This window comes from Actinoallomurus sp. NPDC050550, assembly GCF_040655075.1.
Taxonomy (GTDB): domain Bacteria; phylum Actinomycetota; class Actinomycetes; order Streptosporangiales; family Streptosporangiaceae; genus Actinoallomurus.
Genome location: NZ_JBFAJC010000003.1, coordinates 113069 through 226521, shown reverse-complemented (window position 1 = coordinate 226521; position 113453 = coordinate 113069). Strand labels below are relative to the sequence as shown.

The 113453-nt window shown below is 70.9% G+C and carries 114 protein-coding genes and 1 tRNA gene (2 of these 115 running past the window's edge); 45 read left to right on the top strand and 70 right to left on the bottom strand.

Translation table 11 applies throughout. The features are described from left to right. The 4 genes from prcA to AB0I04_RS05525 all read right to left on the bottom strand — a co-directional run. Nucleotides 1–719, bottom strand: the 5' portion of a protein-coding gene (gene prcA, locus AB0I04_RS05540) for a proteasome subunit alpha (RefSeq protein ID WP_360879992.1). The gene continues 22 nt to the left of window position 1, outside the view; only the first 719 of its 741 coding nucleotides appear in the window; it begins with the start codon at nt 717–719; its stop codon lies off the left edge, out of view. A gap of 49 nt (nt 720–768) precedes the next feature. Further along, a complete protein-coding gene (gene prcB, locus AB0I04_RS05535) occupies nt 769–1572 on the bottom strand; it encodes a proteasome subunit beta (RefSeq protein ID WP_360879989.1) in 804 nt (267 codons plus the stop codon). 168 nt (nt 1573–1740) lie between these two features. Next, entirely contained in the window at nt 1741–1878 is a 138-nt protein-coding gene (locus AB0I04_RS05530; protein WP_360880019.1) for a hypothetical protein, read from the bottom strand. Then, nucleotides 1824–2243 (bottom strand): endonuclease VII domain-containing protein, encoded by a 420-nt coding sequence (locus tag AB0I04_RS05525; protein WP_360879986.1) that lies wholly within the window; start codon nt 2241–2243, stop codon nt 1824–1826. The genes AB0I04_RS05530 and AB0I04_RS05525 overlap by 55 nt, the downstream gene beginning before the upstream one ends. On the opposite strand from AB0I04_RS05525, the gene AB0I04_RS05520 reads away from it, so the two are divergent. Further along, on the top strand, nt 2163–2414 hold the full coding sequence (locus tag AB0I04_RS05520; RefSeq protein ID WP_360880016.1) for a hypothetical protein: 252 nt from the start codon (nt 2163–2165) through the stop codon (nt 2412–2414). The genes AB0I04_RS05525 and AB0I04_RS05520 overlap by 81 nt on opposite strands. Before the next feature lie 147 nt (nt 2415–2561). Here AB0I04_RS05520 and AB0I04_RS05515 read toward each other — a convergent pair whose 3' ends face one another. From AB0I04_RS05515 to AB0I04_RS05495, 5 genes are all read right to left on the bottom strand, one after another. Beyond that, a complete protein-coding gene (locus AB0I04_RS05515; protein ID WP_360879454.1) occupies nt 2562–2771 on the bottom strand; it encodes a ubiquitin-like protein Pup in 210 nt (69 codons plus the stop codon). A 234-nt stretch (nt 2772–3005) separates the two neighbouring features. Further along, the gene (dop, locus tag AB0I04_RS05510; protein WP_360879451.1) at nt 3006–4520 is read right to left on the bottom strand and encodes a depupylase/deamidase Dop; all 1515 of its coding nucleotides are present in this window, start codon (nt 4518–4520) and stop codon (nt 3006–3008) included. Nucleotides 4521–4965: 445 nt separating this feature from the next. Continuing rightward, nucleotides 4966–6738 carry a proteasome ATPase gene (gene arc, locus AB0I04_RS05505; RefSeq protein ID WP_360879448.1) on the bottom strand — a complete coding sequence of 591 codons (1773 nt, stop codon included), beginning with the start codon at nt 6736–6738 and terminating at the stop codon, nt 4966–4968. A 238-nt stretch (nt 6739–6976) separates the two neighbouring features. After that, complete coding sequence (locus tag AB0I04_RS05500; RefSeq protein ID WP_360879444.1) at nt 6977–7948, bottom strand: tRNA (adenine-N1)-methyltransferase; 972 nt, start codon at nt 7946–7948, stop codon at nt 6977–6979. Nucleotides 7949–7957: 9 nt separating this feature from the next. Further along, complete coding sequence (locus tag AB0I04_RS05495) at nt 7958–9088, bottom strand: site-2 protease family protein (RefSeq protein WP_360879441.1); 1131 nt, start codon at nt 9086–9088, stop codon at nt 7958–7960. Nucleotides 9089–9241: 153 nt separating this feature from the next. Here AB0I04_RS05495 and AB0I04_RS05490 point away from each other — a divergent pair, with 153 nt between their 5' ends. From AB0I04_RS05490 to AB0I04_RS05465, 6 genes are all read left to right on the top strand, one after another. Then, nucleotides 9242–10162, top strand: a complete 921-nt coding sequence (locus tag AB0I04_RS05490; RefSeq protein WP_360879438.1) for a PD-(D/E)XK nuclease family protein — start codon at nt 9242–9244, stop codon at nt 10160–10162. A gap of 59 nt (nt 10163–10221) precedes the next feature. Then, entirely contained in the window at nt 10222–10851 is a 630-nt protein-coding gene (locus AB0I04_RS05485) for an exonuclease (RefSeq protein ID WP_360879435.1), read from the top strand. Nucleotides 10852–10926: 75 nt separating this feature from the next. Next, nucleotides 10927–12114 (top strand): sensor histidine kinase, encoded by a 1188-nt coding sequence (locus tag AB0I04_RS05480; RefSeq protein ID WP_360879432.1) that lies wholly within the window; start codon nt 10927–10929, stop codon nt 12112–12114. Further along, on the top strand, nt 12115–12792 hold the full coding sequence (locus AB0I04_RS05475) for a response regulator transcription factor (protein WP_360879429.1): 678 nt from the start codon (nt 12115–12117) through the stop codon (nt 12790–12792). A gap of 218 nt (nt 12793–13010) precedes the next feature. Further along, nucleotides 13011–13784, top strand: a complete 774-nt coding sequence (locus tag AB0I04_RS05470) for an ABC transporter ATP-binding protein (RefSeq protein ID WP_360879983.1) — start codon at nt 13011–13013, stop codon at nt 13782–13784. After that, entirely contained in the window at nt 13781–16294 is a 2514-nt protein-coding gene (locus tag AB0I04_RS05465) for an FtsX-like permease family protein (RefSeq protein WP_360879426.1), read from the top strand. The genes AB0I04_RS05470 and AB0I04_RS05465 overlap by 4 nt, the downstream gene beginning before the upstream one ends. A 32-nt stretch (nt 16295–16326) precedes the next feature. Here AB0I04_RS05465 and AB0I04_RS05460 read toward each other — a convergent pair whose 3' ends face one another. From AB0I04_RS05460 to metH, 9 genes are all read right to left on the bottom strand, one after another. Further along, nucleotides 16327–18042, bottom strand: a complete 1716-nt coding sequence (locus AB0I04_RS05460) for an ABC transporter substrate-binding protein (RefSeq protein WP_360879423.1) — start codon at nt 18040–18042, stop codon at nt 16327–16329. 230 nt (nt 18043–18272) lie between these two features. After that, a complete protein-coding gene (locus AB0I04_RS05455) occupies nt 18273–19361 on the bottom strand; it encodes a dipeptide ABC transporter ATP-binding protein (RefSeq protein ID WP_360879420.1) in 1089 nt (362 codons plus the stop codon). Between the two features lie 76 nt (nt 19362–19437). Next, nucleotides 19438–20490, bottom strand: coding sequence for an ABC transporter ATP-binding protein (locus AB0I04_RS05450; protein ID WP_360879417.1), 1053 nt, complete (start codon nt 20488–20490; stop codon nt 19438–19440). Next, the gene (locus AB0I04_RS05445) at nt 20487–21500 is read right to left on the bottom strand and encodes an ABC transporter permease (protein WP_360879413.1); all 1014 of its coding nucleotides are present in this window, start codon (nt 21498–21500) and stop codon (nt 20487–20489) included. The genes AB0I04_RS05450 and AB0I04_RS05445 overlap by 4 nt, the downstream gene beginning before the upstream one ends. A gap of 47 nt (nt 21501–21547) precedes the next feature. Further along, nucleotides 21548–23299, bottom strand: coding sequence for an ABC transporter substrate-binding protein (locus tag AB0I04_RS05440; protein WP_360879410.1), 1752 nt, complete (start codon nt 23297–23299; stop codon nt 21548–21550). Nucleotides 23300–23346: 47 nt separating this feature from the next. Further along, nucleotides 23347–24345 carry an ABC transporter permease gene (locus tag AB0I04_RS05435; RefSeq protein WP_360879407.1) on the bottom strand — a complete coding sequence of 333 codons (999 nt, stop codon included), beginning with the start codon at nt 24343–24345 and terminating at the stop codon, nt 23347–23349. 255 nt (nt 24346–24600) lie between these two features. Beyond that, nucleotides 24601–25056, bottom strand: a complete 456-nt coding sequence (locus tag AB0I04_RS05430) for a hypothetical protein (protein WP_360879404.1) — start codon at nt 25054–25056, stop codon at nt 24601–24603. Between the two features lie 189 nt (nt 25057–25245). After that, nucleotides 25246–25896: an HAD family phosphatase gene (locus AB0I04_RS05425; protein ID WP_360879401.1), complete on the bottom strand. Its 651-nt coding sequence runs from the start codon at nt 25894–25896 to the stop codon at nt 25246–25248. 88 nt (nt 25897–25984) lie between these two features. After that, nucleotides 25985–29458 (bottom strand): methionine synthase, encoded by a 3474-nt coding sequence (gene metH / locus AB0I04_RS05420; protein ID WP_360879398.1) that lies wholly within the window; start codon nt 29456–29458, stop codon nt 25985–25987. 154 nt (nt 29459–29612) lie between these two features. Here metH and AB0I04_RS05415 point away from each other — a divergent pair, with 154 nt between their 5' ends. Together AB0I04_RS05415 and AB0I04_RS05410 are read left to right on the top strand one after the other, a co-directional pair. Continuing rightward, complete coding sequence (locus AB0I04_RS05415; protein ID WP_360879395.1) at nt 29613–30071, top strand: universal stress protein; 459 nt, start codon at nt 29613–29615, stop codon at nt 30069–30071. 101 nt (nt 30072–30172) lie between these two features. Next, nucleotides 30173–31021, top strand: a complete 849-nt coding sequence (locus tag AB0I04_RS05410; protein WP_360879393.1) for a PAC2 family protein — start codon at nt 30173–30175, stop codon at nt 31019–31021. Between the two features lie 61 nt (nt 31022–31082). Here the strand turns inward: AB0I04_RS05410 and mshC are convergent, their stop codons facing one another. After that, nucleotides 31083–32345: a cysteine--1-D-myo-inosityl 2-amino-2-deoxy-alpha-D-glucopyranoside ligase gene (gene mshC / locus AB0I04_RS05405; protein ID WP_360879980.1), complete on the bottom strand. Its 1263-nt coding sequence runs from the start codon at nt 32343–32345 to the stop codon at nt 31083–31085. A 233-nt stretch (nt 32346–32578) separates the two neighbouring features. On the opposite strand from mshC, the gene AB0I04_RS05400 reads away from it, so the two are divergent. Continuing rightward, entirely contained in the window at nt 32579–33511 is a 933-nt protein-coding gene (locus AB0I04_RS05400; protein ID WP_360879390.1) for an alpha/beta fold hydrolase, read from the top strand. A gap of 28 nt (nt 33512–33539) precedes the next feature. On the opposite strand, the gene AB0I04_RS05395 is transcribed toward AB0I04_RS05400, so the two are convergent. From AB0I04_RS05395 to AB0I04_RS05385, 3 genes are read right to left on the bottom strand one after another with little or no spacing between them, the layout of a single operon-like run. Then, on the bottom strand, nt 33540–34304 hold the full coding sequence (locus AB0I04_RS05395; RefSeq protein ID WP_360879387.1) for an SCO1664 family protein: 765 nt from the start codon (nt 34302–34304) through the stop codon (nt 33540–33542). A gap of 27 nt (nt 34305–34331) precedes the next feature. Beyond that, nucleotides 34332–34883: a DUF3090 domain-containing protein gene (locus tag AB0I04_RS05390; protein ID WP_360879384.1), complete on the bottom strand. Its 552-nt coding sequence runs from the start codon at nt 34881–34883 to the stop codon at nt 34332–34334. A 10-nt stretch (nt 34884–34893) separates the two neighbouring features. Continuing rightward, on the bottom strand, nt 34894–35556 hold the full coding sequence (locus tag AB0I04_RS05385) for a histidine phosphatase family protein (RefSeq protein ID WP_360879381.1): 663 nt from the start codon (nt 35554–35556) through the stop codon (nt 34894–34896). 103 nt (nt 35557–35659) lie between these two features. On the opposite strand from AB0I04_RS05385, the gene corA reads away from it, so the two are divergent. After that, a complete protein-coding gene (gene corA, locus AB0I04_RS05380; RefSeq protein WP_360879378.1) occupies nt 35660–36631 on the top strand; it encodes a magnesium/cobalt transporter CorA in 972 nt (323 codons plus the stop codon). 6 nt (nt 36632–36637) lie between these two features. Here the strand turns inward: corA and AB0I04_RS05375 are convergent, their stop codons facing one another. Continuing rightward, a complete protein-coding gene (locus AB0I04_RS05375; protein ID WP_360879375.1) occupies nt 36638–37456 on the bottom strand; it encodes an undecaprenyl-diphosphate phosphatase in 819 nt (272 codons plus the stop codon). A gap of 151 nt (nt 37457–37607) precedes the next feature. Here AB0I04_RS05375 and AB0I04_RS05370 point away from each other — a divergent pair, with 151 nt between their 5' ends. The 4 genes from AB0I04_RS05370 (at nt 37608) to AB0I04_RS05355 (ending at nt 42371) form a co-directional block, all read left to right on the top strand. After that, the gene (locus AB0I04_RS05370; protein ID WP_360879373.1) at nt 37608–38546 is read left to right on the top strand and encodes an aldo/keto reductase; all 939 of its coding nucleotides are present in this window, start codon (nt 37608–37610) and stop codon (nt 38544–38546) included. A gap of 193 nt (nt 38547–38739) precedes the next feature. Next, nucleotides 38740–40344, top strand: coding sequence for an ATP-dependent RecD-like DNA helicase (locus tag AB0I04_RS05365; protein WP_360879370.1), 1605 nt, complete (start codon nt 38740–38742; stop codon nt 40342–40344). Nucleotides 40345–40431: 87 nt separating this feature from the next. Beyond that, entirely contained in the window at nt 40432–41106 is a 675-nt protein-coding gene (locus tag AB0I04_RS05360) for a hypothetical protein (RefSeq protein WP_360879367.1), read from the top strand. 173 nt (nt 41107–41279) lie between these two features. Beyond that, nucleotides 41280–42371, top strand: coding sequence for a serine hydrolase domain-containing protein (locus AB0I04_RS05355; protein WP_360879364.1), 1092 nt, complete (start codon nt 41280–41282; stop codon nt 42369–42371). 83 nt (nt 42372–42454) lie between these two features. Here the strand turns inward: AB0I04_RS05355 and fabI are convergent, their stop codons facing one another. Then, complete coding sequence (fabI, locus tag AB0I04_RS05350; RefSeq protein ID WP_360879361.1) at nt 42455–43222, bottom strand: enoyl-ACP reductase FabI; 768 nt, start codon at nt 43220–43222, stop codon at nt 42455–42457. 198 nt (nt 43223–43420) lie between these two features. Beyond that, on the bottom strand, nt 43421–44125 hold the full coding sequence (locus tag AB0I04_RS05345) for a beta-ketoacyl-ACP reductase (RefSeq protein WP_360879358.1): 705 nt from the start codon (nt 44123–44125) through the stop codon (nt 43421–43423). A 116-nt stretch (nt 44126–44241) separates the two neighbouring features. Between AB0I04_RS05345 and AB0I04_RS05340 the strand changes: the two genes are divergently transcribed. Further along, nucleotides 44242–45741 carry a TldD/PmbA family protein gene (locus AB0I04_RS05340; RefSeq protein ID WP_360879355.1) on the top strand — a complete coding sequence of 500 codons (1500 nt, stop codon included), beginning with the start codon at nt 44242–44244 and terminating at the stop codon, nt 45739–45741. After that, a complete protein-coding gene (locus AB0I04_RS05335; RefSeq protein WP_360879352.1) occupies nt 45738–47129 on the top strand; it encodes a metallopeptidase TldD-related protein in 1392 nt (463 codons plus the stop codon). Before AB0I04_RS05340 ends, AB0I04_RS05335 begins: the two co-directional genes overlap by 4 nt. A gap of 87 nt (nt 47130–47216) precedes the next feature. Here the strand turns inward: AB0I04_RS05335 and AB0I04_RS05330 are convergent, their stop codons facing one another. After that, nucleotides 47217–47429, bottom strand: a complete 213-nt coding sequence (locus AB0I04_RS05330; protein ID WP_360879349.1) for a dodecin — start codon at nt 47427–47429, stop codon at nt 47217–47219. 92 nt (nt 47430–47521) lie between these two features. Between AB0I04_RS05330 and AB0I04_RS05325 the strand changes: the two genes are divergently transcribed. The 4 genes from AB0I04_RS05325 (at nt 47522) to AB0I04_RS05310 (ending at nt 49711) form a co-directional block, all read left to right on the top strand. Further along, the gene (locus AB0I04_RS05325) at nt 47522–48577 is read left to right on the top strand and encodes an alpha-hydroxy acid oxidase (protein WP_360879346.1); all 1056 of its coding nucleotides are present in this window, start codon (nt 47522–47524) and stop codon (nt 48575–48577) included. Continuing rightward, on the top strand, nt 48574–48927 hold the full coding sequence (locus tag AB0I04_RS05320; protein ID WP_360879343.1) for a DUF3099 domain-containing protein: 354 nt from the start codon (nt 48574–48576) through the stop codon (nt 48925–48927). The genes AB0I04_RS05325 and AB0I04_RS05320 overlap by 4 nt, the downstream gene beginning before the upstream one ends. 299 nt (nt 48928–49226) lie before the next feature. Then, complete coding sequence (locus tag AB0I04_RS05315) at nt 49227–49565, top strand: cation transporter (protein WP_360879340.1); 339 nt, start codon at nt 49227–49229, stop codon at nt 49563–49565. An 11-nt stretch (nt 49566–49576) separates the two neighbouring features. Further along, a complete protein-coding gene (locus AB0I04_RS05310) occupies nt 49577–49711 on the top strand; it encodes a hypothetical protein (RefSeq protein ID WP_360879337.1) in 135 nt (44 codons plus the stop codon). Here the strand turns inward: AB0I04_RS05310 and AB0I04_RS05305 are convergent. Next, a complete protein-coding gene (locus tag AB0I04_RS05305; RefSeq protein ID WP_360879333.1) occupies nt 49701–50351 on the bottom strand; it encodes a hemerythrin domain-containing protein in 651 nt (216 codons plus the stop codon). The two genes, AB0I04_RS05310 and AB0I04_RS05305, sit on opposite strands and share 11 nt — an antisense overlap. A 231-nt stretch (nt 50352–50582) precedes the next feature. Between AB0I04_RS05305 and AB0I04_RS05300 the strand changes: the two genes are divergently transcribed. After that, nucleotides 50583–50789 carry a hypothetical protein gene (locus AB0I04_RS05300; RefSeq protein ID WP_360879330.1) on the top strand — a complete coding sequence of 69 codons (207 nt, stop codon included), beginning with the start codon at nt 50583–50585 and terminating at the stop codon, nt 50787–50789. Nucleotides 50790–51170: 381 nt separating this feature from the next. Beyond that, nucleotides 51171–51824, top strand: a complete 654-nt coding sequence (locus tag AB0I04_RS05295; protein WP_360879327.1) for a YoaK family protein — start codon at nt 51171–51173, stop codon at nt 51822–51824. Between the two features lie 170 nt (nt 51825–51994). Here AB0I04_RS05295 and AB0I04_RS05290 read toward each other — a convergent pair whose 3' ends face one another. The 4 genes from AB0I04_RS05290 to moaA are packed head-to-tail and all read right to left on the bottom strand — an operon-like array spanning nt 51995 to nt 54100. Then, nucleotides 51995–52225, bottom strand: coding sequence for a DUF6457 domain-containing protein (locus AB0I04_RS05290; RefSeq protein ID WP_360879325.1), 231 nt, complete (start codon nt 52223–52225; stop codon nt 51995–51997). Further along, on the bottom strand, nt 52218–52802 hold the full coding sequence (locus tag AB0I04_RS05285; RefSeq protein WP_360879322.1) for an NTP transferase domain-containing protein: 585 nt from the start codon (nt 52800–52802) through the stop codon (nt 52218–52220). The genes AB0I04_RS05290 and AB0I04_RS05285 overlap by 8 nt, the downstream gene beginning before the upstream one ends. Then, nucleotides 52789–53100, bottom strand: a complete 312-nt coding sequence (locus tag AB0I04_RS05280; RefSeq protein ID WP_360879319.1) for a DUF3467 domain-containing protein — start codon at nt 53098–53100, stop codon at nt 52789–52791. Before AB0I04_RS05280 ends, AB0I04_RS05285 begins: the two co-directional genes overlap by 14 nt. 10 nt (nt 53101–53110) lie before the next feature. After that, the gene (gene moaA, locus AB0I04_RS05275) at nt 53111–54100 is read right to left on the bottom strand and encodes a GTP 3',8-cyclase MoaA (protein WP_360879316.1); all 990 of its coding nucleotides are present in this window, start codon (nt 54098–54100) and stop codon (nt 53111–53113) included. 391 nt (nt 54101–54491) lie between these two features. Between moaA and AB0I04_RS05270 the strand changes: the two genes are divergently transcribed. Then, nucleotides 54492–54980 carry a hypothetical protein gene (locus AB0I04_RS05270; RefSeq protein ID WP_360879313.1) on the top strand — a complete coding sequence of 163 codons (489 nt, stop codon included), beginning with the start codon at nt 54492–54494 and terminating at the stop codon, nt 54978–54980. Between the two features lie 223 nt (nt 54981–55203). Here AB0I04_RS05270 and AB0I04_RS05265 read toward each other — a convergent pair whose 3' ends face one another. From AB0I04_RS05265 to AB0I04_RS05235, 7 genes are all read right to left on the bottom strand, one after another. Then, a complete protein-coding gene (locus AB0I04_RS05265) occupies nt 55204–56394 on the bottom strand; it encodes an RtcB family protein (RefSeq protein ID WP_360879310.1) in 1191 nt (396 codons plus the stop codon). Nucleotides 56395–56709: 315 nt separating this feature from the next. Then, the gene (selB, locus tag AB0I04_RS05260; RefSeq protein WP_360879307.1) at nt 56710–58443 is read right to left on the bottom strand and encodes a selenocysteine-specific translation elongation factor; all 1734 of its coding nucleotides are present in this window, start codon (nt 58441–58443) and stop codon (nt 56710–56712) included. Beyond that, complete coding sequence (gene selA, locus AB0I04_RS05255) at nt 58434–59738, bottom strand: L-seryl-tRNA(Sec) selenium transferase (protein WP_360879304.1); 1305 nt, start codon at nt 59736–59738, stop codon at nt 58434–58436. The genes selB and selA overlap by 10 nt, the downstream gene beginning before the upstream one ends. Nucleotides 59739–59999: 261 nt before the next feature. Further along, nucleotides 60000–60146 (bottom strand): DUF397 domain-containing protein, encoded by a 147-nt coding sequence (locus AB0I04_RS05250; protein ID WP_360879301.1) that lies wholly within the window; start codon nt 60144–60146, stop codon nt 60000–60002. Nucleotides 60147–60165: 19 nt separating this feature from the next. Further along, nucleotides 60166–61038, bottom strand: coding sequence for a helix-turn-helix transcriptional regulator (locus AB0I04_RS05245; protein ID WP_360879298.1), 873 nt, complete (start codon nt 61036–61038; stop codon nt 60166–60168). 344 nt (nt 61039–61382) lie between these two features. Continuing rightward, nucleotides 61383–61982: a DJ-1/PfpI family protein gene (locus AB0I04_RS05240; protein WP_360879295.1), complete on the bottom strand. Its 600-nt coding sequence runs from the start codon at nt 61980–61982 to the stop codon at nt 61383–61385. Continuing rightward, nucleotides 61979–62935, bottom strand: coding sequence for a DJ-1/PfpI family protein (locus tag AB0I04_RS05235; protein WP_360879292.1), 957 nt, complete (start codon nt 62933–62935; stop codon nt 61979–61981). The genes AB0I04_RS05240 and AB0I04_RS05235 overlap by 4 nt, the downstream gene beginning before the upstream one ends. A gap of 155 nt (nt 62936–63090) precedes the next feature. Between AB0I04_RS05235 and AB0I04_RS05230 the strand changes: the two genes are divergently transcribed. Next, nucleotides 63091–63615: a DinB family protein gene (locus AB0I04_RS05230; RefSeq protein ID WP_360879289.1), complete on the top strand. Its 525-nt coding sequence runs from the start codon at nt 63091–63093 to the stop codon at nt 63613–63615. A 113-nt stretch (nt 63616–63728) separates the two neighbouring features. On the opposite strand, the gene AB0I04_RS05225 is transcribed toward AB0I04_RS05230, so the two are convergent. Then, a complete protein-coding gene (locus AB0I04_RS05225; RefSeq protein ID WP_360879286.1) occupies nt 63729–64652 on the bottom strand; it encodes a hypothetical protein in 924 nt (307 codons plus the stop codon). A gap of 79 nt (nt 64653–64731) precedes the next feature. Beyond that, a complete protein-coding gene (locus AB0I04_RS05220; protein ID WP_360879283.1) occupies nt 64732–65127 on the bottom strand; it encodes a MarR family transcriptional regulator in 396 nt (131 codons plus the stop codon). Between the two features lie 85 nt (nt 65128–65212). On the opposite strand from AB0I04_RS05220, the gene AB0I04_RS05215 reads away from it, so the two are divergent. After that, complete coding sequence (locus AB0I04_RS05215) at nt 65213–66691, top strand: MFS transporter (protein ID WP_360879280.1); 1479 nt, start codon at nt 65213–65215, stop codon at nt 66689–66691. A gap of 42 nt (nt 66692–66733) precedes the next feature. On the opposite strand, the gene AB0I04_RS05210 is transcribed toward AB0I04_RS05215, so the two are convergent. The 3 genes from AB0I04_RS05210 to AB0I04_RS05200 all read right to left on the bottom strand — a co-directional run bounded on the left by AB0I04_RS05210 (nt 66734) and on the right by AB0I04_RS05200 (nt 69054). Next, complete coding sequence (locus AB0I04_RS05210) at nt 66734–67549, bottom strand: protein phosphatase 2C domain-containing protein (RefSeq protein ID WP_360879277.1); 816 nt, start codon at nt 67547–67549, stop codon at nt 66734–66736. Nucleotides 67550–67748: 199 nt separating this feature from the next. After that, nucleotides 67749–68432 carry an organomercurial lyase gene (gene merB / locus AB0I04_RS05205; RefSeq protein ID WP_360879274.1) on the bottom strand — a complete coding sequence of 228 codons (684 nt, stop codon included), beginning with the start codon at nt 68430–68432 and terminating at the stop codon, nt 67749–67751. Between the two features lie 49 nt (nt 68433–68481). Continuing rightward, nucleotides 68482–69054 (bottom strand): helix-turn-helix domain-containing protein, encoded by a 573-nt coding sequence (locus AB0I04_RS05200; protein ID WP_360879271.1) that lies wholly within the window; start codon nt 69052–69054, stop codon nt 68482–68484. A 290-nt stretch (nt 69055–69344) separates the two neighbouring features. Here AB0I04_RS05200 and AB0I04_RS05195 point away from each other — a divergent pair, with 290 nt between their 5' ends. Continuing rightward, complete coding sequence (locus tag AB0I04_RS05195; protein ID WP_360879268.1) at nt 69345–71378, top strand: zinc ribbon domain-containing protein; 2034 nt, start codon at nt 69345–69347, stop codon at nt 71376–71378. A 384-nt stretch (nt 71379–71762) separates the two neighbouring features. Beyond that, nucleotides 71763–72407, top strand: coding sequence for an HAD-IB family phosphatase (locus AB0I04_RS05190; protein WP_360879265.1), 645 nt, complete (start codon nt 71763–71765; stop codon nt 72405–72407). A gap of 75 nt (nt 72408–72482) precedes the next feature. Here the strand turns inward: AB0I04_RS05190 and AB0I04_RS05185 are convergent, their stop codons facing one another. From AB0I04_RS05185 to AB0I04_RS05175, 3 genes are all read right to left on the bottom strand, one after another. Further along, nucleotides 72483–73334, bottom strand: coding sequence for an alkaline phosphatase family protein (locus tag AB0I04_RS05185; RefSeq protein ID WP_360879262.1), 852 nt, complete (start codon nt 73332–73334; stop codon nt 72483–72485). Nucleotides 73335–73711: 377 nt separating this feature from the next. Further along, the gene (locus AB0I04_RS05180) at nt 73712–73834 is read right to left on the bottom strand and encodes a hypothetical protein (protein WP_360879259.1); all 123 of its coding nucleotides are present in this window, start codon (nt 73832–73834) and stop codon (nt 73712–73714) included. A gap of 10 nt (nt 73835–73844) precedes the next feature. After that, nucleotides 73845–74270 carry a VOC family protein gene (locus AB0I04_RS05175; RefSeq protein WP_360879256.1) on the bottom strand — a complete coding sequence of 142 codons (426 nt, stop codon included), beginning with the start codon at nt 74268–74270 and terminating at the stop codon, nt 73845–73847. A 283-nt stretch (nt 74271–74553) separates the two neighbouring features. Here AB0I04_RS05175 and AB0I04_RS05170 point away from each other — a divergent pair, with 283 nt between their 5' ends. Continuing rightward, entirely contained in the window at nt 74554–75117 is a 564-nt protein-coding gene (locus AB0I04_RS05170; protein ID WP_360879253.1) for a hypothetical protein, read from the top strand. A 220-nt stretch (nt 75118–75337) separates the two neighbouring features. On the opposite strand, the gene AB0I04_RS05165 is transcribed toward AB0I04_RS05170, so the two are convergent. Next, nucleotides 75338–77623 carry an AAA family ATPase gene (locus tag AB0I04_RS05165; RefSeq protein ID WP_360879250.1) on the bottom strand — a complete coding sequence of 762 codons (2286 nt, stop codon included), beginning with the start codon at nt 77621–77623 and terminating at the stop codon, nt 75338–75340. A 456-nt stretch (nt 77624–78079) separates the two neighbouring features. Next, nucleotides 78080–79303 (bottom strand): MobF family relaxase, encoded by a 1224-nt coding sequence (mobF, locus tag AB0I04_RS05160; protein WP_360879247.1) that lies wholly within the window; start codon nt 79301–79303, stop codon nt 78080–78082. Nucleotides 79304–79774: 471 nt separating this feature from the next. Here mobF and AB0I04_RS05155 point away from each other — a divergent pair, with 471 nt between their 5' ends. Beyond that, on the top strand, nt 79775–79903 hold the full coding sequence (locus AB0I04_RS05155; protein WP_360879244.1) for a hypothetical protein: 129 nt from the start codon (nt 79775–79777) through the stop codon (nt 79901–79903). A gap of 118 nt (nt 79904–80021) precedes the next feature. Here the strand turns inward: AB0I04_RS05155 and AB0I04_RS05150 are convergent, their stop codons facing one another. Beyond that, on the bottom strand, nt 80022–80228 hold the full coding sequence (locus tag AB0I04_RS05150) for a hypothetical protein (RefSeq protein ID WP_360879242.1): 207 nt from the start codon (nt 80226–80228) through the stop codon (nt 80022–80024). A 52-nt stretch (nt 80229–80280) separates the two neighbouring features. Then, nucleotides 80281–81114 (bottom strand): transposase family protein, encoded by an 834-nt coding sequence (locus AB0I04_RS05145; RefSeq protein WP_360879239.1) that lies wholly within the window; start codon nt 81112–81114, stop codon nt 80281–80283. Nucleotides 81115–81412: 298 nt separating this feature from the next. Between AB0I04_RS05145 and AB0I04_RS05140 the strand changes: the two genes are divergently transcribed. Continuing rightward, nucleotides 81413–81748, top strand: a complete 336-nt coding sequence (locus AB0I04_RS05140; protein WP_360879236.1) for a helix-turn-helix domain-containing protein — start codon at nt 81413–81415, stop codon at nt 81746–81748. Nucleotides 81749–81962: 214 nt separating this feature from the next. Here AB0I04_RS05140 and AB0I04_RS05135 read toward each other — a convergent pair whose 3' ends face one another. The 5 genes from AB0I04_RS05135 to AB0I04_RS05115 form a co-directional block, all read right to left on the bottom strand. Further along, a complete protein-coding gene (locus AB0I04_RS05135; RefSeq protein ID WP_360879233.1) occupies nt 81963–83123 on the bottom strand; it encodes a hypothetical protein in 1161 nt (386 codons plus the stop codon). Then, nucleotides 83120–83449: a PadR family transcriptional regulator gene (locus AB0I04_RS05130; protein ID WP_360879230.1), complete on the bottom strand. Its 330-nt coding sequence runs from the start codon at nt 83447–83449 to the stop codon at nt 83120–83122. Before AB0I04_RS05130 ends, AB0I04_RS05135 begins: the two co-directional genes overlap by 4 nt. A 436-nt stretch (nt 83450–83885) precedes the next feature. After that, nucleotides 83886–84023, bottom strand: coding sequence for a hypothetical protein (locus tag AB0I04_RS05125; protein WP_360879227.1), 138 nt, complete (start codon nt 84021–84023; stop codon nt 83886–83888). Nucleotides 84024–84577: 554 nt separating this feature from the next. Then, entirely contained in the window at nt 84578–84934 is a 357-nt protein-coding gene (locus AB0I04_RS05120; RefSeq protein ID WP_360879224.1) for a hypothetical protein, read from the bottom strand. A 164-nt stretch (nt 84935–85098) separates the two neighbouring features. Beyond that, nucleotides 85099–85563, bottom strand: a complete 465-nt coding sequence (locus tag AB0I04_RS05115) for a hypothetical protein (protein WP_360879221.1) — start codon at nt 85561–85563, stop codon at nt 85099–85101. A gap of 251 nt (nt 85564–85814) precedes the next feature. Between AB0I04_RS05115 and AB0I04_RS05110 the strand changes: the two genes are divergently transcribed. The 3 genes from AB0I04_RS05110 (at nt 85815) to AB0I04_RS05100 (ending at nt 88358) form a co-directional block, all read left to right on the top strand. Further along, the gene (locus tag AB0I04_RS05110) at nt 85815–86717 is read left to right on the top strand and encodes a peptidase inhibitor family I36 protein (protein WP_360879218.1); all 903 of its coding nucleotides are present in this window, start codon (nt 85815–85817) and stop codon (nt 86715–86717) included. Between the two features lie 77 nt (nt 86718–86794). Further along, a complete protein-coding gene (locus AB0I04_RS05105; RefSeq protein ID WP_360879214.1) occupies nt 86795–87859 on the top strand; it encodes a tyrosine-type recombinase/integrase in 1065 nt (354 codons plus the stop codon). A 13-nt stretch (nt 87860–87872) separates the two neighbouring features. Further along, nucleotides 87873–88358 (top strand): hypothetical protein, encoded by a 486-nt coding sequence (locus tag AB0I04_RS05100; protein WP_360879211.1) that lies wholly within the window; start codon nt 87873–87875, stop codon nt 88356–88358. Between the two features lie 218 nt (nt 88359–88576). On the opposite strand, the gene AB0I04_RS05095 is transcribed toward AB0I04_RS05100, so the two are convergent. From AB0I04_RS05095 to AB0I04_RS05080, 4 genes are all read right to left on the bottom strand, one after another. After that, nucleotides 88577–90097 (bottom strand): hypothetical protein, encoded by a 1521-nt coding sequence (locus AB0I04_RS05095; protein WP_360879208.1) that lies wholly within the window; start codon nt 90095–90097, stop codon nt 88577–88579. A gap of 169 nt (nt 90098–90266) precedes the next feature. Then, a tRNA-Sec gene (locus tag AB0I04_RS05090) sits at nt 90267–90362 on the bottom strand. Nucleotides 90363–90376: 14 nt separating this feature from the next. Then, nucleotides 90377–91081 carry a membrane protein insertase YidC gene (gene yidC, locus AB0I04_RS05085; protein WP_360879205.1) on the bottom strand — a complete coding sequence of 235 codons (705 nt, stop codon included), beginning with the start codon at nt 91079–91081 and terminating at the stop codon, nt 90377–90379. Nucleotides 91082–91203: 122 nt separating this feature from the next. After that, nucleotides 91204–91530 (bottom strand): DUF6412 domain-containing protein, encoded by a 327-nt coding sequence (locus AB0I04_RS05080; protein ID WP_360879202.1) that lies wholly within the window; start codon nt 91528–91530, stop codon nt 91204–91206. Between the two features lie 199 nt (nt 91531–91729). On the opposite strand from AB0I04_RS05080, the gene selD reads away from it, so the two are divergent. The 3 genes from selD (at nt 91730) to AB0I04_RS05065 (ending at nt 94442) form a co-directional block, all read left to right on the top strand. Beyond that, the gene (gene selD / locus AB0I04_RS05075) at nt 91730–92737 is read left to right on the top strand and encodes a selenide, water dikinase SelD (protein ID WP_360879199.1); all 1008 of its coding nucleotides are present in this window, start codon (nt 91730–91732) and stop codon (nt 92735–92737) included. A gap of 151 nt (nt 92738–92888) precedes the next feature. Beyond that, nucleotides 92889–93530, top strand: a complete 642-nt coding sequence (locus tag AB0I04_RS05070; protein WP_360879196.1) for a trimeric intracellular cation channel family protein — start codon at nt 92889–92891, stop codon at nt 93528–93530. A gap of 150 nt (nt 93531–93680) precedes the next feature. Beyond that, a complete protein-coding gene (locus AB0I04_RS05065) occupies nt 93681–94442 on the top strand; it encodes a hypothetical protein (RefSeq protein ID WP_360879194.1) in 762 nt (253 codons plus the stop codon). Between the two features lie 21 nt (nt 94443–94463). Here AB0I04_RS05065 and nrfD read toward each other — a convergent pair whose 3' ends face one another. From nrfD to AB0I04_RS05045, 4 genes are all read right to left on the bottom strand, one after another. Beyond that, nucleotides 94464–95396, bottom strand: coding sequence for an NrfD/PsrC family molybdoenzyme membrane anchor subunit (nrfD, locus tag AB0I04_RS05060; RefSeq protein ID WP_360879191.1), 933 nt, complete (start codon nt 95394–95396; stop codon nt 94464–94466). Further along, on the bottom strand, nt 95396–96232 hold the full coding sequence (locus AB0I04_RS05055; RefSeq protein WP_360879188.1) for a 4Fe-4S dicluster domain-containing protein: 837 nt from the start codon (nt 96230–96232) through the stop codon (nt 95396–95398). Before AB0I04_RS05055 ends, nrfD begins: the two co-directional genes overlap by 1 nt. 2 nt (nt 96233–96234) lie before the next feature. Beyond that, nucleotides 96235–99450, bottom strand: coding sequence for a formate dehydrogenase (fdh, locus tag AB0I04_RS05050; protein WP_360879185.1), 3216 nt, complete (start codon nt 99448–99450; stop codon nt 96235–96237). A 145-nt stretch (nt 99451–99595) separates the two neighbouring features. Further along, on the bottom strand, nt 99596–100222 hold the full coding sequence (locus AB0I04_RS05045) for an NAD(P)H-dependent oxidoreductase (RefSeq protein ID WP_360879183.1): 627 nt from the start codon (nt 100220–100222) through the stop codon (nt 99596–99598). A gap of 95 nt (nt 100223–100317) precedes the next feature. Between AB0I04_RS05045 and fdhD the strand changes: the two genes are divergently transcribed. After that, entirely contained in the window at nt 100318–101127 is an 810-nt protein-coding gene (gene fdhD / locus AB0I04_RS05040) for a formate dehydrogenase accessory sulfurtransferase FdhD (protein ID WP_360879180.1), read from the top strand. A 171-nt stretch (nt 101128–101298) separates the two neighbouring features. Further along, entirely contained in the window at nt 101299–102264 is a 966-nt protein-coding gene (locus tag AB0I04_RS05035) for an alpha/beta fold hydrolase (RefSeq protein WP_360879177.1), read from the top strand. 120 nt (nt 102265–102384) lie between these two features. Here AB0I04_RS05035 and AB0I04_RS05030 read toward each other — a convergent pair whose 3' ends face one another. Next, nucleotides 102385–103803, bottom strand: a complete 1419-nt coding sequence (locus tag AB0I04_RS05030; protein ID WP_360879174.1) for a PLP-dependent aminotransferase family protein — start codon at nt 103801–103803, stop codon at nt 102385–102387. 128 nt (nt 103804–103931) lie between these two features. Between AB0I04_RS05030 and AB0I04_RS05025 the strand changes: the two genes are divergently transcribed. The 3 genes from AB0I04_RS05025 to AB0I04_RS05015 all read left to right on the top strand — a co-directional run bounded on the left by AB0I04_RS05025 (nt 103932) and on the right by AB0I04_RS05015 (nt 107185). Next, a complete protein-coding gene (locus AB0I04_RS05025; RefSeq protein ID WP_360879171.1) occupies nt 103932–104576 on the top strand; it encodes a hypothetical protein in 645 nt (214 codons plus the stop codon). A gap of 246 nt (nt 104577–104822) precedes the next feature. After that, nucleotides 104823–106622, top strand: coding sequence for a glycoside hydrolase family 15 protein (locus AB0I04_RS05020; protein WP_360879168.1), 1800 nt, complete (start codon nt 104823–104825; stop codon nt 106620–106622). 20 nt (nt 106623–106642) lie between these two features. Continuing rightward, nucleotides 106643–107185: a flavoprotein gene (locus AB0I04_RS05015; RefSeq protein WP_360879165.1), complete on the top strand. Its 543-nt coding sequence runs from the start codon at nt 106643–106645 to the stop codon at nt 107183–107185. 47 nt (nt 107186–107232) lie between these two features. On the opposite strand, the gene AB0I04_RS05010 is transcribed toward AB0I04_RS05015, so the two are convergent. From AB0I04_RS05010 to AB0I04_RS04985, 6 genes are all read right to left on the bottom strand, one after another. After that, a complete protein-coding gene (locus tag AB0I04_RS05010; protein ID WP_360879162.1) occupies nt 107233–107436 on the bottom strand; it encodes a hypothetical protein in 204 nt (67 codons plus the stop codon). After that, nucleotides 107405–107665 carry a family 20 glycosylhydrolase gene (locus AB0I04_RS05005; protein ID WP_360879977.1) on the bottom strand — a complete coding sequence of 87 codons (261 nt, stop codon included), beginning with the start codon at nt 107663–107665 and terminating at the stop codon, nt 107405–107407. The genes AB0I04_RS05010 and AB0I04_RS05005 overlap by 32 nt, the downstream gene beginning before the upstream one ends. A gap of 213 nt (nt 107666–107878) precedes the next feature. Next, nucleotides 107879–109156 (bottom strand): transposase, encoded by a 1278-nt coding sequence (locus tag AB0I04_RS05000; RefSeq protein WP_360879159.1) that lies wholly within the window; start codon nt 109154–109156, stop codon nt 107879–107881. A 173-nt stretch (nt 109157–109329) separates the two neighbouring features. Beyond that, nucleotides 109330–110193: a hypothetical protein gene (locus AB0I04_RS04995; RefSeq protein ID WP_360879157.1), complete on the bottom strand. Its 864-nt coding sequence runs from the start codon at nt 110191–110193 to the stop codon at nt 109330–109332. Continuing rightward, entirely contained in the window at nt 110190–111149 is a 960-nt protein-coding gene (locus AB0I04_RS04990) for an LD-carboxypeptidase (protein ID WP_360879155.1), read from the bottom strand. Before AB0I04_RS04990 ends, AB0I04_RS04995 begins: the two co-directional genes overlap by 4 nt. Nucleotides 111150–111370: 221 nt before the next feature. Next, nucleotides 111371–111925 (bottom strand): MarR family transcriptional regulator, encoded by a 555-nt coding sequence (locus AB0I04_RS04985; protein WP_360879152.1) that lies wholly within the window; start codon nt 111923–111925, stop codon nt 111371–111373. A 66-nt stretch (nt 111926–111991) separates the two neighbouring features. Here AB0I04_RS04985 and AB0I04_RS04980 point away from each other — a divergent pair, with 66 nt between their 5' ends. The 3 genes from AB0I04_RS04980 to AB0I04_RS04970 all read left to right on the top strand — a co-directional run. Further along, nucleotides 111992–112156, top strand: coding sequence for an SDR family oxidoreductase (locus AB0I04_RS04980; RefSeq protein WP_360879974.1), 165 nt, complete (start codon nt 111992–111994; stop codon nt 112154–112156). 36 nt (nt 112157–112192) lie between these two features. Continuing rightward, nucleotides 112193–112948: a glucose 1-dehydrogenase gene (locus AB0I04_RS04975; protein WP_360879149.1), complete on the top strand. Its 756-nt coding sequence runs from the start codon at nt 112193–112195 to the stop codon at nt 112946–112948. A 183-nt stretch (nt 112949–113131) separates the two neighbouring features. After that, nucleotides 113132–113453 carry the start of a glycoside hydrolase family 3 N-terminal domain-containing protein gene (locus AB0I04_RS04970; protein WP_360879146.1) on the top strand. Its footprint extends 782 nt past the window's final position, so only the first 322 of its 1104 coding nucleotides appear in the window; its start codon is at nt 113132–113134; its stop codon lies off the right edge, out of view.

The window sequence follows — 113453 nt, the reverse complement described above, 5'->3', positions numbered from 1 at the left end:
GCCTCAGAACCCGACTCATCCTGCGGCTCGGCGGACTCCGCCTCCTCCAGCAGCGCCCGGATCCGCGCCGCCGGCAACCGCCGGAACAGCCGATGCGTCCGATTCCGGTCCAACACCGCGACCTCGAGCTGCTCCGCCTGCAAGTGCCGGTCGGCGTCCTGCCGCTCCAGCGCCCGCACCCCCAGCCGAAGCGCCCGCGCCAGCGTGAGCCCCTCCTCGAAGTGCTCCTGCAGCGCCGCCGCGACCTGGTCGGCCTGCCCGCCCATCGCGACGTAACCATGCTCATCGGCGACCGACCCGTCGAAGGTCAGCCGGTAGATCTGGTCCGAGGCCGCGTCCTCACCCAGCTCCGCGACGACCAACTCGACCTCGTACGGCTTGTTCATCTCGGTGAACACCGTGCCCAGCGTCGTCGCGTACGCGTTCGCCAGGCCCCGCGCGGTCACGTCACGGCGGTCGTACATGTACCCGTTGACGTCGGCATAGCGCACACCGGCCTGACGGAGGTTCTCGAACTCGTTGTACTTGCCGACCGCGGCGAACGCCATCCGGTCGTAGATCTCACTGATCTTGTGCAGCGCACGGGACGGATTGTCGGCCACGAACAGGATGCCGTCGTCGTACTGCAGCACGACGACGCTACGGCCGCGCGCGATGCCCTTACGCGCGTAGTCGGCCTTGTCCTTCATCTGCTGTTCGGGCGACACGTAGAACGGCATGGACACCGGTGGCGTTCCTTACTACTCGTTCAGTACTCGATCGCGGACGTTACAGCAGCGGAGCCGACGGCCCGCCGGGCGATTGCATCCGCGCCTCGACGACCCGCTCCGCCAGACCACCGACCTCTTCGTCCGGCACCCGCCGGTACCCGTCGGAGGTGACCACGGCGACCACCGGGAAGATGCGGCGCGCCAGATCCGGGCCGCCGGTGGCCGAATCGTCGTCCGCCGCGTCGTACAGCGCCTGAAGGGAGGCGATCACCGCGTCCTCCTCCTCCAGGTCCCCCCGGAACAGCTTCTTCAGCGCGCCCTTGGCGAACACCGACCCCGAGCCGATGCTGTAGAACTCGTGCTCCTCATAGCGCCCGCCGGCCGGGTCGTAACTGAAGATCCGGCCCTTGTCCCGGTCCTCGTCGTAGCCGGCGAACAACGGCACGACCACCAGCCCCTGCAGGGCCATGCCGAGGTTGCCCCGGACCATCGTGGCCAGCCGGTTGGCCTTGCCCTCCAGCGAGAGCGTACGGCCCTCCATCTTCTCGTAGTGCTCCAGCTCCACCTGGAACAGGCGCACCACCTCGAGGCCGATGCCCGCGGTGCCCGCGATCGCGACGGCGGAGTACTCGTCGGCGCGGTAGACCTTCTCGATGTCCCGTTGAGCGATCACATTCCCCGCGGTCGCCCGCCGGTCGCCCGCCATCACCACACCGCCCGGGAACGTGATCGCGACGATCGTCGTGCCGTGCGGGATCTGGTCCCCGGCCGACACCCCCGCCGGAAGCTCGCGCGAACCCGGCAGCATCCCCGGCGAGTACGACGACAGGAACTCGGTGAACGACGGGGGGCCCTGGCTCATGAACGCGCCCGGCAGACGCCCCGGCGCGGAACCTTGCGACGTCACACGACTCCTTCCAAAGGCAACGGATGCGATGCGCCTCCGCAACTCAGACCCTACTGTCACTGCGACGTCAGGCGCATTCCGCGTGATCCCTGCCCCCGTCCGCCCAGGGCGAACCCGACCGCGTCAGTCAGCGGCCGTCAAGACATACTCCGGCGCCCCCAGCGGCTCCCGCGGCAACGCCTCGAGATCGAGGAACCCCGGATCGCTCAGATCCAGCAGGGGAAACCGCAACGCGGTCGGCTCCGCATCCGCGACCACCATGTCCGTCTCCCACGGGTCCTCAGAATCCCCCTCGGCCGTGGCATGCAGAAGCGCCAGATCGTCTGTGCAGGCCCGCCCCAGCTCCCGCCGGGCTCGACGGCGCCTTCAGACCGTCGCGTGCGTACGACGGCTACCTCATAACAGCCGTCATCGTCCAGCAGGAGCCCAAACAACCCACCCGTCAAGTACTCGATGGCCCTCCGCACCACCCACGGGTCGTCGCGAAGCTGCCCCATCCCCGTATTACAACCGGCGCACAGAATCCCCCGCACGTCGCCCGTGAAATGATCGTGATCGACGTGCTCGGCGGCCGCCACCTGGCAGATCGGGCACAGGCCCCCCTGCCGCTCGACCAGCAGCTCCACCTCATCCGCTCCGATCCCGTACTTCTCGGTGAGCCGGTAATGGCGACGACTCTTCCGTTCGCCTCGCGAGCGGCGCAATGCCCGTTTCGGCTGGTACGGCTCCCCCAGCCGACCCTCAAGATAATCCACGGCTCGGCGCATGACCGTGGCATCGTCCTTTTCTTTCTATAACCGGCGGCGTTTCGCAAGCCGAAGCACTCTTTGCAGTACAGAGCGAGGCCGTCAGGCGACTGCTTCCGGCGCCAGAACTCTGACGCCGGTTTAACCTCTCCGCAGTCTTTGCACCTTTTGTTCGGAGGGATTAAATCGGACATATCCTCACTGGCCGCCCTTTTGTACGTAACTACGGACAAATTCCTCTGCGTTCTCTTCGAGAACTTCGTCGATTTCGTCCAGAATTGCGTCGACGTCGTCGGTCAGTTTCTCCTGGCGTTCCTGGACGTCCTCGCTGGGCGCGGCCTGGGTCTCGTCGACCTCTTCCTCGCGCCGGGTCGTCTGCTTCTGACCGCCCGTGTCCCTCGTTGCCATGAGTGATCCTCCCGTTCGTGCCGAGACCTTGACTCTATCGTCGCCCGCCGACATGGAGTGGATCACGCACCGTGTGCCACGCCGATCGACGGTTGGTCTTCTGACGCCGTTATCGCCGGTGGCGATCTCCGCGAAACGGGCATAGCCGTCACAACTGTGCAGCGATCACAGCCGCCACCCGCTCATACGACCGCCCGTACGCGTCCTAGGAGGGCGTACGGGCGGGCGTGCGGGTCATTCGCCGGTGAGGGCGGTCACGAGGTCGGCGGCGGTGCGGCAGCGGTCCAGGAGCGACCCGACGTGCGCCTTGGTGCCGCGCAGCGGCTCGAGCGTCGGGACCCGCTGCAGAGACTCCCGGCCGGGCACGTCGAAGATGACCGAGTCCCAGGACGCCGCCGCGACGGAGTCGGCGTACTGCCGCAGGCACCGGCCCCGGAAGTAGGCGCGGGTGTCCTCCGGCGGGTTCTCGATCGCCGCCTCGATGTCGGCGTCCGTGATGATGCGCTCCATGCGCCCGCGGGCGGCGAGACGGTTGTACAGGCCGCGCTCGGCGCGGACGTCGGAGTACTGCAGGTCTACGAGCTGCAGGCGCGGGTGGGACCAGTCGAGCCCGTCGCGGCTGCGGTAGCCCTCGAGGAGCTCGAGCTTGGCGACCCAGTCGAGCTCGCGGGACAGCTGCATCGGGTCCTCACCGAGCCGCTGCAGGACCGACTCCCAGCGGGCGAGGATGTCGGTGGTCAGGTCGTCGACGTCGCTGCCGAAGCGGTCCTCGACGTACTTGCGGGACTGCTCGAGGTACTCCATCTGCAACTGGACGGCGGTCATCTTGCGGCCGTCGCGCAGCGTGAGCAGGTGCTTGCAGCTCGGGTCGTGGGAGATCGCCCGCAGGGTGGCGACCGGCATGTCCACCGACAGGTCGACGGTGAGGAAGCCGTCCTCGATCATGGCGAGGACCAGGCCCGTCGTGCCGAGCTTGAGGTAGGTGGAGACCTCGCTCATGTTCGCGTCGCCGATGATGACGTGCAGCCGGCGGTACTTCTCCGGGTCGGCGTGCGGCTCGTCACGGGTGTTGATGATGGGACGCTTGAGGGTGGTCTCGAGGCCGACCTCGACCTCGAAGAAGTCGGCCCGCTGGCTGATCTGGAAGCCGTCGCCACGGCCGTCCACGCCGATGCCGACCCGGCCGGCGCCGCAGACCACCTGCCGGGTGACGAAGAACGGCGTGAGGTGCCGGACGATGTCGGAGAACGGGGTCTCCCGGCGCATGAGGTAGTTCTCGTGGCAGCCGTAGGAGGCGCCCTTGTTGTCGGTGTTGTTCTTGTAGAGCTGGATGGGGTGGGTGCCCGGCACCCGGGCGGCCCGGGCGGCGGCGTCGGCCATGACGCGCTCTCCGGCCTTGTCCCAGATCACGGCGTCCCGGGGGTTGGTGCACTCGGGCGTGGAGTACTCCGGGTGGGCGTGGTCGACGTAGAGGCGGGCGCCGTTGGTCAGGATGACGTTGGCCAGCCCGAGGTCCTCGTCGGTGAGCTGGGAGGGGTCGGCGACCTCCCGCGCCAGGTCGAAGCCGCGGGCGTCGCGGAGAGGGTTCTCCTCCTCGAAGTCCCACCGCGCCCGCCTGGCCTTCGCCGCCGATGCCGCGAGGTACGCGTTGACGACCTGTGAGGAGGTCACCATCGCGTTGGCCCCTGGCTGACCGGGCACGGAAATGCCGTACTCGGTCTCGATACCCATCACCCGCCGCACGCTCATACGTCTGAGCCTAGTGCGCGATGGCCGCGGTCCAGCGCGGCGCGGCGGGATCGTGATGCGAAACGCGTCGTGAGGGCAGGTCGGGGATGCCCGCAAGCGGTCATCACAGGCCCGCTGGGACGGCCGGCGGACCGGGAGGATGGGGAGGATGAAGGAAGTCCGAAGCCGCCGTCGCGGCCGCGTACGGGGCCGTGGGCGTGTCTGACGCGGTGGGGTGCGGCGCTCCCCGGCAGGACACAGTGCGGCGCTGCCGGATGCGCCACGGTCCGGATGTGGCCGGGGCACGGGCTGTGGGCTGCGGCGCGTACGTGTGCCGGGCACAGGGCTTCCGGGTGCGGCGCGCGTCGGGGAAGCCGGGCACGGCGCTGTCCGGGGCCGTACGGGTGCTGGAAATGCCGCGTGGCGGCCGGAACGGGTGTTCCGGCCGCCACGGGGTGGTGCTGGGTCAGAGGTACTGCCCGGTGTTCGCGACGGTGTCGATCGAACGCCCGGCCTCCGTGCCCTGCTTTCCGGAGACGAGGGTGCGGATGTACACGATCCGCTCGCCCTTCTTCCCGGAGATGCGGGCCCAGTCGTCGGGGTTGGTGGTGTTGGGCAGGTCCTCGTTCTCGCTGAACTCGTCGACGCAGGCGGCGAGAAGGTGGGTGACCCGCATGCCCTTCTGACCGTGGTCGAGGAAGTCCTTGATGGCCATCTTCTTGGCCCGGTCGACGATGTTCTGGATCATCGCGCCGGAGTTGAAGTCCTTGAAGTACAGGACCTCCTTGTCACCGTTGGCGTAGGTGACCTCCAGGAAGCGGTTCTCCTCGGTCTCGCTGTACATCCGCTCGACGACCCGCTGGATCATCGCGTCGACGGTGGCGTCCGCCGAGTTGCCGTGCTCCTTCAGGTCGTCGGGGTGGAGCGGCAGGCCGGTGAGGATGTACTTGGAGAAGATGTCCTTGGCCGCTTCGGCGTCGGGACGCTCGATCTTGATCTTCACGTCGAGTCGGCCGGGACGGAGGATCGCCGGGTCGATCATGTCCTCCCGGTTGGAGGCACCGATGACGATGACGTTCTCCAGGCCCTCGACGCCGTCGATCTCCGACAGCAGCTGGGGGACGATGGTGTTCTCGACGTCGGATGAGACACCTGATCCGCGGGTGCGGAAGATGGAGTCCATCTCGTCGAAGAACACGATCACGGGGGTACCCGCAGAGGCCTTCTCGCGGGCCCGCTGGAAGACGAGGCGGATGTGCCGCTCGGTCTCGCCGACGTACTTGTTGAGCAGCTCGGGGCCCTTGATGTTGAGGAAGAAGCTCTTCCCCTCGGCTCCGGTCTTCTCGGCGACCTGCTTGGCGAGGGAGTTGGCGACCGCCTTGGCGATGAGGGTCTTGCCGCAGCCGGGCGGGCCGTACAGCAGGACTCCCTTCGGGGGGCGGAGCTGGTGCTCGCGGAACAGGTCGGCGTGGAGGTAGGGCAGCTCGACGGCGTCGCGGATCTGCTCGATCTGCGGTCCGAGCCCGCCGATCTCCTGGTAGGAGATGTCGGGGACCTCTTCGAGGACGAGCTCCTCGACCTCCGCCTTGTGGATCTTCTCGTAGGCGTATCCGGATCGGGTGTCGAGCATGAGCGAGTCGCCGGCGCGCAGGGACACTCCGCGCAGGGGCTCGGCCAGCTTGACGATACGTTCTTCGTCGGCGTGGGCGATCACAAGGGCGCGTTCGCCGTCTTCGAAGGCCTCCTTCAGCATGACGACCTCGCCCTGCGTCTCGAACTCGAGCGCGGCGACGACATTGAGCGCCTCGTTGAGCATGACCTCCTGGCCACGCTGCAACTCGTCGATCTCAATGCCCGGACTGACGTTCACCCGCAGCTTGCGTCCGCCGGTGAAGATGTCGACCGTGCCGTCCTCGCGCGCGGCGAGGAACGTTCCGAAGGCCGACGGTGGCTGCGCGAGCCGGTCGACCTCCTCCTTCAGGGCGATGATCTGCTCTCGGGCTTCCTTGAGAGTCGCCACGAGACGTTCGTTCTGGCCCGTTACCGCGGCCAGGCTTGCCTGCGCCTCGTGAAGGCGCTCTTCGAGTACACGAACTTGTCGGGGGGACTCCGCGAGCTTGCGGCGCAGCACGGAGATCTCCTCCTCCAGGAAGGAGACCTGCGTCTGGAGGTCGCGGACCTCCTTTTCGTGCTGCGCCTTACGCGCCCCGGCATCGTCACGAGCGGCCACGCTCGTCACCTCCTCAGGCAGAGACGACGACCTACCTGAAACCCTACCTATCCCGAGCGCCTCCGTAACCTGGCCCATGGGTACTCGTGTCGTGGCGTGGGAACCATGTTCTGGATGAAGTGGCAGGTCTGTGAGGTGAAGGACCTGCGGTGGAAGCCCCCGGTCTAGGACAAAAAGATCGCTTCGGGGGCCGAACCGCGCAAGTCCTCGCGTTCGGACAGGGCCGTTCGGGGTGGAGAGATTCTCGTCACTCTCCGGACAGATCGGGTTCGGCGGCGGGTACCCGGGGCGTCGTCTCGGCTTCGCGGGGCGTCGTCTCGGCGTCGCGGGGCGTCGTCTCGGCGTCGGCGTAGGCGCCCTTGGCGGGGCGCCGGCGGCGCGCCGGGGGGCGGACGCCGTCGGCGAGGCGCCGCGCGGTGGCGAGGAATCCGGTGTGGCCGACCATGCGGTGGTCGGGGCGTACGGCGAGGCCTTCGACGTGCCAGGAGCGGACGAGGGTCTCGAAGGCGTACGGCTCGGCGAAGGTGCCGTGCTCGCGGAGGGCCTCGACGACGCGGGAGAGCTGGGTGGTGGTGGCGACGTAGGCGCAGACCATGCCGCCGGGGACGAGCGCCTTGGCGACGGCGTCGAGGCATTCCCAGGGGGCGAGCATGTCGAGGACGACGCGGTCGACGTCGGTGTCGGCGAGGACGTCCTCGAGGGAGCCGACGGTGAGGCTCCAGGCGGGGTGCGGGCCGCCGAAGTAGCCCTCGACGTTGGCGCGGGCGATGCCGGCGAAGTCGGCGCGGCGCTCGTAGGAGGAGACGTGGCCGTGCTCGCCGACGGCGCGCAGGAGCCAGCAGGTGAGGGCGCCGGAGCCGACGCCGGCCTCGACGACGCGGGCGCCGGGGAAGATGTCGGCGGCGGCGAGGATCTGGGCGGCGTCCTTGGGGTAGACGACGGCGGCGCCGCGCGGCATGCGCAGAGTGTGGTCCGAGAGGAGGGGGCGGAAGGCGAGGTACTCGGTGCCACCGGAGGAGCGGAAGACGGTGCCTTCGGGGCTGCCGATGATCTCGTCGTGCGGGATGGAGCCCTTGTGGCTGTGGTAGAGCTTGCCGGTCTGGAGGGTGATGGTGTTGATGCGGCCCTTGGGGTCGGTGAGCTGAACCCGGTCGCCGGGACGGAACGGTCCGTGCGGGACCTTGGGCATGCGGGAGCCGGCGATGGAGGGTTCGGTCATGTTCTAAGGCTACGGCCTCGCGACCGTACGGCTGACGTCCTCGGTGGCGAGCACGCCGTACATCTCCCCGGTGGGTTCGACGAGGAGATATTCGGTGGCGGGGGCGCGCTGGACGGCGGCGAGGAGGTCCTCGCCGGCGATGTCGGCGGGCAGGATGAGATCGGGGTCGAGTGTGCGGGTGACGGCGGCGGCGTCGACCCAGGGGCGGCGGTGTTCGGGTGTGGCGTTGACGGCGCTCTCGCTGACGATGCCGATCGGGGCGCCGTCCGGTTCGACGACGACGATGGCGCCGGCGCGGGCCTCGCGGGCACGGCGGATGGCCTCGGCGAGGGGCAGGTCCTGGGGGACGCGGACGGCGCGGCGGGCGAGGGCGCGGGCGTTGAGGAGGGGGATGCGCTCGCGCAGCTCGGCGACGCGGATGGCCTCGCCGGCGCCCATCCAGATGAAGGAGGCGACGAGGGCGCCCCACAGCACGGTGAGCCAGTGGTTGCCGCCGGTGACGGACATGCCGGCGCTGGCGGCGAGGACGGCGATGGCGACGCCACGGCCGATCCAGCCGGCCGTGACGGTGGCGGTGCGCTGCCGTCCGGTGATCTTCCACACGCCGGCGCGGACGATGCGGCCTCCGTCGAGGGGCAGCCCGGGCAGGAGGTTGAAGACGCCGACGATGAGGTTGGCGACGGTGAGCGCCTCGAGAAGCAGTTCGCCGACCGGGGGCAGCGTGGCGAGGTGGAGGGCGGCGAAGCCGCCGGCGGCCAGGGCGAGGGACAGGATCGGGCCGGCGGCCGCGACGGCGAACTCACGGCCGGGGGTGCGGGGCTCGCGTTCGATCTCGGAGACGCCGCCGAGGATGTGGAGCGTGATGGCGCGCACGGGGAGGCCGAATCTCCGGGCGACGACGGAGTGGCTGAGCTCGTGGACGAGCACGGACGCGTACAGCAGCACGGCGTAGGTGAAGGCGACGAGGAAGCTCTCCGGCCGGTTGACGATGCGCAGCGCGGTGGGCTCGAACATCACCGTGATGATGATCGCGACGATGAACCAGGTCGGCGAGACGTACACCGGAATGCCGAACGGCCGACCCATGAGGATTCCCGGGCGGGTGGGGCGTTCGCCGTCGCGGGGGGTGCTGTCTGCCACGTTCGGAATGGTACGCGGCGGGTCGTCAAGGCGGCCTAAGGCCGTGTCTGACAAATCCGCGCTGCCGGACGGCGGATTTGTCAGACACGCCCTACGGTCGTGAGGCGCGGTTCCGGCCCGATTCTGTCGCAGGTCTCCCCTAGGGTTGCGGGCATGACGGCGATCGAGACCGACGCGGCCCGTTCGGGCGGCGACGCCAGCGTGATCGGCACGTTGTCCCCGTCGCGGGCGGGTGATTTCATGACGTGCCCGTTGCTGTACCGCTTCCGGGTGATCGACCGGATCCCGGAGCGGCCGAGTCCGGCGGCCGTGCGCGGCACGCTCGTGCACGCGGTGCTGGAGCGGCTGTACGACATCCCGGCGGCGGGGCGGACGCCGGCGGCGGCGCTGGAGCTGCTGGGGCCGGAGTGGGATCGGCTGCTGGCCGAGGAGCCGGAGCTGGCGACGCTCTTCGACGGCGAGGGCGGTGAGGGCGGCGCGGACGACGAGGCGGCCCGCGCCGAGTGGCTGGCGGAGGCGCGGACGATGGTCGAGCGCTACTTCGCGCTGGAGGATCCGCGGCGGCTGGAGCCGGCGAGCCGTGAGCTGTACGTGGAGACGGTCCTGGATTCGGGGCTGCAGCTGCGGGGCTACATCGACCGGCTCGACGTCGCTCCGACCGGCGAGGTGCGGGTCGTCGACTACAAGACGGGCCGGGCGCCGAGCGCGGACTTCGAGGCGCGGGCGCTGTTCCAGATGAAGTTCTACGCGCTGGTGCTGTGGCGGCTGCGCGGCACGGTGCCGCGGCTGCTGCAGCTGATGTATCTCGGCAACGGCGAGGTCCTGCGCTACTCCCCGGACGAGGCCGACCTGCGGGCGACCGAGCGGAAGGTCGACGCGCTGTGGCAGGCGATCCGCCGGGCGATGGATTCCGGTGAGTGGCGGCCGCGCAAGAGCCGGCTGTGCGACTGGTGCGACCATCAGCAGCGCTGCCCCTCGTTCGGGGGTGAGCCGCCGCCGCTGCCGGCCGCGCCCGCGGGGGCGGCGGCGCTGCGGGACGAGGTGTCCCCGCGAGATCCACGCGACGACGTGTGACGGCCGGTGGCCGGAAAATCGGGTGCCCGGGCGCCCGGTGACCGGCATGATCGGCTGGTATGAGCAGGAACCAGACACTCCGATCGCTCAGCCGGCCTGCTCCCGACGTGTACATCTCCGCCGATGTCGAGGCCGACGGTCCGATCCCCGGCCCGTACTCGATGATCAGCTTCGGGCTTGTGGTCGCGGCGACGTACGACGGCAGGACGTTCGCGCGCCGGGATCCGGAGGCGACGACGTTCTACGCCGAGCTGCGTCCGATCAGTGACGAGTACGACGCGGATGCGCTGGCCGTCAGCGGGCTGGACCGCGATCGCCTGCTGCGGGAGGGCCGTGATCCGGCGGCGGCGATGTCGGCGGCGGCGAGCTGGGTGCGGGCGGTCGCGGCGGCGGAGGGCGGCAAGCCGGTGTTCGTGGCCTATCCGCTCGGCTTCGACTGGATGTTCCTCTACTGGTACTTCGTGAGATTCGCCGAAACGGGGTCGCCGTTCGGGCACTCGCGTTTCCTGGACCTCAAGACGCTGTACGCCGCCAGGTCCGGGGAGACGGTGACCCGGTCGGTCAAGGGGAGGATGCCGCGTCACCTGCTGTCCCGGCGGCCGCACACGCACAACGCGCTCGACGACGCGATGGAGCAGGCCGAGCTGTTGCAGAACCTGATGGTCTGGAACGCCCCGGGGGACGGGTGACCTCATCCCGCAGGAGGAGACGGGATCCGCGCGCAGGAGGGGACCACATCCGGCCACACGCCCTAACGTGTGGGTGTGTCCGAGCTCATCCGTGGTCGCCGCGCGTGGCTGGAGGCGCATCCGATCATGGCGGATGCGGTGATGTCCGTTCTTCTGGCGGCGGCTTTCCTGGCCGCGGCCACGCTTCAGGGAGACAACGGCGCGTCGGGGACGCGGCCGGACGCCTTCAGCCTCGCGCTGGACGCCATGGCCCTGCTGTCCCTCACGGTGCGGCGGCGGGCCCCGGTCGTGGTGCTGGCGTTCTCGACGGGCGCGTGCGTGGCGCTGACGGCGACGGGGTACGACATCTCGGCGCCCGCGGTGGCCCTGCTCATCTCCACGTACACGGTCGCGGCGCATCGCGGGCTGGCGACGAGCCTTCCGGCCGGGACTGCGACGCTGATGGCGTTGATCGGGATGCTGATCTCGCTGGGCGCCGACTTCTGGCCGACGGTGACCAACTCGATCCTGTTCATCGGCGTCTGGTGGCTGGGGCGGAGCCTGCGGCTGCGCCGGGCGTACCTGGACGAGCTCGAGGCCCGGGCACGGCGGCTGGAACGCGCGCGGGAGGCCGACTCGCGGGCGGCGCGTACGGAGGAGCGTTCGCGCATCGCGCGGGAACTGCACGACGTGGTGGCCCATCACGTCAGCGTGATGACCGTGCAGGCGGGTGCGGCGCGGCGGATCCTCGAACGGGATCCGGAGGCCGTACGGGACGCGCTGACGACGATCGAGCAGATGGGGCGTACGGCGCTGGGCGAGATGCGGCGGGTGGTGGGCGTCCTGCGGACGGAGGCCGAGCCGGTGCGCGGGGAGCTGTCGCCGCAGCCGGGGGTGAGCGACGTCGGCGAGCTGGTGGATCACCTGCGGGAGACGGGGCTGCAGGTGCAGCTGTGGATCGAGGGGGAGAGCCGGTCGCTGTCGCCGGGCGTCGACCTCGCGGCGTTCCGGCTGATCCAGGAGGCGCTGACCAATACGCTGAAGCACGCCGGCCCGCAGGCGCGGGCGTGGGTGCGCATTCACTTCACCGACCGCCACCTGACGGTGGAGGTGGAGGACGACGGCCGGGGGCTGGCGGCCGGGCTCGGGCAGCCCAACGGCAGCCGTGGGCATGGGCTGGTGGGCATGCGCGAACGTGTCGCCCTTTATGGTGGCGATCTGCGGATCGGGCCCCGCTCCGGCGGTGGCTTCGAGGTCCGCGCCCGTTTCCCGTTGGAGGTCTAGGTGACGATCAGGGTGCTCCTCGTCGACGATCAGCCGTTGCTGCGCACCGGCTTCCGGCTCATCCTCGAGGGGGAGCCGGATATCGCGGTGGTGGGCGACGCCGGCGACGGCGCGCAGGCCGTGGAGCTCACGCGGACGCTCCTGCCGGAGGTGGTCCTGATGGACATCCGGATGCCGGGCGTCGACGGGATCGAGGCGACGCGGCGGATCGTCCGGGAGGGCGCGGCGACGCACGATCCGCGGGTGCTGATCCTGACCACGTTCGACCTGGACGAGTACGTCGTCGAGGCGGTTCGGGCGGGGGCCAGCGGGTTCCTGCTGAAGGACGCGCCGCCGGAGGATCTGGTGGCCGCGATCCGGATCGTGGCGGCCGGTGACGCGATCGTCGCGCCGAGCGTGACGCGGCGGCTGCTGGACAAGTTCGCGACGCGGCTGCCGGCCGTGCGGGAGACGGCGCCGCCGCGCGGGCTGCGGATGCTCACCGAGCGGGAGCTGGAGGTGCTGCGGCACGTCGCCCGGGGGCTGTCGAACGCGGAGATCGCGGCGGAGCTGGTGGTCAGCGAGACGACGGTGAAGACCCACGTGGGCAACCTTCTCGCCAAGCTGGGGCTGCGCGACCGCGTGCAGGCCGTCGTGTTCGCCTACGAGACGGGCCTCACCCAGCCGGGCCAGGGATAGAGCGGGTCCGCTCCCCCGAGGTCGCCCCCCCGAGGTCGCCCCCCCCCCGAGAGGGTCTCCTCCCGCAGGAGGAGACCGCCGGATCGCTCCGCCTGGGGGTGGAACCATGCTCCCGTTCGCAGGGCCGACGAAACCGTTCGCGCCGCGTCCTAGTCTCATCTGCGACACCCCCGACATGCGAGCAGGGAGCCTCCTCCGTGACCGATATCCCCTCCCCCATGACCGGCGGTCCGCCCGGTCCCGTCGTCGCCGCGCCGGCCGCGCGCGTCGAGCGGATCACCAAGGAGTACGGCCGGGGTGACGCGAAGGTCGTCGCGCTGAACGAGGTGTCGGTGGATCTGCCCGCGGGACGGTTCACCGCGATCATGGGGCCGTCCGGTTCGGGAAAGTCGACCCTCATGCACTGCATGGCGGGTCTGGACTCGGTGAGCGCCGGGCGGGTGTTCATCGGCGACGTCGACCTGACCCGGCTGGACGACAAGCGCCTGACGCGGCTGCGGCGGGACCGGATCGGGTTCATCTTCCAGGCGTTCAACCTCGTGCCGACATTGACGGCGCTGGAGAACATCACGCTGCCGCTGGACATCGCCGGCCGTAAGCCGGACCAGGCGTGGCTGGACACCGTCATCGACACGATCGGGTTGCGTGAGCGGCTGAAGCACCGGCCGAGCGAGCTGTCCGGCGGTCAGCAGCAGCGGGTCGCGTGCGCCCGTGCCCTGGTCGGCCGCCCGGAGATCATCTTCGCGGACGAGCCGACCGGCAACCTGGACTCCCGTTCGGGCGCGGAGGTCCTGTCATTCCTGCGCAACGCGGTGCGGGAGATGGGCCAGACGGTCGTCATGGTGACGCACGACCCGGTGGCCGCGGCCTACTCGGATCTGGTGCTGTTCCTCGCCGACGGGCGCCTCGTCGACCAGATGGCGGATCCGACCGCGGAGAAGGTCCTGGAGCGCATGAAGGGCTTCGAGCTGCCGGGGGTCGGCTCCCGGTGATACTCAAGGTCACCGTGCGCAACCTGGTCGCGCACAAGCTGCGCCTGGCGCTGACGGCGTTCGCGGTCGTGCTCGGGGTGGCGTTCGTCGCCGGCACCCTGGTGTTCACCGACACGATGAGCCGCCAGTTCGACCAGCTGTTCTCCAAGACCGGCAAGGGCGTCGCCGTGCAGGTCCGGCCGAAGAAGGTCGTCGACGGCGGGGACGGCCAGAACGGCGCCGAGGCGCCGACCCTCCCCGGGTCCCTGGTCACGACCATCGCCAAGGTGCCGGGCGTGGCACGGGTGCACGGCTCGGTGGGCGGCTTCGCCGCCATCGTCGGTAGGAACGGCAAGGTGGTCGGCGGGTCCGGGGCGCCGCAGCTGGGCACCGACTGGGACCCGGCCAACAAGGACTTCCCGCTGAAGGCGGGGCGCGGCCCGGCTGGCCCGGGCGAGGTCGCCATCGACGACAAGGCGGCCGCCAAGGCCGGCCTGAAGGTCGGGGATCAGACCCGCGTCATCGTCCAGGGGCCGCCGCAGACCGTCACGGTCGTCGGGGTCGTCGACTCCGGCAACCTCATGGGCGCCACGGTCACGGCCTTCGACCAGCGCACCGCGCAGCGGCTGCTGCTGAAGCCGGGACGGTTCAGCGACATCACCGTGGCCGCGCAGGGCGGCGTCTCCGAGACGGCGCTGCGCGACCGGATCCAGCAGGTGCTGCCGTCGCCGGACTACGAGGCGATCACCGGCACGAAGATGCGCGACGAGAACAAGAGCGAAGTCGGGCGCATCCTGTCGTTCATCCGGACGTTCCTGCTGGTGTTCGCGGTGATCTCGATCTTCGTCGGCGCGTTCATCATCTTCAACACCTTCTCGATGCTGGTGGCCCAGCGCTCCCGCGAGCTGGCGCTGCTGCGCGCCGTGGGCGCCTCGCGCCGGCAGGTCACCCGCGCGGTGCTCGGCGAGGCGATCGGCGTCGGGTTCGTCGGCTCGACGATGGGCCTGGCCGCCGGCGTGGGCCTCGCGCTGCTGCTGCGGCAGCTGTTCAAGGCGCTCGGCGCCGACTTCTCCGGCGGGCTGGCCTTCACCTACAAGCCGGTGGTCTGGTCGTACGCGATCGGCATGGTGGTCACGGTCGTGGCGGCCTACTTCCCCGCCCGCCGGGCGGCGAAGATCCCGCCGGTCGCCGCGATGCGCGACGACGTCGCCATGCCCCAGCGGTCGCTGCGGATCCGCGTGCTGATCGGGTCGCTGCTGACCGTGGCCGGTGTCGTGTTCGCCGGGCTCGGGCTCGGCGGGTCGGGGCTGGTGCTGCTGGGCGTGGGCCTGGCGCTGGTCTTCCTCGGCGTGGCGATGCTCGCGCCGGTGATCGCGCGCCCGGTCGTGAAGGTGGTCGGCGCGGTCTACCCGCGGGTGTTCCGCACGCCGGGCCGCCTGGCGAAGCAGAACGCCCTGCGCAACCCGCGCCGTACGGCGGCGACCGCGTCGGCGCTGATGATCGGGCTGGCGCTGGTCAGCGGGATCAACGTGATGAGCGCGTCGGCGAAGGCGTCGATCTCCCGGCAGGTCGACAAGAGCTTCGCCGCCGACTACATGGTCTCCGCGACGGCGCGGGCGTTCAGCCCGGCGGAGCCCGCGCAGGCGGTGCGGTCCGTGCCCGGGGTCGAGCTGGTCACGGCGCTGTACGCCGGCCGGTTCGCGGTCGGGAAGAAGGCGCAGTCGTTCCTGGCCACCGACCGCCCCGACGACCTGAAGCGGACGGCCAAGCTGTCGCTGGTGTCCGGCTCGGCGGAGCTCGGCGACGACGGTCTGCTGGTGGCCGAGCCGACCGCCACCTCCGACCATCTTCAGGTGGGTTCGACGATCCCCGTCCGCTTCCCCGACGGTAAGACCGCCTCGGTACGGGTCGCCGGCGTGTACGCCAAGAATCCGCTCCTGGGTTCGCGGGTGCTGGCGCTGCCGGCCTACCTGGCGCATACGGACCGTCCGACGGGCACCGGCCTGATGATCAAGACGACGAAGGCCGACGCCGCCACGAAGAAGGGCATCGAGAGGGCGCTGAGCGCCTTCCCCGACCTGCAGGTGCAGGATCAGTCGGACGTGAAGAAGAGCGTCCAGAAGAGCGTCGACCAGTTCGTGACGCTGCTGACGGTGCTGCTGGCGCTGTCGATCATCATCGCCGGGCTCGGGATCATCAACACCCTGGCGCTGTCGGTGATCGAGCGGACGCGGGAGATCGGGTTGCTGCGGGCCATCGGTACCAGCCGCCGGCAGACACGCCGGATGATCCGCCTGGAGTCGGTGCTGATCGCGCTGTTCGGCGCCGTGCTCGGCATCGGCATCGGCGTGATCTTCGGGATCGGCGTGCAGCGGGCGGTCAGCGACCAGGGCGTGAACGTCCTGAGCGTGCCGGTCTCCACACTGGTCGGCTACGTCGTCCTGGCGGCGATCATCGGCGTTCTCGCGGCGTTCTGGCCGGCCTGGCGGGCCTCCCGCATGGACGTGCTGAAGGCGATCGCCTTCGAGTGAGTCCGTGCCGTCCCCCTGACCGCCGTGTCCGGTCAGGGGGACGCCGTCGTCCGGGGGCCGGGCCGCAGGCCGAGCGCGGCGTAGTCGTACGTCCCGTAGGCCGGATGGACGTAGACGCCGGTGAGGGTGTCCGGCCGGTACAGCACGGTCTTCTCGGCGAAGAGGGGCACGAAGGCGGCCGACTCCATGACGGCGCGGTCGGCCTCGGCCCACGTGTCCGCCCGGCGCCGGTCGTCGGAGATCCCGGCGCCCTCGGTCAGGATCCGGTCGACGCGCGGGTCGCGCAGTTCCATGAGGTTCGGGTTGTTGACCTTCGCGAGGGCGCCGGTCAGGGGCCGCAGGAAGGCCTCACCGGTGGGCCGGTTCGCGGCCCAGGCGTCGATGAGGATGCCGAGGCCGTGCCGGTGGACGTAAGCGGGCGACCCGGCGGTGCTCCCCCACTGGAACGCCGACAGGGTGGTGACCTGGGCGCCGATGCCGACGTCCGCCAGGGACCGGCGCAGGGCCTGGGCGGCGGCGACGTCGCCCGATCGGTCCCCGCGTACGGCGATGCCCGTGGTGAATCCGCCGGGGTGACCGCACGCCTGAAGCTCCCGCCGGGCCTGCGCGAGGTCGCGGGGGTACGGGTCGGCGGGCCGGTACCCGGTGACGGTGGGCGGCAGCACGTTCGTGGCCGGGGCGGCCACGGCGGGGCCGCCGTAGGCGCGCTGGATCGCGGACCGGTCGACGGCGTACTGGACGGCGCGGCGGCAGTGGACGTCGCCGAACGGTCCGACGCCGGTCGACAGCGCGGCGTAGCGCACCAGCCCGGTCAGCGGGTCGTCTGCCCGTGCTCTCGCCACAGGCGAGGCGAGGATCGCGGTGCGCGTCTCCGGCTGGACCCCGGCACCGGCCAGGTCGGCGTCGAGGGACCCGGCGCGCAGCCGGGCGTCGAGGTCGGCGGCGGCGACCCTCTCGGTCACCTCGATGCGGTCGGGCAGGGCCGCGCGGTTCGGGTCGTCGTGCCAGTGCGGGTTGCGCACGAGCGTGAAGCCCGTGCCGACGTCGTGCCGCGCGAAACGGTAGGGCCCGGTCGACAGGGGGTGCTTCTCGTACGCGAGCCGGGTGTCCTTCGCCGGGGGCACGGGCGCGGTCTGCGGGCTCGCCGCCAGCTGGTCGAAGTCGAAGTCCGAACGTCGCAGATGGAACACCACCGTACGGTCGTCCGGGGTGGTGACGCCGGTGAAGTGGTCCAGATCGCGGTCGAGATAGGGCCCCCAGTAAGTACCGGTGAGCGCCTCGCGCAGGTCGCGGGGCCCGCCGGTGAGCTCGGCCGTGTAGCCGCTGCGGGCGACGGCGTACTTGACGTCGCGGGCCCGGACGGGGGCGCCGTCCTCGTACGTGAGGCCGCGCCGCAGCCGGTACGTCCAGGTCCGGCCGCCGTCGCTCGGCCGCCCGAGGCCCTCGGCCAGGTCCGGCACGAGGCGCAGGCCCGCCGCTCCGGGCACCGGCGCGTAGGTGACGAGGGAACGCGCGTACAGGCGGGCGAGGTCCGCCTCATACGCCAGGCCGATGTCGCCGGGGTCGAGGGAGACCGGGGCGTCGGTGACGGCCAGGCGCAGGGTGCCACCGCGGGCCGTCGACGGGCGTACGACCCGGGACGACGCCTGGTCGTACGACGTGCCGGGGCGCGCGGTGGTCCGCCCGCCGCCGCAGGAGGCGACGCCGAGCACGAGGAGGACGGCGCAGGCCGCGAATCTACCTCTCACGGGTAAATCATTGCAACGAGTGCATGTTTGCACCAAGCGCATGCCGTGAGAGCTTCGCCACCTTCACGCGAAAACGGCCGGGCACCGCGTACCGCCGCCTGAGGACCCGGCACTCCGTACCGCCGCCTAACGGCCGCGCGCCGCGTGCCGCCGCCTGGCGGCAGAGCGCGAAAACGCCCGCCCCCGCGCCGTCGGCGGCGCGGGGGCGGGCGTGCGTTCCGTTGGTCGCCCTATTCGGCGAGGCCGGCCTCCTCGGCCGCCTTGGTGACCTTCGCGCCCGCGCCCTCCGGCGCGTTCTCCGGGAAGTGGCAGGCGACGCGATGCCCGGGAAGGATCTCGACCAGCGGCGGCTCGACCTTGCCGCAGATCTCCTGTGCCTTCCAGCACCGCGTGTGGAATCGGCAGGCCGGCGGCGGGTTGAGCGGGCTGGGCACGTCGCCCTGCAGCCGGACGCGCTCGCGGCCCTTGCGCTTGGTCGGGTCGGGGATCGGGACCGCCGACAGCAGCGCGACGGTGTAGGGATGCATCGGGCTCTCGTACAGGCCCTTGCCGTCGGACATCTCGACCATCTTGCCGAGGTACATCACGCCGACCCGGTCGGAGATGTGGCGCACCACCGACAGGTCGTGGGCGATGACGACGTAGGTGAGGTTGAACTCCTCCTGCAGGTCCTCCAGGAGGTTGACCACCTGCGCCTGGATCGACACGTCGAGCGCGGAGACCGGCTCGTCCGCGACGATGAGCTTGGGCCGCAGGGCGAGGGTGCGGGCGATGCCGATGCGCTGGCGCTGACCGCCGGAGAACTCGTGCGGGTAGCGGTTGTAGTGCTCGGGGTTGAGCCCGACGACCTCGAGGAGATCCTGGACGGCCCGCTTCACGCCGCTCTCGGTCTCGATGCCCTGAAGCCGGAACGGCGCACCGATGATCGAGCCGACGGTCTTGCGCGGGTTCAGCGACGAGTACGGATCCTGGAAGATCATCTGCAGGTCGCGCCGCAGCGGCCGCATCTTCCCCTGGGAGACGTGGGTGATGTCCTGGCCCTCGAAGATGATCTGGCCGTCCGACGGCTCGAGCAGACGAGTGATCATCCGTCCGGTGGTGGTCTTGCCGCAACCGGACTCCCCCACCAGGCCGAGCGTCTCGCCCGGGCGCACCGTGAAGTCGATGCCGTCGACCGCCTTGACCGCGCCCACCTGGCGCTTGATCACCGCGCCGCGGGTCACCGGGAAGTGCTTGCGCAGCCCACGGACCTCCAGCAGCGCGTCGCCGTCGTCGGCCGGCCGCTGCTCCGCCACGACCTCGCTGTCGGGTGTAGTCACTGTCTCTCCAGTTCACTCCGGCCCTCGGGCCGGTGCCGTCCGTCGACCGCCGGCGCCGCGCGGCCGCCGCTGTTGCTCAAAGCCTCGGCCGGATCTCGTCGTTCCAGATGCGCCGCCGGTCCTCCCGGGCGAGGTGGCAGGCGACCCGGTGGCCCGGCGCGATCTCGCTCAGCTCCGGCCGCTCGGTCTCGCTGCGGCCCTCGTTGAGCTCAGCGTAGGCACAGCGCGGGCTGAACGCGCAGCCCACCGGAACGTTGATGAGGCTGGGCGGAGAGCCCTTGATGGGCAGCAGCCGCTCGGACCGGTCGCGGTCCAGACGCGGCATCGAGCCGAGCAGGCCCCAGGTGTAGGGGTGTTCGGGCCGGTGGAAGATGTCCTCGGCCGAGCCGTACTCCACGCACCGTCCGCCGTACATCACGAGGATGTCGTCGGACAGCTCGGCGACCACGCCCAGGTCATGGGTGATCATGATGACGGCGGAGTCGAACTCCTCCTGCAGGTCACGGATCAGGTCGAGGATCTGCGCCTGCACCGTCACGTCGAGCGCCGTGGTGGGCTCGTCGGCGATGAGCAGCTCGGGGTCGCAGGACAGCGCCATGGCGATCATCGCGCGCTGCCGCATGCCGCCGGAGAACTGGTGCGGGTAGTCGTCGACGCGCCGGTCCGGCTGCGGGATGCCGACCCGGCCCAGCATGTCGATCGCGTGCTTGCGCGCGACCTCCTTGCTGACGTTGTTGTGGATCCGGTACGCCTCGATGATCTGGGCGCCGATCGTGTAGAGGGGGTGCATCGACGACAGCGGGTCCTGGAAGATCATCGCCATCTTCCGGCCGCGCATGCGGCGGACCTGCTCCGGGGAGGAGCCGACGACCTCCTCACCGTCCAGCCAGATCTCGCCCGACACCTTGGCGTTGCGGCGGTTGTGCAGGCCGAGCAGGCCGAGGCTGGTGACGCTCTTGCCCGAGCCGGACTCGCCGACGATGCCGAGCGTGCGGCCGCGTTCGAGACTGAACGACAGCCCGTCGACGGACTTGACCAGGCCGTCGTCGGTCGGGAAGTGGATGCGCAGGTCCCGGACCTCCAGGAAGGCCCGGGGCGCCGCCGGGGCGGCGGTCTGGTCCTCGGTCACGACAGCCTCACCCTCGGGTCGATCACCGCGTACAGGACGTCCACGATGAGGTTGGCCAGCACGATGAAGAACGCACCGAGCATGACCACGCCGAGCACGCTCGGGAGGTCGTTGTTCCTGATCGAGTCGATGGCGAACTTGCCCAGCCCGGGCAGGGAGAAGGTGCTCTCGGTGAGCACCGCGCCGCCGAGCAGCATGCCCAGGTCCAGGCCGAAGATGGTCAGCACCGGGGTGAGGGTGGCCCGCAGCGCGTGCCGGACGATCACGGTGCGCTCGGGCAGGCCCTTGGCGCGTGCCGTCCGGATGTAGTCCTCCCCCATCGTCTCGAGCATTCCCGCCCGGGTGAGCCGGGCGTACAACGCCGCCTGGAGGAAGGCGAGGGTGACCCAGGGCAGGGCCATGTTCGACGCCCACTGGAGCGGATTGTCGGTGAATCCGACGTAGGTCCCGGCGTCGGGGAACCATTCGAGCTTGTCGCGGAAGATCGCGAGTGACAGCAGGCCGGTGAAGTAGATCGGCAGCGACACTCCGGCCAGCGCGAGGCCCATCGAGAGACGGTCGACGACCGTGCCCCGCTTCAGCGCGGACACGACGCCCGCCGAGACGCCGAACAGCAGCCAGATGATCGCCGCGCCGGCCGCGAGCCAGAGCGTGATCGGAGCACGGTCGAGCAGCGTCGGCCAGACCGGCGTCTGGTTGATGAAGGAGTAGCCGAAGCACGGCGGCCCGCACCAGACCTTCGAGGGGCCGGCGTCATAGTGGGCGCCGACGACGATCCCCTTGACGAAGTTCCAGTACTGGACCGCCAGCGGCTTGTTCAGCCCGAGCCGTATCTCGACCTCGTGGATCGCCTGCGGACCTGCGCTCTTGCCGACGTACCGGGACGCGAGGTCCGAGGTGGTGGCCCCGGTCAGCCTCGGCACGAGGAAGAAGATCGCGAACGTCACCATGCTCACGATGACGAGCAACGCGATCGCGGCGAGCAGACGCCGGATGAGGAATGTGACCACAGTGCCCGGCCACCGACGGCCTTCACCTGCCTTCTAGGGATGAGAAGTTACTTCACGCCCATCTGGACGAAGTCGTACTCGCCGTTGAGGCCCTGGTTGATGAACGCGTTCTTCGCGGACGGCGGCCGGTACATCAGGCCCTTCACGTTGAGGAACGGCACGATGTAGGCGTCGTCCATGACCTTGGCGTCGATCTGGGCCCACAGGTCGTTCCGGGCGTTCGTGTCGGCGGTGACCACGGCCTTGTCCAGCGTCTTGTCGACCTCGGGGTCCTTGACGCCGAGGTTGGTGTTGCCGGCGTCACGGATGACGCGGCTGTCGACGATCTGGGACAGGTAGCCGAAGCCCTCGGGCCAGTCCGCGGCCCACGCCATCATCATCAGGCCGAGGCCGTTCTTCTTCACGTACTCCGGCTTACCGGCGTACAGCTTGAAGTAGTCGCCCTGCGGGTACTTCTTGATGTCCGCCTGGATGCCGACCTTCGCGAGGCTCTGCTGCAGCGCGAGCGCGGCGTTGACCTCCTTGGTCCGCTCGGTGCGGGCGCTGATGGAGGTCTTGAAGCCGTTCGGCTGGCCGCAGGCCGCGAGCTCCTGCTTGGCCTTGGCGACGTCGCCGTGGTTGTCCGCGCCGGACGGGTACGGGTTCATGTCCTTGCTGCCCGGCAGCACCGGCATGATCAGGTGGGTGGCGATGTCGCCGCCCGAGAGCGGGCCACCGAAGGCGGTCTGCATGGCCTGCTTGTCGGCCGCGTACTCGATCGCCTTGCGGCAGTGGATGTTGTTGAACGGCGCGACGTCACCGGAGACCGCGACGTACCAGAGGCGGGCCGTCGGGGCGGCGTCGGCGTTCTTCTTCAGTCGCGGCTGCGACTGGATCCGGCCGGCGGCGGCCGCCTGAACGCCCGTGCTCTGCACGTCGCTCTGCAGGGTCCCGTTGATGAGGCGGTTGTCGACGTCGTCGGCGTTGATGCCGAGCTGGACCTCGACCCGGTCGGGCAGCTGCTTGCGGTTCGGGTCGGTGCTCGGGTCCCAGTTGGTGTTGCGGACCAGCACGATCGACTTGTTCGGCGTGTAGCTCTCGAACTTGTACGGGCCGGTGGCGACGACGTGCTGCTTGTAGTTCGCGCCCGTGTCCTTGGCCGGCGGCACCGGCATCGTGGACGGCAGCATCGCGAAGTAGTCGAACGCGCCGAACGGCTTCTTCAGGTGGAAGATGATCGTCGAGTCGTCCGGCGTCTCGACGGCCTTCAGGCCCAGCTTGCCCGGGGTCTTGTCGTTGTAGGGCGAGGTGTAGCCCTGCGTGTCGAGGTAGTCGTTGAAGTACGTCGGACCGTTCGGGAAGGTCTTCTTGTCCAGCGACCGCTCGATGTCGTACTTGATGTCCTGCGCCTTGATCGGCGTGCCATCTTCGTACTTGATGCCCGGCTTGAGCTTGTACGTCCAGGTCTTCAGGTCGGCGCTGTGCTGGCCCGGGCCCTGCGCGAGGTCGGGGGTCAGCTGGAGGCCGTCCTTGCCCGGTACGGACTTGAACATCATCAGCGTCCGTCCGTAGAACCGCGCGAAGTTCCACGAGAACGCGTAGTAGGTGTCGGCCGGGTCGACGTTGTCCCAGTCGCCCGCGTTGGCCAGGTGCAGCGTGCCACCCGTCTTGGTGGACGGGTTCACGACCCGCGTCAGGCCGGCATTGAACGAGCCGTCACCGCTGCTGCTCCCGCTTGAACCACCGCTCCCGCCGCCGCAGGCGGCCAGGGCGAGGGTCGCCGCGAGCCCCGTCGCGACGAGAGGGATTGATCTCCTCATTTGGCTACGTTCCTCCTTGTGGGACATTTCTTGGGGAAAGCGAATGGTCAGCGGGTCCGCGGGTCCAGAGCGTCGCGGAGACCGTCGCCGAACAGGTTGAACGCGAGCACCGTCACGAAGATCGCGACACCGGGCACGATCATGAACCAGGGGTCGAGCGAGTAGATCGGTACCGCTTGGGAGAGCATGCCGCCCCAGGTGGGCGTGGGCTCGTTGACGCCCACGCCGAGATAGGACAGCGCCGCCTCGAACAGGATGTTCGTCGGGATCAGCAGCGTGGAGTACACCAGAATCGGGGCGACGAGGTTCGGCAGCAGCTCACGGAACAGGATGTACGGGGCGCGCGCTCCCATCGCCCGCGCGGCGTCGACGAACTCCCGCTCGCGCAGCGACAGGGTCTGGCCCCGGATGATCCGGCCGATGTAGGCCCAGTTGAAGAAGCCGATGACGAAGATCAGTAGGGCGATGCGCAGCCCGTTGCCGGACAGCCCGAACGCCTTGCCCTGCACGACGCCGCCGAGCGCGATGGCGAACAGCAGGATCGGAAAGGCGAGGAAGACGTCCATCGCCCGGGCGATGATCGTGTCGACCCAGCCGCCGAAGTAGCCGGCGACCATGCCGAGGACGGTCCCGATCACCACGGACAGGAGCGTGGCCAGGAAGGCGATGAGCAGGGAGATGCGGGCGCCGTAGACGATGCGGCTGAAGATGTCCCGGCCGTTGGTCGGCTCGACGCCGAGCGGGAACTTCCCGCTGATCCCCGAGTGCCACGGGCCGTGCAGCGGGCGCTGGAGGTTCGGGTCGATCTGGTCCTGGTGGAACTGGCTCGGTGGGTGCCCGAACCAGGAGCTCAGCAGCGGGGCCAGGATCGCCATGAGGATCAGCAGGACCACCACGACGCCGCCGGTGATCGCGAGCTTGTCGCGCCGCAGCCGCATCAGCGCGATCTGACCGAGCGAGCGCCCCTCGATCTTGCGCGCGCCACCGAGGACGGCATCGGGCTGTGCCTCGAGCTCCGATCCGGTGACCTCGATCGGTGCGGTCACGACAGGTACCTCCCACGTTCGGCCGCATGCATCACAGGACCGTCACGAAGTCCCTGAGCAGGAAAACTCCGACCTTTACGGCCCATCGGAGAGGGAACTTACCTTCTCCTGAATGACTCTCACGCCCGTGAGCAGCCTCGCGCTAGTACCCGTGTCTCGATTGTGATCTCGTCGTCATCAAGGGCAGATGTGATCTGCGGAGGCGTGAGCCGGCGGACGCGGAGCGTCACCCTCTTTTCATATCTTCGCAGGTCATCAGCTGATACCGCGGTTCTTCAAAATCTGCTCGATCTCCGCGAGGTCCGGGTCGACGGCCGATCCCGGAGCCGTCCGACGGCTCTCGAGCTCACCCTTCGTCGCGCCCCTGGACGCGCTCTTGGGCGCCTTGGGAGCGCTCTTGGGCGCCTTGGGAGCGCTCTTGCGACCGGCCTCGTCCTCGGCCGGGGAGCCCTTGCGCAGCATGACGCCCGAGGCGACATAGAGGAGCGCGCCGAGCCCGAACAGGGCCACTCCGACCCACTTGACCGGGCTGAACGCCAGATCGGCCAGGAACTTGGTCAGGCCGGTGAGATAGGCGCCCATCGGCACCATGGACCAGGCGGCGCCCCGCATGCCCGAGGCGGCCCCGCGCCTGCGATAGGCACCCCAGCTGCCCAGCAGGCCCAGCACCGTGGCCGCCAGGCTGATCGTGAACAGAAGGACATCGCTCATTGACGCACCTCACCGCTGCGGGGGCGACCCTTCCGGCGCGGGCGAACGCCGCCGGACCGGCCAGGCCTCACCCCGACCCCTGTCGTGACCTCTCCATCGTGACACGTCATGACGCGTCTGGCACTCCTCCTCCGGGACCGTTCCGGGTACTCCCCCGGCATGACCCGGGGCGATCCCTGAGACGGCCGGTCAGATCAGGGTCCGGAGGCGCTCCAGGTCGATCTCGCGCAGGGAGGTCACGACCGTACGGCGCGGCGCCTCGTCGATCGGCACCACGCTGGGCACCGCGACGACGTGGCAGCCGGCCGCCGCGCCGCTGGTCGCGCCGTTGAGCGAGTCCTCCAGGGCGACGCAGCGGCGCGGGTCGACGTCCAGGAGGCGGGTCGCGGCGAGGTACGGCTCAGGATGCGGCTTCGTGCGGCTCACCTCGTCCCCGGCGACCGTCACGGTGAAGCTGTCGCGGCCCAGGCCGTCGAGGGCGTACTCCATCAGCGCGCGGTGGGTGGAGGAGACCAGCGCGGACGGCAGGCCGGCGGCGCGGACCTCGTCGAGCAGGTCGCGGGCGCCCGGCATCATCGGGACGTCGGCGCGCAGCCGTCCGGCCATCGCGTCGAGCAGCCTGCGGCCGACATCTTCGGGGGCGGCGGGTGTATCGGTCAGCTCCAGCATGTAGGCGACCGTGCGGTCGAGCGAGCCGCCGACCAGGAACTCCTGGTGCTCCGGCCCCCACGACCCGCCGAGCCAGGCCATCACCTCGGCCTCGGCCTCCAGCCAGAGCCGCTCGGAGTCGAGCAGCAACCCGTCCATGTCGAACAGGACCGCCTGCAACACCCGCACCATCTCCTTCAGCCCCCGTGAAATGGGGCAACGAAGGGTACCCGCGGCGGACACCGCATCGGGAAACGGAACGGTGGGGCTCAGGTGTACATCAAGTGTTGAAGTACTTGGCCTCCGGGTGGTGCACGACGATCGCGTCGGTGGACTGCTCGGGGACGAGCTGGAACTCCTCCGACAGCGTCACGCCGATGCGGTCCGGCCGCAGCAGCTCGACGATCTTGGCGCGGTCCTCGAGGTCGGGGCAGGCGCCGTACCCGAGCGAGAAGCGCGCGCCCCGGTAGCCGAGCTTGAAGAACTCCTCGAGGTCGCCGGGGTCCTCGCCGCCGAATCCCAGCTCCGAGCGGACGCGGGTGTGCCAGTACTCGGCGAGCGCCTCGGCGAGCTGCACCGACAGGCCGTGCAGCTCGAGGTAGTCGCGGTAGGCGTTCTTCTCGAACAGCTCCTGGGTGGCCTTGCTGATCTTCGGGCCGACCGTCACGAGTTGGAAGCCGATCACGTCGGTCTCCCCGGACGCGCGGGGCCGGAAGAAGTCGGCGAGGCACAGGTGCCGGTCACGCCGCTGCCGGGGGAAGGCGAAGCGGGTGCGCTCGGACCCGTCGGTGTCCAGCACGACCACGTCGTCGCCCTCACTCACGCACGGGAAGTAGCCGTACACGACGCCGGCCTCGACGAGCCCCTCGGTCTGGATGCGGTCCAGCCACGCCCGCAGCCGGGGCCGCCCCTCGGCCTCCACGAGCTCCTCGTACGAGGGGCCGTCGCCGCCGCGCGATCCGCGCAGACCCCACTGCCCCAAAAAGGTGGCGCGCTCGTCGAGGAAGGCTGCGTAGTCGGCCATCGGGACGCCCTTGACGACCCGGTCGCCCCAGAACGGCGGCTCGGGGACCTTGTTGTCGGTGGCCACGTCTGAGCGCTGCGGCATGTCCTCCGGCTCGGTGACCTTGAGCTTCGCGCCGCCGGTGACGCGGCGGCGGCGAAGCGGCGGCAGCGCCGCGCCCTCCTCGCCGCGCTTGACCGCCATGGCCGCGTCCATGAGCCGGAGCCCTTCGAAGGCGTCCCGGGCGTAGCGGACCTCCCCCTCGAACAGCTCGGCGAGGTCCTGCTCGACGTAGGCGCGGGTCAGCGCCGCGCCGCCGAGCAGCACGGGCCAACGGTCGGCGAGCCCCCGGGAGTTCAGCTCCTCGAGGTTCTCCTTCATGATCACCGTGGACTTGACCAGGAGGCCGGACATGCCGATCACGTCGGCGCGGTTTTCCTTGGCCGCGTCGAGGATCGCCGACATCGGCTGCTTGATCCCGAGGTTGATCACCTCGTAGCCGTTGTTGGACAGGATGATGTCGACCAGGTTCTTGCCGATGTCGTGGACGTCGCCCTTGACGGTGGCCAGCACGATCCGGCCTTTGCCGCCCTCGTCGCTCTTCTCCATGTGCGGCTCGAGGTAGGCCACGGCGGTCTTCATCACCTCGGCGGACTGCAGCACGAACGGCAGCTGCATCTCGCCGGAGCCGAACAGCTCGCCCACGGTCTTCATGCCGTCGAGCAGCACGTCGTTGACGATCTCCAGGGCCGGTCGCCCGCCCAAGGCCTCGTCCAGGTCGGCGTTCAGCCCGTCCAGCTCGCCGTCGATGATGCGGCGCTTCAACCGCTCCCACAGCGGCAGGCCGGCCAGCTCGGCGGCCCGGTCAGCGCGCATCGCGGCGGCGTCCACGCCCTCGAACAACTCCAGGAACCGCTGCAGCGGGTCGTAGCCGTCCCGGCGCCGGTCGTAGACGAGGTCGAGTGCCACCTGGCGCTGCTCGTCGGGGATCCGCGCCACCGGGAGGATCTTGGAGGCGTGCACGATCGCGGAGTCCAGGCCCGCGTTGGCGCACTCGTTGAGGAAGACGGAGTTGAGGACGATGCGGGCGGCCGGGTTGAGGCCGAAGGAGACGTTGGACAGGCCGAGCGTGGTCTGGACGGTCGGGTGGCGGTGCTTGATCTCGCGGATCGCGTCGATCGTCTCGACGGCGTCGCGCCGCGACTCCTCCTGGCCGGTGCCGATGGTGAACGTCAGGCAGTCGATGATGATGTCCTCGGGCCGCATGCCCCACGTGCCGGTCAGGTCCGCGATCAGCCGGTCGGCGACCCGGGCCTTCCACTCCGCCGTACGGGCCTGGCCCTCCTCGTCGATCGTCAGGGCGATGACCGCGGCGCCGTGCTCCTTGACGACCGGCATGAGCCGGGCGGTGCGGGACTCCGGGCCGTCGCCGTCCTCGTAGTTGACCGAGTTGATCACGGCGCGGCCGCCCAGCATCTCCAGCCCGGCCTGGATCACCGGCGGCTCCGTCGAGTCGAGCACGATCGGCAGGGTGGAGGCGGTGGCGAACCGGAACGCCAGCTCCTTCATGTCGGCGACGCCGTCGCGGCCGACGTAGTCGACGCACAGGTCGAGCAGGTGGGCGCCGTCGCGGGCCTGGTCGCGGGCGATCTTGACGCAGTCGTCCCAGCGGCCCTCCAGCATCGCCTCCCGGAACGCCTTGGAGCCGTTGGCGTTGGTGCGCTCGCCGATCGCCAGGTAGGAGGTGTCCTGCCGGAACGGCACGTGCTGGTAGAGCGAGGCGGCGCCGGCCTCCGGCCGCGGCCGGCGGGCGGCGACCTCCCGCCCCCGGACCCTCTCCACGACGTGGCGCAGGTGCTCGGGGGTGGTGCCGCAGCAGCCGCCGACCAGCGACAGGCCGAACTCCCGGGTGAAGGTGTCGTGCGCGTCGGCCAGCTCCTCCGGCGTCAGCGGGTAGAACGCGCCGTCGGAGGTCAGCTCGGGCAGCCCGGCGTTGGGCATGCAGGACAGCGCGGTGGTGGAGTGCCGGGCGAGGTAGCGCAGGTGCTCGCTCATCTCGGCCGGGCCGGTCGCGCAGTTGAGGCCGATGACGTCGAGTTGGAGGGGCTCCAGGGCGGTCAGCGCCGCACCGATCTCCGAGCCGAGCAGCATCGCGCCGTTCTGCTCGATGGTGACCTGCCCGATGAGGACCGTGCCGGCGCCGGCCTTGGCGATCGCCCGCTTGGCGCCGATGATGGCCGCCTTGGCCTGCAGCACGTCCTGGCAGGTCTCGATGATGAGGGCGTGCGCGCCGCCCTCGATCAGGCCGGCGGCGTTGCGCTCGTACGCGTCGCGCAGCTCGGCGAACGGCACATGGCCGAGCGTCGGCAGCTTCGTGCCGGGGCCCATCGAGCCCAGGACCCAGCGCGGCCGGCCGGGCGTCGACAGCTCCGCGGCGACCTCGCACGCGATCCGCGCTCCGGCCTCCGACAGCTCCTCGATGCGCTCGCTGATGCCGTACTCGCCGAGGTTGGCGAGATTGGCTCCGAAGGTGTTGGTCTCGACGCAGTCGACACCGGCGGCGAAGTACTCCGCGTGCACCCGGCGCACGATGTCGGGGCGGGTCACGTTGAGGATCTCGTTGCAGCCCTCGTGGCCCTCGAAGTCGTCGAGGGTCGGACCCGCCGCCTGGAGCATCGTCCCCATGCCGCCGTCGGCCACGACGACACGGTCACGGAGGGCCTGGCGAAGGGTCTCTGGCGTCGCACTCATGGGCCCCTAGCCTATCGGCGGCCCGCCCGGGCCCGATCGTGCGCGCCCCGGGCCGCCGCCCGGCCGAACGTGATCGACGTCTCCGCCCGCGTGCGTTCCGTAACCGTTACGGTCGAGGCGCGTTGTGACTTACGGATCAAACCTAGGAGGGCCCGTGGGTTCGTACAGCACCGTCCTCGTCGGCACCGACGGTTCCACATCCTCGTTCCGGGCGGTCGAGGCCGCGGCGCGGATCGCGGCCGACGCCGGTGCGACGCTGGTCCTCGCCTGCGCCTACCACCCGATGCCCGCCCGCGAGCGTCAGCACGCCGCCGACCGGCTCGGCGACCTCGCCTACAAGGTCGAGGGCTCCACGCCCGCCGACGACGCGCTGCGCGCCGCCCGCGAGCGGGCCGTCGCCGCCGGCGCCCGCGACATCGACGAGGTCGCCGTCGAGGGCGACGCCGTCGACACCCTGGTCGAACTGGCCGGCGACCGCCACGCCGACCTGATCGTCGTCGGCAACCGCGGGCTGAACAGCCTCGCGGGCCGGATACTGGGTTCCGTGCCGGCGAACCTGTCCCACCGCGCCCCCTGCGACGTCCTCATCGTCCGCACGACCGACGGCCGGTGACGGCCGCCGTGGAACCTGACGTGATCTCAAGGGGACGCCAGGGCGCGTACAGGACATAGGCTGGAGATGTCGTTTATCGGACGTCGATGGGGAGGCAGCGCGTGGTCGAGCTCGACGATGTGCCGGAGCTCGTCGAGCCGGTGGTGATCGCCGCCTTCGAAGGGTGGAACGACGCCGGCGAAGCGGCGAGCGGAGTGATAACCCACCTGGAGGAGAGCTGGGGTGCCACCCCGCTGGCGGCGCTCGACCCGGACGACTACTACGACTTCCAGGTGACGCGGCCCACCGTCGAGATGGTCGACGGGCAGACCCGGCGCATCAGCTGGCCGACGACCCGCCTGTCGGTGGCCAAGCTGCCGGGCTCCGACCGTGACGTGGTGCTGATCCACGGCATCGAGCCGAACATGCGCTGGCGGGCGTTCTGCCGGGACGTGGTCGGCATCATGCTCGAGCTGGGCGCCGAGACCGTCGTGCTGCTCGGCGCGCTGCTGGCCGACGCCCCGCACACCCGTCCCGTGCCGGTGACCGCGGCCTCCTCCGACACCGGCCTGGCCAAGCGGATGCGACTCGAGCCGGCCCGGTACGAGGGTCCGACGGGCATCCTGGGCGTGCTGCAGGACGCCTGCGCGAACGCCGACCTCGAAACGGTCTCCCTGTGGGCCGCGGTGCCGCACTACGTGGCGCAGCCGCCGTCCCCGAAGGCGACGCTGGCGCTGCTGCGGTGGGTCGAGGACATCCTCGACATCTCGGTGTCCCTCGGCGAGCTGCCCGAACAGGCGCGGGCCTGGGAGAACGGCGTCAACGAGCTGGCCGAGCAGGACTCGGAGGTCGCGGAGTACGTCCGCGCCCTCGAGGAGCAGAAGGACGCCACCGAGCTTCCGGAGGCCAGCGGCGACGCGATCGCCCGGGAGTTCGAGCGCTACCTCCGTCGCCGCGGCGACTCCGAATAGCCGAAGAGCACCCGGACAGCCGAAGAGCACCCGGCGAGGCGCGGGCCTCGCCGGGTGAGCGTCACAGTTCGATGCCGAGGAGCGCGTCGAGGGCGGCACGGACCAGCCCGGGCGCGGCGGCGTCCGCCTCCCGGTCCTCGTCGGTGACGTCGAGGGCGTGGTCGGCCCAGCGGTCGACGGCGAGGAGCGCCGCGGGCGCGTCGAGGTCGTCGGCGAGGTGCCGCCGGACCCGGCCCACGACGTCGGCCGCCGGGGGCGCCGCCGGCAGCAGGACCGCCTCCCGCCAGCGGGCCAGGCGTGCCTGAGCGCGGGTCAGGTCGTCCGCGGTCCACTCCCAGTCGGACCGGTAGTGGTGGTCGAGCAGCGCGAGCCGGATGGCCATCGGGTCGGTGCCGTCGGCACGCAGGCGCGACACGAAGACGAGATTGCCGCGCGACTTGGACATCTTCTCGCCGTCCAGGGCGACCATGCCCGCGTGGACGTACGCCTTGGCGTGCGGGCGCTCCCCCGTGGCGACCTCGGCGTGGGAGGCGCCCATCTCGTGGTGGGGGAAGACCAGGTCCGAGCCGCCGCCCTCGATGTCGAAGGCCATGCCGAGGTTGTGCACGGAGATCGCCGAGCACTCGACGTGCCAGCCGGGCCGGCCCCGCCCGAACGGGGAGTCCCAGGCCGGCTCGCCGGGGCGCTCGGCCTGCCACAGGAGGGCGTCCAGGGGGTCCTTCTTGCCCTTGCGGCCGGGATCGCCGCCGCGCTCGGCGAACAGCGGCAGCATCTGCTTCGACGACAGGCCGCTCACCGATCCGAACGACGGGTCGGCGGAGACCGGGAAGTACACGTCGCCGTCCAGCTCGTACGTCGCGCCCTTGGCCCGGAGCCGGTCGATGAACTCGACGATCAGCGGGATCGACTCGACGGCACCGACGTACTCACGGGGAGGAAGCACGCGCAGGGCGGTCATGTCGTCGCGGAACAGCGCGATCTCCCGCTCGGCCAGCACCCGCCAGTCCTCCCCGGTCTGCCCGGCACGCTCGAGCAGGGGGTCGTCGACGTCGGTGGTGTTCTGCACGTAGTGGACGTCGTGCCGGGTGTCGCGCCACACGCGGTTCACCAGGTCGAACGCGAGGTAGGTCGCGGCGTGACCGAGATGGGTCGCGTCGTAGGGCGTGATGCCGCAGACGTACATCCGCGCGGTCGGGCCGGGATCGGTGGGGCGTACGGCACCGGCGGCCGAGTCGTAGACGCTCAGCCGGACGTCGCCGGGGGCGGGAAGGCCGTGTTCGGCCAGGCTGGGGACCTTGGGGGCGGGCCACGATCGCATACCCAGCAGCCTAACCGCAGCGGCCGGGCGGGCCGTCGAGCAGGTTCGGCCCACGGACGATCATTCTTAAACCCGGACACGGTTCCGCCTCGCGGGCAAAGGGTAAAGAGTCGCCCATGTGGCGTGGAATAACTGCTGGTCCATCGGCGATATGGAAGTCTGGTTGCGCCTGCCCCCTCCCCCAGGTCTGAGTCCACTTCGTGTCGAAACACCGTAGGAAACGCCGTCGCCCGCCGCTGGTGGGCCTTTCCGTGTGGGCGGGAACACTCGCGCTGGCGCTCGCGCTCGCGTACGTGACCGTCACCGTGGGCCTGCACCACGGCGCGGCCGACACCCGCCGTCCGGCCGACGTCGACACCCCGTCCCCGGCGCGCCCGGGGCTGACGCAGATCCAGGTCACCGACCCGGCCGACCACAGGGCGTACGGGGTGTACGTGTGGCGTCCGGACGTGCCGGAGACGCGCAAACTGCCCGTCCTGTACTTCCTGCACGGCGTGCCCAGCGACCCCAAGACCCTGGTCGATGACGAGGGGCTCGCCCGGCAGGTCGCGGCGTACGTCGCCCACGGGGGCACGCCGTTCGTGCTGGCGGTGCCGGACGGCAACGGCAGCCACCATGACGACACCGAATGGGCGAACGCCGTCGACGGGTCCGACCGGATCGAGGACCGGCTGCTCAACGAAGTGATCCCCGCCGTCGAGGGCCGGCATCACCGTGACGCCGCGCACCGCGCCATCGGCGGCTTCTCCATGGGCGGGTACGGCTCGATGAACCTCGCGCTGCGGCACCCCGACGTGTTCGGCTCGGTGACCTCGATCTCCGGCTACTTCCACGTCGACGACCCGTCGCACATGTTCGCCGAGAAGGACGCCGTCATCGCCGCGAACCGGCCGGACCAGAACCTCGCCACCGCCCGGCGGCTGAGGATCTTCCTGTCCGCCGCCGAGAGCGAGGACAACGACGTCGTCAAGGGTGAGCCGCAGCGGTTCAAGAAGCTGCTCGACACCGCGGGGGTACCGGCGGTGCTCGATGTGCGCCCCGGCGAGCACGACTGGGACTACGTGCGCAGCGTCCTCCCGGACGCCTTCGGGTTCCTCGCTCAGGGCTGGACGAAGGCCGGAGCGCCGGGCCCCGTGCGCGACTCACCCAGCCCGACCGGCTCACCCCAGTAGCCGCCGTCCGTCCTCGCGCCCCGTGGGCCTAGAGGGGCGGCCACGGGATGGCGGGCCAGTCCTCCGGCGGGTAGGGGTGGATCCGGTGTTTGAGCATGAGCTCGATCCGGCCGTGGATCGCCTCGATCTCCTCGCCGGTCAGCAGCGCGGACAGCCGGCGGGCGAAGCCGTTCCGGGTGAAGGCACGGCGCAGCCGCTGCAGGGCCTCGACGGCCTCGGAGGTAAGGGTCTTGCCCCGCCACTGCCAGAGCACGGTGCGGAGTTTGTACTCGGCGGAGAAGCACACCCCGTGGTCGCAGCCGTAGACGTGGCCGCTCCGGATCGGCAGGAGGTGGCCGATCTTCCGGTCGGCGTTGTTGACGACCGCGTCGAAGACGGCCATGCGCCGCACGGCCGGGTCGTCGCCGCGCGACAGCGCCAGCAGGTCGACGTCGGTGTCGTGCTCGATCCACAACTGCACCATGCCGGGCCCGAAGGGTCCGTCTCGGTGCACGGTCGGCGGCACGACCTGCCAGCCCATCTCCTCGGAGACCAGATAGGCGGCGACCTCACGGCCGGCCAGGGTGCCGTCGGGGAAGTCCCACAGCGGGCGCTCGCCGGACACGGGCTTGTAGACGCAGTTGGCCCGCAGGTCGTCGTGCGTGATCGAGCAGTACAGCGTCGCGTTGCTGGCCGCGACGAGTCGCCCTTCGATGGTCATGTCGCCGTGCTGCAGAAGGCGGAGGGCGGCCTCGGTGTCCGCGGGCGTCAGTGCGCCGTCACCGCCGACGCCGGACCTGGAGGGCTGACTCATGGCTTAAGTGTCCAGGGGATCGAGGTCTCAGCCAAGATGGCCGTTCTGCCGAGGGCACACGTGGCCCTGGGCGTCGAGCGGGAGCCCGCACAGCGGGCACGGCGGCCGTCCCGCCGCGACGATCTTCAGGGCCCGCTGCGCGAACGCGCGGGCCTGGGCGGCGGTGATGGTCACCCGCAGCACCACGACGGCGGGGTCGTCGCTGCCGATGTCGGCCTCGTCGTCCTCGCGCTCGGTCATCTCCTGGGCCTCGATGACGACGCGCTGATCCTCCGGATCCCAGGCGAGGGCCATGGTCCCGACCCGGAACTCCTCTTCGATCGGCTGCTCGAGGGGCTCGTCGTCCTGCAGCTCGACGGGCGCGACCGCAGGCACCATCGGGGCGCCCCCGCCCTGTCGCAGAACCTCGTCCAAGAGCTCCTCGAGGCGTTCGGCCAGCAACGTCACCTGGAACTTCTCCAGCCCCACACTGGTGACGCGACGTCCGTCCCGCGCCTGAAGGTAGAAGGCGCGGTCCCCCGGCTGGCCGACGGTGCCCGCCACGAACCTGTCGGGCATGTCGTATGCGATGACCGGCATGAGGATGACCCTACGCTCCGCCGCCGACCGCTGCGTCACTGTCCTGCCCCGACTTCGCAAGAAGATCGTCGACTCGGCCGCCGACGTCGTTCAGGCGGACGAGGAACGGGCGCAGCTCGGTGTAGCGGATGACGGTGAGGGCCGCCGGATCGGCCTGGACGCGCTGGAACTGGTCCAGGTGGAGACCGAGCGCGTCGGCCACGATCGCCTTGATGATGTCGCCGTGGCTGCAGACGAGGTAGGTGGCCTCCGGGGCGAGCCGGGCGTTCCACTCACGGACCGCGGACACGGCCCGGTGCTGCGCCTCGGCCAGGGACTCCCCGCCGGGGAACCGGGCGGCGCTCGGGTGCGCCTGGACGACCTTCCAGAGGTCCTCCTTGGCCAGCTCCTCGAGGGGACGACCGGTCCACTCGCCGTACCGGACCTCGCCGAACCGCTCGTCGGTCTGGACGCCCAGACCGTCACGGCCGGCCAGGATCGCCCGCGCGGTCTCCTGGCAGCGCTCCAGCGGACTCGAGACGATCACGTCCAGGGACACCGGCGCGAGCCGCGTCGCGAGCTCGGCGACCTGCCGCCGGCCGCGCTCGTCCAGGTGCACCCCCGGTGTCCAGCCCGCGAGCACCGGCCCGGTCATCTCGGTCAGCCCATGGCGTACCAACAGAAGTGTGGCCACGCGGTGAACTCTAGTCGCAGTGCGGACGGTGCTTGCCGCCCGTTTCCGTGGGTAGGCACTGTTGGACGATTTGTTAACCCCCGATACGCCACAATGTGCTGCCATGATCATGGATTGCGCCATCTACCGGAAGGGCGAGCGGCAGACCGTCGACGGCGATCTCAGCGACGCCCTCGACATCGCCCGCGAGAACGGCGACGCCTTCATGTGGATCGGCCTGCACGAGCCGACCCGCGAGGAGTTCGACCTCGTCGCCGACGAGCTGCAGCTCCATCCGCTGGCGATCGAGGACGCCGTCGAGGCGCACCAGCGACCCAAGCTCGAACGCTACGGCGACATCCTGTTCGTCGTCGTGAAGACGCTCCACTACGTCGACGAGACCTCCGACATCGAGGTCGGCGAGATCATGCTGTTCGTCGGCGCGGACTTCGTCATCACAGTGCGGCACGGGCAGGGCAGCCCCCTCAAGGAGGTGCGCCGGCGCCTGGAGGGCGACGCGGATCTGATGGCCTACGGGCCCGGTGCCGTGCTCTACACGGTCCTCGACGAGATCGTCGACCGGTACGAGACGATCGCGCACGAGGTCGAGACCGACATCATCGAGCTGGAGCGCGAGGTCTTCTCCCCACAGCGCGTCACGGTGACCGAGAAGATCTACGACCTCAAGCGCGAGGTGCTGGAGTTCCGCGGCGCGGAGGACCCGCTCATCCCGGTCCTGCAGGACATCGTCAAGCGCCGGATCCAGCTCCCGGACGGCGCGCTGGAGTACTTCCGCGACGTCCTCGACCACCTGCTGCGCGTCGACGAACGCGTCGACTCCCACAGCGAGCTGCTGACCAACGTGCTGAACGCGCACCTGGCCCAGGTCGGCATGCAGCAGAACGAGGACATGCGCAAGATCTCCGCCTGGGCGGCGATCCTGGCCGTGCCCACGATGGTCACCGGCGTGTACGGGATGAACTTCAAGTACATGCCGGAGCTGCAGGACTGGTGGGGCTATCCGGCGGCGCTCCTGCTGATCCTGGGGGTCTGCGCCGGGCTGTACCGCTGGTTCCGCAAGAGCGGCTGGCTCTGACCCCGCTCAGGTCGCGGTGATCGCCCCGGCGGCGAGCAGGCCGATCAGGACGCCGCCGAGCGCCACGCGGTAGTAGGTGAACAGCAGCGTCGAGTGGCGGACCAGGAACTTCAGCAGCCAGGCGATCGAGGCGTACCCGACCACGAACGACACGACGGTGGCGACGGCCGTGCCGGCGATCGGCAGGCCGCCGTCGCTCACCTTACGCAGCTCGAACAGGCCCGACAGGACCACCGCCGGGATGGACAGCAGGAAGGAGTAGCGCGCCGCGGCCTCGCGGGTGTAGCCGAGGAACAGGCCGCCGGTGATGGTGGAGCCCGACCGCGAGGACCCGGGGATCAGCGCGAGGCACTGGAAGCCGCCGATGATGAGGCCGTCGCGCATGTTCAGGTCGCCGACCTCGAGCTTCTGCCGACCAGCCCACTCGGCGACCATCATCACCAGGCCCATGATGACGAGCGAGGCCGCGTTGATCCAGAGGTTGCGGGCCGGGCCCTCGATCAGATGGTTGAACGCCAGGCCGACGACCGAGACCGGGATAGTGCCGAGCCCGACGTACCACCCCATCCGCGCGTCGAGGTGGCCGCGCAGCTCCTTGTCGAAGAGGCTGCGGAACCACGTGCCGATGATGCGGACGATGTCCTTCCAGAAGAAGAGCAGGACAGCGAGCATCGTGCCGAGCTGGATGACCGCCGTGAACGCCGCACCCGGGTCCTTCCAGCCGAGCAGCCGCGGCACGATCAGAAGATGTGCCGAGCTGGAGATCGGCAGGAACTCGGTGAGGCCCTGCACGATGCCCAACACGGTCGCTTGCACGAAGTTCACGAGTCCGGTCTCTCCTTGAACACCCGGCCGGCCGGCGCGGGATCGCCGAATGACGATGGCAGCCTAGTGCCGCGACGGTCCTGGGACGTCCCGTGGGTGGGCGTGTCCCGAGTGCGGACGAAGCCGCTGACTGCCGATACGCTCCGCAGGCATGGAACAGCGTCACCTCGGCCGGAGCGGGCTGGCCGTTTCCCGCCTCGGCCTCGGAACGATGACGTGGGGCGGGGACACCGAGGTCGAGGACGCCGCCGCCCAGCTCACCGCCTTCGTCGAGGCGGGCGGCACCCTGGTCGACACCGCGGACGTCTACTGCGGCGGCGAGAGCGAGCGGGTGCTCGGCGCGCTCATCGGCCAGGTCGTCGCCCGTGACGACCTGGTGATCGCCACGAAGGCCGTGCTCACCGTGGACGGCATGCGCGACGCCTCACGGCGTCACCTGCTGCGCGCCCTCGACGACTCCCTCGAGCGGCTGGGCGTCGACCACGTGGACCTCTGGCAGCTGCACGCATACGACGCGCACACCCCGCTCGAGGAGACGCTGTCCGCCCTCGACGACGCCGTCGGCTCCGGCCGGGCGCGCTACGTGGGCGTGTCGCACTTCGCCGCGTGGGAGCTCGCCCGCGCGGCGACCTGGCAGAAGGCCTGGCCGGGCCGCACGCCCATCGTCTCCACGCAGGTGGAGTACTCCCTGCTGCGGCGCGACATCGAGGACGACGTGCTGCCCGCGGCGGCCGAGCTCGGCGTCGGTGTGCTCCCCTGCTCGCCGCTCGGCCGCGGGGTGCTCACCGGCAAGTACCGCACCGGCATCCCGGCCGACTCACGGGCGGCGACCCCGCACTACGCCGAGTTCGTGCAGCCCTACCTGAGCGAGCGGGGCGCTCAGATCGTCGAGTCGGTGTCCACGGCCGCCGAGGGACTCGGCGTGTCGCCACTGGCCGTCGCGCTCAGCTGGGTGCGCGACCGGCCCGGCGTGGCCGCCCCGATCATCGGGGCGCGCACGGCCGTCCAGCTGGCCGCGATCCTCAAGGCCGAGGAGGTCGCCCTGCCGGCCGAGATCCGCGACGCGCTCGACGACGTCTCATCCGAGTGACGCCTACGCGGGCGTCCGATGGGAGCTGGCCGAGTTCCATTCCGGTCCGCCCGCTCGCCCATGAGCGGTCGTACGCCCGATGGGCCGACCCGGGTCCAGCCGGCGTCGCTGGAACGATCGTACGCCGTCCTCCCCCACCGTACGGATCATCCGGGCCCATCGCCGGCGGCGACGGCACTAAAGTGAGCGAGCGATGACTGAGACCTTCTCCGGCCCCCTCTCAGAGGTGGCCGAGCTCTTCGCGGCCACCGACGTTCCGGCCCGCCTCGCGCCCGAGGCGCTGGCCCGCCTCGGCGAGGCCGCCGCCAAGACCCTGCGCGACGACCCGTGGCGGCTGATGGAGATCCCCGGCGTACGGCCCGAACAGGCCGACTTCTTCGCCCGCCGGCTGCTCGGCGGGGAGGCCGGGCCGCACGATCCGCGCCGCACGGCGGCGCTCGCCGCGCACCTGCTGTTGCGGGCCGCGGGCGACGGCCACACGGTCACCGCCGCGAAGGCGGTCCTGTCGGCCCTGGAGGCCTTCGACCCGGGCGACGCCGTGGAGGCGCTGCGCGCGTCCATCGCCGCCGGGGAGATCGCCGCGGTGATGGACGAGGCGTCCGAGAGCGAACTGCTCGGCCTGGCCCGCCTCACCACCGCGGAGGAGACGGTCGCCGAGGGCCTGGCGCGGCTGACCGCCACGGCCGACCCACTGCCGGCCGCCGACGGCGTCCCGGCGGCGGTGTTCGAGAGCGGCGTCAGCGTGCTGGCGGGGGCGCCGGAGGCGGTGGAGGAGGCGCTGCGGGGCCTGCGCGACGTCCCCGGCGTGATCGTCACCGCTCCGACGGACCGGGGCGCGCAGGCGCTCGGCGGAGCCCGGTCCCTGCACCTGCTGCTGGAGCCGGGGCCGGGCGGTTACTCCCGCGGGGAGGACCGTCCGCTCGAGGCCGACCTCGTCGTCGTGGCGGAGGCCGGCACCCTCGACGTCGAGCGCGCGGCCGCGCTCGTCGAGGCCTGCATGGACGGCACGCATCTGGTGCTCGCCGGCGACCCGGCGGCGCCGTCGCCGTCCGGCGCGGGCCGCGTCCTCGCCGACGTCATCGCCTCCGACACGGTGCCGGTGACGGAGCTGCCCGCCATGCCGCAGGACGTGATCGGCCGGCTCACGGCCTCCGTCCGGGAGGGGACCCTCGCCGCGGTGGAGTCCCCGGACCGCGAGGTCGTCATCGTCCCGGCGGCCGAGGCCCGCGAGGCGGCGCACCGCACGGTCCAGCTCGTCACGGACTCGATCCCCCGCGCGCTGGGCATCTCGGTCGAGGAGATCCTCGCGGTGACGCCCGTGCGCCGTGGGGAGGCCGGAGCCGACGCGCTCAACCGGGCGCTGAAGGACAGGCTCAACCCCGGGCCGGGCCCGTACGACGCCGGTGACCGGGTCGTCGCCGTCACGGACCTGCCGGGCGCAGCGGCGGGCGAGTTCGGCTCGGTGATCGGCACGGACCCGGGCCGGGGCATGCTGGAGGTCGCGTTCCCGTCCGGCAAGGCGGCGGTCCCCGCGTCGGCGGTGCGGCACGGCTGGGCGGTGACCGTCCTCCGTGCCCAGGGCACACGCTGGCCGGCCGTCGTGGCCGTGCTGCCCGGGGAGGCGGGCGGCGCGCTGTCCCGACCGCTGACGGTGGGCGCGTTCAGCCGGGCGCGGCGGCACCTGTCGGTGGTGCACGCCGCCGGCCCGGAGCTGGCCCGCGCGGTGCGCGATCGCGCCGAGCCGTCCCGCCGCACCCGCCTCACCGCGCTGCTGCGCGAGAACCTGGCGGACCTGTAAGCCCTATCGTTTCGCGCGTTTCCATGTAACGCTCGTCTCGTTGGACCAGTTGTCAGTAACAACGGGAGACGATTTCAGGGGAGCGACATGGCCTCAAGGCGAGACTGGCGGCGCGTCGGCGTCGCGTCGGCGACGGTGTCCGCCGGCGCGATGGTGTTCTTCACGGCCGGCGCCGGCCCGGCGTCCGCGGGAGGTCGGTCGGGGCAGGTTGGTCGGGAGCGAAGCGACTCGCGCTCCACGGTCCGTACGGCGGGCGAATGCAAGCTCGGCCCCCTCCTCTGCAGCATCCTGGGCGGCGGTACGGGCAAACCGGCGAGCCCGCCGAAGTCGGGCGGGTCCACCAAGCCGAAGCCCAGGTCCACGCCGAAGACCAGACCGTCCTCCGGTCACTCGGGGTCCGGCTCGGGCGGCGGAACGCACTCGGGTTCGGGCGGCGGATCCGGATCCGGGTCCGGGTCGGTTGATCAGCCGGTCGCTCCCCCGGCGGCGGGCACGACCGGAGGCGCGCCGCAGGTGGCAGCACCCCAGCAGCAGGGCCCCGCGCTGCCCGACATCACCTCCCAGAACCCGCTCGTGTACCCGCAGGAGTCGCCCGTCCGGCAGGACCAGACGACGCCGGCCCGCCTGGTGGCCGCCAGCGATCCGGCGGGAGAACCGGTCCCGCCGCTGCTCGTGGCGACCGCCTCCGGGCTGATCGGCGCGGTCACGGCGCTGAACCTCAGCGTGCTGAACCGCCGCCTGCGCCGGCCGCGCTCCCGTTGACGGGTGCCCTCGGCCGTGGCCGGAGAGCCCCACCGTCGTCCCCGCTCGGGCGGTCGCCAGCGCCCCTCGACGCGGTATCGCCGGCCGGCCCCGGCGTCACCCCGCCCGTCGACGCGGCATCGCCGCCCGGCCCCGGCGTCGCACCGCCCGGCTCACGCCCACGGCGAGGGCCGTTGACCGACTGGGCGGAACACGCGCCTGAGGAGCTCGGCGTCGACCCGGCGCGGCTGTCCCGTGCCCTTGAGCTCGTCGGCGCGCGCGGCGGCGCGGCGCAGCTGTGCGTGCTGCGGGAGGGTCGGGTGCTCCTCGACCGCACGATCGGCTGCCGCCCGGACGCGCTGTTCTGCCTGTTCTCGGCCGGGAAACCGGTCACGGCGTTGCTGGTCCACCTGCTGGCCCAGCGAGGCGACCTGGCGCTCGACGAGCGGGTCGCGGCGTACTGGCCGGAGTTCGGCCGACGCGGCAAGGAGGACGTCACGGTGCGGCAGGTCCTCCAGCACCGGTCCGGCGTCCCCGTCGCTCGCGGAGTGGCGGGCGACGCGCTGGCCATGCGCCACTGGGAGCGGGCCGTACGCGAGGTCGAGCGGGCCCGTCCACGATGGCCGCCCGGTCAGGTCCCCGCCTATCACATCCTCACCTACGGCGTGATCCTCGGCGAGCTGGTCCAGCGGGTCGCCGGAACGCCGGTGCGCGCCCTGCTCCAGGAGGCGTTCCTGGATCCGCTCGGCCTGACCGACATCCACCTGGGGCTCCCCCGCCCGCTGTGGTCCCGGCATGTTCCGGTGCGTTCCGCCGGAGCGGCCGGGCGGCCGGCGGCGATGCTGTTCACCCGGCGTTCGACGCGCGAGGCGGTCATCCCCTCCGCGGCGGTCTCCGCGACCGCGCGCGATCTGGCACGCTTCTACCAGGCTCTCTTGGACGACGGCGCACTGGACGGCGTACGGGTCCTCCGGCCCGCGACGGTCGAGGAGGCGACCCGGCCTTCCAGTGACGGTGAGGTCGACCGTTTCCTCCGCGTGCCGATCCGGTGGTCGCAGGGCTTCCAGTTGGGCGGCCCGGTCCCGGGACGCGACCTGAGCCGGCCGATGGGCCGCCTCAGCAGCCCGCAGGCGTTCGGCCACAACGGCAGCAACTGCTGCATCGCCTGGGCCGACCCGTCACGGCGGCTGGTCTTCGCCTACCTGACCGACCTGCTGCCGTCCGGGCCGCGCGGCGCCCGCCACGTGAGCGAGGTCGCCGACGCCGTCCTCGCAGCCTGCCGCTGACCGCCGACAGGACGCGAGGGGCCGACCGCGCGAAGCGCGGACGGCCCCGGTCCGTACGACTGAGGTCCTCCCCCTGACGCCGGTCAGCCGCCGACGGCGTGCACGCCGCCGTCGACGTGGACGATCTCGCCCGTCGTCGCGGGGAACCAGTCGGACAGCAGCGCCACGCAGGCCTTCGCGGTCGGCTCCGGGTCGGCGACGTCCCAGCCCAGTGGGGCCTTCTCCGGCCAGATGTTCGTGAACTCCTCGAAGCCCGGGATGCTCTTGGCCGCCATCGTCTTGAGCGGCCCGGCGGCCACGAGGTTGACGCGCACGCCGTCGGGGCCGAGGTACTTGGCGAGATAGCGGGCGGTCGACTCCAGGCCCGCCTTGGCCACGCCCATCCAGTCGTACACCGGCCAGGCCTGCGTGGCGTTGTCGAAGTCCAGGCCCACGACCGAGCCGCCGTTCTTCATCAGGGGCAGGCAGGCGGCCGTGAGGGACTTCAGGGAGTAGGTCGAGATCTGCACCGCGGTGGCGACGTCGTCCCACGGGGTGTTCATGAAGTTGCCGCCCATCGCGGTCTGCGGCGCGAACCCGATGGAGTGCACGACCCCGTCGAGCCCGTCGACGTGCTCGGAGACCTTCCCGGCGAGGCCGTCGAGGTGCTCGGCGCTGGTGACGTCCAGTTCGAGCACCGGCGGGGTCTCCGGGAGCCGCTTGGCGATGCGCTCGACGAGCGACATGCGGCCGAAACCGGTCACGACGACGCTTGCACCCTCCTGCTGGGCCAGCCGTGCCACGTGGAAGCCGATGGAGGCGTCGGTGAGGACGCCGGTGACGAGAATCCGCTTGCCGTCGAGAATGCCCATTCGCTGTCCCATTTCCAGATATCGGCCGCCGTGCGCTGCGGCCCGCTGCTCGTTGTCAGGATGCGCCGATCATCGTTCCCCGGGGAGCCGGTCCCCCGGGACTCGATCCACCGGCCGTCGCTCCCCGGAGAGCCGGTCCGCCGGCCGCAGGTGCCCGCGGATCGCCGGCGACCGGCGGCCGGTCCGGTGCCCCGACGGTCAGTGGCCCATGCCGAGGCCGCCGTCGACGGGGATGACCGCGCCCGTGATGTAGGCGGCGTCCTCCCCGGCCAGGAAGCGGACGGCCCTGGCGATCTCTACGGGCTGGGCGACGCGGCCCAGCGGAATCTGCTTCTTGATCGCGTCTTGGCGGTCCTCCCCCAGCGCCGCCGTCATGTCGGTGTCCACGAAGCCGGGCGCGACGACGTTGACCGTGATGTTGCGGGAGCCGAGCTCGCGGGCGAGCGATCGGGCGAAGCCGACCAGCCCGGCCTTCGAGGCGGCGTAGTTGGCCTGGCCGCCGGAGCCGAGCAGCCCGACGACGGAGGAGACGAGGATGATCCGGCCGTTGCGCTTGCGCATCATGCCGCGTACCGCGCGCTTGGCGACCCGGTAGGCGCCGGTGAGGTTGGTGTCGAGGACGGAGGTGAACTCGTCTTCGCTCATCAGCGCGAGCAGGTTGTCCCTGGTGATACCGGCGTTGGCCACCAGCACCTCGACCGGGCCCTGCTCGGCCTCGACCTTGCCGAACGCCGCGTCGACGTCCTCGGTGCTCGTGATGTCACAGCGCACGCCGAACAGGCCCTCGGGGGGCTCGCCGGAGCGGTAGGTCACGGCGACGGCGTCCCCGGTGTTCTTCAGCTCGTGGGCGATGGCCAGCCCGATTCCGCGATTGCCTCCGGTCACGAGGACGGAGCGACTCATTCGACAAACCTCCAGTTCGGTCGGTGGCGAGCCTATTGCGCTACCGACAGGTAACACGAGGACGCCACCGCCAAGGGACACCGGCCGGTCTTTGTAGGACGCGATAGGTTGCATCCGTGCGAGAGATCGATCCAGAGTTCACCGCCCTGCCGTCGCGCGCCCTGGCCGACGCGGCACTGTCCAGAGCGCGCGACCTCGGCGCCGAGCACGTCGACTTCCGCCTCGAACGCATCCGCCATCAGACGCTGCGGCTGTCCGACGGCAACCTCGAGACGGCCCTCGACGCCGACGACGTCGGGTTCGCCGTCCGCGTGATCCTGGACGGCACGTGGGGGTTCGCGGCGGGCATCGACCTGACCACCGACGCCGCCGTCCGGGTGGCCGAGCAGGCGGTCGAGGTGGCCAAGGTGGCCAAGGCCATCAACCGCGAGCGCATCGAGCTGGCCGCCGAGCCGGCCCACGGCGAGCGGGTGTGGATCTCCTCCTACGAGGTCGACCCCTTCGACGTGCCGGTACGGGACAAGATCGCCCTGCTGGCCGACTGGAGCGCCCGACTGCTGGGCGACGACCGGGTCGCGCACGCGGACGCGTCGCTCCTGCAGGTCAAGGAGAACAAGTTCTACGCCGACACGGCGGGCACCGTGACCACCCAGCAGCGGGTTCGGCTGCACCCGGTGCTGAACGCCGTCGGCATCCGCGACGGGGCGTTCGACACGATGCGCACGCTCGCCCCGCCGGTGGGCCAGGGCTATGAGTTCCTCACCGGCAGCACGTGGGACTGGGACGACGAGCTGGCCCGTATCCCCGAGCTGCTCGCCGAGAAGCTCGCGGCGCCATCGGTCGAGGCCGGCACGTACGACCTCGTCATCGATCCGTCGAACCTCTGGCTGACCATCCACGAGTCGATCGGGCACGCGACCGAGCTCGACCGCGCGCTCGGGTACGAGGCCGCGTACGCCGGCACGTCCTTCGCGACGCCCGACAAGCTCGGCAACCTGCAGTACGGCTCCAAGGTCATGAACATCACCGGTGACCGCACCGCCGAGCACGGCCTGTCCACCATCGGCTACGACGACGAGGGCGTCGAGACCCAGCAGTGGGACATCGTCCGGGACGGCCTGTTCGTCGGCTACCAGCTGGACCGGCGGATCGCGCACCTGACCGGGGCGGAGCGCTCCAACGGCTGCGCGTTCGCCGACTCGCCGTCCAGCATGCCGCTGCAGCGGATGGCGAACGTCTCCCTGCGGCCGGCGCCGGACGGCCCGTCGACCGAGGAGCTCATCGCCGGGGTCGACCGCGGCATCTACGTCGTCGGCGACAAGAGCTGGTCGATCGACATGCAGCGCTACAACTTCCAGTTCACCGGCCAGCGGTTCTACAAGATCGAGAAGGGCCGGCTCGCGGGACAGCTGCGCGACGCCGCCTACCAGGCGACCACCACCGACTTCTGGAACTCGATGGAGGCCGTCGGCGGGCCGCAGACCTACGTCCTCGGCGGCGCGTTCAACTGCGGCAAAGGCCAGCCCGGCCAGGTCGCGCCGGTCAGCCACGGCGCGCCCTCCGCGCTGTTCCGCGGCGTCAACATCCTCAACGCGGTGAAGGAGGCGGGCAAGTGACCACCCCGCAGGAGACGGTCGAGCGGGCGCTGGCGCTGTCCCGCACGGACGACTGCGTCGTCATCGCCGATGAGTCCAGTGGCACGAACCTGCGCTGGGCGGGCAACACGCTGACCACCAACGGCGTCGCCCGGTCCCGCCGGCTCACCGTCATCGCGATCAAGAACAAGGCCGACGGCGTCTCGACCGGGGTCATGTCCCGTACGGGCGTGACCGAGGACCAGATCGAGGACCTCGTCCGCGCGGCCGAGCGCGCGGCGGCCGACAACGCCCCGGCCGAGGACGCCACGTCCCTGGTCGACGCGTCCGGGGCCGGCCCGTCCGGCCGCTGGGAGGATCCGGCCGCCGAGACGTCCATCGGCGTGTTCGAGGGCTTCGCGCCGGCGCTCGGCGAGGCGTTCGCCGCCGCCGACGCGAACGCCCGCCGGCTCTACGGCTTCGCCGAGCACTCGATGCACAGCACCTTCCTCGGCACGTCGTCCGGGCTGCGGCTCCGGTCCGACGAGCCCACCGGGAAGGTCGAGCTGAACGCCAAGTCCGCCGACCTGTCCCGCTCCGCGTGGAACGGCGTGGGCACGCGCGACTTCCGCGACGTCGACGTCGCCGGGATGGCCGACGAGCTCGCCCGGCGGCTCGAGTGGGGGAAGCGGCGGATCGACCTGCCCGCCGGCCGCTACGAGACGCTGCTGCCGCCGAGCGCGGTCGCCGACCTGATGGTCTACCTGTACTGGTCGGCCGGGGCCCGCGACGCCCACGACGGCCGTACGGTCTTCAGCAAGCCCGGTGGGGGCACTCGGGTCGGCGAGAGCCTGTCCGAGACGCCCGTCCGGCTGTACAGCGACCCGGCCGCGCCCGGCCTCGAGTGCACGCCGTTCGTCGTGGCGCACGCGTCCAGCCGCGACTCGTCGGCGTTCGACAACGGCGTCGCGCTGCGCCCCGTCGACTGGATCTCCGAGGGCAGGCTCTCCGCGCTGATGCAGTCCCGCCACTCGGCCCGGCTGACCGGCCTGCCCTTCACCCCCGGGGTCGACAACCTGCTCATGGAGGTGCCGGGCAGCACGGCTACGCTGGACGAGATGATCGCCGGCACCGAGCGCGGGCTGCTCCTCACCTGCCTGTGGTACATCCGCGAGGTGGACCCGCAGTCGCTCCTGCTCACCGGGCTGACCCGCGACGGGGTGTACCTCGTCGAGGACGGCGAGGTCGTCGGCGAGGTCAACAACTTCCGGTTCAACGAGAGCCCGGTCGGGATGCTGCAGCGCGTCGCGGAGGCCGGCGCGACGGGGCGGACGCTCGCGCGCGAGTGGTCGGACTACTTCACCCGGACGGCCATGCCGCCGCTGCGGATCCGGGACTTCAACATGTCCACGGTCAGCAAGGCCAGCTGACCGGCCGTCCCGGCCGCCTCGTACGGGGCGGCCGGGAGCGCCGCACGCCCGGGGCACCGTACGCCCCGGGGCGGCCGGGACATCCGCTCAGGAGTCCTCGAGGCGGAAGCCCACCTTCAGGCCGACCTGGTAGTGCGCCACCTCGCCGTCGGTGATCTGCCCGCGCACCTCGATCACCTCGAACCAGTCCAGGTGGCGCAGCGTCTGCCCGGCTCTCCTGAGGCCGTTGCGGATCGCGGCGTCCACGCTGTCCGGCGAGGTGCCGACGATCTCCGTTACCCGGTACGTCCGATCCGTCATGGCGTTCCTCCCGCGGGGCGATGGACGGCTTTGATCGGCTTCTTCCCGCGCACCGCGCGCCCCATGCGGTGATGTGGGGCAGGCTGACTGTCGTGTTCTCCAGCGAAGCGGACCATCAGCGGCTCGTCGAGCGGGCGCGGCAGGTCCTGGCACCCGACGTCTTCGACTTCTACGCCGGCGGCGCCGGTGACGAGACGACCCTCGCCGCCAATGAGGCGGCCTGGCGCGGCGTACGGCTGCGGCCGCGGGTCCTGCGCGACGTCTCGAGGATCGACTCGCGGGTCCGCGTGCTCGGCCGGGAGCTGCCGACACCGGTCGGCGTGGCCCCGGTCGGCTATCAGCGGCTCGCCCATCCGGAGGGCGAGGTGGCGATGGCGCGCGGCGCTCGGCGGGCGGGTGCGCTGCTGACGGTCTCGTCCCGTAGTTCCCGGCGGATCGAGGAGGTCGCCGCCGAAGCGGGTCCGTGGTGGTTCCAGGCGTACGTCCTGCGCGACCGCGGCCTGACGCGGGAGCTCGTACGGCGTGCCGCCGCGGCCGGGGCGACGGCGATCGTACTGACGGGTGACACGCCGTACCTCGGCCGGCGGCGCCGCGACCGGGACGCCGGGCTGATCCCGGACGAGATGTTCGGGGTGAACCTCCAGCCGGGGTTCGACCGGGCGCTGGCGGAGCAGGCGGCGGACGTGACCTACGCCGACGTCGCCGCGCTGCGGGACGTCTCCGGTCTGCCGGTCGTGGTCAAGGGGGTCCTGCGCGGCGACGACGCGCGGGAGTGCGTCGCGGCGGGCGCCACGGGCGTGTGGGTGTCCAACCACGGTGGGCGGCAGCTCGACGGCGCTGTCGCGACGGCGGAGGCCCTGCCGGAGGTCGCGGACGCGGTGGGCGAGACCGCCGAGGTGTACGCCGACGGCGGCGTCCGTACCGGTGTGGACGTGCTCCGGGCGCTCGCGCTGGGGGCGCGCATGGTGTTCGTCGGACGGCCGGCGCTGTGGTGCCTGGCGGTGGGCGGCGCGGACGCGGTGACCGCCGGGCTGACGGAGCTGGCCGACGCGCTGACGCGGGCGATGGGACTGGCGGGGACGGCGACGACGGCGGAGATCACCCGGGGACTTGCCCGCACATACCCGGGGACTACCGTGGAGGAGTGAGGGTCAAACCGCGGGGCCGGCGACGCGAACAGCCGGTGGTCTACACCGTGACGGACGCGCGCAAGCCGCTGTCCGAGGACATCATGTACCGCGAGCGCCGGTATTTGATCATGATGGGCATCCGGGCGCTCTGCTTCCTGCTGAGCATCCTCTTCGCCTTCGCGCTGCCCGGTGCCTGGCGGTGGCTGGCGGTCGTCGCGCTGATCGGATCGGTCGTGTTGCCGTACGTTGCCGTCATCTTTGCCAACGGCGGACGCGAACCTGAGTCTGGTGCCCGTTTCGCACCATATGAGGGGAACGACGTTGACCGAAAACAGATTTCCGGCCCTCGTGACGAAATCGGCTCGTGACAATCTCTTGACTAACTCAGGGGGGGTTCGGTGTACGATTTGTACCGGCGCTCTGGTCCCCCGTCGGGGCGCCCGTGCCGGTGTTCCGGGCCCCCGTCGGAACACCGATGATCGCGACGCCGGGAGGATTGCCCCCGTATCCTCCCGGCGTCGCCATTTCTCCAGCCGGCCGGTCTGACAAACTGTAGAGGTCTAGTCAGGACACCCGATCGCCGGATCCGGCCATCCTCACCCGGGCCGCGCGCCGCAGGAGAGCCCCGTGGTGGCATGGACTCTCCCTCACGGGTACCGAGACCCCCATGAACCGGTCAGCGCGCCGCACGGTCCTCGTCGTCGCCGGGGCCGCCGACCTCGTCGTCGCCGCGACGAAGCTGCTCGCGGGGTTGGTCTCCGGATCGAGCGCGATGCTCGCGGAGGCGGCCCACTCGCTCGCCGACACGCTCAACCAGGTCTTCCTGCTGACCTCGCTGCGGCAGGGCAGCCGCCCGCCCGCCGAGGCGCATCCCTTCGGGTACGGCCAGGAGCGCTACTTCTGGTCGCTGCCGGCGGCGTTCGGCATCTTCGTCGCGGGGGCCGGTTTCTCCGTCTTCGAGGGCATCCTGGCCATGACGCGGACCCGCCCGCAGGAGAGCCTCTGATCGCCTATGTCGTGCTGGCGATCTCGTTCGTGGCCGAGAGCACCTCGTTCGCCCGCGCCGCGTGGGCCGCCGGCCGTGTCGGGGACTACGCCGCCGGGCGCACGGCGGGGGTGGCGTTCTTCGGCCTGCTCCTGTTCACGGTGTGAGGCGGGCGGACCGCCCGTCCAGCCCGTGTGCGGGCGACCCGCCGAACCCACGTGCGGGCCACCCGCCGGGTCCGCGTGCGGGCAGATCGAAGCCGTGTGCGGGCCACCCGCCGAACCCGCGCTGGAACCATCCGTCCCAGCCCTCGGCCGGTGGAACGTCCGCCGCGCCGGCGGACGGCCAGGCGGACGTCGCCCGCTCGGCGCGTTCGACCTTCCTGCCGAGCTCGCGAAGCGTGTCGGGATCGCAGACGTCGGCCAGCCGGGGGAAGACGTTCGCCTCCTCGTCCTCGAGGTGCTCATGGGTCGTCCCGATCAGGCGGCGGAAGACCTCGTCGAACCGCGCGTCGGACGGGTCGAGGCCATCCAGCTCCTTGATCGTCTGACGGGCCCGGGCATGAGCGGCGAGATTCTCGGCGGCGAGCCGATCCCCGTCCGGCACGTGCGCGCGAACCGCCGGGTAGAGGTACTCCTCCTCGGCGGCGGCGTGGCGCATGAGCTCAGTGATCACTCTCGCCACGACGTAACGGCGTCGTCTGTCTCCGGGAGAGAGCGCGATGACGCGGATGAACATGTCCTCGACTCGGCGGTGATCCCGCGTGAGAACGTCGATGACGTCCCGGGACCCACGATGAGTCGGCACGATGCCTCCTTGTCCGCCGACCCTGGGCGAGCGACAGCGCCCCGCCCGCGCGGAGTCGGCTGTCTGCTCAACCGTTGCGCCCCGCGTACCCCGCGAACTCACGACGCAAACAAATGCCCGCAAACACGGACAGTCAGGGTGAGATGCGGATGACCAGCATGACAGGCGACGGCGGCTCGGCGAGGCCGTACGACGGTCCCGGCAGAACCGGAGATCGGCCAGACTGGGACCGTGACCGGTTCCGAACCCCTCCAGTGCTCCGCCAAGGACTGCCGGGCCGACGCCCGATGGGCCCTGCGCTGGAACAACCCGAAGATCCACGATCCCGACCGGCGGAAGGTCTGGCTCGCCTGCGACGAGCACAAGGAACACCTGAGCGCGTTCCTGTCGCGCCGGGGCTTCCTGCGCGACGCCGTCCCGGTCGACGAGGTTCGGTGAGCGCCTCACCGAATCCGCGGGTGCGGCAGCCCTGGAACACGCGTGTGGCGACCCGCAATGCACGCGAGGCGGACTGGAACATGTGCGCGGCGACCTGAAACGCATGCCGGACGGACTGGAACATCCGCGCGGCTACCCGACGCCCACGCCGCACGGGCCGGAACAACCACCCGGCGGCCTAAAACGTGCGCGGGGCCGCCTGGAACGTGCGCAGGCGGGAACACGATCCATGTGAGGCCGGGGAGACGCTTCGCGCGGTCGGCGCGGGACCGGTGGATCGCGTGGTCCTCCGAGGCCCGGTCGCCTCGCCGGGCGCCCCGGCCACGATGGTTCGCGCGGCCGGCGGGCGCGCCCGGGCCGGGAGCCGTCACGGCGGCGATCGTGCTGCTCGCCCTGGGTTCCGGAGCGGCCGACGCGTTCAGCTTCGTCGCGCTCGGTGCCGTGTTCACCAGCGTGATGACCGGCAACCTCGTGCTGTTCGGCGTCGCCGTTGTCCACGCCGACCTCGGTGCCGCCGTGCGCGCCGCGGTGTCGATCGCGGCGTACGCCGTCGGGGTGCTCGGCGCGGCCTCATGGCTCAGAGACACCGGGCCCGCCGGCTCCGGCCCGTGGCCCGGACGCGTCATCGGCGCGCTGACCGTCGTACCGGCGGCACAGGCCGCCGTGCTGGCCGCGTGGCTTGCCGCGGCCGCCCGTCCCGCCACCGCCCTGCAGATCACGCTGATCACGGTGTCCGCCGCGGCGATGGGCGTGCAGAGTACTGCGGTCAATACGCTCGCGGTGAGCGGGGCCGCCACCACCTATCTCACCGGAACGCTGACCGCGCTCATGACCGAACTGGCCACGACCGGCTCCCCGCCCACCATGCGACGGCGGCTGGGCGTGCTGGCCGCCGCCCTCGCCGGCGCCGCGCTCGAGGCGGTCCTCCTGACCTGGGTGCGCCCTACGGCACCGGCGCTTCCGCTGGTCGCCGCCCTCATCGTCGTGACGACCGTTGTCCTCCGCCCGACCGTGCCCTCCCACCGACGATCGTGACCGCCGGCCAGAGACCGCCGGTTCCGCGTGCGCACGTCGTCGCGGGGCCGGCACCTCCCGGCGTCAGTGCCTCACGGGCCAGCGCCTCAGGCGTCAACACCTCGGCGCCAACACCTCGCGGGGCCGGCGCCTCGCGGCGTCAGCGGCTTCCGCGTCGACGGCCCGCGGGATCAGCGGTTCGCGTCCCAGCCGGCGGCGAGCGCCGTGACGCGGGCGGCCGCGTCTCGCGCGGGCTCGCCTCGGCCCACGGCCAACCCGAGCAGGTAAGCCGTGAGCGGAGCGGCGGGTCGCGCCACTCCGTGTGCGACGTCGCGCGCGAGGTCGAGGATCAGGTCACGGTCCACCTCGGCGGGGTCGATGCCCAACTCCGCACATGCCGTATCGAGCCACTCGTCAAGCACGGTTCTCCTCGATCAGCCGTGACGCCTCGGCGACGTCGTCCTCCGTGTCACAGTCGTACCACGCGGGCCGGCGGTGCCCGGTCGCTCGCAGGTGGGCGGGTTCGAGCGGCGCCATCAGCCCCCGCAACGAAGCGCCTGGGTACTCGGCGAGGGCGGCGCGCAAGCCGGCGGTCCGCCACACGCCGGCAAGCCACTGCGGACGGTCCCCGTCATCGACAAAGACGGCCCCGGACCGGCCCCGCGCCCCGCGGTGCAGCGCGTTGACGTCGTCTGTGGTGAGGAACGGCAGATCGGCGGCGAGGACGGCCACCGACGGCGCCCATACCTGCGCCAGCCCGGCGCGCAGGGCGGGAACCGGTCCGGATCCCGGCGGATCCTCGCGGACGGTGATGGCGCCAGGCAGCTCCGGGCGGTCCGGCCCGACGAGCACGATCCGCTCCGCGTCCGCCACCGCCGCACCGACGCGGGACACCAGCGACCGGCCACCGACGAGCGTTCCGGGCTTGTCGGCGCCGCCGAGTCGCGACGCGGCCCCGCCGGCGAGGATCACGGCGTCGTACGGATCACCCGTCGTCATGCGCGCTCTTGCCGCTCTCCCGCTCGTAGGCGCTGAGGTTCTGCTCGAGGGCCTTCATGAGCTCCCAGACCTGGCTCGGCGGGATCCGTACGCGGGACACCACCTGTGCCGGGACGTGGACGTAGGAGGTGCCGTCCTCGGTGTCCTCCATCACCTCGGGTGGGCGTACCGCGGTGGAGAAGTCGATCACAAAGGAGTCCTGGGTACGCCACACGGAGGCGAAGCCGGCGTACACGCCGACCTCGTGGTCGGGCGGCACGCTGATCTCGACCCGGTGTTCGCGCGGCTGCTCCGTCACGTCGTCCTTTTTACCCGCCGATCGCGGACATCGGACGTGCGGGCTGCAGGAAACCGATGTCGTCGATGCCGTGGCCGGCGCGCTTGGCCGCCACGGCGGCCGTCCAGCGCTCGGCGAGCTCGCCGTCGGACGCGCCGGAGCGCAGGGCCCCGCGCAGGTCGGACTCTTCGCGGGCGAACAGGCAGTTGCGGATCTGGCCGTCCGCGGTGAGGCGGACGCGGTCGCACGCCCCGCAGAACGGCCGGGTGACCGAACCGATGACGCCGACCCGGGCCGGCCCGCCGTCGATGAGGAAGATCTCGGCAGGGGCGCTGCCGCGGGCGGCGCCGTCCTCCGGGACCAGCGTGAACTCCGCCGACAACCGGTCGAGGATCTCATCGGCGGTGACCATGTTCTCCCGCCGCCAGCCGTGCTGGGCGTCGAGGGGCATCTGCTCGATGAACCGCAGCTCGTAGCCTCGATCGAGGCAGAAGCGCAGCAACGGCACCGCCTCCTGGTCGTTGACGCCGCGCATGAGCACCGTGTTGACCTTCACCGGCCGCAGCCCCGCGCGCTCGGCGGCATCGAGCCCGGCGAGCACGTCCGGCAGCCGGTCTCGGTGCGCGAGCCGGGCGAACGTGTCACGGTCGAGCGTGTCGAGGGAGACGTTCACCCGGTCGAGGCCCGCGTCGTGCAGGGGCTCGGCGAGCCGGGCCAGGCCGATGCCGTTGGTCGTCAGCGACACCTGCGGGCGCGGGCGCAACGCGGTGGTGCGCGCCACGATGTCCACCAGCCCCCTGCGGAGCAGCGGCTCGCCTCCGGTGTAGCGGACCTCGGTGATCCCGAGGCACTCGACGCCGACGGCGACCAGGCGGATCACCTCCTCGTCGGTGAGGAGCTCCGGCTTGGGCAGCCACTCGAGCCCTTCCGGGGGCATGCAGTAGGTGCAACGCAGGTTGCAGCGGTCGGTGAGCGACACACGAAGATCGGTCGCCACCCGGCCGAAGCCGTCCACCAGCAAGGATGAACCCCCTCTATCGATGCGGACACTTCAGCCTATGTCGCCACACCGACGATCCGTGCGATCGGCAGCCTCCCATTAGACATCGCGAGCGGTTTCTTCCCATCCGCGGCCATACGCCGGAGCCGTCCCCCGGCCCGGCGGGGACTGCTCAAGGGCTCCGGGATGGCATGAGGACGCCCGCCCGGCCGCGGCCCGGCGGGCGTTCCGTCAGCCCTTCACCTCCGCGCGATCGGCGGACGTCCAATCACAAACGACGATCTTTCAGGATTTCCGCAGAAAGCCGGGAAAGGCCGCGTGAACTTGGATGATCATGGTGGCAGGACGGGGCTGCCCCGTCCCTCCCGCGCCCAGCGGGAGCCACCTCCTACGGAGAGTGAGAGTCACTCAGGTGAAGCTCAGCACCACACTCGCGGCCACCGGCGTCGCCGGCGCGATCGCCGCGTTCGGTCTCGCGTCGCCGGCGCAGGCAGCCGTCTCCCCGCCGACCAAGCCCGCCTGCTCGGTCGCCAAGAACCGGCTGGTCCTCGCCTTCGCCCACCCCTACGTCGTGGGCAAGAAGGTCGACCAGCCGCTGTCGATCAGCACGAAGGGCAAGAAGACCTGCCTCCTCAGCGGTCGGCCGCTCGTCCAACTGCTCGACAAGAAGCACAGGGTCATCAGCTTCTGGCTGGGCACCCAGGGCAAGGCGCTGATCGGGCCGAAGCACCAGGCGGTGTTCCACCTGACCTACACGACCGGGGGCAAGCACACCGTCCGTCCGGCGTACGTCCGTGTCTCGATCCAGCGTCACGGCGGGACCTTCAAGCCGGTCCGGTGGACTGCCAAGAACCCGAGCTCGAAGATCAAGGTCGGCGCTCTCAAGCCCTGGATGGACTGAGACCAGCGGTATGCGAGCGGCTAGCCGCCGAGCGAGCGAGAGGCTGGTAGGCCCCCGATAGGGGGCCGGCCGACAATCAGCAGCCGGTGATGAACGAACCGGCGACGAGGCGAGCACCGCCGTGAGCACGCCGGAGCCGTCCCCACCTCCCGGTGGGGACGGCTCAACGGCTCCAGGTGAGCCTGCGGCGCCCGCCGGGCCGCGTGGCCCGGCGGGCGCTCCGTCAGCCCTTCACGCAGATCAGCTGGCGCAGGTGGGCGACGACCTCCACGAGGTCGGACTGCGCATCGATCACCGACTCGATGTCCTTGTACGCTCCGGGGATCTCGTCGATCACCCCGGAGTCCTTCCGGCATTCGACGCCCTTGGTCTGCTCGATCAGGTCGTCGACGGTGAAGGACCGCTTCGCCTGGTTACGGCTCATCCTCCGGCCCGCGCCGTGCGACGCGGAGTTGAAGGCCTTCTCGTTGCCCAGTCCGCGCACGATGTACGTGCCGGTCGCCATCGAGCCCGGGATGATGCCCAGGTCCCCGTCGCCCGCGCGGATCGCGCCCTTGCGGGTGACGAGCAGCTCCACGCCGTCGTACACCTCCTCCGCCACGTAGTTGTGGTGGCAGGAGATGACGTCGTCCCAGCGGACCCGCTTGCCGGCGAAGAACCGCGTGACGACGTTCTGGGTGAGGGCCATCATCAGGGCGCGGTTGCGCCGCGCGTAGTCCTGCGCCCAGAACAGGTCCCGGCGATACTCGTCCATCTTCCGGGTGCCGTTGATGAAGACGGCGAGGTCGCGGTCGGGCAGGTCCTGGTTGTGCGGCAGGCGCATCGCGGCCTCGATGTGGTGCTCGGCCAGTTCCTTGCCGATGTTGCGCGACCCGGAGTGCAGGACGATCCATACCGAGCCCTCGTCGTCGGCGCAGACCTCCAGGAAGTGGTTGCCCGAGCCGAGCGTGCCGAGCTGCGACGTCGCCTTGCCCCGGCGGGACCGCGCGACCGGCGCCAGCTCGTCGTACCGCTTCCAGAACTCGTACCAGCCGCGTTCCTTCAGCCCAGGTACGGCCGAGGGGTCGACGGGCACCTTGTGCGCCCCGCGCCCCACCGGCACCGCCTTCTCGATCTTCGCCCGCAGGCGGCTCAGGTCGTCCGGCAGGTCCGCCACGGTGAGGCTGGACTTGACCGCGGTCATCCCGCAGCCGATGTCCACACCGACCGCGGCCGGCGCCACGGCGTCCCGCATCGCGATCACCGAGCCGACGGTCGCGCCCTTCCCGTAGTGCACGTCGGGCATGACCGCGAGGCCGTGCACCCACGGCAGGCTCGAGACGTTGCGCAGTTGGTCGAGTGCCACCGACTCGACGTCGGCCGGGTCGGTCCACATCCGGATCGGAACGTGGCCGCCCTTAATCGTGTACGGCATCACCATCTCCTCTCCAGATCGTCGGTGAGCCGGGGTCTATGACGCCAGACAGGCCCTGCCCGGTTCAACCGAATTAATACTCGGTGACGGGTACGCGGCGTCCGGCGGACTCGTTCCCGGCCGCCCGGCAGCGGCGGGGCGCTCTGAGGACGAGAGTCCCCGGCCCCGCGGCGTCCGGGTGGAGGCCCACGGCCGCAGCGTCCGAGTGCTTGCCTTGCGGCGTCCGGGCTTGCCCTGCGGCGTCCGGCGGACGCGGTGCCGGTCACTCGGCAGCGACATGGCCTCCGGCGACGGGCATCCCCGGCCCTGGGGGCCTCAGGTGAGGGTGCGGCGGCCGTCCTCCGCCCGGACGGTGACGCGACTCCGATCGAGGTACTCCAGGAGGGGCACCGCCACCCGGCGGCTGGTGCCGAGGGCGCGGCGCGCCTCGCTGACCGTGAACGGCTGGGGCAGTCCGGCCAGGACGCGTGCCGCCTCGGCGTCCGCGCCCGGCAGCAGGACGATCCCATCGGCGATCTTGAGCAGGGCGCCGGAGCGCACGGCCGCGCCGAGCGCCCGCTCCGTGAGCCCGAGTTCGGCCAGCCGGCCCGCCTCCGGAGCACGGAACGGGTCTTTCTCCAGATCGTCGCGCAGCCGCCGTACGGCGTCGGCGACCGGCGGCGGGAGGGCGGCGCCGCCCGGCCCGTGGATCCGGCCGGAGCCGAGACGTAGCGGGGCTTCCACCAGCGCGTCCACCAGGCGCCGGTCGGGTAGTTCGAGCGCGGAGCGGGCCGCCTCGACCGGCAGACCGGGATTGAGCGGGTCGGCCGCCGCGTGCCTGCGCACCTCCTCCGCGAGGCGTTGCCGGAGCGCGGCCCAGTGCCCCGGGTCGGCGAGCCAGTCGGCGGCGACGGGCTCCGCGCCCGGCGAGACGCCCATCGCCCGGAGGTCGTGTTCGCGGATCAGCCCGTACCTGCGAAGGAGGGCGGCGGCGTCCGGGATGCCGGACGCGAGCTCCTGGGCGCGCGCCGCGGCCGCCCCGCGCCGCCGCAACACCGGCGGCCGCACGTCCAGCACGGTGACTCCGGCGACGCGGCGGGCCCCCGGGTCGCGCAGCAGCGCCCGGTCGCCGATGTGCAGAGGCAGCGGCCGGGTCAGGACGAGCCGCGCGGTGTCGTCGCCCAGGCGCCGCAGGCGTACGGGGACGGCGGCGGAGCCGATGTGCAGGACCGGCTCGCGGGGCAGCGTCCGGGCCGCCGCGCCGTGGAGGCGCACGTCGACGAGGTCGGTGACCGTCCACTCATCGCTCGTCAGCGCCATGCCGCGAGCGACCTCGTCGCGGTCGACGCCGCGCAGGTTGATCGCCACACGGGCGACGGCGGAGACGGTCTCGGCGGCCTCCTTGAGCGTGTGCAGGGCCCGCACCCGTACCGGGCGGCCGTCGAGGCGGAGCTCGGCGCCGACCTGGATCGTCCCGGCGGGGAGGGTGCCGGTGACCACCGTGCCGCTGCCCTTGATCGTGAAGGCGCGGTCGACCCAGACCCGGACGGGCGCCGTGACGTCGGGCGGGGGAAGCCGGGCGACCAGCCGGTCGAGGGCGTCGCGCAGGGCGGGCAGGCCCGCGCCGGTGGCGCCGCTCACGGTCACCGCCTCGACCCGCCCCAGGCCGGTGCGGGCGATCTCCGCGGCCGCCTGGTCGCGGGCGGCGCCGGCCTCGGCGAGGTCGGCGCGGGTGACCACGAGGAGGCCGTGGCGGACGCCGAGGGCGTCGATCGCCGCCAGATGCTCGGCGGACTGGGGCATCCAGCCCTCGTCGGCGGCGACCACGATCATCACGGCGGGCACGGGCCCGACGCCGGCGAGCATGGTGGTGACGAAGCGTTCGTGGCCTGGGACGTCCACGAACGCGATCCGCTCCCCCGACGGCGACGTCGTCCAGGCGTACCCCAGGCCGATGGTCATGCCCCGGCGGCGCTCCTCGGCCCAGCGGTCCGGTTCCATCCCGGTCAGCGCCCGGACGAGCGTGGACTTGCCGTGATCGACGTGGCCGGCGGTGGCGATCACATGCACGGGCGCTCCTCCCCCGCCGTGACGGCCCGTTCGATCCGCCGGACCAGCTCGGCGTCGTGCAGGTCGGCGGGGACGGTTCGCAGGTCGAGGAGCAGCCGGCCCGACTCGATCCGGCCGACGATCCCGGCGCGGCGCAGCGGCTCGGCGTACGAGGCGGGGAGGCTGACGGCCGCGCTGGGCAGTTCGACACCGGGTGCTCCGCCGCCGCCGATCCGGGCGGCCGACTCGACGGCGAGGGCGTCGTGTTCGGTGAGCTCCTTGACGAGGCGTTCGGCCCGCTGCCGCAGGAGGCGGGTGTCGGCGTGCAGGGCGTGTGCGGTGGGCGTCCGCGGTCCGCGGACGGTCGCCTCCAGGGCGGCGAGTGTGAGCTTGTCGACGCGCAGGGCGCGGGCCAGCGGGTGCCGCCGCAGGCGTTCGATCAGGTCGGCCCGGCCGAGCAGCAGACCCGCCTGCGGGCCGCCCAGCAGTTTGTCGCCACTGGCGGTGACGAGGGCGGCGCCGTCCCGCAGCACCGTCGCGGCGTCGGGCTCCTCTGGCAGGGACGGTTCGGCGGCGAGCAGGCCGGAGCCGATGTCGACGACGACCGGAACACCCAGCCCGGCCAGCTCACGCACCGACACCTGCGCCGTGAAGCCCTCGATCCGGAAGTTGGAGGGATGGACCTTCAGGAGGAAGCCGGTGTCGAGGCCGAGCGCGGCCGCGTAGTCGGCGGCGGTCGTGCGATTCGTGGTGCCGACCTCGCGCAGCCGGGCGCCGGTGGAGACGAGCAGGTCGGGGAGGCGGAAACCGTCCCCGATCTCCACCATCTCGCCGCGGCTGATCACGATCTCCCGGCCCTGTGCGAGGGCCGTGGCGGCCAGCACGAGGGCGGCCGCGTTGTTGTTCACGACGTGCACCGCCTCCGCCGCCGGGCAGGCCTCGGCCAGTGCCGCGAGGGTGCCGCGGCCTCGCCGGCCGCGGCGGCCGGTGGCCAGGTCGTACTCGACGTCGGTGCAGCCGGCGGCGGCGAGCACCGCCTCCCGGGCGGCCGCGGACAGCGGGGCACGGCCCAGGTTGGTGTGGAGGAGCACACCCGTCGCGTTGATCACGGGACGCAGGGTCGTCGCGTACGGCGGCAGGGACGCGACGGCGGCGTCGGCCACGTCCTCGGCGGTGATCTCCCCGCGCCGCGCGCGCTCCTGCGCGGCCGCGACCGCCGACTTCACGGTGCCTCGTCCCAGCCGGAGCGTCGCCTCCGTGAGCCGCGGGTCGGCGAGCACGGCGTCCGTACGCGGAACCCGGCGTCGAGAGTCCATGTCAGAAACCTACGACCGTGGCATCCCGGCCGTCACGGCACGCGCGGTGCCGGGCGGGCTCCCGTCCCCACGGTCCGCCCGATGCCGGGTCGTTCAGGCCCGCCACGGTACGGCGGTGTCCCCGCCCGCCGCGCGTCCGCGAAGCGTCAGAAGAGTCCACTTCCTTCGCGGTGCCGCGAAGGAAGTGGACCGCTATTTCACGCACAATCGCCCACAATATGCTTATTGCGAGCGATCTGATTTTTCAAAATTATTCAATTATTAATGCTCATCCGCCGACGCCGCCGAATCGCCGTCCTGCGGCGCGATCAACGGCATCGAAGTCACCTCAACGCACGCTCCATTGGCCATGCTTTGAGATGCTTTGCGCCAGATGACGCCGGGATGCTCGACTGTCTTCCCCATCATTCTCACCTCCTTTCACCAATTATCCCCACGCATCCCGGGCCGTCCTGGAGATCAATTCCATGGATTCCGCCGGGTCGAGCGCCTCTGCACTGAGTCGTTCGAAACTGAGCCGGTGCCGGTAGGTTTCGGTCTCTTCTTCGAGATACGAGCAACCGTTCAGGTGCTCGATGTATGTGACATCGTGAAACTTTATGCCACCGACCTGCGGGAACTGCAGAAGCGTGAAGGACCCCGTCGCGATCGGATGGGGCCCGTCAAGTGGAAGGACCTGGAGGGTGATGTTGGGCCGTTCCGCCAATTCCAGGAGGTGTTCGAGCTGCTCGCGCATGACCTCCGTGCCCGCGTAACGCCGCAGCAGGGTGGCCTCGTCCAGGACGATGGACAGCCGCAACGGCGTCTCGCGAGTGAGCACGGACTGGCGCGCCAGCCGCGTCTCCACGCGGGCGTCCACCCGGCTCGGCGGGACCATCTCGATCGAATGGAGCCACTGCTCGATCGCCGACGCGTAGGCCTCCGTCTGCAGCAGACCGGGAACGACCTGCGTCTCCCACTGGCGGATCTCCTCCGCCTCCATCTCCAGGCCGATATAGGAGGCGTACGGCTCGGGAAGGGCGTCGGAGTAGGCCTCCCACCAGCCCTTGCGCACCGCGTCCCTGGCGAGTTGGAGAAGCTGCTCGCGGTACGTGCCATCGACACCGTAGAGCTCCAGCAAGCTCCTCACGTCTCCTAGACGGGGGGCTTGACGGGCGTTTTCAATCCGGCTGACCTTCGAGGCCGACCAGCCGAGCCGCTCGGCGACGTCATCACCGGTCAGTTCGGCTCTCTCACGGAGGCGGCGCAGCTCTGTGGCCAGTCTACGGTTACGAACCGTGCCACTACTGGGCCCGGGCACCTTTGTCCTCCCCAGCCGACCGACGAGACTCCCTCGGCCGCGCGTTACTACATGGCATAACCGTTATAGAGGTCAGCCGTAATGGTGTCAAGAAATCGCCGTCGCAATCTTTAGTGAAACTTGCGACGCAATATACCTTAGCGGGCGAGGCACGGCGAATCGATGACGAACCGAGCCGGCGACCTCGCACGCGCTACCCGCATACATAGCAGCACGGCAATCACCTCGGCCGCCGCCCTTCCCATCTTGTGACACTGACCACATGACCGCAGCGCCCCGCCACCGCGTATCGCATGGTGGCGGGGCGAAGCTCGGCAGAGGGGCCAGGGGATCCGGGCCCGCGCTCAGGCGCCGACCGGCTCGTCGGCGAGGTAGGGCGGCGCCGGCTCGTACTGGATGTACCTGCGGACGGCCCGGGCATGCTCTCTGCCGTGCAGGCGACCGACGAGCCACAGTGCCATGTCGATGCCCGCCGAGACGCCCTGACTCGTGACGAGGTGCCCGTCGACGACATAGCGTGCGTCCCGTACGACCGTGATGTCGCCGCGCGCCTCCAGCGTGTCCTCGAAGGCGTGATGCGTCGCCACCTTGCGTCCACGAGCGTGCCCCGCCTCGTGGAGGAGCAGCGCACCCGTGCACACGCTCGTGACCCAAGCCGCGTCCGCGCGCCTGAGCCAGTCGATCAAGACCGGGTTGGACACCTCGCGCCGGGTACCGTTCCCGCCCGGGACCAGCAGGACATCGAGGGGCGGGTGGTCGCCGAAAGAGTGGTCGGGCAGTACGCGGAGTCCTTTGTTGCAGCGCACGGGATCCGGCCGCTCGGCGATCGTCACCGCGGTGTCGGCCCCGTCACGGAGCATGGAGGAGGCAGTGAACACCTCCCACGGCCCGACGAAGTCCAGTTCCTCCACTCCGTCGAACACCAGCAGTCCATAGGTCGTCACGCGTACTCCTTCGTTGATCGGAAACGGTCCCGGTAGTCGGACGGGGGAACGCCGACGTGCCGGTGGAACGCCCGGCGCAGCGTCTCGGCGGTGCCGAAGCCGCATCGCCGGGCGATCGCGTCGACGGGGTCGTCGCCCTCGGCCAGCGCGCGGCGCGCCGCCTCGACGCGCACGCGCTCGACGTACGCCGCCGGGGGCACGCCGAGTTCGGCGGTGAACCGGCGTTGCAGGTGGCGGGGGCTCAGACCGGCCCTGGCGGCCAGGTCCTCGACGCCGTGACGGTTCCCCGGGGCCGCGTGCACGGCGTCCACCGCGAGGCGGATGGGGTCGCTCGACGGCTGCGCCGACCACAGCGGAACGCTGAACTGGGACTGGCTTCCCGGCCTGCGCAGGAACATCACCAACTCCTGGGCGACGGCGTGGGCCCGGTCCCGGCCGAGGTCCTCCTCGACCAGGGCGAGCGCCAGGTCCATTCCGGCGGTCACCCCCGCGGACGTCCAGAACCTCCCGTCGCGGATGAAGATCGGATCGCAGTCGACGGTCAGCTCCGGATGCTCGGCGGCCAGCTGGTCGCGGCGTCTCCAGTGCGTGGTCACGCGGCGACCGGCCAGGAGGCCCGCGGCCGCCAGCAGGAAGACGCCGCTGCAGACGGACGTGACACGCCGGGCGCCCGCTCCGGCGGCGGCCACCCACTCGACCAGCGCCCGATCCCGCCGGGCCTCGTCGACGCCCGCCCCGCCCACCACGATGAGCGTGTCGACGCCGCCGGGGTCGACGTCGCCCACGCCGTACTCCGTGTGGACCGGAAGACCGCTCCGCGAGCGTACGAGCCCGGCCTGCGGAGCGACGATCCGGCACCGGTATCCGCCGTGGCCGAAGACCTCGTACGGCCCGACGAGGTCGAGCGGCTGGAATCCGTCGAAGACGACGAGGGTGACCTGGGACGCGTCCATGTCCCCAGCCTCGTCCGGCCGGGCGAATGGCGTCAACGACGGGCACCCCACGGATCGCGCCATGCCCCGGAGAGTCGGAGTAGGTGGCGACTCACCAAGGGGCCTGGGAGCAGGTGGCGGCTCCCGGCGGCTCGGGAGCCGCTACCGTCGGAACGGTGATCGCCGCCAGAGACCCCGCGCCCGAGCCGCCGCAGACGATGAGCGACCCGGCCGATCTTCTCGCCGCGTACCTCGACTTCTACCGGGACGCCATCCTGCGCAAGCTCGAGGGCCTGTCCGAACGGCAGCTGCGCACGAGTGCGCTGCCGAGCGGCTGGACACCTCTGGAGCTCCTCAAGCACCTGGCCCACGTCGAACGGCGCTGGCTGTGCTGGGGGTTCGCCGGAGAGCAGGTCGCGGACCCTTGGGGCGACGACGGGCCGGACGGCCGATGGCATGTCGCCGACGACGAGACCGTCGAGGACGTCACGGCCTTTTTCATGACGCAGTGCCGGCGTTCCCGGGAGATCGTCGCGGGGGCGCGGCTGACCGATGTGGCGGCAGCGGACGGCCGGTTCACGCCGCCGGCGGTCCGCCCGGCGCTGAGCCGGATCCTGTTCCACCTGCTGCAGGAGTACGCGCGGCACGTCGGGCAGTTGGACGTGGTCCGTGAGCTGATCGACGGGGCCGTCGGCGAGTGATCAGGCCCCGACGATCAGTCCGGTGCGAAGCTCCGACGGGGCGAGGCATCAGAGCCCGGCCATCGATCCGCTTGGGAGCTCTGTGCGGAAGGGCGACGGCTCTGCCCGAGTGATCAAGGGGCGGCCGTCGGACCGGCGGGGAGCTCCGGCTGGACGAGCACTCGTCGCTCGCGCCGCCAGAGCAGCCGGACCGCGTCGCGCAGCCCCGGCTCGGAGCGGGTCCGGGCGACGAACTCCTCCGGGGTCCGGGCGCCGGTCAGCGCGGACAGGCCCGGGGACGTCGTGAGGAGCCGGGCCAGGAGCTCCTGCTGACCGGCCAGGCGGATCGGGGCGCCGCTCTCGTCGACGAGGCAGCCGTGCCGCCCGGCGTACAGGTCGCAGGCACGCAGCCGGCCCAGGCCGGGAAGCGAGACCGCCGCGGACGCGGGCAGCAGCGTCCGGTGGTAGTTCGGCTCGGTGGCGTCCACGGCGGCGAGTTGCTCGTCGTCGAGCCACAGGACCACCAGCTCCGTGCTCGCGCCCGGATCCAGGACCGGGACCGCCGGGACGTATCCCGGCCTGCTCACGTGCGCGGAGGCACCGGCGACCAGCCCGTCCACCCGCGCGTACGTCATCGGGACGACCACGCGTGCCCGCCCCGCGAGCTTGCGGACGATCTGGGCGGGCGAGCCGTTCGATCCGACGGCCAGGACCGGCCGGCGGTCGGTCATGAGCGGCCGGCCGCAGAACTGCAGGGCGTCGTCGAGCGGGACCTCCGGTCCACCGAAGACATGGGGCGGCACCGCGGAGGTGTCGAGCATCCAGCGTCCGGTCCGTGCGGCGGGGCCGGCGGACCGAGGGGAGGGCGACCGGTGATCCCCCTGCAAACCGAGGAAGCATCCGTCGACGAGGAGGCCCGATCCGGGCGGCAGGCGGCCCGGGTAGGTCAGGGGCCGGGTGATCGGGTCGTCGCCGAACCCGAGGGATCGCAGCTCGCGCCCGGGCGCGGTGATCCACGGGTGCGGTGAGGCCGGGGGTCGACCGGATGGGGAGTGCACGGCTCTCCTGCCGTCGCCCTGTCGGCCAGGACGCGGCGCGGGGTGGTGGAGGGTCTCCGCCGAGGATAACCCGCGGTGGTCAGACCGGGGCCGGCGTGGCCGTGAAATGCTCGGCGAGGACGGCGCGTTGCGTCTTGCGCGCCCCCTCGTGCCGCTCCCGCCCGGCGGCGGTGAGCTTCACGAAGATGGCGCGCCGGTCGTCGGCGCACATGCTGCGCTCGAGCAGGCCGTCGCGCTCCAGACGAGCCACCGTACGCGAGAGCGCGCTCTGGCTGAGGTACATCGCGTCGGCGAGATCGTGCATCCGGGACTTCTCGCACGAGGCGTCGACCAGCCGATCGAGCACCTCGAACTCGCTCATCCCGATGCCGTGAGCCTCCTGCAGCGTGCGATCGAGAGCACACGAGACCGTGCTGTAGCAGGCCAGGAGGTCACGCCAGCGTCGCACGAGCTCGGTTTCGCCCGTCTCCGTCATGGGCGGACCTTAGCATGCTCGCACATCAAATGCAAATACATTTAATGTTTGGACATCTGATGCATGTGCATGTAACTTCTGTCCGGTGACCACGACAGCACTCCCAGACTCACGCACCCTTCCCGGCGCCCCGGCCGATCAACACCGGTGGTCCGCCCGGCTCTGGGGCATCCTCGCCGTTCTCTCCCTGGTTCTCTTCCTCGACGGCCTCGACGTGTCGATGGTCGGCGTCGCGCTCCCGTCCATCGGCTCGGCCCTGAGCCTGTCCACGTCGAGCCTCCAGTGGATCGTCAGCGGATACGTCCTTGGCTACGGCGGACTGCTGCTGCTCGGCGGCCGCACCGCCGACCTGCTCGGCCGCCGGCGGGTCTTCCTCATCGCACTCGCGGTCTTCGCCGTCGCCTCGCTGCTCGGCGGCATGGTCGACTCCGGCCCGCTCCTGATCGCCACCCGCTTCATCAAGGGCGTCAGCGCCGCGTTCACCGCACCCACCGGGCTGTCGATCATCACGACGACGTTCGCGGAGGGCAAGGCGCGCAACAAGGCCCTGTCGATCTACACCGTGTTCGGCGCCAGTGGTTACTCCTCCGGCCTGATCTTCGGCGGTCTCATGACCGGGATCGGCTGGCGCTGGACCTTCCTGATGCCCGTTCCGATCGCGATCATCGCGCTGGTCGCCGGGCTCTCCCTGATCCCCCGCGACCGGGCGGCGTCCGAGGGCGGCCACGACATCCTCGGGGCGCTCACCTCGACGGCGGCCATGCTGCTCCTGGTGTACGACCTGGTGTCCGCACCCAACCGCGGCTGGACCGCCCCGGTGACGCTCGCGCTCTTCGGTGCCGCCGTCCTGCTCCTCGGCGCCTTCGTGCTGGTCGAGCGCCGTGTCCGGCACCCGCTGGTCCGGCTCGGCATCCTGCGCAAGGGCACGCTCGTCCGCGCCAACCTCGCGATCGTCGCGCTGTTCGGCTCCTACACCGCGTTCCAGTTCATCGTCACGCTCTACCTGCAGTCCGTCCTCGGCTGGAAGCCGATCACCATGGCCCTGGCGCTGCTGCCCACCGGGCTCCTGGTGGCGCTCAGCGCCCCGTTCGCCGGAACGATGATCGACCGGTTCGGCACGGCCCGGTTCATCGTCGGCGGAATGGCCGCGATGACGATCGGCTACCTGCTGTTCCTGCGGGTCGACACCCACCCGGTGTACGTCCTCGCCATCCTGCCGACGGCGCTGCTGCTCGGCGTCGGCTTCGCCCTCGGCTTCCCGTCCATCAACGTGCAGGCCACCGCGGGCGTCGAGGACGACGAGCAGGGCCTGGCCGCCGGGCTCGTGCAGACCGCCGGCCAGGTCGGCGCCGCCCTGGTCCTGGCCGTCACCACCGCCATCATCTCCAGCGATGACGCGCGGTCGGCGGTCCGCTCGCCGGCGACCATGCTCGCCGACTACCGGCCCGGCCTGGTCTTCGTGACGGCCGTGGCCCTCGGCGGGCTGGCCATCACGCTGGTCCCGCTGCTGCGCCGCCGCACCGCGCGGCAGGAGGTGCTGGAGGCAGTGGAGGCGCTGGACTGACCCACCCTCGATTCGGTCACCCGGGGAGCCGTCCCCGGGTGATCAGTCGTTGCGGGGGCCGGTACGCCCGGCCTCCGGGGAAGGCCCGCCAAGGCGCCCGCCTCCCCCGCGGGTCGCGAACAGCGCCGTGGCGTCGTCGTGCGGTTTCACGCCCGGTATCGGCTGCTCCCGCTCCGCCCGCCGTACCAGGTCGATGACGTGGGCCGGGCTGCCGGTCCGCAAGGAGCCGAACAGTCCCGGCCAGTCGTAGCCGTAGTGGTCGATCAGCCGGGTGACCCCATCGGTGCACATGGCGATCTCCTCGACCTCCGTCTCCGGGAAGGCCGCCGTCACCGCCTGGTGGGCGGCCTCCGGCACACTGCTCGCGACCCAGAATCCGCCCGCCCGGTTCCGGTGCGTCCGTACCGTCTCCAGCGTGTACGGAGGCCCGCCCGGCAGGTGCGCGACGCGGTCGTCCTCCACCACGTGGAGCGATCCGTCGCGGCGGCGCACCGCGATCGGCGAGTCGGCCAGGAGGAGGCACTCGACCATGCCGGTACGCCGGCGCATCGCCGCGACCGTCGACGACGGGCTGTCCGGGTTGGACAGATCACACGTTCCGGCGTGCGAGGCGCACACCTGCTCGATCGACTCCGCCACGATGTCCGCGAGTGATCCGCCGGCACCGTCCGCCAGACGGGCGCTCAGTGCCGCCGCGAGCCGGCGCACCAGCCACGCGACGTCATGGACGCATCCGCTGTCGACACCGGCCGGCGCGGTCGCCCCGTCTAGCACGATCGCCCAGTCCGGGCCGGCTACCACGCAGTCCTCATTGACGCCGCCCGGAGCGGCCTGGGTCGCATAGGTGATCTGCACCATCCGATCGTCCCGTGGCCCCGCGCCGCGCGGGACCCCGCCCCCACCGCTCCCGACGGGAGGCGTACGACGAGGCGCTCCGGCCTCAGGCCGGCGCGAGCGCCTCCCGGCGATCGGCCCCGTCAGGGCATCGGCCCGGTCAAGGCGTCGGCCCATCACTCGGGGCGCAGAGCGGCCGGCCGCTCGTCGAAGGGCACGACGGTCAGGGCAGCCGCCAGAAGTCTCCGACCAGGCCCGCCTCGGTGAGCAGCCGCTGGTTGTGCTCCGTGGCGTGCGGCCGGAAGTCCGGGGCGAGCCGGTCGCCGTACCAGGGCCGGGACAGCGCCCAGACGGTGGCCGCGCCGACGGCCCGGCCCATGGTCCGTCCCGTACGCGACGTCCAGGCGGCCAGATGGTCCGGTGAGCAGAACATCCGGATATTGGAACAGGTGGAGACGACGTCGTCCCACCACCGCGCGGCGGGCAGCGGGAAGTGCACGGTCGGCTCCGGCTCCGGTGGCCGTTCGGGCCCGGAGGCGACGCGGTGACGCCGGCCGCACTCCGGGCACGCCGTGTCGATCAGGACGTCCAGCCCGAGCGCGGCGCTGATCCCGAAGGAGTCCCACGCGCAGCCACCCCACCAGTGACGGTCGTCGCGGCCGTCCAGCGGTGACACCACGAATCCCATCGGGGCGGCGGAGAAGGGATGGGCCATCCGGATCACGTCGTCGGCCGCTCCCAGCACGATGGCGTGGCGGACGGCCAGCTCACGGAGGCCCCGCACCGTCTCCTCCGGCGCGCGCCCCCACCTGACCGCGAGCTCGCCCACCGACGGTGCGCGCCCCTCTTCGGCGAGAGTGGCGTAGACCGCCGTGCGCAGGTCTTCCAGCCGCCGTTCCTCGTTCATCCGTCCCCCTGTCGCATCGTCGGCCATCCGGCGCCGAACGCATCGTCGATCATCCGGCACCCGTCGCGTCGTCGATCACCAGAGCCGCCATTCGCCGGGCCGCGCGGACCGGTGCGGCGTCCTGCCGGATGACGCCCTGGACCGCCGCTCCGTCGATGAGCACGAGCAGGTCGCCGGCCAGCCGGTCCGCGTCCGCCGCACCCGCCTCGGCCGCCAGCCGGACGAGCGCGGAGATCAGGCGGGCCTTGTGCTCACGCGCCGCCGCCCATGCCGGGTGAGCGGCGTCCTCCAGTTCGCTGACGGCCTTGACGAACGGGCACCCGCGGAAGGTGCCGTCGCCGCTCTCGATCGCTTCGGCGATGCGGTCGAAGACCCCGAGCAGGCGGTCCCGGGAATCGCCGGGCTCCTCGGGCAGGAGCCAGGCACGGTGCCGCGCGTCGCGCTGCCGCAGTGTCTCCGCGACCAGCTCGTCCTTGCCCGCGAAATGGCGGTAGAGCGACATCTTGCCAACGCCGGCTCGCGCCGCGAGCGCGTCGATGCCCGTATTGCCGATGCCCTGCTCGTAGAACATCGCCTCGGCCGCCCGCAGCAGCCGGACCCGGGCGTCCTTCGTTCCGGTCACAGGCCGTACGATACAGATCGGTATCGTACGGCGGCAAGGCACGGATCCCGCACCCGCGGCTCGATGGGGACCGACCGAGGCACCGCGCTGGGGTACCTCGGCGGGCGCCGGAAGTCCGTCCCGCGCGCCCGTGATGGTGAAAGCGGGGTGCACTCGATGGCGCTTCGCCGGTAGGCGGTCAACGCCCCGACAGGCTGACCTCGCTCGAATTTTCGAATCACGGAGCGGATTGCGGATTCAGATCGCTACTGTGCGTACATGTTCGGTCGCGTGCCGTCCGGTCGTGTCGCATGAGCAGCCGCAAGCTTGCGCTGGCCGCCGGTCAGGTGGCCCGGACCGCGACCGCCCACGCGCTGTTGCGCGGCGGGGTGGATGAGAAGAGCGGAGAGATCTTGACGGCGCGCGTGGTGGCTGAGCGGGTGGGCTGGGCCGCGGACCTGGTCGCCGGGATGACCACAAACCTACTGGCGAAGCGTTGGAACGCCGGTGATGTGGTCGTGCTGACGGCCGGGGTGGATGGCGCGGGCCGCGCGTTGCCGTCGAATGCGTGGATGGCGTTGCGCCGGTTGGGCTGGGGCGTGACCGTCCATGCGGGGGTCAAGGTCAATGACCGGATCGTGCGGATGGCTCAAGAACAGGCCGGAAGGGTCCTGCGCGGTGCGCAGCACCGCGCCGAGACGGTCGCCGGGATCCTGGCGGCCTGGCCCGCCGACCCGTACAAGCGCACCGTGGCCGAGTGGGACGCCGTCCGTGAGGCGATCCCGGACGGCCGGTCCCTGCCCACCGGTGTGATCGGAGCACGCACCAGGCAGATCACCGCGTTCCTCGCCCGGCATAAGCGGTTTCCGGTCGATGTGTTCGACCTGGAAGAGGCGCCGCGCGCAGCGCGGATGCTGATACTGGCCGCAGTCGACCGCCAGCAAGCCACCCTCGAATGCGCCGACGATGACCCCGCCGGGGTGCTGCCGCGGCTGCAGTTGCCCACCCGCCCGGATCCGCGTTCCTACGCCGACTGGACCTGGGTGGCGTGCCCGGTCACGCTGCCGCCCACCGTCCCGCCCGACGCGGTACTGCACCTGCCCACACTGCGTACGCAGGGCCAGAAAGTGCACGCGGACCTGGCGTTCTCCCACCCCGTTCCCAAGGCCGAGCGGAAGGGTCACACGACGGCGCTGGGGGTCGACTGGGGCCTGAACACCCTGCTCAGCGCCGGGGCCTGTCGTTTGCATCCCGACGGCACCATCACCGCACTGGGGGCCGGGGCGATGTTCCGGGCCGGCGGGGTGATGGCCCGCCCGCACCGGCTACGCCGCCACGGCGAACACCTGCACGCCAAAACCGACACCTACGAGCGCCTCATCGGCGGCGACTCCGGCCACCACCTGTCCGCCAAACACGCCGTCCTGAAGGCCGAATACGGGCATGTGGCCGACCGCCGGTCCGGTTTGAACGACGCACTGGCCTGGTCAGCGGCCCGGTGGGCGGTGGATCAGGCGATCGCCGCGGGCGCGAGTGTGATCTATGTGGAGGATCTGCGGTCGATAGAGGCCAAAGGCATGGGCCGCACCCTGAACACCCGCCTGTCCCAAACCGTGCGCGGACAGATCGTCGACAACATGCGGCACCTGGCCGCCGAGACCGGCATCGCCGTCGTCACCGTCCCGGCCCGCAACACCTCCAAGCACTGCCCCCAATGCCTGCTGCCACTACGGCACTGCAAGGCACCCGACCGGCCCACCACACCCGGGTGGAAGTGGGCGATCTGCCCCGACCCTGACTGTGGCTGGCAAGGCGACCGCGACCACGGCGCATGGCGGCGCATCGCCGCCCGCGGCCTGACCCACCAGCACAAAACCATCCTCGACCGTGCCGTCGGCCAGATGGCCATCCCCCGCGTGATCGACGACCTCGAAGCGGGCGCGGTCATCACCCCGACCGCGCCCCCTCCAGCCAGCGGGGGCGACCGGTCCAAGACCGGACCCACCCCGCGCCGAACCCCACGCCCCGCGCCCAGGCGACGCGGGGCACCCTCCACCCCCGGCCCTAACGGGCCGACGGGTCAGCGTCCGGAGGGACACGCTCACACGGACCGCAGACCGCCCCGCGCGGCCTGCCGGTACCAGGGCGTACGCACACCCGTGCACACGATCAGCTCAAACACCCCCACCCGCCGGCACCGGACACGGCACCGGCCGCGAGGGGCCGCACTGGGCGCAGGCTTCCACCTGCACGCCCACGCCACCCCACCACGATGGGCAGATCCCCCAGTCACGACACCCAAGATGACTACGGATCACTTAGCTGATCAGAGACGCTTCCCGTGAAACGCCGCCACCGCAGGGCTGGCGCTCGCCGCCGGTTCCGGCCACACGGCGGTTCCCACACCGAAGCCGCCGATCGTCCCGATCCCGGAGTCCGTCACGGGCGTGAAGCAGGTGAAGAAGTGCTCGTAAGCGCAAGGAGGACCGCGCGGGGCTGTCTGGTGACCGCCGCAGCCGCCGCCCTGGCGTGCCCGGCGAACGCCGCAGTGCCCTCCGCGGCTCCGGGCGCGGAGCCGCCGGTGATCATAACTCGCAGGGTCGGGGCCGCACGAGGGACTCACGGCTCATTCCGAGGTCCAGAGCCGAAGGGCCGGCCGGGTACCGCCGCCCCTTGTCATGCGTTTATTCGTTGGTGCCGTCCAGCGTGATCGTCCACACTGGGTTGCCGTGGGATCGCTGCACGTCTTCGACATGGACGGAACCCTCCTCGAGGGAACGACGGCCAGCCTGCAGATCGCCCGGCGCCTCGGATCAACCGCGGAGCTGGTCGAGCTGGAGGCGCGGTTCGCCACCGGTGAGATCGACACCCGGGGTTTCTCGGCCGCCATCCACCGGATGTGGCGGGACCTGACGCCGTCGGCGGTCGCCGACGCCTTCGCCTCCAGTCCGTGGCTGACCGGCATCCGCGAGGTCTGCGCGGACATCCGCGAACGCGGCGAACGGTCCATGGTGATCACCATGTCGCCCGACTTCTTCGCGCGGCACCTCCTGGCACTGGGCTTCGACGAGGTGGTGGCCTCCCGGTTCCCGGCGCTGCCGCTCGTGGAACCGCTCGATCCGGCGAACGTCCTCACCCCGGATGACAAGGTCCGCATCGTGGAGGAGATATGTCAGCGGGCCGGTCTCGCGCACTCACGATGCGTCGCGTACGGCGACTCGATGTCCGACGCTCCGCTGTTCCGCCAGCTGACCAAGACGGTCGCGGTGAACGCCGATCACCATCTCGCGGACCTGGCCGTCCTCAGCTACCGCGGCAACGACCTGACCGAGGCGTACGCGCTCGGCCGCACCCTCCTCACCGAGGCTCCCTGATCACTGACCGATGCCGCTGCGCGGGAGCCCGCACCGGCGACCGGTGCGGGCTCGGCGCGTCAGGACGTCGGTGCGTCAGAACCAAATGTCGGTGATCGGGGTCGCGCCGCAGGAGGCGGCCACGCACGCGAGGGTGAACCCGTCTTCCACGGAGCGCAGCACGTTGTCGTGGGTGATGTGCTCGGCGAAGGCGCCGGTTCTGACGTGCTGCCCGTAAAAGATCGTCGGGATCTGGTTGTTCTGGCTGTGGTCGTCCTCGTCGAAGGTGAGGATGAGCACGCTGTTATGGATCTTGGCCCATTGCGCGTAACCGTTGATGTGGGCGCTCAGCCATGAGTCACCCGTGCCGACGCTGCAGTCGTGCATGTCGTTGCAGATGTTGGGGATGACGAACGACACCGCGGGCAGCTTGGTGTAGTCGGTGGGGAACTGGGAGAACGGCACGTTACTGGACGAGGGAACGTTCGTGAAGTTCACCCATGGGTTGTGCTTGCGGTAGTACTTGCCGTTCTGGCAGCCGGTGTAGCCGACAGAGGGAAGGCCTTCGGAGTAGCCGGTGAAGGTGTCACCGGCGGCGATGAGCTGGTGCCCGAGGTTCTCAGTGGAAAAAGTGTGCGGGCAGGAGTCGTCGGTGACGCCTTGCGTGGATCCGGAGAACAGTTCCAGGTAGTTCGGCTGGCTCGGATGGGTGACCGCGAACGACTGGGTGAAGTTGGCGCCACCGGCCTTGAGCGTGTTGTTGATGTACGGTGCCGACGAGCTGCCGATGACGTCGTTGTAGGAATGGTTCTCCATGACGACGATGACGACGTGGTCGGGGCGGGGTACGGTCGCGGCCGCAGCGGGTTGAGCCGCGACGAGGCCGGCGGCGCTCAGCGCTGCTACAGCGAACGCGACCGCGCTCCGCCTGATCCTGGTTATACGCACGAGACCCTCCGCATTCGTACGGATGATTCGGGTGAGCGCCTTGAACGTGCCACACCAATGGCGACGAGTTCGTAACCTGAGGTGAAGGCGGCGGTAATAGTCCACTGGGCCTGAATTACGGACAGTGATCAACGTGTTTGGGCACGGGCCGTCCCGAAGGGCCGGCTGGAACCTCTCACTGGTCAGCGTCGCACTAGAGAAGGTGGCGGAGGCGTACGGGAATCGAACCCGCCGACGACGCCGAGCGCCGTCCAAAGGTTTTGAAGAGAACGGATGATCTACGGGGCGATGTGCCGTCTGACCTGCGCCGGAGCCCGGCGCAGGCGACATAGGGGTGATGATCATTCCGCGCATATTCCGTGAGGTCTCGTTGTCGATCATTCCGCCAGGGCCTTCTGGATCCGTTGGTTGGCGATCTCGCGCTGGCCGTCGATGCACTTCGCGTAGACCCGCAGCAGGACATCGACGCTGTGCCCGGCCCGCTCGGCGTCCTCTTGCACGCGATCATGATCACTGTTCCGCGGCCGAGCTGTGCTGCTGGCGCATGCGTGCGTGCAGAAGGTCAACGGTCGCGTCGCTGGGGGTGACGTAGAACTCGTTGCCTTCCGGGTCTGCCATCATGACGGACTCCAGGACCGCTCCCTGGTTGCGCCAGGCGATGACGCGGGCTCCCAACTCGGTCAGCCGGTCCACCTCCTCGGCCACCCGCCCCCTGGCGGGCGTGAGGTACAGCCGTAGCCGGTTCGGCGCGGTCTTCGGGGCACGGGCATGCCTGAACATGATCACCTGTGGCTGGTTGGGATCGCCGAGGGCGATCCACGGGCCAGACGCCCCCGCATCGATGGGGCACTCCAGCGCCGCGCTCCAGAACCAGGCCAAGGCCTCAGGCTCCACGCTATCTATCTCCAGGCAGTGCACCCGGACGGTCGCGGCCATATCTCCTCCAATAACCGTTCCAGTCCCGTGATGTCGATCACATCACGGAGATTGAGTCCTCTACATATTCTCTGTTTCTTAACGCCCAAATCGTTCGGTTCATAGATATTTACGCAGGTGACAATCCACCACTCCTTCGTTTTTCATCATCGAGTGCATCATTGAGAACTCAGAGTCACATTTTACAGGAAATTGGCGTCGTGACACCCTCATTACCGGTCAGTCAAATCATCGCGTGTCTCATTGCGGGCGGGCATGCGGCAACCCCTGGGAAGGAATGGGTATGATCAAGAATCTCAAAGCCGTCGGGGCGGTCACCGCTCTGGCCCGCTCTGTCGTTGTGTCCGCCTCCGCGGCGGCCGCACCCGCATGGGCGGACGGTCGGTCTGACCTGAGCACCGCAGGCGTCGGTCCGCACAGCACGACGACCTTCGTCGGCGTCACCGTGCCTCAGCACCCTGCAAGCGCAAACGGCACGGCGTCACCGAAGCAGACCATCGGTTGCTGGATCACGGCGCAGGCTCCCCTACAGACGGTGTACCCCAACGGCAAAACGCTATATTCGATGGCGAAGATCACCAAATGCACCTCGCCTGGGCCGGACCAGTGTCTCGTCACGGCCTACATGTATCACTACAATCCTGACGGCAGTGCGACCAGGCGGGCAGACGGCAATGCCAGCCACTCCTGCTCGACGAAGAAGGAAAGCAACGCCTACTTCACGTGCACCTATGATCCGAAGGAGCAATCCGCCTGGTACACCATCGGCAGTCTCACCGTCGTCGTCGACGGCCAAGCGGCCCACAACGACGCCATCAGCGGCAACAATTACTACTGGTGCCGTTAGCCTAGCCTCGATGTTTCGTGACGGCGGTTGGGCCGCGTAGCGGCCCAACCGCTTGTTTTTTGAGACGTTACGCAGAGCTACTTTTCATCTGGTCGCACGGACCCGAGCGGTGGGCCTCGTACGGGCAGGGCGCGGCGATGAGGTCGTGGAGGCGACCGTTCTAAAAGAACTGTGGGGTGCGCCGCCGTTCACCGGGCTGCGCGGCACGTACCTGCAGGTTCTATATGCGGCGGCCGGGGCCGTGGTTGGGCCGGATGCCTTGGCCTGGCTGGTGGAGGTGTTGCGGGTTGTACCCGCGCCGTTGGGCGTCGCGTTCGGCTTGAGCGCGTTGCTGGGCGCGGCGGGCGCGCTGTTCGATGCGGGCCTGGGCGGGCGTGAGCCGGTCGCGCAGAGTGAGTTCCTCATCGATGGCGGCGATCGTCTCCTGGCCCTTGTCCGCGGTGGTGAGGTCGGGGAGCGCCACGTCGACGGCGGTGGTGGCTCGGAGGTGGACGGTGGCTATGTCGCCGGTGATGGCCTTGGCCAGGCGCGTGTCCCAGCGGGTGGTGAGGTCCTGGTGTTCGGCAGTCCCAGCACCCTCGGTCCACGCTTGGGCTGGTGAGCCGGGTTCGTCTTGCTCGTATGCGGGGCGGGCCTGGCCGATCAGCTCGGCTAGGCGGTGGCGCGCGCCGGTCGGGGCGGTGCGCGCGTCGCGCAGCTCGCCCTCGGCCGCGCGCATGTCCTGGTCGATCTGATGGCGGGAGGTGCCGTCCAGCCGCAGCGCGAGACGGCCACGCCGGGACTGGTGCTGTAGCTCCTCGACACGCTGGCGCGCGGCCGCGAGGTGGTCGCGGGCTTCGTCGAGTTCGGCGCGCGCGGCGGTGATCTGCCGCTCGATGCCCGCAACCTTCTCCACCGTCTGGAGACGTTCACGCAGCCGAGAGGCGGCCGGTCCGTTGCCAACGGAGGCCTCGGCGCGCCGGGCGGCGATGCGGCGTTCGCGCGCGGCTTCCTGGCGGATCGCCTGTTGCAGCGTCTCGCATAGGTTCGCCAGTTGAGCGCGGGTGTGGTTGCCGTAGGGGCGTTTGGTCCAGTGCGGGATTCGTTCGGCGACGGGGGCTGGTTCGCGGCCGAGTTCGGTGAGGGCCAGGCGGTCGGCGCGGTCACCTTCGAGGGTGCGCGCGTAGGCGGCGATCGCGCGGGCCAGCTCCTGGCCTTCGGTCTCCGGGTCGCCGTGGCGGGCGCGGTCGGCGTCGTCCTCGAGGAGGTTGCGCGGTAGGTACAGGTGGGCTTGTTCGCGGTCGCGTGACATCGCCGGGTAGAGCGTGTGGGGGGCCAGGCCCTGGCCGTAGACCAGGGTGATGTCGGCGGTCAGGCCCTGGGCGGCGGCGACCGTCATCGCCGTGCCGTGGCTCAGTGCACCGGCGGCGATCTCTGGTGGCGTGATCCAGGCCGATTCGGTGCGGGGGCTGTCGGCAGCCTGGCGGCGCCATTCGACCAGCACGTTGCGGTCGGTGTCGATGGCGGTGATGACGCCGCGGTAGCCGTTCAGCACGTCGACCGCCCCGGCGGGTGGGTTCTTTCGGCGGGTGCGGTAGTCGTTGCGCCGCACCCGGACGTGGTCGCCGACGGCGAACCGCAGGGGCCCGGCCGGGGTGCGGTAGGTGACGTCGGGCCCGGTCAGCTCCCCTGCCGCGCCGCGGAGCGCGCGGGCGGTCGTGTTGATCGCCTCGGCGTCGTTGTTGGTGCCGGCCAGCAGCAGCATGTCGGCGAGTTCGGCGTGGGCGTCGGGGTAGCGGCCGGTGCGCAGATGGGCCCAGTCGGCGAGCATCGCCGCGAGGGTGTCGTCGCGGTCGGCTCCGGCGTGGACGCGGCCGCCGGCGGCCCAGGCGTGCAGGGCCTGTTCGCGGCGGTCGGCGCGCCACAGCTGCAGGGCGCGCCGTTCGATCGGGTCGGCCTGGCGGCGGTTCTCGGTGAGGGTGGGTCCGTCGAGGTGGCGGTGGATCGCGGCGAAGGATCCGCCGACGCCGACGGCTTTGAGCTGCTTAGGGTCGCCGATCAGCACGACCTTCGTGTCGGCCTGCTGGGCGTGGTGCAGCAGGAGGGCGAGTTCGCGGTCGTCGACCATCCCGGCTTCATCTATGACCAGCACGTCGACACCGTCCAGGCCACGGGTGCCGTCGTCGCGGCCGGGCCCGGTGATGGCCTGGATCCACGAGGCGATGGTGCCCGAACCGATCCCGGATTCGGCTTGCAGGTTCTGGGCGGCGACCGCCGCGGTGGCCGCGCCGGCGACGGTGTACCCGGCCGCCTGCCAGGCCGTACGGGCGGCCGCCATGAGCGTGGTCTTGCCCGCGCCGGCGACCCCGACGACCGCGTCGACGCCGTGCCCGGCGCTGACCAGCCGCTCCAGCACTTCGGCCTGTTCTTCGGATGGGGTGAAGCCGCGTGCGGCGTAGAACGCGGCGGCGGCGAGGTCGGCGACGCGCGGATCGACGACCGCGAGGTCGCGGCGTAGCCGTCCCATGCGGCCGCCAGGTTGGTCTCCTCCGCCTCCAGGATGTCGCGGCTGGTGTAGCGGGCGGCGTTCGTCAGGTGCGGCGGGCCGGACGGCAACTGCGCGACGTGCTGTTCCAGGGCGAGGACCGCGTCGGTGAGCTGCTCGGCCTCGACCACGCCCGCCACGCCGCCGGGCAGGGTTTCCAGGACGGCGGCCAGCACGTCGGCGCGGTTGACGGTCTTGCGGTGCGCGGTCAGCCCGTGCTCGGGGTCCCAGACCTGTTCGGCGATCTGCTCGATGCTCGGCTGTTCCGCTGGCTCCCGCGCGCCGCGTTCGGCGGCCTGGCAGATCTGGTCGGGGTCGTGGCCTTGCGCGCGGGCCTGGGTGCGCCAGTCTTCGCGCAGGTCGACCGCGCGAGTGCCGCGCTGTTTGCCTTCCTTGGAGGAGGTCGAGCGGTACTTGCGCTCGGTGGTGGAGGCGGTCTCATAGTCCAGGCCGAGCTCGACGAAGACCTGCTTGATCTGCCCCGTCGCGTTTGGAGAAGTGCTGCCGGAGCTCGGCGAGGATCGCGGCGATCTCCCACGCGCCGGTCTCGGGGTTGTGTTCCCAGGCGATCCCGTACGTCTTCGTCAGCTCGTACCGGATCCGGGCCTTCAGCAGCGCGTCGGCGGCGTGGGTATGCCGGTGCAGGTCCGTGCCGCCGGCGCCGATCGCCGACCACTTGCCGTCGAGGCCGCGGGCCATGTTCGCCAGCACGACGTGGGCGTGCCAGTGCGGATCCGGGGCTTGGCCGTCGACCGGGCGGGCGACCGCGTGCCACATGATCCACCCGGCCAGTCCGGAGGTTTCGATCCGCTCGGCCTGGCGGCCGTCGCCGTGGTGGCCGCGCAGCCCGTAGGCGACCCAGTCCTCCACCGCGGCGACGGTCTCATGCACCGCCGCGGTGTAGACGTCTTCGATCCCGGCCGCCAGCTCGCCCTCGGCCAGGCCGTACAGCACGGACAGGCTCTTGGGCAGGTCCAGCGTCAGGTCATAGCCGCGGTTGCCGATCCGGACCCGCTCATGCCGGTTATTGCGCGCGGCCGCCAGCTTCCCCTCCGGGTAGACCTCGCTCAGGTCGAGGCCGGCCAGGTCCGCCAGCCATTCCAGGTCATTGATCGAGATCGCGTGCGCCTCGCCTTCCCGCTCGATCCCCCGGCCGATCCGTTCCAGGCGCTTGACGGCCTTGCCGCCCGGTTCGCGGCCGCCGATGCTCAACAGCTCCCGGGCGGGAGCACCCGCCTGCAGCCCATGCTCGACCCCGGCGGCCACCAGCGCCGTCACGAACGGCAGCGCGGGCAGCTTGGCGATCGGCGCGACCTCCACCTTCGGATCGACCAGCTGCTCGCCGGTGCGCGGGTCCCGCCCGTCCATCAACGCGTCGGCGGCCTCCATGTCCTCCTCCGACGCCAGCGCCGTACCGGGGGTGATGCCGAACTCGGCCAAGCCGCGCCCGACCCAGACCAGCGGCCGTTCCTCGGCCTCCATCCGGTAGCCGACCTGCCAGTCCGCCTCCTGGCCCTCCCGCTCGACCTGGTCAAGGCCCGGCTCGGGACCGTGCAGATGGCCGATGCCGCATCCGGCGCCCATCAGCCGCCGGTACCTCACCTGCCCGACGTCCGGCCCCAGCTTGACCGTCCACGCCACCCCGATCACCCCGTCCGCCACGGCGGTCGCCGGACCCCGCGACGGCCACCAGGCCGGTATCCCCTCCGGGGATACCTTGGTCCATTAGTTGATCTTGATTGTTGATCTTTCTGTGTTTCGATCTTGCGTTGTGGTGTGGGTGTTTTTAAGTGATAGATACTGTTTTGGGTGTTTTTGATGTATCTGTTGAGCGACAGCTAGATGGCAGTGGGTCCGACAGGTAGTTGTCAGTGCCCGGCGACACGTAGATGTCAGTGGGCCGATCCCGGCCCGCGTCGCGAGCGCCGGCTGGGCGCTGCCCTCGCCGAGGTGCAGGCAGAGCGCGCAGGGGTAAGGGACCGATGAGGCCGCCGGGCCCGTGACGGTCGCGACGGTCTTGACCGCCCGGGACCGGGTTGCGGTGCCATGACGGGCGGTTGCCCCGCCCCGGGGCGGCCGAGTCTGTTCTCGGAACCGGTGGGTCACGTGGCGGGTTCGGCGTAGCGTTCGTTCATGGCGAGCGACAAGCCGTTGGGCATTTCGTGGATCAGAAGCAGCTTCAGCATGCATGACCACGCCGAGTGCGTGGAGGCGGCGGTCGTCCCGGCCGGCTCCGCTGGAACCGCCGACCGTCAGCACTGACATCAAGTTCGGGCCGACCGCTGTCAACATCTCCGCGCTCAGCAAGTGGGTCGGCGACAGGTAAGTGTCAGTGGGGGCCGCTCTGCGGACCGTCGGGCTGTTACCGTCCGGCTGGCGGTCAGTCGGTGGGCTGGTCGTAGTCGCTGAGATCCACCAGGGGGTCGTCGTACGGCGCGCCGTTTCGTTTCTCCGGCACGCCGGGGTTGCTGGTGGTCTTCGGCCGCCAGGAGCGGCGCCGGTGCTTCTGCGGCGAGGTTGGGTCCTGTTCGGTGGGGTCGTTGCTCGCCGGGCGGCGGGCGGGGAGGGGATCGTCGGTCCAGCGCACGCCGTGCGGAACGCGCTGCCATTCCGCGGTGGTGTCGGGGAGTTCTCCGCGTTCATGAGCGATGTCTGCGTCGTTGGCGAGCCGGAGGCTGAACAGGACATCGGGGCTCGGTTCGGCGTGGTGGGGCCCGTTGTAGCACTGCAGCAGCCCGGCCTGTTTGAGGACGTTCTCGGCGCGGCCCGCCGGTGAACCCGGGCAGCCCGCACAACAGCGTGGACTCGATCGTCTGGTGCAGCCGCTCCACCTTCCCCTTACGGTGCGGCTGGTACCCGGGCAGCCGATGCTCGGCCACGCACAGCGCGGCGAACACATCGCGCACCGATCCAGCGGCGAACTCCAGCCCCCGGTCAATCCGGAAGGAGGCCGGAACGGCGCCGAACGGGCCCCGCGCCGGGTCGTAGGCCAGCGCCATCCGGATCGCGGTCAGCACCGTCCCCGCATGCGGACTTAACACGATCGCCCAGCCGACCAGCGCGCGGGTGCCGTCGTCGACGACCGAGGTCAGCCACGGGCACAGGGCGGGCCCACGGGGCGGCAGCACCAGGATCGGCAGCTGCTTGTGGTCCATCTCCCAGACCCGGTTGCGATGAGCGGGCGCGCGGGTGAGGTAGACACTCGCCGCCCGCCGTCCTTCCTCCCCACTCCGCCAGGCCGCGCGCTCGGCCGGAGTCAGCTCCCGCTCAAATGCCCGCTGCAGCGTCCGCTCCGACACCGGCCGGGCCGCCCGCCAGCCGTTCAGCAAGAACTGCGGGATCGCCACCCCGGCCGCCACCTGCTGCCCGGCGATCGCCGCGCAGCGCGCCCGGTGGATGGCCGCGACGTTCCCACGGAAGTGGGCGAAGGCCTCTCGGTCGGTTTCGCTCAGCCGGTAACTATCGGATCGCACAGGACGCTCCCCGCCTCCGTCCGGGCCGATCCACCGCCACACCGTGCGCTCGGACACCCCAGACCCGAGGCCGCCAACCGGACGTGCTCACCCGTCAGGTCCCCAGCCGCACGCAGCTGCCGCAACCGCGTCACAGTGGCCCGGCGGGTTTCGGGATCGACCCTGCCCGGCATGGCGGGTTCCTCCTACCCATCCGGCCCCCGAGCCGACACACTGGGCGCAGCCCCGCTCACGCCGGGCATCAACGCCATCCGGAAGGTAGCAGGAGAACTACGGACAGTTGAGCAACTCCGAGCAAATGAGTCACGGTCCGGTGCCGCCGGATCCGCTGGAGCTGCCGGACTCCGGCGTGCGGCTGTTCGCCGTGCTGAACCGGCGCTGGACCCCTCACCTGCTGTACCTGCTCGCCCGCCGTCCCGCCCGCTTCAGCGAACTCCAGCGCGCCATCCCCGGCATCAGCGCCACCAGCCTCAACGACCGGCTGCGCGACCTCATCGACGCCGGACTCGTCACCCGCCACACCTTCCCTGGCCGGTCCCTGTCCAGCTCCTATGAGGTCACCCCAGCCGGGCAGCTGGTCGGCGCTCACCTGAACCGCATGCTCGATGCGATCCTCGCCGACCTGCACGGGTAACAGCCCGACCGGCGAACCCGTGTGGGGCGTGATTTCGCCCCGCGCCGCCCCGCTGGCCTGGCACGATCATCACCGGCATGATCTCGGGGGAAGGAAGGCCGCCACTGCTCCGGACGAGCTGAAGATGGCCGAGCTGCTGCCTGATGCCGACCGTAGCGATGACCGGGCCTGGGCCACAGAGGACTAAGAGTGGATGGCCTGAGCCCCGGGCCGCTCACTCACCACCGGACGCGCCGCCGAGGTCCGTTACCGGCCGCCGGATAACCGTCGAGTTGCTCGGCGCGCGACATGGAGGACGGTCATCCAGTCCGACGCGACGTCGGCCCCAGAGAACGATCGCGAATGCCAGGAATGGAATAAAAACTACTCCTGCCCACGGAGGGAGAGGGAGTGGCAGCCACATATCGAAAGCGGTCCAGTACAACACGTGAAAGAGTGCGATGACGCCCGGTCCGATCGTGTCACGTGCGACTGCGCGCGTCAGGCATCCGGCAAGTGGGCAGATTACTATGCAGTACGCTAGGACTTTTCCGGGAATCTCGTTGTTCACGTAATGAATCAACGAATTCCAAGAATGGAACTTGTTGAGTACCGCTGATAGTGGAGAATCGCCAGCAGATACAGCGAAAACCAGACACAAGCAGACGGCGACTTCGAGAGCGAAAGCAGCGAATCCCAGAACGCATAGCCGTCGGGCTGCGCGCTGAAGAACGCGGACACGTTCGGGGGCGCACTGCCCGGCTGCATGAAGGAATGCCCCAATCCCCAGACACACTGTTGCGAACGCGGCAGAGACGAGAACGAGTTCGTCAAGCCAGGTACCCCACCAGGCAAGGCCCCGGGCAGCGGACCACATCGGGTCGCTTAGGGTAAAGATCTGGCCGACGAACCTAAACGTCGGGCTAGTAAAGCAGAGCCAGCCTGCGATCAGGTTCGCGGCCACGGCCAAGGCGCGTCTGCTCGCAGCGAGGACGAGGGTGCGGCGGTGGACGCCTGTGATGGCCGAGGACAGATCGCCGACGTTGAGGAACAGGTGAGCGGCGTAGGCGAGACCGCGCAGAAAACGGGTGAGCGGAAGCCCCTCTGTCTTGTCTTTGATGTGATTGAGTTCCGCGATCCACTCGGAAGTCCGGTCGGCGCGTACGCTCAATGACCGTTCGTCCGAGGGATTGGCAAGACATTCCTTACAGGGACCGATGTCTTCACGACAGTTGTCACAGCGATCGCTGGGCAGGTGGCGAGCGGCCAGACGTATTAACGCAACGGGAATCAGGTCAAGGCGAGTCCGTAGTTCCTCACCGACCAGGTTGGAAAGCATCCCTCCGATGATTGCGCCCGCGGTGAGCTGACCGAAGAACTCTTTGAAGGTGCTCATGCCGGATCGCCTTCGGGCTGGGGCTGCCCGAACGGACGCGGACTGCGGTTGAGTTGTTGATGCAGAAGAGCCAGCTCTTGACGGGCCGATTCCGCGCCGTTTGGAGTGAGGCGGTACAGGCGGCGGGGCGGGCCGTCGCCGGGGCCAGGGTCCACGGTTCGGCTGAGCCACCCAGCGCGTTCGAGGCGGGCCAGGATGGGATAGAGCTTGCCGCTAGGGAAACCGGTTTGGCGCATGAGGTCGTAGCCGTAGCGTGGTTCGGAGGGGTCGGTCAGGAACTCGCTCAGAACCTGCGCGACCGCGACGGTGACCCTGACGTCGGTCATGTGTATGAATCTTACATAGTCGGCCGTCAAGGGCGGGTCAAACGACCGCCCTCCGCTCGGATCCGTGTCAGCCAGGGGAAGAGTAGCCCTGCGTGACGGCGGTGACTGCGGGTTGTCGTACCGGCGGGCCGCCGAGCTGTTCACCGCGGCGAACGCCACGTACCCGGGCTGGCCGTGGATGCTGCACGGCCACCACGGTGCGGTGTGTCGCCGAGAGGGGTGATCGCGACCGTGCGTGACCTCGAAAGGGCGGCCGTACCCGAGCGGTCACGCCTGCCGTTCCTCGCGCTAACGTCGTCCGCCAGTCCCGCCACCTCACCGGCGCCGGGCCCCACTTGGGTCGGTGTCACCAGCCGGCCGCTGCGGCGTACGTCCCACGATGACGCCCTCGGACGGGATCGGCATCAGTAGAGGGCGATTGACGGGCTGGGGCGGCTCAGCCGGTTATGTGGGTGATGGCATGGGCCAGGGCCGAGGCCGTGATCCACAGCGTGTAGAGGAGCATTCCAACGCAGAAGGCGAGCCAGACGATGATCAACAGGCAGATCGGTACGAAGAAGATGATGAACGTCACCTCACAACCCTTGGGCAATGATGGGTCTGGGGCTGTGTTGTTGCTGTATTCGGCGGATTCCGTGCTGGGCGCATCCCCTCCTACCTCGAGGCCGTGGTGACCGCCATGGTGCGCGCAGTTGCCGTGACCGTGTGACGCAGAGTGGCCCGTGGCCGCGCATGCAGAACCGTGGCCTCCTCCGTGGCCTCCTCCTCCGTGTCCGCCGCTGCTCCCTTGCATCTGGCTCCTCCGAGAGTGATGTGCTGTCGAGTAGTTCGACATCTTGGATCCGCGTCGTTGGTGCAGTCCTGCCCGTGCGGGCGGATCTGGCGGATCCGGCGAGTGGCGACGGCCATCTGACGTCACGTGAACGAGCCGCGGCACGATGACATGCCTGATCCAGCCATCGGTTCAGAGGTTGAGCAACGGGCCGCCGGCGGGCAACTCGACGCGGGCCGCCTGGGTGCCGGCCTCGGGTCAGGGACGCTGAGCAGTTTCGAGGGCCGACTCGCGAACGGCGAGGGCCGGAGGGGAGTTCCTCCGGCCCTGCGGGTCTTCCTATCCTCCGGGTGGGTTCAGCTGGGGCCGCAGTCGTGGACGACGCGCTGGGTCGGGTCGGAGTGCCATTGTGGCTGGCCGGTGGGCCCCATGGTGGTGTGCGAGATCGTTTCGTCGTAAGTGCGGTACAGGTGGGGGTTGCCGTTTGATCCCCCGGTGTGGGACTCGATGTACTTCAGGTAGGCCGCGGCCATGAAGTAGACGAAGTAGTGGTCGCGGGGCTCGCAGTAGGAGTCCGCAGAGTCGCCGCGAAGCGTGATCGGTCGCGTCGGGGCGGGCGTGGCGTGTGCGATCGGGGGACAGGCCAGTACCGAAGTGGCGGCCAGCGCCAGGCCGGCGCAGAACCGGCGTGAGGTGATCGGCAGACGGGGCATCGAGATTCCTTCCTGTTGTGGCGTGAAGTAGCTGAGACGCGGACTAAGGGAGGGGCAGCCGCGGCCCCGGTGCTGGCGATGGACCCCACCAGGGCGGCCGGCGGGGACGCGCGGCGGGTCTCACCTGGTTGGTGAGGCCGGGAGGGCTGCCGGCATGAGGGTCGCTAACTGCAGGGCATCTCGCGGATGTTGGATTCCTTGCGTGCGACGGTGTCCCACGTGGCGCCGTTTCGCCGGAAGGCCTGGATGACGGTCTTGTACGTGCTGGGGTCTGTGCCCTCACAACCCTTGACGACCGATCGGGCTCCCGATCCGTAGTCGACGGGGTTGAGATCGAGGGAGGCGACGCGTTCCCATCCCCACCACCGGTGTTCGTAGAGGGTGATCACGATCCGGGTGAAGTCGCTGCCGCCGCATCGAGTCCAGCTTCCCGACCCCTTGGCCGCCTCGTCGTGGTGGTCGTACACGGTCAGGCCGATGTCGACAGCGGTGGTGCAGTCGGCCGCGGACGTGTTCGAGGTCTGTGCGACCGTACGGGACCAGGCGGTCGAGGGGGCGCCGGCGGCGAGGGCCGTCGCGACGGCGGCCGAGCCGACGAGCGCGGCCAATGTGCGGCGTGAATTGGTCATGCCATGACCTTCCGTGCTCAGGGCTTGCGCCCTATTGCGTGTGGATTGGTGGCCCGCGGCGATGACAGTCACGCTTGGGGCCCTCATCGAGCTTCAAAGCCGGCTCGGGCGTCCGGCAACAACAAGCCCCGTCCGGAGCTGTCCGCCCAGGTCAGAGCCTCAAACCCGGATGTCCGTGCACACCCTGTCGCCATATGACTACGATGTGTCCCTGTCGGTGAAGGGGTGATATGGGGCAACACGGCGGGGACTTGGCCTCCGAGTTGGGGCGCCTGTATGAAGCGGCGGGCAGGCCCGGGTACCGGAAGCTGGCGGTGGAAGCTGGACAATGCGTTCCTCCGGTGGCGCTCGGCCGCGCCACACTGGGAGATTGGATCCGCGGCAAAGCGGTCCCCAGCGACCCGAAAGTTCTCAAATGGGTCGTCGAATACCTGGAAGAACGGGCCCGACAGGAGGCCAGGGATTCAGCAGAAGGCCCCTTTCAGTCGCATGGCTGGACGTACTGGGAGAAACTCCGCGATCGCGCCGAAAAGAAGCAAGGCATCGGCGACCCGCCCAAGGCGGCCAGGGCCGCGCTCTGGAAGCGGATCGCCCGGCATCGCGTCACCCAGATCGTCGCCTCCATGGGTGTCGGTGCGATCACCACTGCCTATGTGATGTCGGATTCACGCACCATGGCACCGACGATCAGCCTCCACCGGTATCAGGACAGGCCACAGGTGATCTCCGCGGACGGAACCCACCCCAAGATCAAGTGGGCGACCAGCGAGGACAGCTGGAACATCGCCTACAACACGACGGGGCTTGGAGCGTGCCCGAAGGGTTCTGTCTGCCTCTTCCAAAACCCGAACTACGATCAGGCGGCAGGCTGGATGCTGTTCGCCCGACGGATCGATGGGCAGCTCTACGAGCTGCCACCCCCCTACGACAAGGCCATGCGCTCGTGGGCGAACAAGACCACCCTCGATGTGGACTGGTATCCCGGCCACGGCCGCACAGGCGAACCACACCACATGCCATCGCACAGCCAGATACCCGACGTCGGCGCTGACACCAACACAGCCTCATCAGTCAGGTTTTACACCGACGCATGCGCATTCGGCGAAACCGGCCCCCAATGCGCACAAGCACAAAAACGCGCCAGGGACTACTGACCCGGTCGGCCCAGGCGGAGCCGGCCGCTTTCGGCGAACTTCTGAGAATGACGCATTCCCGGAAGTGCACTCCCGCCATGACTTCCGAGAACGCGCAAAATCCGGGGCCGGGCGACCTCGGATCCACTTCCGAGAACACGAACCCCGCTCCGGGCGCGGCCGCGGACCCGACCCCTGGCAACGGTGCGACACCCGCAGCGGGGACACCGCGGCGGCGCGGCGCGCGGCCCACCCCACTGCCCGAGGACTTCGCCGAGTTCCTCACCGACTACGCCGCCGTCCTGGAAACCGTCCCGCTGTCACCCGACACCCGGCGCACCTACGTCTCGCGCGTGCGGATGTTCCTGGCCTGGCTCGCCGACGGCACCGGCCGCCGGCGCTACCGCGGCGACCCGCTGACCAACCCCACTGCCCGCGACTGGGCCGTCCGCGACTACCGGCTGTACCTGCTGCGGGAGGCCACTCCGAAACGCTCGGTCCGCTACTGCAACAACGCCCTCGCCGCCCAGGATGACTTCTACGTCCGGCTCGGCCTCGGCAAGGCCAACGTCGGCCGCGACGAGTTGCCCAAGACCGCGCCCAAGGCGATGGACGCCCGCGCGGAGATCCGCTGGCTGCGCGCCGTGGAGGCTTGGCCGCACGCCCGCGACCGGGCCATCGCGCTGCTGCCGTTCTACGCCGGGCTGCGCATCGGCGACATCGTCGCCCTCGACGTCGACGACGTACGGCTGTCCGCCCGCAAAGGGAACCTGCGCGTCTTCGGCAAAGGCGGCAAACCCCGCGACGTCCCCGTCCATCCCGCCCTCGCGGTGCTGCTGCAGGACTGGCTGGACGAGCGCGCCTCCTGGCCCGGCGCCGCCACTGAGCGGGCGCTGTTCCTCTCGCGCCGCCGCGGCCGGCTCACCACCCGGGCGGCCTCCGACGTCTTCACCGCGATCGCCGAAGCCGCCGGGCTGGAAGATGCGACCACTGCGCACGTGGGACGGCACACCTTCGTCACCCGACTGATCCGCGGCGGCGAAGATCTCATCACCGTCGCCGAAATCGCCGGCCACGCCCGCCTGGAGACCCTGAAGGTCTACAGCCAGCCCACCGATGAGGACAAACACAACGCCCTTCGCCATCTCACCGTCGACCGCTGATCGGAGACCCGCCATGGCTCCCATGCAGATCGAGGGCAGCGCCTTTAACTCGCTGCGATCCTTCATCGGCGAGTACGCCGTCACCGCCTGGCGCCACGCCCAGGGCGGCAACCCGGTCCTGTTCGGTGGCCGGCGAGCAGGCCACGACATCAGCGACCAGGACATGCTCATCGACGCCAAGGTCCTGGTACCGACCACACCGTCCGAACGCCGCACCTGGCCCGGCCACGACTGGAAGGTCGCCCGCGACCGCCACGCGCCCTTCAACCCCGAGAAGACCACACACATCGCCCTCGTCGCTCTCCCCGAGGACATGCCCTTCGAACTGGTCGATGACGGCGGGCGCGTCTCCATCAGCACGGCTTACAAGGACGCCGAGATCTTCCTCATCGCGGTGGCGGAATTCAACAACCTGCTCGACCCCGTAGCCGGAGACACGGAGCGTTGGCGCTACCTGATCCTCGAGACTTCGTGGCTTCACCAACACCGAGTTCAGTAGCGGATCGTGCTGACATTTACCTGTCGTCCACCACTGTCAATTACCTGTCGCTGAACAGTATCGCTGATGTTCAGCTGATCTATGAGTTATTCGTCTGTTTGGGTGATGTACGGAGCGGTGGTGCACGGGCTCGCTGCCGCCGCCGGTTGCTCAGCGTCGCCGACGAGCCAGGGGCCGTGGCGTCCCGGGCGGGCGCAATCCCGCCCGGATCGGGCTCGTCATGCACTGCGGGCATCGGCGTGGCCGTGACGGGCGAGGATCGCCTCGCGTTCGGTGTTGGTACGGGCCTTCAGCAGCGCCCGGGCGAGCGCGCCGTACCGGGCGACGTCGACCTGAGGCTTCGGCGCCGTTGCCGTCGGCACGTCGACGCGACCGGGTCGGTCCTGGTGCGGGACGTCGTCGCCGCCTAGCCGAGTCGCGGGCGCGCGCCGCAGGATGCGGGCGGCGCCGGGCCTCTCCCCCGCTGGCTCTTCAACGGGCCCGGGGATGCGTTCGGCGGTCAGCTGTGCGCAGGCCTTGCATGGCGCTTCCAGGTCGAGGTGGTGGCCGTCCTCGCAGCGGACGTCCGGGCAGTCGATGCCCCGGCGGGTAAGTCGGATCGCGACGGCCACCGGGTCGCGCACCGGCTCGCTGGCGCTGATCCGGTAGCGCCAGTGCTCCCAGTTGCGGGCGATGCGGTCGGTGAGCTCGGCCGAACTGCGGTGCGCCATTTCGGCGGCGATCGCCGACAGCACGCGCCGAGAGCCGTGCTCGGGGACGTGCCGGGTCAGCTCGGCGGGCAGCGTCTGGTACAACTCGACGGCCGCGCGCGGCACGCGTCGCCGCTTGGGCGCCGGCCGTCCCTTGTGCGGGGTCTTCGGCTTCCCGGCCTCGGTCGTCGTGCGGGCCCGCGCGTAACGGCGGGTCTGTTCGCCTTTGGCGGGAACCTCCGGTGCCTCCTCAACTGGTGTCTCCCTGGTGGGTGACTCCTGTGGAGTGCCGGAACCTGCAAGGGCTTCCTGCCGGTTCTTGCCAGGGGCGAATGCCGTGATTTGCGAAGGGTCCTGGCGCGGCTGGATGCGCCGCCGGCCCTCGCGGGCGTAGGTCTCGGCGATCTCTGCGGACTGGTCGACGTCGAGGATGGCGTGGATCGACAGCCAGCCGCCGGGCCGCTCGGTCACCTCGACGAGCCCGGCGGCCTCCAGCTCGGTCAAGCGGCGGCGGCCTGTGGCGGCCGAGGCTCGCAGGGCGGCTCCCAGACGGCCGACGGTGGCATCGAAGGCCTTCGGCTTCCCGTCGCGGCAGGCGCGATCGACGCACGCCGCGTACAGCCGCCAGGCGTCCGGAGAGATGCGTCCGGCCGGGCGACGCCGCCCGGCCCAGACCAGGTCCAGCGTCCAGGACGGCACCGGAGCGAAGGCCTCGCCGGTCTCCCGCGGCAGCCGAAGACAAGCGTGCTTCACGCTGCGCTTCGAACCACGCGGAGCCGACCGAGACAGGTACGGGCCGCCTGCCGCAGGCGCCAGAAGCTCGCGGCGCGCGTCGTCGAGGGCGGTCGTCGACGTCCCGGCCCGCTCGGCGACGAACCGCCGGCGGGCGACCGTCGGGACACGGCCGCCGCCAAGCCCGTGCGGCATCAGCGTCTCGTACATCGACCAAGCCCACACCGCCAGGGCGCTGTGCCCGGAGGAGTAGAGCAACGATCGAGGGATCTGGACGTAGCCCCGAGGCGCCGCGGCCTGGGCGGCGGCCGCCGTCACTTTGCCCCTCCCCCCGCCTGGCAGGCCAGGCGGAGGAAGATCATTCCGCGTATATTCCGCGCCTGCTGGCACGGGCAGGCCGAGGCTGGCACACCATGGCATCCGCTGCGGCGTGCGCGACGCGCGTCGACCGCACCGTTTTCCCTGGTCAGCGCGGCATTAGAGGAAGTGGCGGAGGCGTACGGGAATCGAACCCGCCGACGACGCCGAGCGCCGTCCAAAGGTTTTGAAGACCTCGGGGGCCACCAGGCGCCCTCCCGCCTCCGCCGCTGAGCCTACTCATCCCACTGTGGTGCCACGCCAGAGGATGGCGCGTTCGGCGGCGCTCCACGCGGTGGAGGTCAGCAGGTACAGGCCCGCCGCGAGTGGAACGTACGCCGCGACCAGCACGGTGCCGAACGGCAGCAGGCGCATGACCGCCCCGACCGCTCCCGGCTGAGGAGTCTGACCCGCGAACATGCGGCGCGACGTCCACCAGGCGACCATGGCCAGCAGGACGAAGACTGCGAGGAAGACCAGGCCGTGCGGGCCGAAGGCGCCCGCCGAAAACAGCCAGCGCCGCCCGAGCGGCACGCCGAAGAGCGTCTGGGCGAGCAGCAGGTTGGCGTGGCCGCCGACGGACGGGGACAGGAACAGCCGGTAGACGACGGTGAAGACGGGCAGTTGCAGCAGGGCGGGGCCGATGCCGGCGAACATCGACGTGCCTTCGGCCCGGTACAGCGCGGTCACCTCCTGGTGGGCGCGCAGGGGGTCGTCGCGATGGCGTCTCCGCAGTTCTTCGACCTGAGGGGCGAGCCGGAGGCGGGCTCGGCCGGCGGCGGCCTGGCGGCGGCTCAGGGGAAGCAGTGCGAGGCGGACGCCGGCGGTGAAGACGACGATCGCGACGGCGGCGCTGAGGCCGCCGGTGAGCGGGTCGAGGGCGGAGGTCAGTCCGGTGACGAGGTCGTACGCGACGCGGACGGCGCCGTCGAGAACAGCGAGCATGGGAGAAGAGCCCCTTCGAGATCATGGACAGGCGGAAGGGCCGCGCCCGTCACTGGTGTCCGCCGCGTACGCGGACGCGGCAGGCACCAGTGATCAAGGAACGGCGGCGAGAACGCCTCGTCTTACGGGGCTCGGACGCGCGGGCGGCCGGGCGCGTCGGGATCGCGGAGCCGTACGAGCGCGGAGCGGCCCGCGCGGTCGCGGAGCGCGGCGGCGCGTACGGGCGTGTCCGCGGCGATCGCGGTCGGCGCATGGTGGACGGCCAGGACGATGAGCCCGGCGATGGCCAGGGTCGCGGCCGCGAAGAGGACGGCCGACGGGGTGAGCGCGTCGGCGAGATCCCACCACGCGATCATTGCCGCGACGGCCGCCGCGAGTACCCGGGCCATGCCCTGATTGACGCACTTGATCCGCGCCCGGTTCCCACGGATCCGATTTATCAGGCTCATTCCCTTGAATCCGATGTCCCCGCCCCGGTTCTCACGGATCCGATGTCCCGGACCGGTTGCCGTGGATCCGGTGTCCCGCGTCCGGTTCCCGTCGATCCGGTGTCCCCGAACCGGTTCCCGTCGATCCGGCGTCCCGGGCCGGTTCCCACGGGTCCGGTGTCCCGGGCCCGGGCGGCGGCCGCGCGGTAGGTTTCGCGGTATGGGAGAGAGCGGAGCGCTCGGGACCACCTTCCGTCTGACGCAGTACGCGCACGGCGGCGGATGCGCCTGCAAGATCCCGCCTGGGGAGCTCGAGGAGGTCGTGGCCGGGCTCATCGACGCGGAGCGCCCGGACGATCTGCTCATCGGGCTGGACGACGGCGACGACGCCGCGGTCGTGCGGATCGAGGGTGACCGGGCGGTGGTGGCCACCGCCGACTTCTTCACGCCGGTCGTCGACGATCCATACGACTGGGGGCGGATCGCGGCGGCGAACGCGCTGTCGGACGTGTACGCCGTCGGCGGGGTCCCCGTCGTCGCGGTGAACCTTCTGGGCTGGCCCCGGGACACGCTTCCGATGGAGCTCGCGCGGGAGGTCCTACGCGGGGGGCTCGACGTGGCGCGCGAGGCCCGCTGTCACCTGGCGGGCGGGCACAGCGTGGACGACCCGGAGCCGAAGTACGGGATGGCCGTGACGGGGCTGGCGGATCCGGGGCGGCTGTTGCGCCTGGACGCCGGGCGGCCGGGCACTCCGCTGTCCCTCACCAAGCCGCTCGGGGTCGGGGTGCTGAACACCCGGCACAAGGCGACGGGCGAGGTCTTCCCGGAGCCCGTCGCTGCGATGACGACGCTCAACGCCGAGGCGTCGCGGGCAGCGCTGGAGCGCGGTCACCGCTGTGCGACCGACGTGACCGGGTTCGGCCTCCTGGGGCATCTGTACAAGATGGCGCGGGCGAGCGGCGTGACGGCGGTGGTGGACTCCGCGGCCGTCCCCTATCTGGAGGGGGCGCGGGACGCCGTGCGCGCGGGATACGTCTCCGGGGGGACGCGCCGCAATCTGACGTGGGTCACGCCGCACGCCGACTTCGGCGGGGTGCCGGAGGAGGATCGGCTGCTGCTGGCCGACGCCCAGACCTCCGGCGGGCTGCTCGTCGCCGGTGAGGTGCCGGGCGCGCCGGTGGTGGGCGAGCTCATCGCCCGAGGGCCGGACGCCCTGGTCGTCCGATAGCACGATCCCCGAGGGCCGGACGCCCTGGTCGTCCGATACCACGATCCCCCTGAGGCCGGACGCCCTGGTCGTCCGCTGACGCGTTTCCGTACGTCACCGAGGCGGCACCCCGTGTGGCCGGGTCGGGGGCGGACACGGCATGATCCCAGCTGTGAGCTCCGTGCACGGTACCGACGTCGAGTACGTCGCCGACCTCGCCGGGATCTTCGTCTTCGCGATCACCGGCGCGCTGGTCGGCGTGCGCAAGCGTTTCGACGTCGTCGGCATGGCGGTGCTCGCGGAGATCACCGCGCTGGGCGGCGGGGTGCTGCGCGACCTGGTCATCGGGGACGTGCCGCCGGCGGCGTTCCGGGATCTGGGATACACGACCGTCCCGCTCGTGGCGACCGCGCTGACCGCCGTCTGGCATCCGCACCTGGAGCGCATCCGCCGAATCGTGCTGGTGCTCGACGCCGCCGGGCTGGGGCTGTTCAGCGTGGCGGGCGCGACGAAGGCCCTCGCGTTCGGGCTGGGGTCGCCGGCCGCGGCCGCGCTGGGGGTGACCACGGCCATCGGCGGCGGCATCCTGCGCGACGTGCTCGCGCGCGAAGTGCCGAACGTCCTCCACGATCGCCAGCTGTACATCGTCCCCGCCCTCCTGGGTGCGACGACCGCCACGGTCGCGTACGGCCTGGGCGCGCGCGGATACCTCGTGACGCTCGTCACGGCCGCGCTGGCGTTCGGGGTCCGGCTGCTGGCGATCCGGCTGCAGTGGCGGATGCCGCGGGCGCGCGGCCTTCGGGACCGCACGTGAAACGATTCTGTCCGGCTTCGGTCAGGCGCGGATCAGTGGGATCCAGGAGCCGAAACCTAACGTCTTAGGTTAAGGCCGGTTTGCACAGCGGGCCGCAGACTAGTTGGCTAGTACAGCTTTGTGGGGTTATGCAACGAGGGGCGGTTGTCCGTGCACGAATCACCTGAGGGCTACGGCCAGGGGCCGTACTCCAACCAACCGCAGGGTCAGGGCGGCTACCCTCCCCAGCAGCCGTACCCAGGTCAGCCAGGTCAGGGCTATGGGCAGGGCCAGCAGCCCTACCCGGGCCAGGGGGGCTATCCCGGCGAAGGCCAGCAGTCGCCGTACTACCCGAATGACCCGCAGCAGCCGTACGGCGCTCAGCCGCCCGGCGGCGGTTGGGGCGGAGGCGGAGGCGGGTACGGCCCGTCGGAGCCGGGCGGACCCGGAGGCTGGGGGCCGCCGCCGGGGGGAGGCCGGAAGAACAACGGGCCGGTCATCGTCGTGGCGATCGTGGCCGCGCTGGTCGTCCTCGGGGGTGGCATCGCGACCGCCGTGGCGCTGAGCGGCGGCGACGACAAGAAGAAGCCGCCGATCGCCGTCAGCACGTCACCGCTGCTACCGACCACGTCGCCAACGGGGGGCTACCCCACGGTCGATCCGTCCGAAAGCCCGTCGGTGCCCACGTCCTCGCCGACGCTGGACGCGGCTGCGACGGCGCAGCCGGGTGACTGTGTCAAGAACGCCGGCACGCAGTCGAAGCCGCACCTGGAGGACTCGACCTGTCACTCGGGCGCCTACAAGGTACTCAAGCGCTACAGCGGCACGTCCGACTGGGACAAGTGCAAGGGTGTCCCGGGCTACACGGCGGCGTACCGCCGGCGCAACACCTACACCTTCATGAGCTTCGTGCTCTGCATGAAGAAGCTCTGACCGGCGGGCGGGGATCGGCGCTCACGGGACGGTACGGCGCTCGCGCTGCGGGACGACGGTGTACTTCGGGTCCTCGGCCGAGGTGTGTCCGGCGTACAGCACCGCGAAGCGGGTGCACAGCGCGCCTCCGGTGAGCGACAGGCCGGCGAGGACGCCGGCCAACCGGCTCCGCCCCGCCGCGAGAGTGCCGGCCGCTCCGGCCGCGGTCAGCGCACGCCCGCAGCGCATCAGGACGCCCGCGCGTCCGATCCGGTACGGCTCGGAGATCAGTTCCGGCCGCTCGCGCATGCCGACGCCGCGTTCGAGGGCCCCGGCGGCCGCCAGTTCGAGTCCGGCGCCGAGCAGTGCCATCCGGCGGGCCGGCCCCGCTTCGCCGCGCGGCGTGGCGATCATGCCGATGGCGCCGCCGCTGGCCAGTGAGCTGCCGGTGAACAGCAGCGGCAGGTGGCGGTAGGCCTCGTGCCAGGCCGGCACGGCCGTGTCGGCCAGCAACACGCCCGTATAGGTCGCGACGATCGGCCCGGTCACCGCCGATGCCATGCCCGCCGCGCGCCCCAGCGACGGGGCGATCCCGGTGACGGCGGAGGCCGCCGCCGCCATCGTGAAGCCGCCCTGCCCGGCGAGGACCCAGGAGCCGACGCTCATCGGCGAGGTGGGCTTGAAGACCCGCAGCATGTTGAGGAACCGCTCCGGGCGGCCGAGCTCGGCGATGAGCAGCCCGGCGCCCGCCGTGCCCGCCGCCGCGGCCGTGAGCCTGCCGGTCAGCGCGAGCCTGGGCCGTCCGGTCGCGTCGGCCAGCGCCGCCATCGTCGAGGAGGCGCCCGACAGCCCGCCCAGGTAGAGGTAGGCGGGCATGTGCGGAGCCTTCCAGCGCGGCTTCTTCAGCACCGGGCGGCCGTAGTAGGAGCGGAACTCCGCGCGCGGAACCATGCGCTCCTCGCGGCCCCGCGACATCAGCGCCTCCCGAGGAACGACAGGGCCGCTCCCCCGGCCAGGGCGAGTGCGGCGCCGCCGGCCCACCGCCACATGGCCGGCAGGTCCCGGGTGGTGACGACCGGGTCCGGCGGCAGGCCGTACACCTCGGGCTCGTCGAGGAGCAGGAAGAACGCGCCCGCGCCGCCGACGCCGTCGTTCTCGTCCTCGCCGTAGAGGCGCGCCTCGGTCACGCCGTCCTCGTGGAGCGCGTCCAGCCGGGTCTGGGCGCGTTCTCGTAGTTCGTCGAGGGGACCGTACTGGATGGAGTCGGTGGGGCAGGCCTTGGCGCAGGCGGGTTCGAGACCGTCGCCGGTCCGGTCGTAGCACAGGGTGCACTTCCAGGCGCGGCCGTCGTCCTCGCGGCGGTCGATGACGCCGTACGGGCACGCGGCCACGCAGTAGGCGCAGCCGTTGCAGATGTCCTCCTGCACGACGACCGTGCCGAGCTCGGTGCGGATCAGCGCGCCGGTGGGGCAGACGTCGAGGCACGCGGCGTGGGTGCAGTGCTTGCACACGTCGGAGGCCATGAGCCAGCGGGTCTCGTCACCGTCGCCGACCGGATGCTGCCGGGTCTGCTCGACGAACGCGACGTGCCGCCACGTGCTCGCGCCGAGCGCGCCGGTGTTGTCGTACGACATCCCGGTGAGCGTGAAGCCGTCGTCGGGGATGGCGTTCCACTCCTTGCAGGCGACCTCGCACGCCTTGCAGCCGATGCAGACGGAGGTGTCGGTGAAGAATCCCCGGCGCTCGGGCGGATCGGCGTAGCCGGCGTCCTCGGCCACGTCCGGGAGCGGTCCGTACAGGCTGTTGCTCATGGTCAGTCCTCCGGGATCCCGGCCATACGTCGGTAACGGCGCACGAGGGCGCGCAGGGCCGGGCCCTGCGGGCGGCGACCGGGCTGGATGTCGCAGGTGGCCGCCTTGCTCTCCTGGATGTGGGTGTTCGCGTCGAGCGCGATCGGCAGCAGGTCGTTGGCCGAGTCGCCGCGGACGACGCCCGCGGAGCCCCAGTGGTACGGCAGCCCGACCTGGTGGATGGCGCGGCCATGGACGCGGAGCGGCCTGACGCGGTCGGTGACGAGGATCCGGGCCTCGATGGCGGTGCGCGCGGAGATGATCGTCGCCCAGCCGCCGTGGACGAGGCCGCGTTCGGCGGCCAGTTCCGGCGACACCTCGCAGAACATCTCCGGCTGTAGTTCGGACAGGTACGGCAGGAACCGGCTCATGCCGCCCGCGGTGTGATGCTCGGTGAGCCGGTAGGTCGTGACGACGTACGGGTAGACGTCGCCGCCGACGGGGTTGTAGCGGTTGCCCGGACGCGGGTAGAGCTGCCGCGTCGGGTTCGCCTGCTGCCCGTACAGCAGGTTGCGCACCGGCGACTCCTGCGGCTCGTAGTGGGCGGGCAGCGGACCGTCGACCAGGCCGCGCGGGACGAACAGCCAGCCCTTGCCGTCCGTCTGCATGATGAACGGGTCGGTCCCGGCGAGGGCGGCCTCGGCGGTGGCGCCGGGCGGCGGTTCGTACGACGGCGGCTTGGTCTTCTCGAAGTCGGGGACGTCATGGCCGGTCCACTGCTCGCCGTCCCACCAGACGTAGGCCTTCCGCTCGCTCCACGGGCGGCCCTGCGGGTCGGCGGAGGCGCGGTTGTAGAGGATACGGCGGTTGGACGGCCACGCCCAGCCCCACTCGGGCGCGACCCAGGACTGCTCCGAGCCGGGTTTGCGGCGGGCGGTCTGGTTGACGTCGTCGGTGAAGCAGCCGGAGTAGATCCAGCAACCGCTGGTCGTCGAGCCGTCCTCCTTCAGCGCGGTGAACCCGCTGAGCGTCTTCCCCTCGGCGTCGTATCCGTTGATCTCGCGGAGGACCGCCTCCGCGGACGGGTCGCGGTACGGGCCCTCCTCCGGGTAGTCCCAGGTGAGGTCGAGGACGGGCCGGTCGACCGGGTCGGCGGAGCCGGCCAGCCGCTCGCGGATCCGCAGGCCCAGGTGGTACATGAACCACAGGTCGCTGCGGGCGTCGCCCGGCGGGTCGAGCGCCTTGTGGTGCCACTGCAGGAGCCGCTGGGTGTTGGTGAACGTCCCGTCCTTCTCCACGTGGGAGGCCGCGGGCAGGAAGAACACCTCGGCGCCGATCTCCTCGGGGGTCCACTCCCCCGACTCGATCTCCGGGCCCTCCTTCCAGAAGGTCGCGCTCTCGATGAGCTGCAGGTCCCGGACGACCAGCCAGTCGAGGGAGGCGAGCCCGAGACGCTGCAGCCGGCCGGCCGCCGAGCCGACGGCGGGGTTCTCCCCCATGAGGAAGTAGCCCTTGACCTTGCCGTCGATCTGGTCGAGGACAGTCTGGTACGTGCCGTGGTCGCCGGTGATGCGCGGCAGGTAGTCGAAGCAGAAGTCGTTGTCCTCGGTCGCGGCGTCACCCCACCACGCCTTGAGGAGGCTGACCATGAAGGAGCGCTTGCGCCCCCAGAAGCCGGTGTCCCCCGCGGCGCGTTCGAGGTAGGTGTCGAGGTCCTCGTGCTGGTGGGCGTACGGCATCGGCAGGTAGCCGGGCAGCAGGTTGAACAGGGTGGGGATGTCGGTGGAGCCCTGGATGCTCGCGTGGCCGCGCAGCGCGAGGATGCCCCCGCCGGGCCGCCCGATGTTACCGAGCAGGAGCTGCAGGATCGAGGCGGTGCGGATGTACTGCGCGCCGACGGTGTGCTGGGTCCAGCCGACGCTGTACACCCAGGCGGTGGTGCGGTCCGGTCCCGAGTTCGCGACGACGGTGTCGGCGAGTTCGGCGAAGTCTCGCCGGGAGATGCCGCAGACCTGCTCGACCATCTCCGGCGTGTAGCGCGCGAAGTGCCGCTTCAGCACCTGGTAGACGCAGCGCGGATGCTGAAGCGTCTCGTCGCGGTGCTCGGCGGGACCGGTCCGGGCCGCGGTCGCCTCGTACGTCGCGCCGGGACCGTGCTCCTGGGCGATGGGCCGGTGCGGCTCCTCGTCGCCCTTCCGCTGCTCCTCGCGCGCCCCGGCGGCCGGTGCGACGTCCCCGCCGTCGGCGTACGCCCAGGTCTCCGGGTCATAGGAGTGGGTGTCGGCGTCGTAGCCGGAGAACAGCCCGTCGAGGTCCTCGGTGTCCCGGAAGTTCTCGTTCAGGATGACCGCGGCGTTGGTGTAGCGCAGGACGTACTCGCGGAAGTCGTGGCCGCCGCTCAGCACGTGATTGATCAGCGCGCCGAGCAGGACGATGTCGCCGCCCACGCGGATCGGCAGATGCCGGTGCGCCATGGCGCTCGTGCGGGTGAACCGCGGGTCGACGTGGAAGATCCGGGCCCCGCGCGCCTTCGCCTCCATCACCCACTGGAACCCGACCGGGTGGCACTCGGCCATGTTCGAGCCCTGGATGACGATGCAGTCGGCGTTGGCGAGGTCCTGCTGGAACGTGGTCGCGCCGCCGCGCCCGAAACTGGTCCCCAGACCGGGGACGGTGGCGGAGTGTCAAATACGGGCCTGGTTCTCGATCTGGATCGCCCCCAGCGCGGTCCAGAGCTTCTTGATGAGGTAGTTCTCCTCGTTGTCCAGCGTGGCGCCGCCGAGGTGCGCGAAGCCCATCGTGCGCCGGACCTTCTTGTCCTCGACGGTGTCCTGCCAGCCGGACCGCCGAGTCTCGAGCACCCGGTCGGCGATCATGTCCATCGCCTCGTCGAGGCCGAGCGGCTCCCACTCGGTGGCGTACGGCCGGCGGTACAGCACCGTGGTCTGCCGGGTCGGCGACGTGACGAGCTGCTTGCTGGCCGAGCCCTTCGGGCACAACCGGCCGCGGGAGATCGGCGAGGCGGGATCGCCCTCGATCTGGACGACCTTCTCGTCCTTGACGTAGACCTTCTGCCCGCAGCCCACCGCGCAGTACGGGCAGACGGAGTCCACTACCCGGTCGGCCGTCTCGGTGCGCGCGACAAGGGCGTCCGTGCGCCGGGAACGCGCCGCTCGGCCCCGCCCCAGCGGGTCGGCGCCGGTGAGCTGGCGGATCACCGGCCAGGCGTCGATGCCCACGTCCGCTCGTCGCTCCCTCCCGGTAGATCTCCTCCTCGCCCGCCCCTTTCCCCGTTCGCGGCTGTTGAAGCATGTTTCTCTCCGGAACCGCGGAGGGCTCGCCGGAGGTCCGGCGAGCCCTGCCGTTCAGCCCGGTTCGGTGCGCTCAGAAGGCCTTGCCGAGGTCGCGGGCGCGGGCGACCGCCGCACGGCGGCCGGCGTCCGCGTCGGCGGTGGCGAGGTTCGGCCGGAACTCCACGGCCTCGACGTCCGTGATCCCCGCCCAGCGCAGCCAGTCCTCGAAGAAGGGCCGCTGGAAGTCGTTGCCGAAGGCGGGGCCGCGCCCCTCGCCGTAGACGGCGCCGGTGTAGACGACGGCCGCCTTCTTGCCGCGCAGCAGGCCCGTGTAGCCCTTCTCCGGATCGAATGCGAAGACCAGACCGGGCTGGGACACGACGTCGATGAACTGCTTGAGGATGTACGGCACTCCGGCGTTCCACATCGGGACGCTGAAGAGGTACCGGTCGTGGGAATCGAACCGCTCGAAGGTCTCCCGCGCCGCCTGCCAGGCGTCCGCCTGCTCGCCGACCGGCTCGTCGCCCGCGAACACCGCCATCTTCGCGGCGGCAGCGGGCGGCCCGAACGCCGGCAGGCTGCCGTCCCACAGGTCGAAGGTGTCGACGACGCGCCCCGGCGCGGCCTCCTGGTAGGCGTCCAGGAAGGCGCGCGCGAGGGTCAGCGACTCGGATCGGTCACCGCGCGGAGACGCGGAGATGTGCAGCAGACGGCTCATCGGTTCATCCTTTCAATCGGACCGCAGTCCGGTTATCTGACGGCATCGGAGATTACCGGACTGTGGTCCGATTCTTCAAGCGGTACCGTCGGCTCATGGGCCGAGTGACCGTGCGACGGCGGATCGCGCACATCGACGAACGAGGACGACGAGCGATGCCCGACACGCTCGTCGTCGAGGAACCCCTCGAGATCCGCCTGGCGGGACGCCCGCTGTCGGTCACCATGCGGACGCCGGGGAACGACTTCGACCTGATCACCGGGTTCCTGTACGCCGAAGGCGTCATCCGCGCGGCCTCCGACGTCGCCGCGATGCGCTACTGCGCCGACACCGACACCTTCAACGTCGTCGACGTCACCCTCGCCGAGGAGGTACGCCCGCCGGAGGTCTCGGTGGAGCGCTCCTTCTACACGACCAGCGCGTGCGGAGTGTGCGGGAAGACCAGCATCGACGCGATCCACCAGCGGGCGGCGTACGACGTCCGGTCCGACGCGACCGTCCTCGACCCGGAGGTGCTGATATCCCTGCCGGAGACGCTGCGCCGGGCACAACGGGTGTTCGAGCGGACCGGCGGGCTGCACGCCGCCGGGCTGTTCGACGCGACCGGCGCGCTCCTCGTCCTCCGTGAGGACGTCGGGCGGCACAACGCCGTCGACAAGGTGATCGGGTGGGCGCTGAAGGACGGCCGCCTGCCGCTGACCGGCCACGTGCTCCTGGTCAGCGGCCGCGCGTCGTTCGAACTCACCCAGAAGGCCCTGCTGGCCGGGATACCGGCGCTGGCGGCCGTGTCCGCGCCGTCCTCGCTCGCCGCCGAGCTGGCGGAGGAGTCCGGCATGACGCTCGTCGGCTTCCTCCGCGGCCGCTCCATGAACGTCTACTCGGGAGCCGAGCGCCTCAAGGACTGACCGCGGCGAACCGACCACCGAGCGAGGATGGTTGGTGCCCCCGACAGGGGACTGGTGACCAGCAGGCGGCCGGTGAGGAACGATCGATCCGGCCGCGAAACGAGCGCGGCGAGCGTGGAAGTGGGCACGCGGCGAGTGCGGTGGTGAGCGTGCCGCCGTACGGTGGACGTCATGCCCGACGACACGCGAACGCGCCGGATCCGCGGCGACGGCGTCGACCTGGCGGTGTACGAGCGCGGCTCCGGGCCGACGGTGCTGCTCGTGCACGGCTACCCGGACACCCACGCCGTCTGGGACGGGGTCGCCGCGCGGCTGGCGGATCAGCCCCGACCAACCGACCCCGACCGGCCTCCCGGCCCGCCCCGACCGACCGACCTCGACCGACCTCCCGGCCGGTTCCACGTCGTGGCGTACGACGTGCGGGGTGCGGGAGCGTCGTCCCGCCCCTCGGGTCGGGAGGCGTACGGGTTCGGCCATCTCCTGGCGGACATGAGGGCCGTGCTCGACGCCGTCTCCCCCGACGCGCCGGTGCACCTCGCCGCCCATGACTGGGGCTCGATCCAGTCGTGGGAGGCCGTCCGTACGACCCCGGAGCGGTTCGCCTCGTTCACGTCCATCTCCGGGCCCTGCCTCGACCACGCGTCGCACTGGTTCCGGTCCCGCCTGCGAACGCCCTCCGGCGTGCCGACCGCCGCACGGCAGCTGCTGCACTCCTGGTACATAGCCGCCTTCCAGGTGCCGGTGGTGCCCGAACTGGTCTGGCGGCACTGGCTGGCCGGCCGCTGGAGCCGGCGCCTGGAACGGGCCGAGGGCGTCCCGGCCGGCGGCGGTCACCCCGCTCCGACGCTGCTCCAGGACGCCGTGGCGGGCCTGAACCTGTATCGGGCCAACATGCTCGGCCTGAGCCGCAGCGCGCGTCGACTCGGCGTCTCGCCGCGCGTGACCGTGCCGACGCAGGTCATCGTGCCCACCGAGGACGCCTACGCGACCCCCGCGCTGGCCGCCGAGGCCCCTCGCCCCTTCACCGAGCACCTGCGCGTACGGCCCGTCCCGATGTCGCACTGGGGGCTCCTCGCCCGGCCGGAGGAGATCGCGCGGCTCATCGGCGACCACATCGATCACACCACCGCCGCCTGACCCCCCGCGAACCGTGACGTGGCGACGCCGGGTACGCGGGTGGCGTCAAGCACGCGGCAGGCGTCTCATGAACCGCAGCGAGAGCGTCATGGAAACTAGGGCGTGTCCGGTGGGCACGCCCTAGACGAACGCGGGTCGAGGCGGTTGCGCGCCGGCGGCCTCGCGGCAGGCCGCGGCGAGCCGGGAGACGGCGTCTCGCAGGACCTCCGGCGGGAGCACGTACGGCACGCGCACGTGGTCGTCGAGGACACCGTCCACGCCGAAGGCCGTCCCCGGCACGACGTGCAGGCCGTACCGGGTCGCGGTCGCCGCCAGCGCCGTGCTCGACGTCCCCGGCAGCCGCACCCACAGCGACAGGCCGCCCGGCGGGACGGTGAACTCCCAGTCCGGGCACTCGCGACGCAGGGCGTCGACGAGGGCCGCGCGGCGTTCGCGCAGCATGGCACGCCGCTCGCCGGCCACCGCGTCCATGCGGCCGAGCAGCCCGGTGACGATCAGCTGCTCCAGCACCGGACTGGCCAGATCGACCGACTCCCGGGCCTCGACCAGCCTGCGGACGAGCGCCTGGGTCGCCCGGATCCACCCGATCCGCAGGCCGCCCCACAACACCTTCGACGCCGACCCGATGCTGATCACGCGCCCGTCGGTGTCGTGGGCTGCGAGTGGGCGCGGCCGCGCGACGTCGTCCACGGCCAGTTCGGTGAAGGTCTCGTCGGTGATGACGTACGCTCCGGTGGCCCGCGCGGCCGCCACCACCGCGGCACGGACGTCGTCCTCCATGAGCAGGCCGGTGGGGTTCTGGAAGTCGGGGATGAGGTACGCCAGCCGGGCCGCGGACTGCCGCAGTCCGCTCGTGATGAGCTCGGGGTCCCAGCCGGCGTTGACACCCGCCGGCACGAGGCGCGCCCCCGCACGGCGCAGCGCGTCGAGGGCGTGCGGGTAGGTCGGTGACTCGACGAGCACCGGATCGCCGGGGCGTACGAACGCCTGGACGACGAGGCACAGTCCATGCTGCGCGCCGGTCGTCACCAAAATCTGCTCCGGCAGGGTGGGCACGCCTCGGGCGGTGTAGCGCGCGGCGATGGCCTCGCGGAGCGTCCACAGTCCGAGCGGCTCGTAGCCGGGCCCGGGGGTGTAGCACGGGAGCTCGGCCACGGCGGCGGCGACGTCGTCCTCGAACCCGCGCGGCGCGGGCGGTGCGACGCAGGCCAGGTCGATGAGCGTCCGGTCCTCGGCGAGGCCGTGGCGCGCCGCCACGGGGCTGCCGGCGGGCAGTGCCGTCCAGCTGCCCGCGCCCTGGCGGCTCTCCACGTATCCCTCTGCGCGCAGCGCGTCGTACGCGGAGGTCACCGTCGTCCGGCTCAGTCCCAGGGCGGCCGCGAGGTCGCGTTCGGCGGGCAACCGCGTGCGGAGCGGGAGCCGGCCGTCGAGGACGAGGCCCCGGAGGCTCCGGGCCAGCGCGGCGTACAGGGGCCGGCCCTCCGGCGCGCCGCCGAGGAGCCGGGCAAGGCCGGTGGCATTGATTGTCCGAGACGCCATATGGCCACTTTTCCTGATTGGCCATTAAACGGCAAGCCACTTCCATGAGTGAATGAGACATCTCGGACGAGCGACCGCGAATCACCAGGGATCCGCTGGCAGACTCGCCCACCGATCAGAGGAGACCAGTGATCGTCCGCCGATTGGCCCAGCTGTATGTCGGATTGGCCCTCTACGGCCTCGGCATCGCCCTCCAGGTGGCCTCACGGCTCGGCAACGACCCGTGGGACACCCTCCACCAAGGGCTCGCCCGCCAGACCGGGCTGTCGATCGGCACGTGGATCATCATCGCCGGCGTGGCCGTGATGGCCCTGTGGATTCCGCTTCGCCAGCGGCCCGGGATCGGCACGATCAGCAACGCCATTCTCGTCGGCCTGTTCGCCGACCTCTTCCTGTGGGCGCTCCCCCATCCCGGCACCCTCGCCCTCCGCTGGGGCTACCTCGTCTCGGCGATCGTCGTCGGCGGGTTCGCGACCGGGTGCTACATCGGGGCGGGGCTGGGTCCGGGGCCGCGCGACGGCCTGACCACCGGCCTGGCCGCACGCGGGCACTCGATCCGCGTCGTCCGGACCGGCATCGAACTGGCGGTGCTCGCCGCCGGCTGGGCGCTGGGCGGCACCATCGGCATCGGCACGCTCGTCTACGCGGTGGCCATCGGCCCGCTCACGCACGTCTTCATACCGATGCTGCAGATCAAGCGCGCACCGGAGCGGGACGACGCGCCCCGGCGCCCGGCCGTGCCCGTCCCGGCCGAGGGCGGGAACGCCCCTTGATCTACGCGCTCGCCTCCGCGGCGGGGAGACGGAGCGGGCATGCTGCGAACGACGTCCGGCGAGGCCGCCGGGTGATCGGTCTCGTGTATGTCATCTCCCTGGTCCACGCACCATTGCGAGGGACAGAGGAGACGTAACCGTCCGATTCACCGGTAAACAACGCACGGAACGGGCAGGTTTGACGGTTGCGCGACCGCGATGTAGCGCTACGGTACGACGGGGATCCGCTACAAAGAGGGGGCTGGGGTGCCCGGACGTATCGAGGACTACGCGCTCATCGGCGACCTGTTCAGCTGCGCGCTCGTCGGGCGGGACGGCTCGATCGACTGGATGTGCCTGCCGCGCTTCGACTCCCCCGCCTGCTTCGCCGGCCTGCTCGGGACGCCCGACAATGGCCGCTGGCAGATCGCCCCGGTCTCCGGTGGCCAGGCGACGCGCCGTCGCTACCGCGGCGACACCCTGATCCTGGAGACCGAGTGGGACACCCCGGACGGCACCGTCCGGGTGATCGACTTCATGCCGGAGCGCGGCGACGCGGCCGACGTCGTCCGCATCATCGAGGGCGTCTCGGGCCGGGTCCCCATGCGCCTCGATCTGAGGCTCCGGTTCGACTACGGGCGGGTCATCCCCTGGATGCGCCGCACCGGCGACCACCTCACCGGCATCGCCGGTCCCGGCTCCGTATGGCTGCGCAGCCCCATCGAGCTGGAGGGCCGCGACTTCGCCCACCGCGCGACGTTCGTGGTCTGCGAGGGCGACTCGCTGCCGTTCGTGTGCACGTGGCATCCCTCGCACCTGCCCGCTCCGCGCGACGTCGACCCGTACGAGGCACTCGAGGGCACCGAGCGGTTCTGGACCGACTGGGCGCGGCAGTGCACGTACGACGGCCAGTACCGCGACGCGGTCGTACGCTCGCTGGCCACCCTCAAGGCGCTCACCTTCGAGCCCACCGGCGGGATCATCGCCGCCGCCACGACCTCGCTGCCGGAGGCCATCGGCGGGGTGCGCAACTGGGACTACCGCTTCTGCTGGCTGCGCGACGCGACGATGACCCTCGAGGCGCTGCTGCGCAGCGGCTACCGCGACGAGGCGAAGGCCTGGCGGGCCTGGCTGATGCGCGCCGTCGCCGGCGAACCCCAGGATCTGCAGATCATGTACGGCGTGGCCGGGGAGCGCCGGCTGGAGGAGTACGAGCTGCCGTGGCTGCCCGGGTACGAGGACTCCCGGCCCGTCCGTGTCGGCAACTCCGCGTCCAAGCAACTGCAGCTCGACGTCTTCGGTGAGGTCGCCGACTCGCTGTTCCTCGCCCTGAACAGCGGAATCCAGCCCGAACGGCACGCCTGGTCGCTGCAGCGCGCGCTGACGGGCTTCCTGGAGGAGCACTGGGGCGACCCGGACGAGGGCCTCTGGGAGGTCCGCGGACCACGGCGGCAGTTCGTCCACTCGAAGGTCATGACGTGGGTCGCGGTCGACCGCGCCGTCCGCATGATCGAGGCCTTCGACCGCCAGGGTCCGCTGGAAAAGTGGCGGGCGCTGCGCGACGAGATCCACCGCGAGGTGTGCGCCAAGGGGTTCGACTCCGACCGCGGCACCTTCACCCAGTCGTACGGGTCGCAGGAGCTGGACGCCGCCCTGCTGCTCATCCCCCGGGTCGGCTTCCTGCCCCCCGACGACCCGCGCGTCGTCGGCACGGTCGAGGCGATCCAGCGCGAGCTCACCGTCGACGGCTTCGTCGAGCGGTACCAGACCGGCGAGCAGGAGCACGGCGTCGACGGCCTGCCGGGCCGCGAGGGCGCGTTCCTCGCCTGCAGCTTCTGGCTGGCCGACGCGCTGCAGCAGATCGGCCGGGTCGACGAGGCCCGCGAGCTCTTCGAACGGCTGCTCGACCTGCGCAACGACGTCGGCCTGCTGGCGGAGGAGTACGACCCGCGCCTGCGCCGTCAGGTGGGCAACTTCCCGCAGGCGTTCAGCCACGTGCCCCTCGTGCTCACCGCTTACGACCTCGACGGCCACGACGGCCTCCGCCGCCCACGCGCCGCGAGCTGAGCCACGGTTGAATCACCGACATGAGCGAACACTCACGCGGCGTCCTCTACCTCATCGTCTGCGCATCCCCGCGAGCTCGCCGCATCGCGGAGTTGGTGGGACTTCTTCAGGCCGATGGCTGGGACGTCTGCGTCATCTCCACACCGCAGGCCCGGAAGTTCATCGACACCGATGCGCTCGCCGCGCAGACCGGTCACCCTGTCCGTCACGACTACAAGCACCCCGACGAGCCTGATGTACTGCCCGCCGCCGATGCCATGGCGGTCTGCCCGGCGACCTTCAACACGCTGAACAAATGGGCGCTGGGAATCAGCGACACGCTGGCGCTGGGGCTCCTCGCCGAGGCGATCGGCCTCGGTCTGCCGCTCGTGGCCGCACCGGCTCTGAACAGCGCGCAAGCCGCGCATCCGGCGTTCGAGCAGAGCCTCGCCGTCCTGCGCGCCGCCGGAGTCAACGTCCTGTACGGCCCAGGCGTCTATGAGCCGTCACCGCCGGGCAGCGGAGGCCGGGACTACCCCTGGGACCTGGTGATCGACGCTCTCAAGTCTTCGTCCTCTCAGTAGACGTTCAGCGATCCCTGGCGCACGGTCGGCGTCCCTGGTCAACTCAGTCAGTCCGCCATCCGCCAGGTCTTCCGGGGCTTGTCGTGCATCCGTCCGGGGATGCCGGGGCGTTGCTGCCATGGGCGGGGTCCGGCGGGTGGGCGGTAGCCGACGCCCAGCGCGTCCAAGCGGGCATAGTGCGCCGCGTTCATCCGGCGCTCGAAGCCGGCGATGTCGCTTTCATCCGGGCCCGACAGGTCCGACCAGGCCACTTCGGCGAACGCGACGAGCCGGGGGAGCGCCTGGTAGTCCAGCCCGGCCGCGGTCCTCGGCGACTTCGGTCCACAGGTTGGCCTGGGTACCGATGGCGTTCGCCGCGTGCGGCGTACCGGTCAGTCGGGTGTGTCGTTGGATCTCGACGCGCCACCCCTGATCGTCGGTGAGATGGAGGTGCGGAACGTTCAGCTTGTGGGCGGCCAGTAGGTCGACGTAGCGGAGCACGTCATGCCTGGGCAATGCCGCGCGACATCGAGCATGAAGCCCCGCCAAGCGAAACGCGGCGCATCATCGATCGCCACGTACGGCACCACGACCGGTTCTCGCGCGATGGGGGCACGGCGAGAGGCGTCCGGGCCCAGCATCTGCCGCAAGGTCTGACGGCCCCAGAAGACACCGGCCTCATCGCCGTCCACGAGATTGTACGCACATTCCCGGTCAGCTTCTCGGCCGTGAGCGGCCGGGCTTGCGGCTCGGGCGTTCACACCTTGTCGCGCTCCCCGTCGCGGCTGGCTGTCGTGCCGGGGTCGCATCTCCCTTCCCCCCAGGATTGGGGGCAGGGACGGGCATGCTGACGAATGCCCACGCCACGCACGCCCGTTTCCGGATGTTCATGGCGGCGATGACGTCGGAGGGGCCAGCGAACCCGCACCGGCGACAACAGAAGGTGCCCCGGTCGGGCCGGTTGGCCCTCCGGGTGTGCCCACACCAGGGCACAGGACACCGCTGGGAGGTGTAGGCCGGATCCACTTCCACGAACGGCACCCCGGCCCGCAACGCCTTGTACTGGAGGAACGTCCCGAGCTGGTGGAACGGCCAGGTAGAGAGCGTGGCCCGCTGGTGCCGCCTGAGCCGTACCCGATCGCGTATCCCACTCAATTCCTCGAGCGCGATACCGCGGTCGGTGCGTCGGGCATCGGCCACGATCTGCTTACTGATCTTGTGGTTCTCATTCGAGGCGTGCCGTGCCTCCCGCTGCGACCGGCGGGCCAGACGACGGGCGGCCGACCGGCTCCCGGCGGCCTTCTTGGCCTGCAACTCGGCGCGCAGCCGGGCTTGCCGCCGGCGATAGCGCTGTAGGGCCTTGCCCTGGTGGTTGTCGCCGTCGGAGGTGGTGGCCAGGTTCACGATCCCCCGGTCCACCCCGATCCAATCGGCCGGCTCGAACTGCGGAGCCGCTTCGACCTCACACGTCGCGATCAGGAACCACATCCCGTCGCGGCACGCCAGGTCGGTTTCGCCTTTGCGGTGGGCCGCCAGGAACTTCAGCTGCCCAGGCTCGCCGGTGAACGCGATGCCCCGGACCCGGCCCGAAGCGGTCCAGATCGAGATGGACCGGGCGTCCATCTGCCACGACAGGCACCTGTCGTCGAATGCCTGGGCCGCATCGGCCCGGAAGGCGATGGGCTTGGAGGTTGCCTTTCGGCGCCGGGGTGAATACTCATCGCCCAGCAGGCCCGCTTCGATCTGGGCGTGCAGCGTGGTGTAGGCGTCGGCGACCTTACGGATCACATGCAAAGCCGGCTGCGCCGACAACCCCCGCGCCTTCAACTCCGCGTAAACGAGTTTTTGCAGCTTTTGGCGGGCGAACACGCCCTTCTCGAACGCGACCGCCGACACGTCGTTGGCTGCGACGTTGCAGAGGGGCAGGGTCACCGCGAGCGCCGCCGCCTGCTCAGGCGTCGGCAGCAGCTTCACCCGCACCACCAGCTTCACAGTCAGTGACCCTACAAGTACGTACCGACATCGGCGTGCGGCTCCACGAAATCAACGACGAAACCGACCACATCCACCTGCTCGTGTACCGCCCAAGATCGCCCTGCCCCGCCGGGTCAACAGTCTCAAAGGCGTCTCCGCCCGCCACCACCGGGCGGCGGTGGATCTAGACCCTAGGGCAGGCCGTCGAGGAAGCGGAGGAAGTCAGCGGGCAGGACGAGGCGGCCTCCGACGGAGCGGGTCTCCAGCAGGGTCAGGGTGCCGTTCCTGACCCAGAAGAGCTCGGGGGTGAGCGAGCCGGGCCCCTCGTCGTAGGCGTTGCGCGCGAAGGCGTGCAGCCGCTCGGCGGTGACCAGCGCGGTGTTCTTGCGGATCGCGCAGGCGGCGATCGCGCTCCGGGTCGGCGCGACGGCGAGCGCGCCGTACGGCCCGGGATCGAGGTAGGCGTCCAGCCAGAGCAGGTGCGTCGCGGCGTAGAACGTCTGCCCTTCCAGCACGCGGATGCCGGTGTCGTCGATGACGTCGCACTCCAGGGGGCCGTCGGCACGCACGCCGTCGCGGCCGACGGCGAACAGCTCATCGGCCGTCACCGGCCAGGTCATGGCGTCGTCGGTGACGATGGTGCGGACGGTCGTGGGAGTGTCGGCGACGATCGCCTCGATGAGCCCGGGCGCGAACGGCCGGCAGATGAGCCGGCCGGTCCGGGCCTCGGCCGGATAGACGCGGGCCCGCAGCAGGCCCCGGACCAGCGGGAAGTCGCGCAGGTCGAGCGGCTCCTCGATGGCGGTGATGATGGTGCCGACGTGGTCGGCGACCAGTGCGGGCCAGTCGTCGCGGGGCACCTGCCGGGCCAGCTGCCGCAGATTGCGCATGCCGATGTGCAGGCGCTGCGGGCCGTCGAGGAGCATGGCGTCGTTCTGGACGGGACGGCAGCCGTAGCCGTGGCTCTCGGCCACGAGCACGACGAGCGAGTCGAGGGCCCGGTCGTCGCCGCCGGCCGGGGCGGGCCGGTGGTCGCGGCGTTCGAAGGTCGTCATGGTGTCTCCCCCGCGAAGGCGCCCGGAGGTCCGGTCCGCCGCCCCCGGGCGTCCGGCACGCCCGGGTGGAGTACGAGCGCGTCCGCGTCGAGCAAGACGGGAACGCCCAGCCGGATGGTGAGCTGCCGAGGGCCGTGCCCGACCGGCACGCCCGTGAGGATCGGGACGCCGAGCGGACCGAGACGGTCGGCGAACACGGCGTCGAGGTCGCCGCAGCCGGTCCAGGTGCCGAGGACGACGCCGGCGACGCCGTCGAACCAGCCCGCCTGGCGGAGCTGGGTGAGCATGCGGTCGACGCGGTAGGGCGCCTCATGGACGTCTTCGAGGAACGCGACGCGTCCGGTCGCCGGCTCCGGAGCGTACGGCGTGCCGAGGAGGGAGGTCAGGAGGCAGAGGTTGCCGCCGGTCAGGACGCCGGTGGCGCGGCCTCCGCGCAACGCGTGCGTGCCGTGCACGGGCGCTCCCCGGTCGAGGAGGCCGGCTCGCAGGTGTGCGACCGCCTCCGGCTCGGCCTCGGCGACGATCAGTGAGGCGACCATGGGCCCGAAGGAGGTGGCCACCCCGAGCCGCCGCCCGAAGGCCACGTGCAGGGCCGTGACGTCGCTGGATCCGTGCAGGAGCTTGGGGGTCGCGCGGCGGAGCGCGGTCCAGTCGAGGTGGTCGAGGACCCGCGTGGCGCCGTAGCCGCCGCGGGCGCACAGGACGGCGGCGACCTGCGGGTCGCACCAGGCCTCCTGCAGGTCGGCCGCGCGGCCGGCGTCGGTGCCGGCGAGATGGGGCAGGCCGGGAGCGGTGTCGAGGACGTGCGGGCCGATGGTGACCTCGAGACCGAGGTCGCGCAGCACCGCCGCACCGCGCTCAAGGCGGTCGGGGTCCACCGGACCGCTGGGGGCGACGACGGCGACTCGATCCCCGGCATGAAGGGACGATGACTGACCGCCCCCGGGGTCGCGCATCCGCCCCTCCTTGTTATGTGCTGCGTCAGAGCATGACACCAAAAACCCCCGCAGCGGAAGAGGTCAGGTGTCGCGCGCCCGAGCCCTCGGCATCGGCCCACCTCTGACAGCAGGCGGTCAGAACCTCCCCGATCGGCTCGCTGATCATGCGGCGGGCAAAGTGATCATACGGCGTTCGTCACCCCTGGACGATCGCGGCCCGTCTCATGTCCGCCAGCCGGTCAGTCCTCCGGCGGCCCGATCCGGGAGTCGGCGTGTCCGCGTTCGAGCAGGCCGTCGAGGAGCTTGCGCAGCAGTTCGGTGAGCCGGTCGCGTTCGGCCGGGCTGAGGTGACCGATCAGGTCGTCCTCGTAGGAGAGCAGCCGCTCGACGCTGCCCTCGATCAGCGCGTGCCCGGCGTCGGTGAGCTCGACGCGGAGCGTACGGCCGCCGGGACTGCGGACGGCGCGGACGGCCCCGGCGGCCTCCGCGCGCGCCACCCGCTGGCTGATCGCGCCGGCGGTGACTAGGCACTGGTCCTTCAGCCGGGCGGGCGCCATGGCGTACGGGGGGCCGGCGCGCCGCAGTGTGGACAGCAGGTCGAGGGTCGCGCTGTCGATCCCGAGCCGGGTGAGGGTGCGGCGTCGTTCGTCACCGAGGATCTTCGCCGCCCGCCACACGCGGGTGATCACTCCGATCGACTCCACGGGGACGCCCGGCAGCTCGCGCAGCCAGGCGTGCTGGATCTCGTCGACGGCATCACGGGCGGAAGAATCGGGTTTGCGTTCAGCCTGCACGCCGCCTAGCGTAGCCGATGTTGTTTAGCCCTAAACAAGGACGACACCGAGTTCTTCGGCGGGACGCTGACCGAAGAGCGGCGCGAGTGGCTGATCTCCCAGACGTTCAACGGGCGGGCCGGGACACCGGGCGATGTGGCGGCGACGGTGGCCTTCCTGGCGTCCCCGTCGGCCGGGCACATCACCGGACAGGTGATCCACCTCAACGGCGGCGCGCTCCTGGCCCGCTGACCGCACCGTCCACGGGCCGTGATGCATGATCGGGGGATGCGATTCTCTGGACGCGTGGTCGCGGTGACCGGTGCCGGCACGGGGATCGGGCGGGCGATCGCCCGGAGGTTCGGCGCGGAGGGCGCCGAGGTCCTCGTCGCCGACCTGGACGCCGCGAGCGCCGAGCGCACGGCCCGTGAGATCCCCGGCGCCCGGGCGATCGCCGTCGACGTCACCGACCGCGCGAGCGTCCGGGCCGCCCTGGCCGACACGCCCATCGACGTCCTCGTCAACAACGCCGGCGGCGCGACCGACGCCGCGTTCGAGACGCTGTCCGAGGATGCCTGGGACCAGGACGTCGACCTGTGCCTGAAGGGGACCTTCCTGTGCACGCAGGCCGTGCTGCCCGTGATGCTCCAGCAGGGCGGCGGCGCGATCGTCAACGTCGCCTCGGTCAACGGCCTCGTCCACGTCGGCAACGAGGCCTATAGCGCGGCCAAGGCCGGGGTCCTCAGTCTCACGCGCAGCGTCGCGGTCCGGTACGGCCCGCAGGGGATCCGCTGCAACGCCGTCGCGCCGGGCACGATCCGCACCGGCACGTGGGACGACCGCGAACGGCGCAGCCCGGGCGTCCTCGACCGGGTCGCGGGCTGGTATCCCCTGCGCCGGGTGGGCAGCCCGGACGACGTCGCCGCCGCCGTGGCCTTCCTGGCCTCGGACGACGCGGCCTGGATCAGCGGGACGACGCTGCCCGTGGACGGCGGCCTTCTGGCGGGCAACCAGCGCATGACCGACGACATCATGGGCGGCTGACCCGCCCTGCGGTCCGGAGACGGCCGCCGCGGGCGGCGGGGGTCGTGCCACCGGCCCCCGGGTCCCGGCCCGGACGGGGTGCTGTTCCACAATCGGAGGAGGAGTCCGAATCCGGCCGCCCGCCGAGGCGGGCCTCAGGAGCGGGAGGAGGCGCGCCCCGCGCCGCCGGGGCGCCTGACGGCCATGACGCATCGATCGATCAGCCGGCGGGACGCGATCCGCGCGGGGGCCGGGCTCACCGCCGTGGCCCTCGGGCCTGTGCGCGCGGCCGCCGCGGACACACCGACGCCGGAGCAGCAGGCCGGGCGGCGGGTGATCTTCTCCTACACCGGACCGGCCGTACCGCAGTCCCTGCTCGATCAGGTCCGGGCCGGCACCGTGGGAGGCGTGATCTTCTTCGCCGACAACGTCACGGGTCTGGATCAGATCGCCTCGGCGATCCGGCGGCTGGAGACCGCCGCGCGGCGGGCCGGGCCGGCGCAGGCCCCGCTGCTGCTGATGACCG

Excerpts from the sequence above, each read along its gene's own strand:
- AB0I04_RS05035 (WP_360879177.1), top strand. The coding sequence starts at position 101,299 with ATGCCCGACGACACGCGAACGCGCCGGATCCGCGGCGACGGCGTCGAC.
- AB0I04_RS05115 (WP_360879221.1), bottom strand. The coding sequence starts at position 85,563 with ATGACCAATTCACGCCGCACATTGGCCGCGCTCGTCGGCTCGGCCGCC.
- AB0I04_RS05045 (WP_360879183.1), bottom strand. The coding sequence starts at position 100,222 with ATGAGCCGTCTGCTGCACATCTCCGCGTCTCCGCGCGGTGACCGATCC.
- nrfD (WP_360879191.1), bottom strand. The coding sequence starts at position 95,396 with ATGTCGCGGGGCCGCGAGGAGCGCATGGTTCCGCGCGCGGAGTTCCGC.
- AB0I04_RS05105 (WP_360879214.1), top strand. The coding sequence starts at position 86,795 with ATGACTTCCGAGAACGCGCAAAATCCGGGGCCGGGCGACCTCGGATCC.
- AB0I04_RS05055 (WP_360879188.1), bottom strand. The coding sequence starts at position 96,232 with ATGAGCAACAGCCTGTACGGACCGCTCCCGGACGTGGCCGAGGACGCC.
- AB0I04_RS05440 (WP_360879410.1), bottom strand. The coding sequence starts at position 23,299 with ATGAGGAGATCAATCCCTCTCGTCGCGACGGGGCTCGCGGCGACCCTC.
- prcB (WP_360879989.1), bottom strand. The coding sequence starts at position 1,572 with ATGAGCCAGGGCCCCCCGTCGTTCACCGAGTTCCTGTCGTCGTACTCG.
- AB0I04_RS05365 (WP_360879370.1), top strand. The coding sequence starts at position 38,740 with ATGACTGAGACCTTCTCCGGCCCCCTCTCAGAGGTGGCCGAGCTCTTC.
- AB0I04_RS05250 (WP_360879301.1), bottom strand. The coding sequence starts at position 60,146 with ATGATGGGGAAGACAGTCGAGCATCCCGGCGTCATCTGGCGCAAAGCA.
- AB0I04_RS05530 (WP_360880019.1), bottom strand. The coding sequence starts at position 1,878 with ATGGTGGTCGCGGATGCGGAGCCGACCGCGTTGCGGTTTCCCCTGCTG.
- AB0I04_RS05485 (WP_360879435.1), top strand. The coding sequence starts at position 10,222 with ATGAGCAGGAACCAGACACTCCGATCGCTCAGCCGGCCTGCTCCCGAC.
- AB0I04_RS05520 (WP_360880016.1), top strand. The coding sequence starts at position 2,163 with ATGATCGTGATCGACGTGCTCGGCGGCCGCCACCTGGCAGATCGGGCA.
- AB0I04_RS05315 (WP_360879340.1), top strand. The coding sequence starts at position 49,227 with ATGAACCGGTCAGCGCGCCGCACGGTCCTCGTCGTCGCCGGGGCCGCC.
- AB0I04_RS05390 (WP_360879384.1), bottom strand. The coding sequence starts at position 34,883 with ATGCCGGTCATCGCATACGACATGCCCGACAGGTTCGTGGCGGGCACC.
- AB0I04_RS05360 (WP_360879367.1), top strand. The coding sequence starts at position 40,432 with ATGGCCTCAAGGCGAGACTGGCGGCGCGTCGGCGTCGCGTCGGCGACG.
- AB0I04_RS05345 (WP_360879358.1), bottom strand. The coding sequence starts at position 44,125 with ATGAGTCGCTCCGTCCTCGTGACCGGAGGCAATCGCGGAATCGGGCTG.
- AB0I04_RS05030 (WP_360879174.1), bottom strand. The coding sequence starts at position 103,803 with ATGGCGTCTCGGACAATCAATGCCACCGGCCTTGCCCGGCTCCTCGGC.
- AB0I04_RS05430 (WP_360879404.1), bottom strand. The coding sequence starts at position 25,056 with ATGAGCGATGTCCTTCTGTTCACGATCAGCCTGGCGGCCACGGTGCTG.
- AB0I04_RS05175 (WP_360879256.1), bottom strand. The coding sequence starts at position 74,270 with ATGGCCGCGACCGTCCGGGTGCACTGCCTGGAGATAGATAGCGTGGAG.
- AB0I04_RS05490 (WP_360879438.1), top strand. The coding sequence starts at position 9,242 with ATGACGGCGATCGAGACCGACGCGGCCCGTTCGGGCGGCGACGCCAGC.
- corA (WP_360879378.1), top strand. The coding sequence starts at position 35,660 with ATGATCATGGATTGCGCCATCTACCGGAAGGGCGAGCGGCAGACCGTC.
- AB0I04_RS05370 (WP_360879373.1), top strand. The coding sequence starts at position 37,608 with ATGGAACAGCGTCACCTCGGCCGGAGCGGGCTGGCCGTTTCCCGCCTC.
- AB0I04_RS05130 (WP_360879230.1), bottom strand. The coding sequence starts at position 83,449 with ATGACCGACGTCAGGGTCACCGTCGCGGTCGCGCAGGTTCTGAGCGAG.
- AB0I04_RS05155 (WP_360879244.1), top strand. The coding sequence starts at position 79,775 with ATGGCGAGCGACAAGCCGTTGGGCATTTCGTGGATCAGAAGCAGCTTC.
- AB0I04_RS05135 (WP_360879233.1), bottom strand. The coding sequence starts at position 83,123 with ATGAGCACCTTCAAAGAGTTCTTCGGTCAGCTCACCGCGGGCGCAATC.
- dop (WP_360879451.1), bottom strand. The coding sequence starts at position 4,520 with ATGAGCGTGCGGCGGGTGATGGGTATCGAGACCGAGTACGGCATTTCC.
- metH (WP_360879398.1), bottom strand. The coding sequence starts at position 29,458 with ATGAGTGCGACGCCAGAGACCCTTCGCCAGGCCCTCCGTGACCGTGTC.
- AB0I04_RS04975 (WP_360879149.1), top strand. The coding sequence starts at position 112,193 with ATGCGATTCTCTGGACGCGTGGTCGCGGTGACCGGTGCCGGCACGGGG.
- AB0I04_RS05395 (WP_360879387.1), bottom strand. The coding sequence starts at position 34,304 with ATGAGTCAGCCCTCCAGGTCCGGCGTCGGCGGTGACGGCGCACTGACG.
- AB0I04_RS04990 (WP_360879155.1), bottom strand. The coding sequence starts at position 111,149 with ATGCGCGACCCCGGGGGCGGTCAGTCATCGTCCCTTCATGCCGGGGAT.
- AB0I04_RS05285 (WP_360879322.1), bottom strand. The coding sequence starts at position 52,802 with ATGACGACGGGTGATCCGTACGACGCCGTGATCCTCGCCGGCGGGGCC.
- AB0I04_RS05080 (WP_360879202.1), bottom strand. The coding sequence starts at position 91,530 with ATGAGCCTGATAAATCGGATCCGTGGGAACCGGGCGCGGATCAAGTGC.
- AB0I04_RS05120 (WP_360879224.1), bottom strand. The coding sequence starts at position 84,934 with ATGCCCCGTCTGCCGATCACCTCACGCCGGTTCTGCGCCGGCCTGGCG.
- merB (WP_360879274.1), bottom strand. The coding sequence starts at position 68,432 with ATGAACGAGGAACGGCGGCTGGAAGACCTGCGCACGGCGGTCTACGCC.
- AB0I04_RS05140 (WP_360879236.1), top strand. The coding sequence starts at position 81,413 with ATGAGTCACGGTCCGGTGCCGCCGGATCCGCTGGAGCTGCCGGACTCC.
- AB0I04_RS05425 (WP_360879401.1), bottom strand. The coding sequence starts at position 25,896 with ATGGTGCGGGTGTTGCAGGCGGTCCTGTTCGACATGGACGGGTTGCTG.
- yidC (WP_360879205.1), bottom strand. The coding sequence starts at position 91,081 with ATGCTCGCTGTTCTCGACGGCGCCGTCCGCGTCGCGTACGACCTCGTC.
- AB0I04_RS05330 (WP_360879349.1), bottom strand. The coding sequence starts at position 47,429 with ATGACGGATCGGACGTACCGGGTAACGGAGATCGTCGGCACCTCGCCG.
- AB0I04_RS05265 (WP_360879310.1), bottom strand. The coding sequence starts at position 56,394 with ATGCCGTACACGATTAAGGGCGGCCACGTTCCGATCCGGATGTGGACC.
- AB0I04_RS05170 (WP_360879253.1), top strand. The coding sequence starts at position 74,554 with ATGATCAAGAATCTCAAAGCCGTCGGGGCGGTCACCGCTCTGGCCCGC.
- AB0I04_RS05235 (WP_360879292.1), bottom strand. The coding sequence starts at position 62,935 with ATGGACGCGTCCCAGGTCACCCTCGTCGTCTTCGACGGATTCCAGCCG.
- AB0I04_RS05015 (WP_360879165.1), top strand. The coding sequence starts at position 106,643 with ATGAGCGAACACTCACGCGGCGTCCTCTACCTCATCGTCTGCGCATCC.
- fdhD (WP_360879180.1), top strand. The coding sequence starts at position 100,318 with ATGGGCCGAGTGACCGTGCGACGGCGGATCGCGCACATCGACGAACGA.
- AB0I04_RS05515 (WP_360879454.1), bottom strand. The coding sequence starts at position 2,771 with ATGGCAACGAGGGACACGGGCGGTCAGAAGCAGACGACCCGGCGCGAG.
- AB0I04_RS05195 (WP_360879268.1), top strand. The coding sequence starts at position 69,345 with ATGAGCAGCCGCAAGCTTGCGCTGGCCGCCGGTCAGGTGGCCCGGACC.
- AB0I04_RS05100 (WP_360879211.1), top strand. The coding sequence starts at position 87,873 with ATGGCTCCCATGCAGATCGAGGGCAGCGCCTTTAACTCGCTGCGATCC.
- selA (WP_360879304.1), bottom strand. The coding sequence starts at position 59,738 with ATGGACTCTCGACGCCGGGTTCCGCGTACGGACGCCGTGCTCGCCGAC.
- fabI (WP_360879361.1), bottom strand. The coding sequence starts at position 43,222 with ATGGGCATTCTCGACGGCAAGCGGATTCTCGTCACCGGCGTCCTCACC.
- AB0I04_RS05500 (WP_360879444.1), bottom strand. The coding sequence starts at position 7,948 with ATGACCGAACCCTCCATCGCCGGCTCCCGCATGCCCAAGGTCCCGCAC.
- AB0I04_RS04995 (WP_360879157.1), bottom strand. The coding sequence starts at position 110,193 with ATGACGACCTTCGAACGCCGCGACCACCGGCCCGCCCCGGCCGGCGGC.
- selD (WP_360879199.1), top strand. The coding sequence starts at position 91,730 with ATGGGAGAGAGCGGAGCGCTCGGGACCACCTTCCGTCTGACGCAGTAC.
- AB0I04_RS05210 (WP_360879277.1), bottom strand. The coding sequence starts at position 67,549 with ATGGTGCAGATCACCTATGCGACCCAGGCCGCTCCGGGCGGCGTCAAT.
- AB0I04_RS05470 (WP_360879983.1), top strand. The coding sequence starts at position 13,011 with ATGACCGGCGGTCCGCCCGGTCCCGTCGTCGCCGCGCCGGCCGCGCGC.
- AB0I04_RS05165 (WP_360879250.1), bottom strand. The coding sequence starts at position 77,623 with ATGGGACGGCTACGCCGCGACCTCGCGGTCGTCGATCCGCGCGTCGCC.
- AB0I04_RS05220 (WP_360879283.1), bottom strand. The coding sequence starts at position 65,127 with ATGACGGAGACGGGCGAAACCGAGCTCGTGCGACGCTGGCGTGACCTC.